We start from the raw sequence: 115,343 nt of genomic DNA, 5'->3' as shown, positions 1-115,343 counted from the left end.
CGGCAACGCAACGGGAGCTGCCGCTGGCGCCGTGCTCGGCGGCGCGACCGGTGCGATCGCCGGCGCAACGGCTGCGTCGCAACCGGGCTATTATTGGTCTCAGGGCAATTGCTACTACCGCTATCCGAGCGGCCAGTACGTGCTTGCCGATCAGCGCGCTTGCTACTGATCAGCGGCGTGATCCACGATCTGACCGAGGCGGGCCCAAGGCCCGCCTCTTTCATTTGACACGCTGCTTCGGATCGCGACGTGATCGCGGGCTTGCCGAGAAGCGTTGTTAACTGGCCTCAGCTATGAAGCGCCGATGAGGTCTTGCACGCGCCAGACATGGCTCCCGTACGCCGCGGCGCTCTGCCTGGCGGTGCTCGCGGCCGGCCCAATGCGCGCCGGAGCGGCGGATGATGCGGCGGCGGCCGAGGGCTCGGTCACGTCGGACAGTGTCGAGGCTCCATCAGCCGTGGATGCCAAGCCGTTTACCGCACGGGCATCCGTTCGCGCGCTGATCGAGAAGGAAGCCGCGAAGACGAAATTGCCACCCGATATCGCGGAAGCTGTCGTCTTCGTCGAAAGCCGCTACGATTCTACGGTGATTGGCCGCGTCGGCGAGATCGGGCTGATGCAGGTCAGACCCGAGACGGCGGCCATGCTCGGCTTCAAAGGCACCACGGCCGAGCTCGCCAGGCCCGAGATCAATATCCACTACGGCGTGACCTATCTCGCCAGGGCTTGGCGGCTGGCGCAGGGCGACCTCTGCCGCGCGCTGATGAAATACCGCGCCGGGCATGGCGAAGAGACCATGACGGCGCGCTCCGTCATCTACTGCAATCGCGCGCGCAACCGCCTCATCGCGATGAACTCGCCGTTCGCGACACCAGGCGCGACGACGGCCGTAGCGCCGGATCCCGAGCCTGCGCCGGCGGTGGTGAGCGCGAAACCGCAAGCACGGCCATCGCCTGTCAAGCCGACCGACGTCTATGCGACATACAAACACGGTACGGCGGCGGCCAGCCGTGCATACTGGGCGGTGCATGAAGCGCGTATCCGCGCGATCAAGGCGCGGATAGAGGCCAAGTGGCGGCGCGTGGCGGCGCGTTAGGCAATCTGCGCAGCTGCCAGCGTCTCAATCATTCTCGGGCGCGCGGAAACCGTCGCTCGACGAGCACTATGCATTCTTCGGCGATGCACAACAACTGCCTGAAAATTTCTCTGGCGCTCCCGGCCAGTTCGCGGTTTTGATCAAAGAAAAAACGTTTGAATTAGATTCGCGGGGAAACGGGACATGCTGGACGCTATCCAGATCAGCGTTGCGCTTTGGGGAATGATCGTGTGCGGCAGCATCAAGGCCGCGCAACTGGCGCCACATCTTTTCTAGAAGATCAGCCAACTCACCACGGCTACTCCGGCCCAGATCAGGCCGCCCATCCAGGCGAGCATGACGACGCCGGTGGTCGCGAGATAGGCTATGCCGAGCAGATCGCGGCTCGAACGCGGCGCTTGTGCGTCCGCGGAGTTCGTGGCTGTTGCTTCGGCATCGTGCGTCATGGCGGGGTGGTTGAAGCGTCGTTGGCGGGACCTGCAGCCGCAACGTCGCGCGGCCGCGTGGCCTGCCTTGTAACCGAGGAATCGCGGAGCCTCTGTGATTAAATTCACATTTGAGGCCGCGGCCGGTGAACGGTCGTCAACAGACCGCCGGCTTCAGGCGGCCCGGCTCCAGTCGGCCGAGGGGACAATGGCCTCGAGCTGCCTCTGCAGGGTCGCAACAGTCGCCTGCAGGTTGTCGCGGCGCCCCCGTAGTGTCAGGGCCAGCATCGGATAGGCATGGTTCGTGGGATCGGACACCCCGGCCTTGCGCTCCTCTTCCTGAATGTCGGCATCGAGGAGTTGAACCCTCCATCGCAGGTCGGCGATCAAGGCATGGAGTTGCGTGGCGGCGGTCGCTTCGAAGCGGGACATCGGCTGCATGAGCTTGCCTCATTGTGAAACAGACCCAGGGTGGGTCTGGCTGATTGGGCATGGCTGAGCAAAGCGAATGCCAATTCGGAGCGAAGGCGAAGGCCGCAAGGCGTCGTTGCCCGCGTTGACCTAGGTCAATGACGGAACCCAGACGCGTCCACAGGCTTAAATGTGCCGGTCCGGATGCCCGGGCCGGGTGCGTCGTGAGCTGGGGTATGCGTCATGTCCAAGGCCATCGAGCTGATCGTCGAAGGTTTTACGCGCATCAGGGATCGCCAGTCGCTGGAGGATCTGCGGATGCACAGGCGGCGCCTTGCCGTCGATCTCAAATCCATCGAGGGATTCGATTGTCGCAAGTCGATCGCGCAGATCGACGACGACATCGAGGTGATCGAAAGCGGCTTGAGAAGCCTCGACGAGCCCGCCGCGGCAACCGCGAAAGAAGTTTAGCCGCCTCCAGGAAAGTCTCGCGTTGAATACGGTTTTTCCGATTATATCGCGGAAGCCCTGCGATGACATCCCCCGCATTCATACGGGGCGTATTAGTCATGCCCTCGTCCACTTTTGCGAGTCATGATCGCGGTCATGAGCGCGGAGTATGACCCAGAGAGTGAAGCCGCGGCGGCGATGAAGCGCGCGGCGGCCTCCGAAGGCGCCGACCGGCAGCGGCTGATCCAGCTTGCGCTGGCTTGGCATCAGCTTGCGCGCGAGCGGCGTCAGAACGACGCGGAGTAGGGCGTTCCGCGACCAGGCCCTGGTGTCTTGGAACCGTTGGCTCCTGACCGACTTGCCTTGCTGTGCCGACGACCGCCGACTGTCGGCACGTGGGAATGGCGGCCTCGGTGTGATGCCCCCGTACCAGCCGAGGCCGTTTCTGATCGCGACGACGGACGCCGACGATGCGGCGATCTTCAATTCACCCCCTCCGCTCGAAGCGGGCGCGCATGAGCCTCGCCTGGTTCGCTATCGTGGCGGTGGCGGGCTTCGTGCTCTTTCTGTGCATTCATCTCGGCGAACGGGCACAGCAGGCGGCCCTCGAACGACTCTCGACATCCTCGCAATCAGTTGGCCAGCGAAAGTGAACCCCTGGATCCACCGGACCGGACAAGCCGCTCGCCCGCGCCTGGCGCATTTTTGCGAAAACAACCCCATGCAAAGTAGGGCGCCGCCCGGCAATGACGGTCGTTCCGGGAGGCGCCGTTCGCTTTGCCTAGCTGCGCCTGTATTAGATTACCGTGCACAATCGGTAAGAGCCACGGATTCATGGGTGAGTTGCGGTGTGAGCTCACTGGGTGAAGGCACAGCGTCGGCGTGACCCTCCTGAACGGGTCAAGGCGCGGTCGAAGCGGGATGAGATCCTTGTGACGCAGCGATCCTTCGCAACGCGTCGGCCCATCAAAAACAGCAGGGCTTCCGCCGCCGCGGAAGGGATGCCTGTCGTGGACCTTTCGAAAGTCTCTTGTTCGACGCCTGCGTCCTGTCTGTTTACACCTTACACGCCGTAGAAGATCTTGATTCCCCACAACACGATGACGATACCCAAGATCAAACTGGCTGCCGCCAGTACACTTTCCAAGGAAGCGACTCTCATTCTACTCTCCGCTTCCCAGCCCCAATTGCGGTCTAAGTGATTCGCTGAATCCCCGGCAATTGTAAGGTCGGTATGTCGCTGCGTTCTCGGGCGCATAGTGGTGTGCGCGCCACAGCCGTATCTTTCCGGAGGGTGACTCAATCTGCAGAGGGCACCTCATATGCAGGAAGTACGGACACATCGGGCAAAAGGCGCACGCGACGCAGCCTGAGGTAGAACTTCGCTACTTGGAATGGTACATTGCGCGTCCGATCGCATCCCCACGATCAAGGGCAGCATTCGAGGAAATCGGAGGCCCCATGGTGGACGTCACTCGACTGAACGTCGTGCTGGTCCACGGCACGTGGGGACGCGGTTTCTGGCGGTGCTGCAGGAAACCTATCGCCGGCTGGTGCGAAGCCGAGGCCAGCTTCGTGACGGAACTAAAGAGCGCAGTTCTGTCCCAGCTTCCGGGCGTTCAACTGACCGTAGATGCCTTCGCCTGGAGCGGATCGAATTCCGTGTTCGAGCGGGAAAAGGCCGCAGCACGCCTTGCCGTCAGACTGGCCGCACTCGGATCTGGCGAGGGACGAACGTTGATTGTCGCGCATAGTCACGGAGGCAATGTCGCTCTGAAAGCCATTTCAGAGGTTTGCGACTGCTCCGGGATTTACCTGTGCACGCTGGCGACGCCATTCCTCTCAATCGTCGCGGTTGATCGGCTCCTGCCACATTCGCCAATTCTCCTTCGTCTTGTTGCGGCGACTCTGGTGATCGCCGCACTCTACTTTCTATTTCCATTTTCGCTCGTCGATGATGTGATGCTCGCGCTTCTGCTCTGCTTGATGCTCTTCACGACAGGAACCGAGGCGCTTTATTGGCTGCTGACTCGTGCGTTCGCCAACACTCCAGCCGCAGATGCGGAATATCCCTCGTTCTGGAAGACTCTTCTGTACTCTGCCGATTGGCAGCAGCGACCCGAGCGGCTCGCTGGTGCGACCGTCAGCGACGCCAAAGTCCTTAGTGGAAGGTTGTTGGTGCTGCGAGGTGTCGATGACGAGGCGGCGTTGACGCTCGCTGCGGGCGCGATCATCAATCGCGTGACTCGAATAGTATATGGGTGGTCGTCGACAATCTTGTTCGGGTTTGTGGGTTTCATTGCTTATATATTGACGATCAACGCGCTTGAACTGTTCTCTGTCAACTACGCAAAGCAGTTCGTCGACTTATCGATGCCGATACTTCTGGTGGGCGTCTTGATCGGACTGTTCTTGCCGCCGCTGGCGCGAATGGTGTTCGGCAACGAGCTTGGGGCCGGCGCAATGCGTTGCGACATCCTCTTCGACTCCGTCCCGGACATTGACGATGTTGACGTCAAGACCGTCGGGATTGGCCTGAAGAACAGCGGCCTGGTTCATTCGTTGCACGAAGTGCCAGAGGTCCCCAAATCGATCGCCGCTTGGCTGTCCAACCGCATTCTGTCGGAACCCAGCCCCCAGCACGTCTCATAGCCAATCGAATTTGAAGCGACTCGCGCCCAGACGATGCCGATCATGCTTGCCCGATGGGCAATCAAGCCGCCAAGATCCATAGCGTCGTCATGCGCAAGGAGTACCGATAAGACGGACGCTGCCTGTCGCGGTGGATAAGGTTGCGTCGCGCTCGCCGGGCAGACGCGCCGATCACGGTATGAGGACGGCAGCGAACGCCATCGCTATGGGAAGCAACCCGAGACCGATCGTGCCGGCCCTGTAAACGATTCCTTGGTGAAGTAGCGGTTTGGATGGGTGACGCATAACGACGCCCTCTCACGGTTCCAGCCACTCCAGAATGCACCCGCTGAATGAAATGCGCTAGACCCTCGTTTCGCAGCGCACGCTCGGCTGGCTGGGCCCGTCATCCCGTTAGATGCATCAGGAAGGATTCGCAGGCTTTCTCGGCGTCAGCGAAAGTTTTGAAGGGCGAACCGCCCACCTTGATGGCGGGTCTATTCAGATAAAGCGGGCGCCACGAGGCCACAAACCCGGGCTGCCCGTGCAGGCCGGGGCCGGTCCGGCGCTCGAAGCTGATCACGAACGAATAGCCGCGGCCGGTCGCGCTCCATACTTCGAGATCCTTCACGGAACTGATGATGGGGTTGAACTGCATATGCATCCGACAGAACGACAACGCTGAAATGGACAGCGCTTTCGTTGATTCGGAAAATGCAGCGCGGCTGACTTAGCGGCGGTTTTCCCCATCAATGTGGCGACAGAACTGAGGTACGAGATTGTCGCGCTGGAGATGCCGTTCGCGCAAACGACTCCGGGGCAGTCCTTTTGGATACTGCCGATCGACTACGGAGATCGGGTGAACTGCCGGCTCCACGACAGCTGACGCTCAGCGGCCGATTTTCATCCGCATCAGTCAGTGCCGTGATTCAACGACCTTGCGGGATTGCTTTCTCGAACAACCAGCCCAACGCCTGGGCAGGGTTCGACCAGCGCACCTCATCGATCTGTTCGGCGATGGTCAGCGCATGTGATGTCAGAACCTCGACGTCGTGAGGATTGGCATCGGCTTTTTCCAGGACCTCTATGCACCGATTGAGCGCCGCCAGATCCAGCTGGAGTTGCTCGATATCTGGCTCACGACGCTGGGCCCCCATGACTTTCCATGTTCTTCTCTGTGCGCGCATCTTTTTCCCCATATGCGGTCACGCATTCGTGAGTTCTGTTTGTGGCGGCAACAGGAAGACGGGGAGACCGAATTAGGGATGTTTGCAGCCAAGGCGCCAAAGGTGGGGCATTGCCGGCGACGCGGGCGAGTACATCGCAACACTGCCGAAGGCCAGCACGGCCGGCCAGAACTGGCAGGCGACAATGGAGGGGCTTATCCCGGTGGCCGAGAAAGGCCGGCTAACGATGCTTGCGCGCGTTGGCATCATGCGGGCGCTGAACCGGGTCAGCATGACCGGCTGGCGTTCTGGACCTTGCAAACTTGTAACGACGTGAACACCAAGGCGCCGCCAGCCCGGCCAAATGCTGGCAAAATGTGACAGCTTATAAGGAGCTCACCTTGGGCTCCGCAGAAACCACTCCGATGTTATTTCAAGCCGCAATTGTTTGCCTGATCGTGCTCAGCATTAGCATTCTCGTCGCGCACGCGGTCGACGCTCTCAGGACGTAGCGAGCCCGGCGGGAATCGTAATCATCGCCTCAGCCGACGGGCATGCGTCGCTTCGCTGGCGGAAGCCCTATAGCTTTCGACAGTGCCGGCGTGCGCGAGATGTGAACCAGACCCGGCCGACTGGAGACCCACCCAAAGGTAGATGGGAGGGTCGCATGACTGCAACCGCGCTCGATCGTATCCCTACACCGCCATGGGCGAGCCAGCTTGGCTGGCGTCTCATCGACGCCCGACCGGACGAAGGCTGGATCCGGATGGGCTTCGACGGCAAGCCGGATTTCTGCAATGCAGCGGGCAATGTGCAGGGCGGCATTCTGTCCGCCATGCTCGATGGCGCCATGGGGGCCGTCGTCTTCGTCAAGACCGACGGAAAGCTGTACGGCCCGACCATCAGCTTGACCGTGAATTTCCTGGCGCCGGCAAAACCTGGGCCGATCGTTGTCGAGGCCAGGGTGACCCAACTCGGCAAGAGCATCGCCTTCGTCGAAGGAAGGCAGACGGCGGACGATGGTACGCTGCTCGCGACCGCTTCGGCTAGCACCCGGCTTGTGGAGGCCGCGAAGGCCATCAGGTGAGGCAGCCCCGGGGTGGCGGTCTTTTCAGTTCGCCTTCCTGCGATTTAGGACCCTCACGATGCCAATCCAGGCAATCCAATCGCCCAACCGGGACATTTAACCCTACTGCATCACAAGCGGTCATTTCGGGGCGCGCGTTAGCGCGAGCCCGGAATCCATTGCGCGGCCCTCTCTGCGGCCCGATGGATAGCTCGCGACTTCGTCGCGCCCCGGAATGACGAGAAAACCTCACAAGCTGTCAGGATGAGGAAAGTGCGAAGGGAGAGAGCGAAACCCGCGCTCACGCGCTAGGAAAAGCGCTGCCGGGCTCGAAATGCCAGTCCCCCCGGCAGCGCTCTTGTCTCAAAACCGGGCACTGAAATCCCAGTTGGATTTGAATTAGCAAAGCTCATGCCACAGGTGTGTGACAGGTCCGAAGCGGGCCTATCAGTAGGGGGCATAGAAGCGAGGCGGTGGGGCATAAGCGGGCGGATACCCGTATCCCCCTCCATAAACCGGGTCCCCATACCCGGGGTCTGGATATGCGTAGCCGTAGGAATAATAGGGATCGTAGTAGCCACCCCCATAGCCACCCCCATAATAGGGATAAGGGGCAGCAAGAGCGCCGGCGATCAGACCGCCTGCAAGGAGTCCTGCGCCTACGCCCCAGCCTCTTCCATGCCAGCCGAAACCACCACCGCGCCAGCCGCCACCCCAGCCGCCGTGCCAGCCACCACCCCAGCGAACCTGTACCGTATTCTCGGTCGGTTTCGCTAATCCGGAGAGGGATGATAGCGGCGCAGCAGGAGCGGGCGCACCGAACAACGATATCGTGCCGGCAAGAAGCAGCGCGGCTGCTGACTTGATGGTGCTCATGGATCATCTCTACTCGTGAAAGACAAAGGCGCGAGCAATCAACCCTGCAGGACGCGCAGGGTTCCATCCTAGGCGCTGCAAGCCTCTATGGCGCGGCAACTGGGTTTGTATGAATTTGCGGCAAGCTCTCAGGGCGTCAGGCAGTATGCTCCGCGCGGGCAACGCACATTGGGCGTCGCGGCGCCGCCGATTCCATACGCTCCGCTGTCTTTGGTCTCCTGCAACTGGTGCTTCGGCAACCGGATCGTCGTATTGGGGCGGGCAGCGTGGCTCTGCATGTCTCCGAGCGGCATTTGCGAGGCCATGGCTGGCACGATGGAAACGGCGGCGAGCGTGGCGGCTCCCGCGAACAAGCGGCGAAGGGACTTAAGCATTTGTTTGATCCTTTCATGTGGTCGCTTGCGTCCGTGCAAGCCGCCGCACGTTGCGAGATCGGGATGTCTTCATCCATGAGGGGCGTCACGGTGCAACTCGGCAAGAGGCAAAGCGAAGGCTGGCTTCGAGGAGCGCTTGATTGGCGATCGTCAATCTGACGGTGGCTTTCCGCATCGGCACGCTTGATGCCGATTCGGGCATCTCGGGGCCGCCGCTCTCAGCAACCAACAGCGCCTCGGCCGTACACCGCCAAACTATTGATTTGCAGGTTGAAAAAATTGGCGATCCCGGCAGGGCTCGAACCTGCAACCCGCGGAGTAGAAATCTTCTGGACGGTGAATAAGATCAGCTAGTTAGCGGATGCATGTTGCGCCTTTGTTGCGCCTCCCGTATACTCCCTTCCATTCTCATTTGGGAGGCGGCTTTGTCGATACGGAAGCGCACTTGGGCGACGGGCGAGGCGTGGGTGGTGCAATACTCGATCGCCGAAAAGGACGCGCGCGGTAAGCGCAAGCGCGTCGTTCGGGCGTTCGATACGAAGAGAGAGGCCGAAGATTTCCATGCGCAGGTGCGCGTCGACCTTGGAAAAGGCGTGCATGTTCCGACGTCGCGATCGGTCACCGTCGAAACAGCGGGCAGGGATTGGATTGAGTCTTGCCGCGATCTGGAACGATCGACCGTCGCCCAATACGAGCAGCATCTAAAGTTCCACATCGTCCCGTTCATGGGCGATCTGAAATTGTCGGCGTTGACGATCGCGACCGTGAAGGCGTGGCAAGTCCGGTTGCGCAAGGAAGACCGATCGCCGGCCATGGTCCGGAAATGCACGACGAGCCTTAGCAGCCTCGTCAACGACGCAATGGGGCGCGGCCGGGTCGCGCAAAACGTCGTCCGGAGCCTGCCCACGAATAGCAAGGTCGAGCGTCGCAAAAAGCGCAAGCTCGTCGTGGGCGTCGACATTCCGACGCCGCAAGAAATCGACGCGCTGTTGGAGCACACAACCGACGTGCGTTGGCGCGCGTTCCTTCTAGTGGCAATCCGGTGCGGCTTGCGAGCGAGCGAGCTTCGCGGTCTGCGGTGGTCGGATATCGACTTCAAAAAGAGTGTACTGCACGTTCGGCAGCGCGCCGACAGATACGGCGCGATCGGCAATCCGAAATCCGAAGACAGTCAACGTGTCGTGCCAATCCTGCCGGCGACGCTTGCCGCGCTCCGGACTTGGAAGGTCGCAAGTCCAAAGGGCGCGTCGCTAGTGTTTTGCAACGGCGCCGGCCGCGTCGAGCAGCATTGGAACATTATCGAGAGGGCGCTGAAACCGGCTTGGGCGGCCGCTGGCGTGCCCGACAAATATACCGGCTTGCACAGCCTGCGCCATTACTTCGCTTCGTGGTGCATCAACCGCAAGGCTGACGGCGGGCGAGAATTGCCCCTCAAAGTCGTCTCGGAAATGCTCGGACACTCGAACATTCAGATCACGGCCGACACTTACGGGCACTTGTTCCCGCGGACCGACGATGCCGCCGAGCTTGCGGCAGCCGAAGGGAAATTCGGTTAGTGATCAGTTAAGGAATAGCAAGTAATTTTGCGGGCTGGACGCGCCCCGTTGTTGTTTGGCGAGACTAGCGAGAACCTGTTGAGACCGCGCGCCCGTTGCACCCGATTTTTCAATCGCGGGCAGGGTTCTCCGTCACAGCTCATGACATTGGCTGACTGAATCCTGTTCGCACAAGCGCGAAGGATTCTCGCCATGTCTACCCAAATTGAAACCACCAGCCCCGACCACATCATATGGGGTGCCCAAGCGATCGCGCCGCACATCGGCCGATCGATCAAGGGCGCTTTCCACGCGCTCGAATCCGGGCGAGTCCCGGGAGCGCGAAAGATCGCCGGCAAGTGGGCGCTTAATCTCAGGGTCTATCACGCAGCGTTCGAGCAGGCGGTGTCGGCGTGAGCGAGCTAACCCCGCCGCCCATGCCGACTGATCATGAAATCGGTTTCGTGTTCGATCCGACCCAAGCCGCCAAGCTTCAACGCTACGTCGCAGTGCTCGGCGGCAGGAAGACGCGGTTTTTCCACGTCGCATTCGACGAGCGCCGCATGCGCGAAAGCATCGACTCGATCGTGGGCAATGTCTTGCACCGCGGCTCGGGCTCGGGCGCCGCAAAGGCGCGGCTGCCGGCGACGGCGTGGCTTGAAAAATTTCGCGCGGTTACGACCGCCTAAAGTGAAAGCCGCCCCGTGGTGACACACGAGACGGCTTTGAAATGTAACCGAGTTCCTAGCAACAACGAGCAGAGAGACAAATATCATGCTTCGACGAAAAGGCAAGTGTCGTTGTTACTTCGCAAATTCTTGTACGGAGTAACCAAGTATGAAACTCAAAACCTTCCGTCAGTGGCTTAAGAAAGCCGATTCGTTCGATCACCTTGCTCGCGATTTCATCGCAGACGCGCGCAACGACCGCCATCTTCCGGCCGTAAAAGCATGGGCCGCTCTGGAAAGCTATCTGCGCTGCTGCGGAGCGTGTGACGGCGCATTCGAAGGCGCCCGAGTCGCGTGGGCGGATTATCAAGACTATCGCGCTTGCCCGGAGGTGCGGTGGTGAACGCTCATGTTTCAAATCTGACCGCGGACCCGCAAAAGTTCGATCGCGCTGCAATCGAGCAACATATTGGCTATCTTCATCACATCGCTAAGAGCACCGAAGCCAAGGGCAAGCTCGTGCTGGCGATGTTCGGCAATAGCCCGGTCTGGCCGTTTCGTAAGCTCGACAGCGTCGTGCAGCATTTCGAGATCGGCGACGTCGAGGGCATGGTCAACGCCGCAATCGCGTTTGAGAACGTGCCCGGCGCGAACGTCTACGCTCCGTTCTCGATCATGCACCGCGATTTGCCGGCCCGCAGCAAGGGCACCGAGAGAGACGTCATTAAGGTGCCGTCGTTCACTGTCGACGGTGACGCCGACAAGGGCAGGGACGCTCCGAAGCCGCCGCTACCGGCCGACTACGTGATCGAGACGAGCCCGGGCAACCTGCAACACTTCCTGTTGCTCGATCACCCGCTCGATCCGGAAGAGGCAAAGCAATTCGGATGGGCGCTCAAGCGCGCTACCGGCGCCGACTGCATCGAAGACCTGTGTCACGTTTGGCGCGTTCCCGGCACGTTGAATTGGCCCAACGAGGGCAAGATCAAGCGCGGCCGATCGAGCGTGCCGTTTCTGGTGAGGGTGCAACAGCCGTGGACCAAGGTCACGAGCGTCGACGCTTTGCGCGAAGTGCTCGCCCCGCATTGGGAAGAGCCGCGCGCCGAGCCGACGGCGCCGCAGGGCAACCGCAACGTCGATCCGGCGAAGGCCCGCGCTTTCCATGAGCGCTTGCGCGATGCCGGTCACTACGACGCCGGTGCGTATGCTCGCAATCGCTATATCCACGCCGCTAAGGCGCTCGCCTATGATCTTGGCGACGAAGGGCGCGAGATTTGGGAAGACGTCGTTTGCTGGAAAGGCGCGCGCGAGGACGAAGGCGACCCCGTCACCGACAAGGAAGCCGCCGCGCGTTGGCGCGATTGTAGCAGCCTGAAAGGCAAAGCCCGACCGATCACGCACGGCACGTTGATTGCGGACGCGCAGAAGTTCTATGGGTGGTCCGGACTTCACCTTGAACGCGACAAGACGTCGGCGGATATGTTCGGGTCGATTGCGCCGCAGGCCGATAGCGCGCCCGAGCCCGAGGAAATCAAGAAAGCCCCGCGCTTCCTGTTCGAAACCGTCAGCGATCTACGGTCGCTCCCGGATGTGGCATGGTTGGCGGAAGACTGGATACCGGAAACAGGCGTCGGAATCATCTATGGCAAATCCGGAGGTGGTAAAAGCTTCATCGTGTTCGATCTGTTGCTTCATCTAGCCTACGCCATGGCCGATTGGCACGGCGCCAGGTTGCCCGGCGTGCCCTGTTACGTTCTGCTTGTTGCGCGCGAGGGCGGCGTTGGTTTCGCGAAACGCATTGACGCCTTCAAAAAGCATCACGGCATCAAGGACGACACCGACCGGGTTGTTTTCATGCGGTCGACGCTGACTATCAATGACACCGCGCAATTCGAGGAACTGAAAGCCGCGATCAAAGAGTGCGGCCTACCGTTCAAGGCTATTGCGGTCGATACCGTCGGCCGTGTGATGGCCGGCGAGGATATGTTCACGTCGGAGTCGGTGACAAAATTCATGGAGTATCTGCAACAACTCGGTGAGATCAACGGTGGCATTGCGATCGGCGTGCATCACACCAACAAGAACGACGTCGAATATGGCTCGGTCTACTTCCGGAACACCTCCGACTTCATGATCCGGGTTGATCGTGAAGGCGACGCCGAGAAAGGCGACCCGCTAGAGCGCGGCGCGATCACGGTCGCCAAAATGAAAGAGGGCGAGGAAGGGTTAATCAAGAATGTATCGTACAAGCGCATTGTAACCGGAGCCGGCGCCAAGCTCGGCTCTAAGCCGCAAAGCAGCCTCGTGGTCGAGAGCATGACCGACGCTGAGAAGGGCGAAGACGTGGCCCCGGCGAAGCCGCTCAAGCCCGAATACCAAAACGTATTGGACGCTCTCCGCATTGCCGTCCGCAACCACGGGACCACCGCGGGGAAGGTCGATATCGAGAAGTGGCGGCAGGTGGTCTACGACGGCGAGATGTTGAGCGGCGATACAACGGCGAAGCGCTCGCGGCGGTTTGACGACATCAAGAACGCGCTCAAAAAGAAAGGGCTCATGGACATGGGCAAAGGCATGGCGTGGCCGCTTGGCGGACCGGGTGAGCAGCGACCGACGCCAGTGCTGGGCGGACCAATGCCACCGGCGCCGGAACGCGAGAAATGACAATGACCATGGGTAATGATCCTCATTCCGAATCCGAAGCTCTTCTTAGAGAAGAGCCTTCGGAACGGAACGGACGCGGGGGATTCGGAATGATTCGGAACGTTCGGAATTGGCTTCCAACCCATTGGAAATATTTGGTTCTCCAATTCGCGCGATTTTTCGGCACGGCTCGGAACGTTCGGAACGAGGGTTCTCATTCCGAATCCGCGTTTTCGGAATGGAAGCGCAAACTGACAACAAGAATTTGAAGCGCAAACGTCAACAAAAAAGTGAGCTTTTAAAATGATCGACGACGACCAAGTTACCAAGACCAGAATGGGCAGACCATCGAGCTACACCGACGCCGTCGCAGAAGAAATCTGCAATCGGATGGCCAACGGCCAGGGGCTACGCCAGATTTGCGCCGCCGACGACATGCCGGCCCGGACAACGGTCCTGCGTTGGCTGGACAATAACGCCGACTTTCGCGACCGCTACGCGCGCGCGCGCGAGGCGCTGATGGATTTTTACTGTGAAGAAATCCTAAAGATCGCGTTCGACGACAGCGGCGACTTTTTCATCGATAAGGACAAAAGGGGGCGCGACGTGGTGGTCGCCGATCATGCGCGAGTGCAACGCGATCGGCTCAAGGTCGACAGTTTGAAATGGATCATGTCGAAGCTTGCGCCGCGGCGATACGGTGAAAAACCTGTCGACGAGGTTCCGACAGAGCAGCCCGTCGTCTCGATCACGCGGCGAATCGTCTACCCCGAACCGCGTCCGGAATATCCCGAAGAGCCCCTTCAACCGCCGAAGTCCGATTCCAGTTTGCCCGGGTGACGGCGTCTAATAGACAGCGCTGGCTAAACGGTCTTCGTGATTCTTTACTGAGCGGCGACGCCTCAACCGGCAAATGTGCGCAAGCTAGCCGACTGGTCTATTAGCTGGGCGCCAATTATCGTTGACGTTGCCACTTTGCGTGTGTACTATTTTCCGAAGATTATAGTACAAAATGTTGCTAAGCCAATGGTGCGCAAAGTAAAACTGGTTGAAGCCGTCGCCTACATGCGCACTTCGACCTCTACCAACGTGGGCGAGGGTAAGGATAGCGAGAAGCGCCAACGGGCCGCGATTGAGTCGTATGCCAAGGCCACCGGCTTCCAAATCGCGCCAGGGGACTGGTTTTACGACGCCGCAGTGAAGGGCGCGGATCCGGTAACGGCCCGTCCGGGGTTCGCGGCTATGCTCGATCGGATTGCCGGCAATGGCGTGCGAACGATCATTGTGGAAAGCCCGGACCGGTTTGCTCGCGACCTCGCTGTACAGCTCGCCGGCCACGACTACCTCAAGAACCTTGGGGTGGCACTGATCCCGGCAAGCGCCCCGGATTTCTTCCTCGAGGAGACGCCTACTGCGGTGCTGGTCCGTCAGGTGCTTGGCGCAATCGCTCAGTTCGAAAAGGCGACCATTGTTGCGAAGCTTAAGGCTGCCCGTGATCGCAAGCGCGAGAGGGCCGGGAAGTGCGAGGGTCGAAAGAGCTACGCCGAGGCCAATCCTAAGCTGGTCGAACTCGCTAAGCAGCTAGGTGATAGACGGCCCCGCCTATCTCTTCGGCAAATATCCGCCGAACTCGCTTCGGCGGGTTTCACAACGCCACGTGGGCTGCCGTTCTCGGCATCGGCAGTTTCGTCGATGCTGGGAGGGTAGGCGCAGGATGACCGCAAAAGGCCGGCGTGCTCGGTGTCGTAGACGAGACATGGCGTGCTCCTTGCCTTGAGCGCCCCCTTGCCAGCTTCTCGTGCTGGCAGGGCCGGAGCACGGCCGGACCATCCATTAGCGGATATCGCGCCCGCTGCGCCAGTCATCACCGAGTGTGGGGCGGACGCTTGCTACCGAAGTGAGAATCTCATCGGAAGCGTTTTAATCCTCCCTACGAACGTGGATGCGGAGCGTTTCGGTTGACCTGCCAGCTCGAGGCTGTGGAGGCGCGGGATCAATTCTTCGAACAGGATTTGCGCATCTCGAGCCGGGCGAGATGCTGGCCGAGACAGCATGGGCACCTATACCGAGCGCGATGTGGCGGGATGCCTCACGATCGACTCGAAAACGCTCCGGGTTCGAAGGATAGGGCTTCTCCCCGCTGCTCTTGACCCTCATCGGACACTATTCATACCCGCCGGTTGATTGCCGGGCAGTCTAGGCTTGCAGCACTTTTGCTGAGCACATCGCAAGCAGCGAATTTGCAACTGGATCGTCGGGGAAGGCCCGCAAGATATGTGCGTAGCGGCGGGCGGCTTCATCTACTTCGCCCCGCTCGAAATATGATGAGGCGTCCCGCGTCAATTCGCATAGTCTGGCCGCATCGTTCGGCGGTTTCAGCTCCGGATCGTCGTTGGCTTTGATGCCCAGAAGCTCATAGATCATGAACTCGCGCTTGCGGCCCTTGACTTGAACCTTCCTGATCGGTCTTGCCACGATGTCCGACTCAACAGCTTCGACCACGCTGTCGCTGATGCAGATCGTGGTGCCAAACGTCTTGTTGACGCCTTCCAGCCGCGCCGCGACATTGACCCCGTCCCCCATCACCGTATAGCTCAAGCGCTCGCTTGAACCGACATTGCCGACCAGCACATCCGCGCAATGTAACCCGATGCGAAGGTGCAATGACGGTCGGCCTTGCCTGCTCCAGTCCGCATTGAGCTGCTGCATCCGCCGCATCGCGCGCATGGCGCCACAGCAACCACGCAGTACGTGGTCGTCGCGATGGACCGGAGCGCCCCAGAACGCCATGATGCCGTCGCCGATGAATTTATCGACCGTGCCGGACTCCTCCGCTATCGCATGCGAGATCGCTTCAAAATAGACCGAGAGCTGCGCGAGCAGATCGTTCGGCGCCATTTGCTCAGAGAGAGTGGAAAAATCCTTTAAGTCGCTGAAAAGCACCGTCAGGAAGCGCTGATCGACGCCGAGCGTCAGTGGCGTTCCGGTCTTGATCAGCTTTCTAACGACATCCAGTGGTACGAAGGACGAGAAAGAGCGGAGCGAGGTCTCGAACAGCGAAACGGCGGATTGCAGTTCCTTGACCTCCTGGATGTGTGATGATGGCGAAACCGCGTGCGAGAACGTCAGGTCTTGAACCGACCGTAGTTCCCGCGAAACAGATTCAATCGGGCGCGATAGCCGTCGCGAGAAAAAATAGATCAGCAGCAACTCAACACCCGTCAAGGTGGCTATCAGGGCTATCATTTGCCGGTTAGTCCGCTTGAGGGTGCCCACAAAATCATCAGTCGGCGTAAGAGCAATAACCTCCCAGGGTTTACCGAAATTTGCCGGAAAACGGGTGAAGGATGCGCTGATCTCATCCCCGGACTGCGGCGACCGAAAGAAGAAGTCATCCTTCTTGGTTTCGCGCTGCAATCGAGACGCCTCGCGCAGGTCATCGTCGGCAACGGTGTCGAGTCTTGCGAGTTCGAGTCGACCGTTCTCTAGTCGCACGTCTTTCTTTGGGTCGGGGTGAGCGATGATGGTGCCGTTGGTCGCATTAGCAATGACCGTGGTGCTGTGGGAACTCGCGCGGTGGCTGGTCAGAAATTCTGAAAGTACGTTGAGCGTGATATTGCCCGAGGCGCAGCCGATGAACGCGCCGCCTGCGATGATTGGGACCCTGAGGGTAATGACCGGATAGCCGGTATCCGGATTGGGCCAAGGCCCCTCTACGACCAGTGCACGGCTATTCTTGGCCGCCTGATAGCCAGCGAGAGTTCTGATGTCCTCGATGGTATCTACATCATACTTACCCACGACGTGGGGCCAGATATCGTAGAACGTTCGATGCCGGACTCGTCGCAGGGAGCCAGCAAAGTTATCGATATAGCTGGAATGCCAGTTTGCCGATGGCGGAATCTTGGGATCGGATCGCCTCCGGTCATCGTCCATCCGGGTGACGACCCGATGAAAGCCGTCTTCGAAACTGACGAAGACCGCATCGATCTGTCGCGCCGTGGTAACCGCCTGGTAGAGCAGGTCACGGCTGCTCTCTTTCCTGAAAAGCTCCGGGTCTTCGGTGGCAAACGCTCCAATGAGTTCGAGCGTAGCCACGACCGGGTCTATCACGCCTTTTGCATCTTCGACGCTTGCCCGTTTAGTCTTGGCAACTGCGTCGTCCAAGGTCGCGTTGATCGCGGCGGAGTTGTGCTCGTAGTTGAAAAACAGGATGAAGATCAGCACGGGGATGCTGAGGAGAACGAATAATCCGGACATCACCGCGCTCAGCCGCAGCGCGGTTGATTTTTGGGTAACGAGGCGATTGAGGATCATTTACTCTACCGACCTTATCGCCCTCGCCGAGTCTCCTAAAGCGGGTGAGGACCGTTGCCCTTTTCCTTTTGCGATGACTCTAGCAGCTAACTCGCATGTCCGGAATTGGCCCGTCGCGTCATTTCGCGGCGACGCAGTATTTTGGTCGCTTTCGGCGCGAAGCGGACATTGACGGTCGTGCGGCCTTAACGAGCACCGACGCGATTGACCCAAATACGACATGGAGCCGTTAGCGCCGACCAAGACAGCAAACATCTTAACCGTTTGGTCGTTTAGAAACGCGGGGCGGCCCGATATTGTGTTGGCACTTCAAAGCGTTCTCTTTCCAGTAGACTACGGGTGTTCCGTTCAATTTGGGCAAAAAAGAAGACGGCGCCCGCTGCTGTTGACGAAAGAACAAATCCTAGAATAGCGCCCATGATAAACCCGAGCACGGCTCCAGTAGTCGCTACCTGACCGATGCCTTGCAAACTGATGTCAACGTTGGAAGCAATTCCGAAAATGTTAGACCACGCCGCACCGTAGATTCCTCCGACAAAGGTGCCGAAAAATATCGAAAGCACCGCCATCGTTTCGATAATTCCCATCACCAACCTTCGAAAAGAAGTCATTTTACCCCCCCAGTTTGTGCTCCCATCCTAGCTGGCGCCACAATCTATCTAATAGCAATCTTGTTTGCTGCGGTGCATGAGTTCAGCGAGGATGTTCAACGACAATAAAAGCTCTGACAACGCATCGCGTACGCTCGCCGTCATCCACGTCAATGCCGACATACGTTCCGGCGTGATCATCGCCACGGCCGATCCGCCCGATGATTGCAGCAACCTCACGGAACGCATGGCGGCACGCAGCTTTTTCGTCAGGAAACGAACGCCCTTTGTGGTCTTCGATCTGTTTCCCATCTTGGTGCTTGTGAAAGTGAAAGCGGGCCATCTATTCAGTTTCCCCAGAAAATGGTTCGCTTATCGCAAGTTCGCCCGGCAAGTATTGTGATTGCGAGCCAAGAATTTGGGATTTCGCGTCAGCCCACGAATGTCGCCTTGTGGCCCTTCGCGTCATTTGCTGCTTCTGTACAACGCGGGCGCTATCGGGACCGAAGCGGACATCGATTGGTAGCGAGCACTGCCCGGCTCAGTCGCGAATAACCCAACTGAGACATCAGCGGCCTGTTTTTGCTGCGAGGCGGTGCATAGCTCTCGCTCGAATGGCGCTGGCATGCCAAGAATGAAGATGGAAGATGCCACCGAATGTCGCTCGGCAATATTGCGGTATGTCAAAATAGGTACATTGATCAGAGGTAATAGCAGAACTAAGGTGCAACCTGGACCGCCGGAATCAGCTCGGCCGCCTTTGCGATCCGAAGACTCGTTGCTGTCACACTTTTTGTCCGACCATCACGCTTGTTGCCCGCCAAATCATAGTCTTGTTTTTTGGGAGAGCAGAAGTGGCGTGGAGTAGAGTTCTTTGCTTTACCGATCCGTTGGCATGCCAAGCAGCCTTCCCGTATTCTGACATTGAAATACTTCCCACGACGAAAGATTTTCGGGTCGAGATGACCCAGGTCGCCATGAGCCGGCTTTGGTTGCAACGTACGCACTTATCCTCGCCAACAGTCAGCATCGCCACAAGCAAGCCCGGCCGGCGATCGATCGGCTTTCTTACCGAGTCCAATTTGTCATCGTACCATCACTGTGGAATTGAGGTCATCTCCGGCGACATCATTGACAACACGCTTGAGGCCGAGCATCGACGATGCGGCCCTGGTCTCGACTACGGCGCGATGTCCATCCCAACCGACGAGCTTGATACTGCAGCCGAAGCGATATTTGGCTGCAAGTTGATGGAAAAGTCAGCACGGCACATTTTTCATCCACACCCTCAGTCGATGTCACGGCTGCTGAAGTTACACCGGGCGATCGGACAGCTCGCACACGACACTCCCGATATTTTGCAACTGCCGGAGGTGCTTCGCGCGCTGGAGAATGACTTCGTGCACGTCATGGTCAGATGCCTCGCTGATGCGGTCGACGAAACGACCAGCACTCGTGGCCGACGCCATGATGCGATCATCGCGCGCTTCGAAGAGTTTCTGGAGGCAAATCCCGACCGGCCGCTCTATCTCAACGAAATCTGTGCAGCTATCGGTGTCGCGGAGCGAACGCTTCGCGTCTCCTGCGAAGAGCATTTGGGCATGGGGCCGATCCGTTTTCTCACCCTCCGTCGAATGCACCTCGTGCGTCAGGCGTTGCTGAGCGCGGATCCATCGACGTCAACCGTCACTCGGATAGCTACCGACCATGGCTTTTGGGAGCTTGGCCGTTTTGCGGTGGCCTATCGCGCCGCGTTCGGGGAGTCGCCGTCCGAGACCTTGATGCGCCCCACGAAGCAGATTGCGATCCACCTCAATCGCCCATCATTACTCGCGGCCGCCGAAGCCAACGCATAATCTTGCAAATGAAGGAGCCTCTTAGCGGCATGCAAGAGCCTGCTTTCTGGTCCTTCGCGTCATTTCGCGTGCGCGCATTAATCAGGTCGCTTCAAGGTAAAAGCGGACATCAATTGGCAGACAGGGCCGCCTGGCTCGGTCGAGAATGACCCGAAGCAGTCATCAAAGCCGGTAGCAAGGTCTATTCCGGCTCTCTGCCGAATGTGCATAGCGCGTGTCACAATTTGTGGCCCAACATTAGCGACAGAAGACCGACGAACGGCCTCACGCGCAGAAAATGGAGATGGTCTTGAAAATATCCGCACTCTTACTCTCCGCCGCCACGTTGACCGTGTTCACGATTGTGCCGACGCTGGCACAACAGACCACCGGCACGCCGGGCTCGCCTGATGCCACGACGACGATTGATGGAAAATATCTTCCGCCGCCGCCGCCGAAGTTTGGCGGGGACATTGGCCTGCAGGCCGACCAGTCGAAGCCATATTGGCCCGCGCGCGTGGTGCCGCCGAAAGGCGCGCCCAATGTCCTCCTGATCATGACCGACGACCAGGGTTATGGTGTCTCGGGCACGTTCGGCGGCGTCATCCCGACGCCGAATATGGACCGTATCGCGCAGATGGGCCTGCGGTATACTCAGTTTCACTCCACCGCCCTATGCTCACCGACCCGCGCGGCGCTGATCACCGGCCGCAACCACCACTCGGTGGGCTTCGGCACTATCGCCGAACAGTCAACCGGCTATCCCGGTTACGACAGCGTCATAGGGCCGGAGAACGCCACCATCGGCACCATCCTAAAGCAAAATGGCTACGCCACGTCGTGGTTCGGCAAGAACCATAACACGCCGAGCTACCAGTACAGCGCCTCAGGACCGTTCGATCAGTGGCCAACTGGCATGGGCTTCGACTACTTCTACGGCTTCATGGGCGGCGAAACCGACCAGTGGACGCCCTACCTGTTCCAGAACACCACGCAGGTTTTCCCATGGGTAGGAAAGCCGAATTACAACTTGACGACTGATATGGCGGATGAGGCTATCGCCCACATGCGACGGCTCAATGCAGCCGCGCCCGATCAGCCGTTCTTGGTCTACTACGTGCCCGGCGGTACCCATTCGCCGCACCAACCGACCAAGGAGTGGGTCGACAAGATCCACGACATGCATCTGTTTGACAACGGCTGGAACGCCCTGCGCGAGACGATTTTCGCCAATCAGAAGCGGCTCGGCGTGATCCCCGCGAACACACAGCTTACCCCTTGGCCGGACGACCTGCAAAAATGGGACACGCTGACGGCGGATGAGAAAAAATTATTCACGCGTCAGGCGGAAGTGTTCGGCGCTTATGCCGCTTACACCGACCACGAAATCGGCCGTGTAATCCAAGAGGTTCAGGACGAAGGCAAGCTCGACAACACCCTGATCATCTATATCTGCGGCGATAACGGCACCAGCCCGGAAGGCACCACGCGCGGCACGCCGAACCAAATGACCGCCTATAACGGCATTTTGGATTTGCCCATCGCTGAACAGTTGAAGGCCTACGATGTCTGGGGGTCATCGGCGACCTATCCCCACATGGCGGTGGCGTGGTCGTGGGCGTTTGATACGCCATTCAAGTGGACGAAGGAGGTGGCGTCGCACTTCGGCGGCACCCGGCAAGGCATGGCGATCGCCTGGCCCAACCGCATCAAGGATGCCGGTGGTATCCGCACCCAGTTCCACCATATGATCGATATTGTGCCGACCATCCTTGAAGCAACCGGCATCCCCGCGCCGGTGATGGTCAACGGCATCGCGCAGAAACCGATTGAAGGTGTCAGCATGGCGTACACCTTCGACAAGGCGAACGCTAACGCGCCGTCCACGCGCGCCACACAGTATTTTGAGATGTGGGGCAACCGGGCGATCTATCACGACGGATGGATCGGCGCGACAACGCCACCTGCGCCGCCATGGCTTCTCGGGACGGCCAAGCTGCCCACCGACATTGTGAATGGCTACAAGTGGGAACTGTACAACATTGCCGAGGACTACTCCGAGAGCAACGACCTCGCGGCCAAAATGCCTGACAAGCTCCGCGAGATGCAGGAGTTGTTCATGGTGGAAGCGGCCAAGTACAACGTGTTTCCGCTGGACAATTCGGTTCTTCAACGGATCATCGCGCCACGCCCAAGCGCGACGGCAGGTCGGAACACCTTCACGTATTCCGGCGAGATGTCGGGCCTGCCTGAGAGCGATGCGCCCAGCATCCTGAACAGGTCGTATACGATCACCGCCGAGGTTGATATTCTCGACGGTGCTGGCACCACTACTGGCCGTGCGGGCTCGCAGGACGGCCGCGACGGGATGATCGTCACGGAAGGCGGTCGCTTCGGTGGCTATGGCTTGTATCTACTCAAGGGCAAGCCGGTGTTCCTCTATAACTTCCTCGACCTCGAACGCTTCCGCTGGGAAGGCAACGACGCGCTTGCATCTGGCAAGCACGTCATCGTGTTTGAGTTCAAATACGATGGACCAGGCTTCGGCAAGGGTGGCACGGGCGTTCTAAAGGTGGACGATAAGGAGGTCGCCACCAACAAGGTCGTGCACACTATTCCATTCCTCATGACAATTGACGAAACCTTCGACGTCGGTGTGGATACCCGCACTCCCGTTGACGACAAGGACTATCAAGTTCCGTTCCGCTTCGCTGGCAAGATTGACAAGGTGACCTTTAAGCTCGCGCCGGTGCAACTAACCAGTGATGAACATCGGGTCATCCGGCACGCCCGCGCCGACGCGGATAACTGACCACCGGCTATCTATCCTGCGCGGGCATCTTTCGCCTGATGCCCGCGCAACACGGGCACGCTGACCTCTCGTGCCTATATGTCCGTTGTTGGCCCATCGCGTCATTTTGCGGCTGCGCAACAACCGCGTCGCTTTCAGAGCAAAGCGGACATTGTCGGTGCAGAGTCGCGCCGGTCAAAGCCACAGCTTTATTTGGTCTGGGGATTTCCAGCCTTCTTCAAAAAAAATGCAGCCAATGCATCAGGCTTTCAAACACACCTTGAAGGGCGGAATAGACAGAGTGAACCCACGCAGTTTGCGCAAGTTTTTCGACGGCTAGTTTTCCGGATGCGGCTCCCGTACCTCCTATTACACCTAATACAAATTTATCTGTTCGCTCTCGCCATTTGTTGACGGCAGGATCGGCGACTTGCGCCGCCTCGATCAGCTTTGGCAGATCGACGGGTGCAGTCGCTCGCTGGTCCCGTAAGCGCGAAATGAATGTCTGAATTTGCTCTTCATCAACGCTTGGTTCTTCGTCGAGATTGGGACCCCGGTTGTGGCCCATTCCGGCCGGTCGAGACGCCAGCGCTGCTTCCAACACAGCAACCCGCGCTTGCAGCAACTCAAAAGCGGACTCCGGCGACTGAGTCGTGTCGGTTTGAACCGAGCCCGCCCCCTGAAAAGCATCACCCTGAAAGGCTCCCGGCTGGAAAGCACCGGTGTCTAAACCGCCGCCGGTCCCCATGGCCTGACCACGTGCGGTCAGAGCGACGGGACCAGCGTGTTCATCCGCGCCGGAAATTTCATTGGACAAAGTTTCGATGGCGGTGCCGGCCGAAGGCGTAACGCCGAGCTTGATAGATGATCCCTGTTCAGGCGCAGCGTCCGTGATTTCTTCGATCGTTCGACCGAGAGTGCGGATTAAGGCGCCCATCCCAATGCGTCGTTCGCGCGCCAATCGCTCGGCCTTCAGTATCGACTGGACCTCCGAGAAGGCTGTGTCGATGTCGCTATTGATGACAATGTAGTCGTACTCCGCCCAGTGACTCATCTCGCGGGTGGCGCGACTCATGCGAGAGCGGATCACGTCCTGCGAATACTGCGCGCTGGAGTGCATGCGCTTCTCCAATTCGGGCGCTGACGGCGGTAGGATGAAAACGCTGACGACGTCGGCGCGCGCCTTCTCGCGCAGTTGCTGCGTGCCCTGCCAGTCGATGTCGAACAGCACGTCCCGCCCTGCCGACAGCGCGGCCTCGACCGGAGCGCGCGGCGTGCCGTAGCGGTTGTCGAACACGGTCGCCCATTCCAGCAGTTCGTCACCCTTCACCATTGCCTCGAAGCGCGGCTTGTCGACGAACAGATAATCACGGCCATCTACCTCGCCCGGGCGCATGGCGCGTGTCGTCACCGAGACCGACATTTGCAGGCCCGGCATGCGCTCGATCAGAAGCCGTGACAGTGTGGTCGTGCCGGCACCCGAAGGCGACGACAGTACGAACATCAGCCCGCGCCGCTCAACGCCGTCGTTATCGTGACCGTTCGCCGCCATGAAACACCCCGGAGATGCTGAGTATCGACATGGACTGTCCCAAACAGGTTGGCGAATCGAGCCCAGAATAGTGGCATGCCAGACCGCAGCGGGTTCGTTCTATTCGCGCAATTCACACGTCTTATGTTGCGCCTTTGTTGCGCCGACTTACCGAGAGCGCAGGGGAGGCATTGAGAAACCAGGGGAATTTGGCGCAACAAGCGCAACATATTTTAGGGGTCAAAATATCATCTAAGTCGTTGATATCACTGGCGATCCCGGCAGGGCTCGAACCTGCAACCCGCGGAGTAGAAATCCGCTACTCTATCCAGTTGAGCTACGGGACCGTCTGGACGGCCCCGGGGGATGGGGCCCGGCGACGTCTTTAGCACGCCAGATATGAAAAATCCGCGCGTCCGCCAAGTCTGAATCGAAGTCGGATCGAACCGTTTTCCCCCGTCGCGCGACCAAGCGAAGCGATGGACTCTTCTCGTCCCGATCTGCCCAGCGACGCTCCAGACGTCGCACTTGCGTTCGGGACTTAAGTCCACCGGCTGATTTGTCCGGTGCTGCCACAGGCTGAGGCGGCGCCAGGGGCGGCACTTGGAGGCCCACTCGGGCTTGCTTGCCAATGGCGCATGCGACGTTTTGCTATTCTGGTTCCATCGCCTTGAGTCTGTCACCTTTCCGCGCATTTCATCGCCTACGCGGCGTTCGTCCGCGCTCCCGGGAGTCCATCATGATCGGTTTGGTTCGCGCCGTCACAATCTGCGCAGCGCTGGCGCTCGGCCTGGTATCGGCGCAGGCCGCCGACAAGGCCTTCAAGCGCGACGATCTCGCTGACGCCGCGATCAAGCTGGAAGCCCAGATCAAGAGCGAGGCGGGGCCGGTCGCCAAAACCAACGCGACCCTGCGCACCGACGCGGATGCCGCTTTCAGGCGCAACGATGTCCGCAGCGGCCTATCCATTCTCGGCCAGATCGCCGCCATCACGCCTGAGGATGCCGGCAACTGGCTGCGGCTTGCGCGCGTCATCTTCCAGATCACCCCAAAGAGCTCGAGCGAGCAGACTTTCCTGCTCGAGCGTGCCTCGACGGCCGCCTACATCGCTTACATGCGCGCCGGCAATGCGGGTGAGGAGGCTGATGCGCTTGGAGTCCTCGGCAAGTCGCTCGCCGAGCGGCATTTGTTCCGGCCGGCCCTGGATGCACTGCGGCTGTCGCTCGACATGCGGGAGGTCGCCGACGTCCGCGGCCAATACGAGAAGCTGCGCGACGAGCATGGCTTCCGGCTGCTCGACTACACCGTCGATTCCGACTCGGCGAGCCCGCGCGCCTGCTTCCAGTTCTCCGAGGAGTTGGCCAAGCGCACGGATTTCGCGCCGTTCCTGGCGCTCGCAGGGCAGGACAAGCCCGCTGTATCGGCCGAGGGCAAGCAGCTCTGCATCGATGGACTGAAGCATGGCGAGCGCTACAACATCAACCTGCGCGCTGGCCTGCCGTCGACGGTGAAAGAGGGGCTGCCGAAATCGGCCGAGTTCAACATCTATGTGCGCGACCGCAAGCCGTTCGTGCGCTTCACCAGCCGCGCCTATGTGCTGCCGAGGACCGGCCAGCGCGGCATTCCCGTGGTCAGCGTCAATACGCCGGCGGTCAACATCAACGTGTTCCGGATCGGCGACCGCAATCTGATCAACACGGTCGTCGACAGCGACTTTCAGAAGACGCTGTCGCGCTACCAGCTCTCCGATCTCGGTGGCGAGCGTGGCGTCAAGGTGTGGTCCGGTGAGCTCGCGACCGCGACGACGCTGAACCAGGACGTCACCACTGCATTCCCGGTCGATCAGGCGCTCGGCGATCTCCAGCCCGGCGCGTACGTGATGACGGCCGCGGCCAAGGGGCCGGGCAGTGACGACGATTCCCAGCTGGCGACCCAATGGTTCATCGTCTCGGATCTCGGCGTCACAGCCTATTCCGGCAATGACGGCATCCATGTTTTCGTCAACTCGCTGGCCTCGACCGATCCGGTCGGCAAAGCCGAGGTGCGGCTGGTTGCCCGCAACAACGAAATCCTGGCGACCCGCAAGACCGACGATGCCGGCCATGTGCTGTTCGAGGCGGGGCTGGCACGCGGCGAGGGCGGGCTGTCGCCAGCGCTGCTCACGGTCAGCGGCGAGAAGACCGACTATGCCTTCCTCAGCCTGAAGACCAGCGCCTTCGATCTCTCTGATCGCGGCGTTGCGGGACGCGCGGTGCCGGCCGGCGCTGACGCCTTCGTCTATGCCGAGCGGGGCGTATATCGCTCCAACGAGACGGTCTACCTTACCGCGCTGTTGCGCGACGGGCAGGGCAATGCCGTCACCGGCGGGCCGCTGACGCTGGTGATCGAGCGTCCCGACGGCGTCGAATTCCGCCGCGCCGTGCTGTCCGACCAGGGCGCCGGCGGCCGCACGCTCTCCGTGCCGCTCAATTCGGCGGTGCCGACCGGGACCTGGCGGGTGCGCGCCTTCACCGACCCGAAGGGTTCATCGGTCGGTGAGACGACCTTCATGGTCGAGGATTACGTCCCCGACAGGATCGAGTTCGATCTCACGTCCAAGGACAAGCTGATCAAGGCGAATGCTCCGGTCGAACTGAAGGTCGACGGCCATTTCCTCTATGGCGCGCCGGCCTCGGGTCTCCAGCTCGAGGGCGACATGCTGGTTGCGCCGGCCGACGAGCGGCCGGGCTTCGCCGGCTACCAGTTCGGCGTCGCCGACGAGGAGACCACCAGCAATGAGCGCACCCCGCTCGAAAACCTCCCCGAGGCCGACGCCAACGGCGTGGCGACGTTCCCGGTGACGCTGGACAAGCAGCCGGCCTCGACGCGGCCGCAGGAGGCGCAGATCTTCGTCCGCATGGCGGAGACGGGCGGCCGCGCGGTCGAGCGCAAGATCGTTCTGCCAGTCGCACCCGCGGCCGCGATGCTCGGCGTCAAGCCGCTGTTCGGCGACAGGAACGTTGCCGAAGGCGACAAGGCCGAGTTCGACGTGGTGTTCGTTTCGCCCGACGGCAAGACGCTTCCGCGCGATGGCCTGCGCTATGAGCTCCTCAAGATGGAGTCGCGCTACCAGTGGTATCGCCAGAACAATTACTGGGAGTACGAGCCGGTCAAGTCGACCTCGCGCGTCGCTGACGGCGATCTCACCATTGCCGCCGACAAGCCGTCGCGCATTTCGTTCAACCCGCAGCCGGGCCGCTACCGGCTGGACGTGAAATCGAACGACGCGGATGGCCCGGTGACGTCGGTGCAGTTCGATGTCGGCTGGTATTCGGACGGCAGTGCCGACACGCCCGACCTTTTGGAAACCTCGATCGACAAGCCGCAATACGCCTCCGGCGACACCATGACGGTGTCGGTGAACGTGCGCAGCGCCGGCAAGCTCACCATCAACGTGCTCGGCGATCGCCTGCTGACGACGCAGACCATCGACGTCAAGGAAGGCACCGCGCAGATCAAGATCCCCGTCGGCAACGACTGGGGCACCGGCGCCTACGTGGTGGCGACCTTGCGGCGGCCGCTCGATGCAGCCGCCCAGCGCATGCCGGGCCGGGCGATCGGCCTGAAATGGTTCGGCATCGACAAGCAGACGCGCACGCTCGCCGTGAAGCTGACGCCGCTGGCGCTGATCCGGCCGAATTCGATGCTGAAGATTCCGGTGAAGCTCGACGGGCTCAACCCGGGCGAGGATGCCAAGATCGTCATCGCCGCAGTCGACGTCGGCATCCTCAACCTCACCAACTACAAGCCGCCGGCGCCGGATGACTACTATCTCGGCCAGCGCCGCCTGACCGCCGAGATCCGCGATCTCTACGGCCAGCTCATCGACGGCATGCAGGGCACGCGCGGCCAGATCAAGTCCGGCGGCGATGCGGGCGCAGCTGAATTGCAGGGCTCGCCGCCCACGCAGAAGCCGCTTGCGCTCTATTCGGGCATCGTCACGGTTGCAGCCGACGGTACCGCGGAAGTGAGCTTCGACATCCCGGAGTTCGCCGGCACCGCGCGCATCATGGCGGTGGCGTGGACCGCGACAAGGCTTGGCCGCGCCAATACCGACGTCGTGATCCGCGATCCCGTGGTGCTGACGGCGACCCTGCCGCGCTTCCTGCTCAATGGCGACCACGGCACGGTCAATCTCGAGATCGACAATGTCGAAGGGCAGGCGGGCGACTACGCGATCAACGTGAAGACGGGCGGCCCGGTGAAGATGACCGGCAATCCTGCGACGACGGTCAAGCTCGCCGCCAAGCAGCGCAACTCGTTCTCGCTCGCGCTCGATGCGACCGCGGCGGGGCAGGCGACGCTCGACGTCGACATCAAGGGCCCGAACGGACTTGCGCTCGCGCGGCACTATGCGCTCGACGTCAAGGCGGCGACACAGGTGCTGGCGCGGCGCTCGATCCGAACCCTGGCGAAGGGCGAGAGCCTGACGCTGACCTCGGACATGTTCTCCGACCTCGTGCCGGGCACCGGCAGCGTCTCGGTTTCGGCGAGCCTGTCGACCGCGCTCGACGCCGCGACGATCCTCAAGGCGCTCGATCGCTATCCCTATGGCTGCTCGGAGCAGATCACGAGCCGCGCCATGCCGCTGCTTTACGTCAACGAGCTTGCGGCCGGCGCCCATCTTGCGATGGACACCGAGGTCGACCAACGCATCCGCGACGCGATCGAGCGGCTATTGGCACGCCAGGGCTCGAACGGCTCGTTCGGGCTGTGGTCGGCCGGCGGCGACGACGCCTGGCTGGATGCTTATGTGACGGACTTCCTCAGCCGCGCCCGTGAAAAAGGCTTTGTGGTGCCGGACGTATTGTTCAAGAACGCGCTCGACCGCATCCGCAACTCTGTGGTGAATGCCAACGAGCCGGAGAAGGACGGCGGCCGTGATCTTGCCTACGGCCTCTACGTGCTCGCGCGTAACGGCGCAGCGCCGATCGGCGATCTCCGCTATCTCGCCGATACCAAGCTGAACAATCTGGCAACGCCGATCGCCAAATCGCAGCTTGCGGCGGCGCTCGCGCTGGTCGGTGACCGTAATCGCGCGGAGCGGGTCTACGGCGCAGCGCTCGATAGCCTCGCGCCGAAGCCCGTGCTGGAGTTCGGCCGAAGTGATTACGGCTCGCAGCTTCGCGATGCCGCAGCACTCGTCTCGCTTGCCAGCGAAGGCAACGCGCCGAAGGCGACGCTGACGCAGGCCGTGTCCCGTGTCGAGACCGCGCGCGGCCTGACGCCCTACACCTCGACGCAGGAGAATGCGTGGCTGGTGCTGGCGGCGCGGGCGCTGGCGAAGGAAAACCTGTCGCTCGATGTCGACGGCCAGGGCGTCAAGACCGCGCTGTACCGCAGCTACAAGGCGGGGACGCTGGAGGGCAAGCCGCTGAAGATCACCAACACGGGTGACGCTCCGATACAGGCCGTGGTCTCGGTGTCGGGCTCGCCGGTCACGCCGGAGTCGGCCGCCTCGGCCGGGTTCAAGATCGAGCGCAGTTACTTCACGCTCGACGGCAAGCCCGCCGATATCAGCAAGGTCAAACAGAACGATCGCTTCGCTGTGGTGTTGAAGATCACCGAGGCCAGGCCTGAGTACGCGCACATCATGGTGTCCGACTATCTGCCGGCGGGTCTCGAGATCGACAATCCAAAGCTGGTGTCGTCGGGCGACAGCGGCACGCTGGACTGGATCGAGGATGGCGTGGATCCGGAGGATACCGAGTTCCGCGACGACCGCTTCACGGCAGCAGTCGACCGGGCCTCGGACGCCAAGTCGGTCTTCACCGTCGCCTATGTCGTGCGCGCGGTCTCGCCCGGCAAATACGTGCTGCCGCAGGCCTATGTCGAGGACATGTACAACCCCTCGCGCTATGGCCGCACCGGGACTGGGTCGGTTGAGGTGCGAGCGGCGAAGTGAGTGCATAGAGCCGTATGAGCGAAGACGTGTCATATACACCGTCGTCATGCCCGGGCTTGACCCGGGCATCCACGGCCACACGTGCCGTGGGTGAAAACGTGGATGGCCGGGACAAGCCCGGCCATGACGGAGCGGGACGCGCAACCGCGCGTGTCCTCTCGGCCGCCGCGCTCGCCTTCATCCTCACCATCTGCGCCTTCGTGGCCTGGACCATCTCCCTCGGCCCGCTGCCGCTCGACGAGGCGCGCCAGGTGTCCACCACCATCGTCGACCGCAACGGAAAGCTCCTGCGCGCCTACGCCATGGCCGACGGGCGGTGGCGGTTGCCGGTCGAGACCAAAGCGAACGTCGATCCGACTTATCTGAAGCTGCTGCTCGCCTATGAAGACCAGCGCTTCTACGCGCATGACGGCGTCGATCCGCTCGCGCTCGGGCGCGCCGCGATCCAGCTCGGGACGCGCGGCCATATCGTCTCGGGCGGATCGACCATCACGATGCAGCTCGCGCGGCTGATGGAGCCGCGGCGGCAGCGCTCGCTCCATGCAAAGCTGCGGCAGATCGTGCGCGCGATCGAGCTTGAGCGTAGCCTGAGCAAGGACCAGATCCTCGATCTCTATCTCGCGCTGGCGCCCTATGGCGGCAACCTCGAGGGCATTCGCGCAGCGTCCATCGCCTATCTCGGCAAGGAGCCGAAGCGGCTGTCGCTCGCCGAAGCCGCGCTTCTGGTCGCATTGCCGCAATCGCCGGAAACGCGCCGGCTGGATCGCTACCCCGAGGCGGCGCGCATCGCGCGCGACCGCGTGCTCGACCGCATGGTCGAGGAGCATCAGATCAGCGCTGATGACGCCAAGCAGGCGAAGGCCGTACCCGTGCCGAAGCTGCGCAAGCCGATGCCGATCCTGGCGCCGCATGCGTCCGATACCGCGCTCTCAACCGTCAAGGACACGCCGGTCATCAAGCTCACGCTGGATGCCAATCTCCAGAAGGTGCTGGAGCCGCTAGCGCGCGACCGCGCCATTGCGCTCGGGCCGAACATTTCGGTCGGCATCATCGTCGTCGACAATGAGAGCGGAGACGTGCTGGCGCGCGTCGGCTCCGCGGACTATTTCGACGAGAGCCGGGCAGGGCAGGTCGACATGACCCGCGCACTGCGTTCGCCGGGTTCGACGCTGAAGCCGTTCATCTATGGCCTCGCTTTCGAAGACGGTTTCGTCCACCCCGACAGCCTGATCGACGATCGCCCGGTTCGCTTCGGCTCCTACGCGCCGGAAAATTTCGACATGACGTTTCAGGGCACGGTGCCGGTGAAGAAGGCGCTGCAGCTGTCACTGAACGTGCCGGCAATCGTGCTGCTCGACCGTGTCGGCTCCAGCCGCCTGGCCTCGCGGCTGCGGCAGGCCGGCGGCAATCTGGTACTCCCCAAGGACGAAGCGCCGGGTCTTGCCATGGGGCTCGGCGGTGTCGGCGTCACGCTTCAGGACCTTGCACAACTCTATTCAGGTCTCGCCAGGCTCGGGACCACGCGCCCGCTGCGCGAGGTCATGTCCGACAGGGACGCACGGGAGCCGTTGCGGCTGCTCGACCAGGTCGCTGCCTGGCAGGTTGGCAACGTGCTCCTGGGTACGCCGCCGCCCGAAAACGCCGCCCACAACCGCATCGCCTTCAAGACCGGAACCTCCTACGGCTATCGCGACGCGTGGTCGGTCGGCTTCGACGGTCGCATGACCATTGGCGTCTGGGTCGGCCGTCCCGACGGCGCGCCGGTTCCCGGCCTGATCGGCCGCGCGGCGGCAGCGCCCATCCTGTTCGACGCTTTCGCCCGGAGCGGAAAACTGCCGGTTCCGCTCGCCAGGCCGCCGAAGGGAACCCTGGTCGCCAGCAACGCCAAGCTACCGTTGCCCCTGAGGCGGTTCCGCCCCGTCGGGGAACTCGTCCGCACCGGCGGCGAGCAGGCCCCGCACATCCAGTTTCCCCTGAACGGCTCCCGGATCGACGTCGACCGCTCGGCGGGTAACGAGGCTGCCACCATGCCCGTGAAGGTCGCCGGCGGCGTCCTGCCCATGACGATACTGGTCAATGGAACGGCGCTCGGGGAGATCGACGGACGGCGCCAGCGGCTGATCGATCCGCCCGGGCCTGGCTTTGCGCGGCTGACCGTGATCGACGCCACGGGCGCCGCCGACACAGTTGTCATTCGAATTCAATGATGCCGGCTTAAGCGGTTGTGGGGGCGGCGGTTTCAGCGTATGCGGAACCAATGGTCGAGACCTATGCCAGCCCCCGTTTCGGAGAGCCCCGCGAGCCGAAAACCCCCGTAAATCCGGGCAATTGGTTCGTGCGCGTGATCGATGCCGTCACCGGCAGCCACGCCCGCGCGATCGGCTTTCTGGTGATCTGCGCGCTGCTTCTGCTCTTGCCCGGCTTCTTCACGATTCCGCCCGTCGATCGCGACGAGGCGCGCTTTGCGCAGGCGACCAAGCAGATGGTCGAGACCGGCGACTATGTCGACATCCGCTTCCAGGACGACGTCCGCTACAAGAAGCCGGTCGGTATCTACTGGCTGCAAGCGGCCGCCGTTCATACCGCGTCGGCGCTCGGCCTGCCGCGCGCCCAATTGCGCATCTGGGTCTATCGGGTGCCGTCGCTGGTCGGCGCGATCGGTGCGGTGCTGATGACCTATTGGACCGCGCTCGGCTTCGTCACGCGCCGCGCCGCCGTGCTTGCGGCATTGATCATGTGCGCGTCCGTGCTGCTCGGCGTCGAGGCGCGGCTCGCCAAGACCGATGCGGTGCTGCTCTTCACCGTGGTCGCGGCCATGGGCGCGATGGCGCGGGTCTATCTCACTTGGCAGCGCGGCGAGGACGAGGCGCGTCCGCCGTGGAGCTATCCCGCGATCTTCTGGACCGCGATCGCCGTCGGCATCCTGATCAAGGGGCCGCTGATCCTGATGTTCGCCGCGCTCACCATCATCGTGCTGGCGATCCAGGACCGCGACGCATCCTGGCTGTGGCGGCTGCGCCCGCTCTGGGGCCTGATGTGGGTGCTGGTGTTGGTGCTGCCCTGGTTCATCGCGATATTCTGGCGTGCGGGCGATGCCTTCTTCGCCGATTCCGTCGGCGGCGACATGCTGAGCAAGCTCGGTGCCCAGGAATCCCATGGCGCGCCGCCTGGCCTCTATCTGGTCCTGTTCTGGATCACCTTCTGGCCGGGTGCGCCGCTTGCGGCGATGGCGGCGCCGGCGGTGTGGCGGGCCCGGCGCGAGCCCGGCGCGCAATATCTGCTGGCGTGGCTGATCCCGTCCTGGATCGTGTTCGAGGCGGTGCTGACCAAGTTGCCGCACTACGTGCTGCCGCTCTATCCGGCGATCGCGATCCTCACGGCCGGCGCCGTGGAGCGTCGCGTGCTGTCGCGGTCATGGCTGATGCGCGGCTCCGCCTGGTGGTTCGCGATCCCTGCGCTCGGCTCGATCATGGCGGTCGTCGGCGCGGTCATGCTGACGCGCCAGCCGGCTTTCGCCGCCTGGCCTTTCATCGCAGCGTCCCTGATCTTCGGCCTGTTCGCCTGGTGGCTCTACGACAACAACCGCGCCGAGCGCTCGTTGCTCAACGCGCTGGTTGCGGCGCTGATGCTTGCGGTCGTGGTCTGGGGCCTGGTCGTGCCGTCGCTGACGCCGCTGTTTCCGAGCGTCGAGATCGCGCACGAATTGCGCAACGTGCGCTGCGTCGGCCCAAAGGCGGCTTCCGCGGGCTATCACGAGCCGAGCCTCGTCTTCCTCACGGGGACGTCGACGCTGCTGACCGACGGCTCGGGTGCTGCCGATTTCCTCAAGCAGGGCAGCTGCCGCTTTGCGTTCATCGAGCAGCGTTCTGAGCGCAGCTTCGTCCAGCGCGCCGAGGCGATCGGGCTTCGCTACCGCGTCGGCTCGCGCATCGACGGCTACAACTTCTCGCAAGGGCGAGCGATCTCGATCGCGATCTTCCGCTCGGAGGGCTCGGAATAGGATGCCCGCCGACGTTGCACATCGATCGAACTACGGCGCGCAATTGCTGACGGTTTCAGGCCGTGCGCTGACACAACTCGTCCGCGCTCCCTCGCATTCGCGGCGCGCGGAGGCGGCGAGCCGGCTGGCGCGGCATTCACTCTGGCTGAGTGCGGCCGGCGCGGCCCTCATCATCGCACTGATGGTCGCGTTCGACATGAGCGAGATCCAGATGATGCCCGTGCGCGGCACGCCTGGCCTGTGGCCGATCAAGATCCTCACCGATTTCGGCAAGGACGAGTATGTGCTGACGGCGCTCGCCGCCGCGCTCGTGACCGTGGCACTGATTGCGGCAGGCCGGCACGGGACCTCGCGTACGCTGCTGCTCGGCTTCGGCACGCGGCTGCAATTCATCTTCTTTTCCGTGCTGTTCTCAGTGCTGATCGGCGAGGTCCTGAAATACATCATTGGCCGCGGCCGGCCCTTCGTCGGCGGCAAGGCCAACGCGTTCAATTTCATTCCCTTCAGTGGAACGGAAGCCCATGCCAGCCTGCCTTCGGGCCATGCGGTGACCGCGTTCGCATTGGCCTTTGCAGTCAGCGCAGTATGGCCACGCCTGCGCGTGTTCATGTTCACTTATGCCATCCTGATCCTGCTGACGCGGCTGGTGCTGCTCGCCCATCATCCGAGCGACGTCGTGGCCGGCGCCCTGATCGGCATCATCGGCACCATGGCGGTGCGCTACTGGTTCGCGGCGCGCCGGCTCGGCTTCGCCATCGGCAGCGACGGGGTGATCGTGGCGCTTCCGGGGCCGGCGTTCGGCCGCCTTAAAGGGGTTGCCCGCGGGGCATCCGCCCCATAAAAGCGGCTGCCTGCCGACCGGACCGGTTCCCGCCGCAGGCCAATTCCAACCACGAGCATCGATTTGTCGTTCCAGCCCTCGATTTCCATCGTCGTCCCCGTGCGCAATGAGGCGGACAATATCGCGCCTCTGATCGAGGAGATCGGCGCTGCGCTCGATGGCCGCTGGGCCTATGAGATCGTCTATGTCAATGATGGCTCGACGGATACGACCGGCGAGCGGCTGTCGGCTATCATGAAGCAGCGGGGCAATCTCCGTCAGCTCCGCCATGCGAGGTCAACCGGGCAGTCAGCGGCCGTGCGCAGCGGCGTTCGGGCGGCGCGCGGCGCGATCGTGGCGACGCTCGACGGCGACGGCCAGAACAATCCGGCCTTCCTGCCGGACCTGATCGCGGCAGTCGAGAAAAGCGAGCGCATCGGCCTCGTCGCCGGCCAGCGCGTCGGGCGCAAGGACACCGGCTTCAAGAAGTTGCAGTCGCGCATCGCCAACGGCGTGCGCGGCGCGATCCTGAAGGACGGCACGCGAGACACCGGATGTGGCCTGAAGGCCTTTCGCCGCGAGGTGTTTCTGATGCTGCCCTATTTCGACGGGCTGCATCGTTTCCTGCCAGCGCTGGTCCGCCGCGAGGGTTTCGAGATCGCCTATGTCGACGTGATCGACCGGCCCCGCCGCGCCGGCGTGTCGAACTACGGTTTCTTCGACCGGCTATGGATCGGGATCATGGATCTCGCCGGCGTGTGGTGGCTGATCCGCCGTAAGAAGCCGACACCAGATGTGACCGAGGTCAAGGCATGATCATCCAATACGGCCAGGCGCTGAGCAACTATCTCTACGACGTCTTCGTCGCCAAGTTCGACTTCTGGCTCGCGTTCGGCCTGGTCGCGCAGCTGTTCTTCACGGCGCGCTTTCTCGTGCAATGGATCGCAAGCGAACGTGCCGGAAATAGCGTGGTGCCGATGGCCTTCTGGTTCTGCTCAATGGGCGGCGGGTTGATGACGCTGGTCTATGGCGTCGTGAAGCGAGAGCCGGTCATCATCCTCGGACAGGCGCTGGCAACGATCATCTACATCCGCAACATCATGCTGATCGTCAAAAATCGCGGCCGTGCCTCGAAGACGCTGGATCGTTGATCCGGGTTCGGACCGGGCCTTCGTGGCCCGCCCGCAAAAATGTCGAAAACAACCCCATGCAAAGTAGCCGGTGACGGCAGTGGATGCTTTGCTGATTTTGCGAATTCGCTTGACGCGTCGGGCAAATCACTGGCTCTGAGTGCCAGCTACTGGCGCGGTAGCATCGAGGCCGTGCCGCATGTGGGCAGGGCGGCGGGACCGGCTAACGAGTAGATGCTGCGCAAGTCGCGCAGCATGGCGCGTTTGTTAGGCGGGATGCCCAATCTCGCTGCTCAAATTGCCGCGTTGAAGGCAGCAAAGCCGCGATCGAGATCGGCCTTGAGGTCCTCGACGCTCTCGAGCCCGATGTGCAGACGCAGCGTTGGACCGCCCGGGGCCCACTTCGTTGCCGTGCGATAAGTGTCGCAGTCGAAGGGGATGGCAAGGCTCTCGAAGCCGCCCCAGGAATAGCCCATGCCGAACAGCGTGAGGCTATCGAGCATGACATCGACCGCCTTCTGCGGCGCGGGCTTCAAGACGATGCTGAACAGGCCCGAGGCGCCGGTGAAGTCGCGCTTCCAGATTGCATGGCCAGGATCGGTCTCGAGCGCGGGATGGAGCACGCGGGCAACCTCTGGCCGCGTGGCGAGCCAGCGCGCCATCTCGAGCCCTGAGCGATAGTGCTGCGCCAGCCGCACCGACAGCGTGCGCATGCCGCGGAGCGCGAGGAAGACGTCGTCGGGCCCGGCGCAGACACCCAGCAGGCGGATGGCTTCGGTCACCAGCGGCCACGCCGTGGCATTCGCAGAGATCGTGCCGAACATGATGTCGGAATGGCCGCCGATATATTTGGTCGCAGCCTGCATGCTGATGTCGACGCCCTGGTCGAGCGAGCGATGATAGAGCGGCGTCGCCCAGGTGTTGTCGTCGATCACGAGCGCGTCGCGCGCATGCGCGACTGCGGCGATCGCGCGAATGTCCGGCATCTCGAAGGACTGCGAGCCGGGCGCTTCCACCAGTACAGCGCGCGTATTGGGCTTGAACAGGGCTTCGATGCCTGCGCCGATCAGCGGATCGAAATAGGTGGTCTCGATGCCGTAGCGTGCGAGCAGGCCGTTGCAGAAATTGCGCGAGGGCCGATACACGTTGTCGCAGACGAGCAGGTGATCGCCCGCCTTCAGCACCGCGAGCAGGGTGGTGGTGATCGCAGCCAGGCCCGACGGCGCGATGCCGACGCCAGCGCAGTTCGATCCCTCCAGCGCCATGAGCGTCTCCTGGAGCGCCTTGGTGGTGGGGGTGCCGTGGCGGCCATACTGGAACTCGCCGCGATGGGCGTGCAGGTCCTCGGCCGTAGGGTAGAGCACGGTCGAACCGTGCACGACCGGCGGATTGACAAAACCCTTCTGCGCCTTGGTGTCGCGGCCGGAGGTCACCAGCCCGGTGTCGGGATGTTGCGGGAAGGGCTTTGCGCCCGCAGAGGAATCCATGCGTGTGCTTTCAAAACTGGGATTGTCGGCGCGGAAAGTCCCCGCACGGGACAGCGGATCGACCGCAACTGGTAATAACAGATCACAGAAGAGTCCCGTCAACCCCTTGACCCGGCTCGCCAGTCGTTCTGTGATGCGCAGGTGCTATTCTGTCGCCGCATGTTGAGGGGCTTGCCGCGACCTTAGATCCGCCGCCCGAGGGACCATGCCTGACAGCCTGGCGTCCAACGGTTTTTGGCAGGGGATCAACGGGGTTGGCCCACAGCTTGCACGATGTTCAGCGAAAGACGTTCAGCAAAAAGATGTTCGACGAACGTTCACATACGCCATTAGAGACGAACACACGTCGCCCCCAAACACGACGCCCTTGAAAGGCTTCAACCCATGAAACGCGTAACTCTGGCTCTCACCCTTGCCCTCGCCGCCGGCCTGTCCGCCCCGGCCGCCCATGCCCAAACGCTCAAGACCATCAAGGACAGGGGCATGCTGTCCTGTGGCGTCAGCCAGGGCCTGCCGGGCTTTTCGTCGCCGGACGACAAGGGCAACTGGACCGGGATCGACGTCGATGTCTGCCGCGCGATCGCGGCGGCGGTGTTAAACGATCCGACCAAGATCAAGTTCGTGCCGCTGTCGGCCAAGGACCGCTTCACCGCGCTGCAGTCCGGCGAAATCGACGTGCTGTCGCGCAACACCACCTGGACTGTCTCGCGCGACACCTCGCTCGGCGCCAACTTCACGGGCGTGACCTACTATGACGGCCAAGGCTTCATGGTGAAGAAAGCGCTCAAGGTCAATTCGGCATTGGAACTGAACAATGCCTCCGTTTGCGTCCAGACGGGCACCACCACCGAGCTGAACCTCGCCGACTACTTCAAAGCCAACAACATGAAGTATGAGGTGATTGCGTTCGGCACCATCGACGAAGCGATCAAGGCCTACGAGTCCGGACGCTGCGACGTCTTCACCGATGACTCGTCTGGGCTCTATGCCAGTCGTTTGAAGCTCACGAACCCCGCCGATCACATCGTGCTGAACGAGATCATCTCGAAGGAGCCGCTTGGCCCGATGGTGCGCCACGGCGACGATCAATGGTTCGACATCGTGAAGTGGACGCTGTTTGCGATGATCACGGCTGAAGAGCTTGGGGTCACCCAGAAGAACGTGGACGAGATGCTGAAATCGGACAAGCCAGAGATGAAGCGGGTGCTCGGCACCGATGGCAATCTCGGCGAACAGCTCGGCCTGACCAAGGACTGGGTCGTCCGGATCGTGAAGGCGGTCGGCAATTATGGAGAAGCATTCGACCGCAACGTCGGCGCCGGCTCGCCGCTCGGTATCAGCCGCGGTATCAACAATCTCTGGACCAAGGGCGGTCTGCAGTATGCGCCACCGATCCGCTGATCGGCAAACCTGCAGGCTGCGGCGATGGGCATCGAGGCCCGGAAACCACCACCGCAAATCGCGCTGAAGCTCAAGCGGGCTCTCGGTGGCAAGACAGGCTGGAGCGGCATGGCCATCCAGCTTGTCTTCGGCGCGGTCCTCGCATGGATCGCCTACGAGATCGTTTCCAATGCTCGTACCAACCTGGAAACCCAGCACATCGCCGCGGGCTTCGGCTTCCTGCAGAACAGCGCGAGCTTCGATGTCAATCAGACCCTGATCTCCTATTCGGGCTCGGACACCTACTTCCGTGTGTTCCTGGTTGGCCTGTTGAACACGCTCCTGGTTTCGGTGGTCGGCATCTTCTTCGCCACTGTGATCGGGTTTGTCGTGGCACTCTGCCGGTTGTCGCCCAACTGGCTGGTGTCGCGAATCGGCGGTCTCTATGTTGAGGCCATCCGCAACCTGCCGCTCCTGTTCCAGATCCTGTTCTGGTATCTCGCAGTGCTCGCGGCGTTGCCCGCGCCGCGGCAAAGCGTCTCGATCTTCGGCGCCTTTTTCCTCAACAATCGCGGCCTGATCGTGCCCTCGCCGGTGGGGCAGCCCGGCTTGGTCCCGTTTCTGGTCATGCTCGGCCTCGGCATCCTCGCATCCCTGACGCTGAGGAGGGTTGCGCGGCGGGCGTTGTTCCAGCGCGGGCAGGTGATCCGTATCTGGCCCTATGTGCTGGCCTTCATCATTGGGTTGCCGCTCGTCACGATGCTGGTGTTCGGTCTGCCCTTTACCTTCGAGCTGCCGCAGCTCAAGGGCTTCAACTTCGCCGGCGGCGCGCGGATCATTCCGGAGTTCGTCGCCCTGACAGTGGGGCTTTCGACCTATACGGCGTCCTTCATCGCCGAGATCGTCCGCGCCGGCATTCTGTCGGTCCATAAGGGGCAGATGGAGGCGGGCTCCTCGCTTGGCTTGAGCCGGGGCGCGACGTTGCGGCTGATCGTGGTGCCGCAGGCGATGCGTGTCATCGTGCCGCCCTTGACCAATCAGTATCTCAACCTCACCAAGAACTCCTCGCTTGCGGTGGCCATCGGTTATCCCGATCTGGTCTCGGTGTTTGCCGGCACGGCGTTGAGCCAGACCGGACAGGCGATCGAGATCATCGCCATGACGATGGGCGTCTATCTCCTGACCTCGCTCGTCACCAGCTTCATCATGAGCATCTACGGCTGGCGCATCAACCGGAGCCTGGGGGCATGAGCGACATCACCGCGTCTTCCTTTGTCCGGCAGGACCTGGTGCCCGAGCGCGCCGCACCGGTGAAGACCTCGGGCTTCATCGGTTTCGTACGCACGCGCCTTTTGAACTCGCCGACCAACGTCCTGCTCACGATCCTCGGCCTGCTGCTGCTCTGGTATATCGTCATTCCCGCGCTCCAATTCCTGCTGGTCAATGCGGTCTGGAGCGGCAAGGATCGCGCCGCATGCCTCGCCGAGAATGCCGGGCATCCAGTCGGCGCCTGCTGGCCCTTCATCCAGGCAAAGCTCACGCAGCTTATCTACGGTTTTTATCCGGAAGCTGAGCGCTGGCGGGTCAACCTGACCTTCGTGCTCGGAGCGGTGCTGCTCTTGCCGCTGCTCATTCCGCGCCTGCCGGCAAAAGGCCTGAACTCAGGCCTGTTCTTCTTCGCCTTTCCCGTGGTCGCGTTCTTCCTGCTGCATGGCGGCGGCATCGCCGGCTTTGGCGTAAGCTGGGCCGCTGGCCTTTTGCAGCTTTTCGACGACAGCATCAGCGGAGCCGGGCAGTTGCTGGTCAATCTCAGCAAGACGTCGGCGATTGGTCCTCTGCTATGGGCGATCGGCAATGTCATCGTGCTCGTCGGCACCCTGATCTCCTGGCTGATCTTTCCGCTGACCTGGCTGCGGGAGCAGTTCCAGGCCTCGGGCCAGGCGGTCTGGGTTGATTTCCTCGTCACGACCGCAATCGTCTCGGCGATCCTGTTCGTCCTCGGCGGCGGTTTTCAGACCGGCCGGCGTGCGCTGATCTCGAGTCTTGCCACTTTTGCCGGCATAGCGGTGGTCATCAAACTGATGGGCCTCGATCACAGTGGCTTGCCGATTGTCGACACGCGGCTGTGGGGCGGCCTCCTGGTGACGCTGGTCATCGCCATTACCGGCATCGTGGCCTCGCTGCCAATCGGCATTGCGCTCGCACTCGGCCGGCGCTCGACCATTCCCCTGATCCGAATCTTTTCGATCGCCTACATCGAGTTCTGGCGCGGCGTGCCGCTGATCACGGTGCTGTTCTTCGCGACCTACATGCTGCCTTTGTTCCTGCCGGGCAACTTCACGGTCGACGGCCTGGTGCGGGCGCTGATCGGCGTGGCGTTGTTCACCGGCGCCTATCAGGCCGAAAACCTGCGCGGTGGGCTCGCCGCGGTTCCGCGCGGGCAGGGGGAGGCGGCTTCCGCACTGGGACTGTCCTGGTGGAAGACGACCTCCTTGATCGTGCTGCCGCAGGCACTGCGCCACGTCATTCCCGCCATCGTCAACAGCTTCATCTCGCTGTTCAAGGACACCTCGCTGGTCTCGATCGTCGCGCTGTTCGATCTGTTAGGCTCGCTCAGGGCATCGTTCGCCGACCCAGTCTGGACGACGCCAACGACCGCCTTCACCGGCTTTGCCTTTACTGGCATCATCTATTTCCTCTTCTGCTTTGGAATGTCGCGTTACTCGCTCTTCGTCGAAAACCGGCTCAACGCGCATCGCCGCAACTGAACAAGGTCACCATGTCCACCAGCCCGATCGTCAAGATTTCCGGCCTCAACAAATGGTACGGCGACTTTCACGTCCTGCGCGACATCGATCTCGAGGTCGAGAAGGGCGAGCGCATCGTGATCTGCGGTCCTTCAGGCTCGGGCAAGTCGACGCTGATCCGCTGCATCAATGCACTGGAAGAGTTTCAGGAGGGCGAGATCGTCGTCGACGGCATCGAGCTCGGGCCGAACCTGAAACATATCGACGCGGTGCGCCGCGAGGTCGGCATGGTGTTCCAGAGCTTCAATCTGTTCCCACACCTCACGGTGCTCGACAATTGCACGCTGGCGCCGATCTGGGTCCGCAACATCCCGAAGAAGGATGCCGAGGCGGCCGCGATGAAATACCTGGAGCGGGTCAAGATCCCGCACCAGGCCAACAAGTTTCCGGGCCAGATGTCGGGCGGCCAGCAGCAGCGCGTCGCGATCGCGCGGGCGCTGACCATGAACCCAAAGGTGATGCTGTTCGACGAACCCACCTCGGCGCTCGACCCCGAAATGGTCAAGGAAGTCCTCGACACCATGGTCGACCTCGCCAAGGAGGGCATGACCATGCTGGTTGTCACGCACGAAATGGGCTTTGCGAAGGAGGTCGCCAACCGCGTTGTGTTCATGGACGCCGGTCAGATCATCGAATCCAACACGCCGCAGGAATTCTTCGCCCACCCGCAGCACGCGCGTTCGCAGCTGTTCCTGAGCCAGATCCTGCGGTGATCGGCCAGTGAAATCGTAGGGTGGGCAAAGGCGCGTAGCGCCGTGCCCACCATCTATGCAGGACTGCGATAGAAGAGGCGGGCACGCTTCCGCCTTCGCTCTTCGAGCTACGGCGGACAAGTCGCTTTGCCCACCCTACGCAGCTGGCCGGGCGGTGAGGGCGGCGGCAGTTACGCCGCCGATCGCGCCTCACACGAACGGCGGCTTGATGTTGCTGCGCTTCTCCAGCCAGGCCGGCACCGGCAGATTCTTGGCGCGCATGAAGTCCGAATTGAACAGCTTCGACTGGTAGCGGCTTCCGGAATCGGCCAGCACCGTGACGATGGTCTTGCCGGGCCCGAGCCTCTTCGCAAGATGGATGGCACCGGCGATGTTGATGCCCGTCGAGCCGCCGAGGCACAGGCCCTCGTGCTCGAGCAGATCGTAGATCAGGTTGACCGCTTCCTCGTCGGGGATGAGGAAGGCATCATCGACCTTCGCGGTCTCGACGATCGCGGTGGCGCGGTTGAGCCCGATACCCTCGGTGATCGAGCCGCCGGGCGTCGCCTTGGGATCGCCGGTCCGGAAATACTCGTACATCCCCGCGCCATGCGGATCGGCGCAGGCGATGGCGACATTCTTGTTCTTCTCCTTCAGATAGCGGCTGACGCCGGCGAGCGTGCCGCCGCTGCCGACCGAGCAGGCGAAGCCGTCGATCCTGCCGCCGGTCTGCTCCCAGATTTCGGGGCCAGTGGATTCGTAATGCGCCTTGGCATTGTCGAGGTTGTTCCACTGGTCGGCGAACAGGACGCCATTGGGCTCGCTCTTGCGCAGCTCATCGGCGAGGCGGCGGCCGACATGCTGGTAGTTGTTGGGATTGGCATAAGGCAGCGCTGGCACCTCGACGAGCTCGGCGCCGCACAGCTTCAGGAAGTCCTTCTTCTCCTGGCTCTGGGTCTCCGGAATCACGATCAGCGTGCGGTAGCCGCGCGCGCTCGCTACGACCGCAAGGCCAATGCCGGTATTGCCCGCAGTTGCCTCGACCACGAGGCCGCCTGGCTTCAGCTCGCCGCGTTTCTCCGCCTCCAGGATCATCCATTTGCCGGCGCGGTCTTTCACCGACTGGCCGGGATTCATGAATTCGGCCTTGCCGAGAATGGTGCAGCCGGTCTGTTCGGACGCGCGCTTGAGCTTGATGAGGGGGGTGTTGCCGATGGCTTCGACAACGTCGTTTTTTATGGTCATGTCAGGCAATTACCGGCTGGTTCTGTGAGATCGTCTAGACCCTAAAGTAGGGTCTCCGGCCACACAAGGCGAGGGCACAAGGTCTTAATGCTGCTTTGCGAAGACGACCTGCCGGACGTCGATATTTCCAGAGAGGAAACCGGCCTCGCAATAGGACAGATAGTACTCCCAGAGCCGCCGGAACCGATCGTCGAAGCCGAGCGGCACGAGGTTTGGCCAGGCGCTGCGGAAGTTATTTCGCCAGGTGGCAAGCGTCTTGGCATAATCTTGCCCAAAGATGCGCTCCCGGATGACGGGTACACCAAACGTCTCGCCCAGCGACTTGAGCACCGCGGGCGAGGGCAGCATGCCGCCGGGAAAAACGTAGCGCTGGATGAAGTCGACCTCGCGCCGATAGGTCTGAAACAGCCCGTCCTGGATGGTGATGGCCTGGATGCCGGCAAGGCCGCCCGGCAACAGGCGATCGCGCAGCTGCGCGAAATATTTCGGCCAAAACTGCTCGCCGACGGCCTCGATCATCTCGATCGAGACGATGCGGTCATACCGGTCGCGCTCATCACGGTAGTCCTGAAGGCGGATCTCGACCTTCTCGGCGAGACCGGCATCCTGGATGCGCCTCTGCGCAAAGTCGCGCTGCTCGGTCGAGATCGTCAAACCCACAACATGCGCGCCAAAGGTTTTGGCCGCGTATTCGGCAAATCCGCCCCAGCCGCAGCCGATCTCGAGCAGCTTCTGTCCCGGCTTGAGATCGATGGCTTCGGCGAGCCGGCGATACTTGTTGGTCTGGGCTGCCGTGAGATCGGTGGTGTTCTCCTCGAACAGCGCCGAGGAGTAGGTCATGCTCGGATCGAGCCAGGCCGAATAGAAGGCGTTGCCGATGTCGTAATGAGCATGGATGTTGCGCCGCGCCTGGCGCCTGGTGTTGCGGTTGAACCAGTGCCGGAGCACCTGAGCGAAGCGCATTAGCGGCTTGTCGCGGAGCATGGCCTGGATCAGGTCGTGGTTGACGCAGAAGAGATAGAGGAACTGAGTGAGATCGGGCGTGTCCCAATCGCCTGCGAGATAGGCTTCCGCAATCCCGATATCGCCGGCATTGATGAGGCGGGGCGCAAAATCGTAATTGTGCAGCCGCATCACCGCATTCGGTCCCGGCTCGAGGCCACCGAGCCGGATGACGCGGCCGTCAGGCAGGATCACGTCGAGCGTGCCACGCCTCAGACGTGAGCCGAAGGCGAGCGCGAGGCGAACCAGACGCGGCAGGTCGGCGAGGACCGTCTCGACATTGTCGGGGGTGACCGGGATCGCGTTCGGCATCGGAATCACCTGAACTGGCACAATCCGACCGCTCAGGCAGCCGCGCCGATCCCGGTTTTCGCTGGACCCGAGAGCGCCCCCGCAGGCAGTCAGCCATGGACAGTATAAGCGCGCGTTTCGGCGGCCGCCAAGCTTCTGCGATGCCCCTGTCGCTTGATGTCGGAAAAGCTGCCGTGCGCTGCGGCGCAGGTTTCGGTGGAGGGCATCCCTTCTGTGGCCGTCCCGATCCCGCTGTGGCGACAATATCACATGAAATGTTGGTAAGCTTGCCGCCTGCCGCGGAGCACGCCGAAATGCGAGAAAGCCCTATAGAAATAGGCAAAGCCTGCGTGTTTGGCGACTTCGTGAAGTCCCCTTTGCGGGGCGCGCTTCGCAGTTGCGGGACTGTCCGCCCCGGTCACGCCCGGCTAGTATGCGGAACAGTTCCAGGAAAGCATCACGCTGTGAATGAAACGGAGACCATTTCCCGACTGACCGGCCGCGAATCGGTTAATCCGGCCGCGCGGTGGCAGTTGCGTCTGCCCGGCAGGGGGTGGATGTGACCCGAAGATTCCCGATGGTCGGCGTCCGGCGACCGCACGGTCCTGCACCCCGGCTGCTGGGTGCAGCGGGCAGGGTGGTGGCGCTTGGCCTGGCACTGAGCTCCGCCGGCTGTGTGCTGACGCAGGACTTGCCGGATCCGGCGCTCGACGTGCCCAGTCAATATAAATACGCCGGTAAGCCCGATGCGCCGCCGCCGCTCGACTGGTGGCGCGGCTTCCGCTCGGCGGAGCTAACGCAATTGATGGAGGAGGCGCAGACCGTCAACCTGGACATCGCCGCCGCCGTCGCGCGCATCTTCGAGGCCGACGCCCAGGCGCGGCAGGCCGGCGCAGCCCTGCTGCCGAGCTTGTCCGGCGCGGGTTCGGAGACCTATTCACGCACCTCCGGCTCCTCGTCCTCCGGACTCACCAATGGCGGCCGCGAGGTCGTCAACTATTCGGCCTCGATGAGCGCGAGCTACCAGCTCGATTTCTGGGGCCAGAATCGGGACGCATTGCAGTCCGCCGAAGAGACCGCCCACGCCAATCGCTTCGATCGCGACGTCGTGGCGTTGACCACGCTGACCAGCGTCGCCAACGCCTATTTCCAGGTACTGGCCTCGCAGGATCGCTTGCGCACCGCGCAAAACAACATCGCCAGTGCCCAGCGGATACTCGATGCCATCAAGGAGCGGCGAAAGGCGGGCACCGGCACGGACCTCGACGTCGCGCAGCAGGAGAGCGTGGTGGCGAACCAGAAGGCGCTGGTGCCGCCGCTCCGCCAGACACTCGACCAGAACATCAACGCACTGGCCGTGTTGGTGTCACGCCCGCGGGAGAGCGTGCGGATCGCGGGCGGCTCGATGAACCAGATCGCAATCCCGCACGTCACGCCGGGGCTGCCGTCCGAACTCTTGACGCAGCGGCCCGATATTCGCCGACAGGAAGCGCAGCTTGCGTCTGCCACCGCCAATATCGGCAATGCCCGCGCGCAGTTCTTTCCGACCATCCAGCTCACCGGGAATGGCGGCTATCAGAGCTCGGCGCTGGTGTCCCTGTTCCAGCCGCACGCGGCCTTCTTCCAGCTCGTCGGCAGCGCGACGCAGCCGATCTTCGACGGCGGCAAGATTCTCGGCAATTTCGAAAACGCCAAGGCGCGGCAGGACGAGTTGCTCCAGACCTACCGCAAGACGATCATCCAGGCCTTCGCGGATGTCGATAACGCGCTGTATTCGATCAAGCAGACCACGATCAAGCTGCAGTTGCAGCGCGAGGTCGTCGCGGCATCACGCCGCGCGTTCGATCTCGCCGAACAGCAGTTGCGCGCCGGCACGGCCGATATCGTGACGGTGCTGAACGTCCAGCAGACACTATTTCAGGCGGAAGATGCGCTGTGGCAGGCGCAGCTTGCCCGCCTGCTCGCGATCGTCAGCCTGTACCAGGCATTGGGCGGCGGTTGGGAGCCGAGAATGGAGAAACCCGTCAATGCTCTTTAAGCCGGATACGAAGGAAGGCGCGAAGGACAAGGCGGGCAAGCGCACGTCCCGGCGCGGCCGCCGCTTTGTTTCCACGCTGATCACGCTCGTGATCCTCGGCGGGCTCGGCTATTTCGGCTGGACCGCGTGGCACCAGAAACCTGCGACTGACCGCAATGCGCGGCCCGACCTGCCCGTGCCCGTTCTGGCGGCGTCACCGCGCGTCCAGGACGTGCCGGTCTATCTCGACGGCGTCGGCGCGATCCGCGCGCTCAACACCGTCACCGTGCGTTCGCAGGTCGACGGCAAGTTGATCGCGGTGAATTTCATCGAAGGCCAGGATGTCAAGAAGGGCGACGTCCTCGCCGAGATCGATCCCGCGATCTACCAGGCGCAGTATGATCAGGCCGTGGCCAAGAAGGCCCAGGACCAGGCGCAGCTCGCCAACCAGCGCATTGACCTCACGCGCTACGAGCAGCTCGCCGCCTCCAACGCGGGCTCCAAGCAGCAGGCCGACACCCAGCGCGCGCTGGTCGCGCAGACCGAGGCGCTGGTCAAGGCCGACCAGGCCGCGATCGACAATGCGGCGGCAACGCTGAGCTACACCAAGATCGTGGCACCGCTCTCGGGCCGCGCGGGTCTACGCCAGGTCGACCAAGGCAACATCATCCATGCCTCCGACACCACGGGCCTCGTCGTCATCACGCAATTGCAGCCGATCGCAGTGTGGTTCAGCCTGCCGCAGCAGCAGATCATGCGCGTCAACGCTGCCGCGTCGAAGGGCACGTTGCAGGTCGACGTGTTCGGCAATGACGGTGTGACGGTGATCGACACCGGCAAGCTGACCGGTATCGACAACCAGGTCGATCCGACCACCGGCACGCTCAAGCTCAAGGCGGAATTCCCCAACGCCAGCTATCAGCTCTGGCCGGGGCAGTTCGTCAATGTCCGCCTCAAGGTCGAAACGCTGCCGAAAGCGCTGGTGGTGCCGACATCGGCCGTGCAGCGCGGACCGATCGGAACCTTCAGCTATGTCATCGGCGAGGGCGATATCGTCTCGGCCAAGCCGGTAACGGTGACGCAGCAGAACGAGCATGACGCCGTGATCGCGAGCGGCCTGTCACCGAGCGATCGCGTGGTCACGACCGGCTTTGCCAATCTCTCCGACGGCTCCAAGGTGATCGTCGGCCGCGACGACCAGACGCCGTCTGCGGATCTTGCGCCGCGCAAGCGCACCCGCGCGCCGGATGCCCAGAAAGGCGGTCAAGCCAAGGATGGGCAGGCCAAGGATGGGCAAGCCAAGGATGGGCAAGCCAAGGACGCACAGGCGAAGGACGGACAAGGCAAGGATGGCGAGCGCCGCGCCAAGCGGCAAAGCGGTGAGGGCGACCAGAAAGGCCAGACCGGACCGGCACAGGGGGCAGATTCATCGGGCAGTGGAGCGAAGCAGCCATGACCCCGACCTCGACGGACTGATCGCGTCATGGGCGTCTCCGAACCCTTCATTCGCCGGCCGATCGCGACCTCGCTCCTCGGCATCGCGCTGCTGATCGGCGGCGCGCTCGGCTATTTTTCGCTTCCGGTCTCAGCGCTGCCGCAGGTCGACTTCCCGACGGTGCAGGTAACGACGCAGCTGCCCGGCGCGAGCCCCGACGTCATCGCCTCGCTCATTACCGCGCCGCTGGAGCGGCAGCTTGGCCAGATCCCGTCGTTGTCGGCGATGAACTCGACGAGCTCGTTCGGCGTCAGCCAGATTTCGCTGCAATTCGATCTCAACCGCGACATCGATGGTGCGACGCAGGACGTGCAGGCTGCGATCAACGCAGCCGCCGGCGTTCTGCCCAAGACGCTGCCTTACCCGCCGACCTACGCCAAGGTGAACCCGGCCGATGCGCCGGTGATGACGCTCGCACTGCGCTCCGACACGATCTCGCTGCGGGTGATGAGCGACATCGCGGATACGATCCTGGCGCAACGGCTGAGCCAGATCTCCGGCGTCGGCCGCGTCTCGGTGCTGGGCGGGCTGAAACCGGCTGTGCGCATCCAGGCCGACCTCGCGCGGCTGGCTGCCTATGGCATCGCCATGGAGGATCTGCGCAGCGCGATCTCCAATGCCAACGTCTCGGGGCCGAAGGGCTCGCTCGACGGCGCACAGCAGTCCTATCTGATTGCGGCCAACGACCAGATCGCCGCGGCCGATGCCTACCGGCCGATCATCGTGGCCTACCGCAACGGCTCGCCCGTCACCATCGGGGATATCGCGCAGATCGTCGACGGCCTGGAAAACGACCGGACCGGTGGCTGGTACCAGGGCACGCCGGCGGTGATCATCGACATCCAGCGCCAGCCCGGCGCCAACGTGATCGATGTGGTCAGCCAGATCCGGGCGGAGATTCCGAAGGTCCAGCGCGCGATCCCGGCCGGCGTGCACCTGACCGTGGTCTCGGACCGGACGGTCACCATCCGCGCCTCAGTCCATGACGTGCAGTTCACGCTGATCCTCGCCGTCGTGCTGGTGACGCTGGTCGTGCTGCTGTTCCTGCGCTCGCTGCGCGCGACCGTGATCGCGGGCGTCGCGCTGCCGCTGTCGTTGATCACGAGCTTCGGCATCATGTATTTCGCAGGCTTCAGCCTCGACAACCTGTCGCTGATGGCGCTGACGATCGGCACCGGCTTCGTGGTCGACGATGCCATCGTGATGATCGAGAACATCGTCCGCCACATGGAGAATGGCGAGAGCGCGATGCAGGCTTCGCTCCGGGGCGCGAGCGAGATCGGCTTCACCGTGATCTCGCTGACGGTATCGCTGATCGCCGTCTTCATCCCGCTTCTGTTCATGTCGGGCCTCGTGGGCCGGATGTTCCGCGAATTCGCGCTGACGCTGACGATCGCGGTCGTGACCTCGGCAGTGGTCTCGCTCACCCTGACGCCGATGATGTGCTCGCGCCTCCTCAAGCACGCGCACGAGGAGTTTGCGGTGCCGGGGCTCGCCGCCATCAGCCGGTTCATCGACTGGACGGTCGGCTTCTATCACCGCAGCCTGCTATGGGTGCTGGAGCATCAGCGCGCGACGCTGGTCGTGACCTTCGCCACGCTGATCGCGACCCTGGCTCTGTACGTGGTCGCGCCCAAGGGCTTTCTGCCGCTCCAGGATACGGCCTCGATCACGGCCGTAACGGAAGCCGGCCCCGACGTTTCCTTCGCCGAGATGCAGAAGCGGCAGACGGAAGCCGCCGATGCCATCAAGGCCGATCCCGACGTGGTCGGCGTCGTCTCGGTGATCGGAGCGGGCTCAGTCAACCCGACCACCAATGTCGGGCGCCTCGTCATGACGCTCAAGCCGCGCGGCGAGCGGCGCGACGACGTCAGCGTGGTCGTCGACAGGCTGAAGAACAGGGTCGCCGCGATCCCCGGCATGACCGTGTACTTCCAGCCCGTCCAGGACGTGCAGATCTCGACGCAGTCGAGCCGCTCGCAGTATCAGTACACGCTCACCGGCACCGACGCGGCATCCGTCTCGGAATGGTCGCGCAAGCTGGTCGCGGAGATGCGGCGCGATCCCTTGTTCCGCGACGTGTCCTCGGAGGCGCAGGAGGGTGGCTTGCGCGCCCAGCTCGACGTCGACCGGACCCGCGCCGGCCAGCTCGGCGTCAACCTGCAGGCCGTGACCGACACCCTGAACGATGCCTTCGCGCAGCGGCAGATTTCCACCATTTACGGTCAGGCCAACCAGTACCGCGTGGTGCTGGAGGCGCTGCCGATGTACCAGCGCGATCCGTCGATCCTGTCGAAGCTCTATCTGCCGGGCTCGGCCAGCAGCACCGTCGGCGCCCCTAACGCCCAAGTGCCGCTGTCGGCCGTGGCGACGCTCACGCGCACCACGGCGCCGCTCGCGATCTCGCACCAGGCACAATTCCCGGCGGTCTCGCTCAGCTTCAACCTGGCGCCGGGCGCCGCCCTCGGCGACGCGGTCGAGGCCGTGAAGGCGATCGAGACCCGCATCGGCATGCCCGGCAACATCGTCGGCGTCTACGCGGGCGATGCAGCCGAATTCGCCAAGGCGCTCGCCGGCCAACCCTGGCTGCTGCTCGCTGCCGTCATCACGATCTACATCGTGCTGGGCGTGCTCTATGAGAGTTACATCCACCCGATCACGATCCTGTCGACGCTGCCGTCCGCCGGCGTCGGCGCGATCCTCGCGCTGGTCTTGTGCGGGCAAGACCTCTCCGTCATCGGCCTGATCGGCATCATCCTCCTGATGGGCATCGTCAAGAAGAACGCCATCATGATGATCGACTTCGCGCTGGAAGCGGAGCGCGGGCAGGGAATGGCGCCGACGGAAGCGATCGTCCAGGCCTGCCTGTTGCGTTTCCGCCCGATCATGATGACGACGCTCGCGGCGCTGTTTGGCGCGCTTCCGCTTGCGATCGAGAGCGGCACCGGCTCCGAGCTGCGCTTTCCGCTCGGCATCTCCATCATCGGCGGCCTGCTACTCAGCCAGTTGCTGACGCTCTACACCACGCCGGTCATCTATCTCGCGCTCGACCGGATCAACCGCCGCCTCGAGCGCGCGCTGCCCCCGGTCGAGCCGGGAGGGCCGCCGGTTGCGGGCGCAACCGAGGGGATGTGAGATGGCATCGATCTCGGAGCCCTTCATCCGCAGGCCCGTCGCCACGACGCTGCTCTCGATCGGGCTGTTCCTGCTGGGTGTCGTGGCCTACGAGTTCTTGCCCGTCTCGTCGGTGCCCAACGTCGACTTCCCCGCCATTTTCGTGTCTGCAAGCCGGCCAGGCGCCGACCCCTCCGTCATGGCGGCAACCGTCGCCGCGCCGCTGGAGCGGCGCCTGGGGGAGATCGCCGGCATCAACCAGATCACCTCGACGAGCTCGCTCGGCAACACCAACATCCAGCTGCAGTTCAACATCGGCCGCGACATCGATCGGGCCGCGCGCGACGTACAGGCAGCGATCAACGCTTCGCTGGTGGATCTGCCGAGCGATCTGCCGGCGCTACCGCGCTTCCGCAAAGCCAATTCCGCCGCAGCACCCGTCTACGTGCTGGCCCTGACTTCCAAGACCATCTCGACCGCCGCCATCTATGACGTCGCCGACACCGTGATCGCGCAGCGGATCTCGCAGGTTCCGGGCGTCGGCAATGTCACCATCAGCGGCGCGGATCAGCCGGCGGTGCGCATCCAGCTCAATCCGGTCGCGCTGTCCAATGCCGGCATCGCCACGGACGACGTGCGGACCGCGATCATCAATGCCAATCCGCTCGGCCCGGTCGGCATTTTCAATGGCGAGCGCCAGAGCGAGACGCTGGCGCTGAACCGCCAGATGCGCACCGCGAAGGAATTCCGCGACATCGTCATCAAGAGCGGGAATGGAACTTTCGTCCGTCTCGGCGACGTCGCCGACATCGAGGATTCCGTCCGCAACGCGCGCTCCATAGCCTGGTTCAACAAGCAGCCCGCGGTGCTGATCCAGATCACCAAGCAGGGTGATGCCAACGTCATCGACACCGTCGACCGCGTCAAGGCGCTGATCCCCGAGCTCAAGCAGTGGATTCCGGCAGGTGTGGAGATCTCCACCCTGGTCGATCGCACCGGCACGATCCGCGCCAGCGTCCGGGACATGCAATGGACGCTGCTTGCAACCGCGATCCTGGTCATGGTCGTGGTGTTCGTGTTCCTGCGGCGGATCACGCCGACGATCGCGGCCGGCATCTCGGTGCCGCTGGCGCTCGCCGGCACCTGCGCCGGGATGTGGCTTGCGGGCTTCTCGATCGACAACCTCTCGCTGATGGCGCTTGCGATCTCGGTCGGCTTCGTGGTCGACGATGCCATCGTGATGATCGAGAACATGTTCCGCAACCTCGAGCACGGCATGCGGCCATTCCAGGCGGCACAGGAGGGGGCGAAGCAGATCGGCTTCACCGTGCTCTCGATCAGCCTGTCGCTGGTTGCGGCGTTCACGCCGCTGATCTTCATGGACGGCATCGTTGGCCGGCTGCTCCGCGAATTCTCGCTGACGCTGACCTTTGCGATCGTGGTCTCGACGCTGGTATCGCTCACGGTCACGCCGATGATCTGCGCCCAATATATCCGGCAGACCACGTCGGAGACGGCCACGCTGTTCGACCGCGTGATCGAGGGCTCGCTGTCGCGGATCGTCAATTTCTACGCGCGGACCTTGCGCGCCGTGCTTGAATTCCCGCTCTCGACGCTCATGGTCTTCTTCGCCACCATCGCCCTCACGGTGACGCTCTACGCCAAGGTCCCGAAGGGCTATTTCCCGACCGACGATTCCGGATTCATCATCGGCGCGACGCGGGCTTCCGCCGACATCTCGTTCCAGTCGATGCTGGGCCTGCAGCAGCAGCTGGCCGACATCGTGATGGCGGATCCCGCCGTGGCCGGCATCGGTTCGGTGCTTGGCGGCGGAGGGCCGGGCCCGGCCACGTCGAACCGCGGCACCATGTTCATCAGCCTGAAGCCGCCGGAGGAGCGCGACTATGTCGCGACGCAACTGGTCATCGACCGGCTGCGCCGCGCGCTGTTTCGCGTGCCCGGCATCCGCCTCTTCATGTTCGCGGCCCAGGACGTGCGTGCCGGCGGGCGGCAGAGCGACTCGGACTACCAGTACACGCTGTCGAGCACCGATCTCAACCTGCTCCAGCAATGGGCGCCGATCGTCGCCAAGCGGATGGAGACGGTCGAGGGCATCACCGACATCTCCAGTGATCGCGATCCCGGCGGATTGCAGCTCACGCTGACCATCGACCGTCAGACCGCCTCGCGCCTCGGGGTGCGCGTCCAGGACATCGACAATGCGCTCAATAACGCATTCGCGCAGCGGCAGATCTCCATCATCTACACCCAGCGCAACCAGTACATGATCGTGCTGGAGACCGATCCGAAATTCCAGGTCGATCCGTCCAATCTCGAACGCATCTATGTCGCCGGGGCCAATGATACACAGGTGCCGCTGTCGGCCGTGGTGCGCGCGCAGCGCGGGCTCGCGGCGCTTGCGGTGTTCCATTCGCAGTCGTTTCCCTCGACGACCGTCTCGTTCAACCTCCTGCCGGACGTGCCGCTCCAGGTCGCGACCCAGAACATCCAGCGTGCGGTCGAGGAGCTGCACATGCCCGAAGGCATTCGCGGCAGTTTTGACGGCAACGCCGGCGATTTCGCCAAGACCAGCGGCCGGCAGCCGCTGCTGATCCTTGGGGCGCTGGTCGCGATGTATATCGTGCTCGGCGTACTCTATGAGAGCCTTGCCCATCCGCTCACGATCATCTCGACGTTGCCATCAGCGGGGTTGGGGGCACTGCTCGCGCTCCAGATCACCAACACGCCGCTGACAGTGATCGCTTTCGTTGGCATCATTCTCCTGATCGGCATCGTCAAGAAGAACGGCATCATGATGGTCGACTTCGCGCTTGACGCCGAGCGGCAGCGCGGCCTGTCGTCGGCGGATGCGATTTTCGAGGCATGCCGGGTGCGCTTCCGCCCGATCCTGATGACGACGATGGCAGCTCTGTTCGCCGGCGTCCCGCTGGTCATCGCAACGGGGCCAGGCACGGAACTGCGCCGCCCGCTCGGCATCACCATCATCGGCGGCCTGTTCGTGTCGCAGATCCTGACGCTCTACACGACGCCGGTGATCTATCTCTTGATCGATCGCCTGCGCCGCCGCTCCGAGCCGGGTGCCGTGCACGCGCCTGCGGAATAACGGTTGTTGAAGGCAATAACGGTTGTTGAAGCCTTGGGCCAAGCGTATAGCGGCTGGATGTCGAACCCGTCTGACGTCACCACCGCAGCTTCCGAGCCCGTCGCCGAATGCCCGCACTGCCAGAAGCCGATGCCGCTGTGCATCTGCGACAGCGTCACGCCGCTCGACAGCCGCATCGCGCTCCTGGTCCTTCAGCATCCGCAGGAGCAGGACAGGGCGCTCGGTACTGCGCGGCTGACGGCACGGCATTTTGCCGATGCGACGGTGCGGGTCGGGCTGTCATGGCCGAGCCTTGCCAAGGCGCTCGGACGGCCCGTCGCCGATCCCGCGCGCTGGGCGGTGCTCTATCTCGGATCGGCGCGCGCCACCGATCTCGATAGCGACGCCGACATCATTGCGCTGACGCGCAAGGGCGAGATCGCCGACAATCAGCGCGCCATCCTGAACAGGATTGAGGGCGTCGTGCTGCTCGACGGCACCTGGAGCCAGGCCAAGGCGCTGTGGTGGCGCAATCCCTGGATGCTGAAGTGCCAGCGCGTGATCCTCAATCCCGCGGCCCCCTCACGTTATGGGCGCTTGCGCCGTGAGCCGCGGCGCGACGGGCTCGCCACCATCGAGGCTGCGGCCATGATGCTCGCGAGCCTCCAGCAGCGCCCGGATATTGCCGAGACGCTGCATGCGAGTTTTGAACGGATGTTAACACGCTATCGTAAAGTGCTGGCGGCGACGCCTGAATATGCGCCAAAACCGGCAGGCCGAGGCCGCCGGCGCGATTTTCGCCGCAGCCGCCGCGGCTGATTGCCAGCGCCGAGGGCTTGCCCGCTCCGGAGCGGGCAGATAGAGACGCGGGGGGCATATTGCCATCCCGTGATCGGGCCTAGCGTTGGAAAGCCAGGAGCGGGATGGGAAGTCGCATTCAGGCTGCGGCCAGGGAAATCGTCCGGCAAGGCGCGCATTTCGATCGCTGGGGCACGCTCGCCCTGATGGACATCTCCTTGCGATATCGCCGCACCGTGATCGGCCCGCTCTGGATCACGCTGACTCTCGCGGCAACGATCGCCAGCGTCGGCTTGGTCTATGCGACGCTGTTCAAGCAGGAGATTGCTGTCTTCTTGCCGTCCTTCGCCGTCGGCCTGATCGTCTGGACCCTGATCGCCGCGACGTTCCAGGAAGGCTCCAACGTCTTCGTGGCGTCCGGACATCTGATCAAGGCCGTGCCGGCGCCGCTGATCGTGCACGTGCTGCAGATGACGGCGCGCAACGTCGTCATCTTCCTGCACCATCTGCTGCTGGTCGGTCTGCTTTATGTCGTGATGCCCTGGCCGCTGCACTGGACCCTTGTGCTCGCCGTTCCCGGCTTTGCGATCCTGCTGGTCACGCTGGTCGGCGGTGCGACTGCGCTCGGTCTGCTCTGCGCGCGCTTTCGCGATATTGGATCGGCGATCGTCAGTGGCCTGCAATTCGTCTTCTTCCTCACGCCGATCATCTGGACCGAGGATGCGGTGCACGGCACCGCCTTCCACTGGCTGACGCGGGTCAATCCGTTCGCGACGTTGCTCGATCTCGTGCGCAAGCCGCTTCTGTCGCAGCCGGCCGATCCGGCGCAATGGCTGCTCGGATCGCTCTACGCGCTCGCCATGGCGATGATCGGCCTCGGCTGCTACGCGAGATACCGCCATCGCGTGGCGTACTGGCTCTAGGTGCGCGCCATGAGCTCCGCTGCCCACATCGTGCTGCGCAATGTCTCAGTTACATTTCCCGTGTTGTCGTTTCGCGACCGCTCGCTGCGCAGCCGGTTCGTGCGCGCCGTGACGCTGCGCAAGGCCGGCAATGCACCGCGCCCGCACATTGTCTCCGCGCTGAACGGCGTTGATCTCGATATCCGCGCTGGTGACCGGCTCGGCATCATCGGCGCCAATGGCGCCGGCAAGACCACGCTGCTCAGGGTGCTGGCCGGCATCTACCATCCGACCGCGGGCACGGTCGATGTCTGCGGCCGCTGCCTGTCGCTGTTCGATCTCGCCGCCGGCTTTGACGAGGAGGCGACCGGTTACGAGAACATCCTGCGGCGCGGGCTGGTGATCGGAGCGCGGCGCAGCGAGATAGAGGCGCGGCGTGCGGAGATCGCCGAGTTCACTGAGCTCGGCGACCGGCTCGACCTGCCGCTGCGCACCTATTCCAGCGGCATGATTCTGCGCCTGATCTTCGCGGTGGCAACCGCGATCGAAGGTGAGGTCGTGCTGCTCGACGAGTGGATCGGCGTCGGTGATCAGCAGTTCCGCAGGAAAGCGCGCCAGCGGCTCGATGCGATCGTGGCACGCGCCGGTATCCTCGTGCTCGCCTCGCACGATATCGATCTCATCAGGAACACCTGCAACCGCGCGATCCTGTTGCGCGAGGGACGGATCGCCGCTGCGGGTTCAACCGAAGACATCCTCGGCCAATATCTGGCTGTCGCCGGCGAGGGCAGGGCGTGATCCAGCCTGCGTTGAACCTTGAATCGCGCTTGTTCGCGTTTGTGACCTGACCAAGGCGAGCTCAGCCGAAAAATGGAAATTATGGACTGGAACCCTTGGCACGGCTGAGCGAGTGTAGACACTGAGCACTACAGGCTAAAGTGGTGCGACCAGGGAAGAACGCTCATGCTCGCCGCGATCGAGATCAATTTCGCGCTGTGGGGGATGATCATCTGTGCAAGCATCAAGCTGGCGCAGATGCTTGGGTAAGCGGCTCCCCACCGCAAGTTGGACGACCTTCCACAACTGATCGGGAAGTCGGATGAAGGCGGTTGCCTAAGTCCTTGATCCCCTATATCAGTCCGGCCTTACGGGGCCACGTGGCGGAGTGGTTACGCAGCGGTCTGCAAAACCGTTTACACCAGTTCAATTCTGGTCGTGGCCTCCATCACAAGCTCCTGATTTCCCAGCATAAATAGCCCCGGTTTACGCGCATCTCTGGTTCGCGATAATGGGATGGCTCAGAAGTCACCCGGATTTGTCCGGGGTGGCGGTTTGCCGCGATTCATGTGCCTTGGCATGAAGATCGCATCACCTAGCTGACGAATCATCAAGTCGAGAATCCTGGAGAGCACGTGGGCGAGATCGTCCGATTTGTTCCGAAGTCCGAGATCGAACGGGCCCGTCTGATACGGGAAGCCCGCGCGATCTATGAGAGCATCTTTCCGTCCACCGGTCCGGTCAGGGACCCGCGTCAGTCGGACGACCAGTCGGGCACTGAAAGTTGACTGATTGTCTCCGCCAGATGCCAGGCGGCGACCGACTGTTCTTACAGACGTAGCGAGAGAGAAGAGCCCGGGAGGTCGCGCTCAGCCGGCGGCGTACCAGCCATCCGGAAACGGCAGCAGCGGCCAAGTTCCCTCGTTGTCGTTGGCGGCTTTGAGCGGCGCGTCGAATTTCCACGAGCGGGGCACGAATTCCTCCTCCGGCGCGGGCTCGATTGCGGCCCGCACGGCATCCAGCAGCAAGTTGAATTCGGCTTCGCTCATCGCACCCTCCGGGCCATTCCCGACGGGCAAAATCGCAAAACCGGCTTTTTTCCCAATTGAGCCGATCGATCGAATTTTATCGACCCGTCGATCGGCGCTCGTTTGGTTAGTGATTCCCTAAAGAAAACCGGCGCGGAACCTAGGCGGTTCCACCGAGCCGCCAGTGTGAAAGAGATCACATTCTCAGAACTTTCTTTCCCGTAAGCCTGACGTCACACCGGCCAATGAAGGCCAGAACGGGTGAGGCCGACAGGAGACGCAATGATGAAGGCGAGGTTCCTGAAATTCGCAGGCGTGAAGAGCCGGGCGCGTCGGGCCTCGACTCTCGGATTGTTCCTGACGCTGTTTGCATCAACTGCCTACGCGCAGGGCACGCCCGAGCAACGCCGGGCCTGCACCCCCGACGTTTACCGTCTTTGCGCCGGCGAGATCCCGAACGTCCGCGCCATCACCGCGTGCCTGCGCCGCAACAAGGCGAGCCTGAGCGAGGCCTGCCGCGCCGTGTTCGAGCAGGCGGGCGGTTGAACCGGCGACCTGTGGATTTGTGCGCAGCAAGTTAGCTCACACGCAGACGGAATCGGCACGGTAGCCCTGTGGATATGCTGCGGACAATCTGTGCGTGGCCGTGCCCCGGGGGGTCGCATTTCGATGAAAATTGCAACCGGCGCGTGCGAGAAGTCTTGATCCGCAGTGATCTATCGGTGACCAGACAACCTTGAACGCCGCCCGTACCGACGGCGACTAACCAATACAGTGCATAAGGATCAGTGGAACGTGATCGGCCTTTCCCCTTGTAAAGCACCAAAATGGTGCTTTAGTGCTTTCCATGAGCCCGTCGCCCCGACAAGCGCCATCCTCGCTGCGCTACAGGCTCGCCCCTGAGCCGGCCGTCAAAGCCGCACTGGAGGCGACTTTCGAGGCCTATGACCGCATGATGGAGATCCTCGATGAGGTTGCTCGCACGCATAATGTGGGCTCCAACGTCGTGCTGCTGCATGCCCACGCCTACGATGCGATCCGGAAACAGACCGGCCTGCCGTCACGCCTGGTGACGCTGGGCCTGCGCGACCGCGCCGACTATCGCGCGGCGAGCGGTCGCCGGCTGCCGCTCGACGACAAACTTGCCAAGCTCAAGGGTCCGACCACGATCTCGATCGCCACCGTGCAGGGGCGCTTCAGCGTGCCGTTCGACTATGTCGGTTATGCCGAGGGCTGGGGCCAGAGCGTGCCCGCCCATCTGATCCGCAGCGACGACGGTTTTGAAATTCACTACGGCGTCACGCCGAACAATCTGCCAGAGGAGGAGAATGCCATGGATACCATCGCTGCCGCCCCCGAGAACTTCCTGTCCCGGGTTGGACGCCTGATCGCAGGCATCGCCTATGACGCGATCGAGCAGGCCGAAGGCAAGAACAAGCTGAAGGTCGTGGGCCAGGCCATCCGCGAGATCGAGAACGCGGAGAACGAGGCCCGCGAAGCGCTCGCTTCGGCGCGCGCCGAGGAATATCGGCTGAACGCGCGGCGCAGTGAGATCGAGCGCGCGATGACCGACCTTGCCGCAAAGATCCAGGGCGCGATCGACGACAGCCGTGACGACCTCGCCCGCGCCGGCATCGCGCGGCAGATGGACCTCGAAGCGCAGTTCGAGGTGCTGTCGCGGGCGATCGACGAGAACAATGAGAAGATCGAGCAATGCGTGACCTCGCTGCGCGCGGTGCTCTCCGCCCTCCAGGATGCCGAGCAGCGGCGCGCCGATCTCGAGAAGAGCGAGGCCGCCGCCGGCACACATTCGACCGCAACGTCGAAAAAACAGGCCGGCAACTCGGCCGCAGCAAAGGCGCTGCGCGCGGGCAGGGCGGTGGCGCGGGCCACCGGCGTGCCGGCCGGCATTGCGTTCTCGAGCGACATCGACGAGCTCAGCGCGTTGCATCGCGACAAGGAGATTGCGGCGAGGCTCGCGCGGTTGAAGACGCGCTCCTGAGTTCGCGGCCATGAGCACATTGCTCGAACATGTGATGGCGCCCGAGGTCAGGCCGTTCGCGATCGCGGCGGCCATGATCGTGATCGTCGGCTCGGTCGAGGCGGTCTCGATGATGGTCGGGGCCTCCCTCAGCGAGATGCTCGGCACCAATATCGATTTCGGTCACCCCAGCGACAATGGCGTGATCAACGCGATCTCCTGGATCAATCTCGGCGGCGTGCCGCTGCTGATCTTCCTGCTGCTGCTGCTCGGTGCCTTCTCGATCACCGGCTTCCTGATCCAGGATATTGCGCGGATGGTCGCCGGCCCCTTGCCGGCGAGCGTCGCCTCGCTCGGCGCAGGAGTCGCGTCAATTCCGCTGGTGCGCATCTCCAGCGGCTTCATCGCAAAAATCATTCCCAAGGACGAAAGCTACGCCGTCGGTCTCGGGGATCTCGTCGGTCGAGTCGGCGAAGTCGTCATCGGTCCCCTGGACCAGGGCCCGCCTGGCCGCGTCAGCGTCGCCGACGTCTATGGCAACCGGCATTTCGTCTGGGCGGTCGCGGCGCCTTCGTCTGAGCCGCTGGCGCAGGGAAGCCTCGTCCTGCTGGTCGATCGCGTCGGCACCCGCTTTTTGGCGGTGAAAGCCGACGATGAACTCAAACCATCCAAACCCACTCTAAGCAATCAGCAAAACAATTAGCGGAGATATTCATGTTTGACATCGCAGTCCCGGCCATGATCGGCGTTGCGCTGATCGTCGTCCTGGGCATTGTGTTCACCACCCTCTACAAGCGCGCTACGCGAGACGAGGCATTCGTCCGCACCGGCCTGGGTGGCAAGAAGGTGGTGCTCGACGGCGGCGCCATGATCCTGCCGATCTTCCACTCCTATGCCAGCGTCAACCTGAAGACGCTGCGGCTCACGGTCGAGCGCAAGGAGCGGGAATCCCTGATCACGAAGGATCGCCTGCGCGTCGACATCGTCGCCGAGTTCTATGTCCGCGTCCGCCCCGACGACGAGAGCATTGCGCTGGCGAGCCAGACGCTGGGCGCGCTGACCAATGACGCCGAAGCCCTGCGCAACCAGGTCGAAGCCAAATTCGTCGACGGCCTGCGTTCGGTGGCGGCCACCATGACCATCCTGGAACTGCAGGAGAAGCGCAGCGATTTCGTCAAGCACGTGCAGGCGACCGTGGAGTCCGACGTCAAGTCCAACGGCCTTGAACTGGAGTCGGTGTCTTTGACCAAACTCGACCAGACCGACGTCAAGTTCTTCAACCCGGAAAACTTCTTCGACGCGGAGGGGCTCACCCAGCTCAAGACCATCACCGAGACCCGCCGACGCGACCGCAACGCGATCGTGCGCGACAACGAGGTGGCGATTGCGCAAAAGGACCTCGAGGCGCGGCAGCAGACCCTCGGGATCGAGCGGACCAAGAAGGAAGCCGAGCTCTCGCAGGAGCGCGACATCGCCAACAAGACCGCAAGCACCCGCGCCGAAGTGGCCACCGCGACGCAGACCGCGCGCCTGACCGAGGAGAACGCCCGCATCGACACCGATCGCGCGGTCGCCGAGAAGGAGGCCGGTGCCAAGCAGATCAAGGAAACGGCGGTGATCGAATCCGATCTCGCGATCAACAAGCGCAAGACCGACGCGCAGCGCGAAATCCAGATCGCAACGCAGGAGAACGAGATCCAGATCGCGGCCAAGAGCAAGCAGACCTCGGAGGCGGTCGCCGAAGCCAAGACAGCGGAAGCCGTAGCCGTGTCCGCGGAGGAAAAGGTGGTGACCGCGCGCGCGGTCGAGGTCGCCGACCGTGCTCGCCTGACCCAGGTGCTCGCCGCCCGCACCGAGGCCGAACGCAAATCGACCGAGCTGATCGTTGCGGCGGAAGCCGAGAAGAAGGCCGCGCTCGATCGCGCCGAGGCCACCAAGACGCTCGCCAGCGCGGAAGCCGAGGCCAACAAGATCAAGGCGGTCGGCGTCAAGAACATCGGTGAAGCGGAGGCGGCCGTGATCACCATGAAGAACGAGGCGCAGAACAAGCTCGGCAGCAACGTCATCGACTTCGAGATCGCCAAGAAGCGGATCGAGATGATGCCGTCGGCGCTCGCCGAGATGGTGAAGCCGATCGCCAACATCAAGGACGTCCGCATCCTGCACACCGGCGGCGCGTTCGGCGGCAACGGCGCAAGCGGCAGCAATGCCGGCTTCGGCGAAGGTCTCGCCGGCGAGCTGTTGAAGGTGCACGCGCTGCGGCCGATGATCGACGAAATCCTGCGCCAGAGCGGTTTTGCACCAGGCGAGGATCCGGTGAAGGCGCTGGTCAGTGCCGTCACCGGCAAGAGCAATGGCGCTGCGATCGAGGTTGCGGGAAGCGTGCCCGCACCTCAGACAACCGACGCGGCAGAGTAGGCTGTGAATGCGCGGGCTATGAATGCCCATTCATTGCTGACGTGAGTCCTAGTCGATAAGAACAGGCCGTGCGCTTCTCGCGTCGCGTACCGTTCCGGAGTGCAGGTCGATCGTGTGTTGACCCTTTCGATCGCTCTCCGGACGATACCTGCAAGGCAACGTTATTGATGCCCCGGTACCTGCACCGATGACGTGCAGGCGCCGGATGTTCTTTTTCATTGGGGCTCTCATGAAATATTTTCTGTCTGCACTCATTGCACTCGGTCTCTCGGTCACAGCCGTGCCATCGCAGGCTGCGGATTCCCGCAACGTCTCCGTCGTCAACGAGACCGGCTACGCCATCAAGTTTCTCGGCTTCAATTCGCCGGACGATGGTCTGGACGAATGGGACAACGAGCTCGACAAGACCTTGCAGAACCAGGCGAGCACTTATGTCGAGTTCGACGAAGACGACGAAGGATGCGTCTGGAACATCCGCGTCGACTGGCAGAACTACAACGAGTCCGTGCTGTGGAAGAACGTCAACCTCTGCAAGTTCAACGTGCTGAGGCTGCGCTACGACCCCGGCACCAAGACGACCTCCTTCATTGCGGAGTGAGCGTCGCATCGCGGCGCGTTCGCGTCCGTGGCAGGGACCGGCGGGAAGGGGACGAGTGCCCTTCCTCATGATGGCGAGGATGTGACGAATTCGTCCTTTGCAAGCGCCGGAGGCTTTGTTATACGCAGCCGCGCGCGAACGTTGGTTCGCCCTTTTCCTCGGTAGCTCAGCGGTAGAGCATCCGACTGTTAATCGGATGGTCGCTGGTTCGAATCCAGCCCGGGGAGCCAAATTTCTCATCAACTTCAATGTCTTGCCGCGCGCGCTGTGCCGGAGCGCGAATCTGTTCACGCGGACGTGCACATTGTCTGCCGTGCCGACATCGGAACGACGCCAAATCGACTCAATTCAAATCGAGGTTCCCTGACACCGGGCTTACGCGGAGCTGATTCCGATGCCGAACGTTCAGGTCGACCGTCCCCATTTGGTCCCCTCGATTCTGCCCACCGACATCCCCGATCTCAGCGACGACGAATGCCTCGCGCTGCTGGCACGCGTGGTCGAGACCCGCGATTCGACCCGGCTCGATGAAGTCGCGGCCTTGATCGGCCGGCTCGCCGTCGCGATCGAATAGGGCGCAAGGCGCCAGGCCTATATTGATCGGCCCCGGGGCTGCCGCCTTCGGGCAATCGCCATGTTGCGTTTTGGCAGGGCATGTTCCAAAGATGCCGCCACGTTTTCACGCGGCGCCGTCCGCATTCCAGGGTTCCCCAATGTCCGGTTTTGCGACCGCGCGCCAAAAGATGGTCGATGGCCAGGTGCGCACCAGTGACGTCACCGATCGCCGCATCCTCGACGCCATGCTCACGATTCCCCGCGAGGCTTTCGTGCCCGCAAGCCGGCAGGCGCTGGCCTATCTCGACCTCGATCTCGACGTGGCCGAAGACGGATCGGCCAAGCGGTATCTGATCAAGCCGGCGTTGACCGCCAAGCTGCTGCAGGCGGCCGAGATCGGCGAGGCTGATCGCGTCCTGGTGGTCGGCTGCGCCACCGGTTACGTCGCAGCCCTTGCTGCCAGGCTCGCGGCGCAAGTCACGGCTACCGAAAGCGATTCGGCGCTTGCCGCAAAAGCGAAGAGCAATCTGGCCGCCCAGGGATTTGCGAATGTGGCGTGCGCTGCGGCGCCCAGCGGGGATGGGGATCCGGCGGCTGCCCCCTACGATGTGATCATCCTGAACGGAGCGACCGAAGTGACGCCCAGTGCGCTCTTCGAGCAGCTCAAGGAGGGCGGGCGGCTGGTCGGCGTGTCGGCCGAGACGATGCCCCAGCGGGCCATGATCGTGACCCGCGCCCACGGCGAATTCGGCTACCGCGCGCTGTTCGACGCAGCAGCGCCGATCCTTCCCGGTCTGGCGCGGACGCCCGCCTTCGTCTTCTGAAGGGGTGGAACCCGTTAAAAATTACCGTTCTGAATCAGAAGTGTGGCACGGATGCTGCACGTGAAGAGTTTCCGCTGCCAACAACCATCGGGTAGTTCCGTTCGGCTTGCCCCCGTCATATGGTGCATGTGGGGGCAACGACTCTCGGTCACCCGGCTCGCGGGCACGAGCCGGCGATAAGAATGAACGGAATTTCTGGGATGCATGGGGTGAAGCTCTTCACCGGAGCTGCGGTTTCGGTCCTCCTGATGGCGCTCGGCGGGCCGATGCCTGCCTTGGCGGAGACGATCGAAAGCGCGCTGGTGCGCGCCTATCAGGACAATCCGCAGCTCAACGCGCAGCGCGCACAGGTCCGTTCGACGGACGAAAACGTGCCACAGGCGCTGTCCGGATATCGCCCCAGGGTCGCGATCACGGCGAGCGCCGGCTATCAATATCAGGATTCGAAACCGCTGCAGGGTGGCCCGACGATCCACGGCACCGGCGTACCCCGCAGCGCAGGCCTAACGGTTACGCAGACCCTCTTCAACGGCAATCAGACCGCCAACAGAACGCGTGCGGCAGAGAGCCAGGTGTCCGGCGCGCGCGAGGCGCTGCGCGTGCTCGAACAGAACGTTTTGCTCTTGGCTGCAACCACTTACATGGACTACTTGCGCGATTCAGCCGCGGTCGAGGTTCAGAAGAGCAACGTTCGGGTGCTCGAGCAAACGCTGAAGCAGACACGTGACCGCTTCAATGTGGGTGAGGTCACTCGTACGGACGTTGCCCAGTCGGAAGCGCAACTTGCCGCCGGCAAGACGCAGGAGCAATCGTCCGAGGCAACACTGACGACGACAAAGGCAAATTATCGGCGGGTCATCGGCGTCGAGCCTGTAAATCCTGCACCCGGTGCGCCGGTCGATCGCTTTCTGCCCGCGACACTTCCATCCGCAGTTGAGCTCACCCTGGTCGAAAACCCCAGCGTCACGTCGGCGATGTACGGCATCGACGTCAACTATCTCCAGGTCAAGATCAGCGAAGGTGCGCTGCTGCCGACGATCACGTTGCAGGCTGGGGTCACTCAGTCCTTTGAGCAGACCCTGACGCTATATCGAACGACTACCGCCTCCGCCATCGCACAGGCGTCCGTGCCGATCTATCAGGGGGGCGCCGAATATTCGCTGATCCGGCAGTCCAAGGAGAACTTGGCACAGCAGCGTCTCAACCTGGAGGTGACCCGCGACCAGAGCCGTGCGACGACCGTGCAGTGGTGGGGCAATCTGGTGGCGACCAAAGCGCAGGTGCAGTCAGCACAGGCGCAGGTGACCGCGTCCGAGATTGCGTTGAACGGTGTACGCGAAGAGGCAAAGGCCGGTCAGCGGACCACGCTTGACGTGCTCAATGCGCAGCAGGCCCTGGTCAATGCCCGCATCGCTCTCGTGAATGCCCAACACGATCGGGTCGTCGCATCCTACAACGTGCTCGCTGCAGTCGGCCGCCTGTCGCCGCAGGTGATGAACCTCAAGACCAACGTCTACGATCCCAGCGTGCATTACCAGCAGGTGCGCGATAGCTGGGGCGGCGTGCGCACGCCCGACGGACGTTGATCTCCGCGACTGGAGCATGGTCCGGACCCGAAAGGGCCGCGTTAGCGCAACGTGTGAAGCGGTTTTCCCGCGCGACAAACGCGGAACGCGCTTGCGCGGAGATGATGCTCGAACGTTAACCTAGAGCGCCATGATGATTCATTCCGATCTCATCGCGCTTTGGGTCGGCATCACCTCATGACGATGACGACTTGCGGTTTGCTTGCAATCATCAAACGCCCTGACATAGCCTTTCACTGAGATGAGGACGCGATTCGCGTCGCATCTCATCTCATGTTTTGTTTGCGTAGGGCTTCGGTGACGTGGGCAGGGGCGCACCGCCGCGCGATGAGTCGCAATCGCCTTGATCTGGGGACAAGTCAGGCGGTCGCGGCGAAAATGTCGAGCCACCCGTTCGGAACCGGCCAATCCTGTCGTGCTTGGTGTAAAACAACGCATGCGAGGGCGTTGATGATGTGGAGTCGGAGATGACGCAGCCTGCAAAGGTGCAAGAACCCTCGATGGAGGAGATTCTGGCCTCGATCCGGCGCATCATTGCCGACGATGAGGCCAAGCCGCCGCCGACCGACAAGGCCGCCGAACCTGCCAGGCCCGCGCCGGCGCCCAAGCCCGCCGCAATGAATGACATTCCGCCGTCGAAGATCGCGCCGGCGAAACCCGCCGCTGAAAAGCCGGCTGCACCGCCACCTGCTGCAAAGCCGGCGGCTCCGCCGCCAGCGCCGGCCGCAAGCAACAACCAGGACGATATCGACGCGCTGCTGGCGGGGCTGGACGAGGCGACCCCCGCGCCCGAGATGCGGGCGCCGGAACCCGAGCCCGAGCCCGAGTCCGATGTACTCGAGCTGACCGACGAGATGGCGGTCGAAACGCCGGCGCCTCCACCGCCGAGCTTCCGCAAGGTCGAGCCGGGCGATGATGTCGAATTCGCCGAAGCCGCGGCGCCGCCATTTCGGCCGGCTCCTTCGCCACCATCCTACCACGCGGTCGATTTCAATGCGCCGCCGCTGCCGCCGCAGCAGCCTATCCTGGCGCAAACGACGGTCTCGGCCGTCGAATCCGCCTTCAACTCCCTGGCCCATACCGTCCTGAGCTCGAATGCGCGGACGCTGGAGGATCTGGTCAAGGAGATGCTGCGGCCGATGCTGAAATCCTGGCTCGACGATAACCTGCCCGGCCTCGTTGAACGCATCGTGAAGGCGGAAATCGAGCGGGTCTCGCGCGGCGGCCGGTAAGGTCAGCCCCGCGGGACTGATAAAGCCCTGCTTTTATGACCGATTCGGCCTGGCGACCGGGCCGGAGAGCACTTTGCCGCCGGGCTTTCCCTTGACACTTTCCGTTGACTTGGCCCCCGTGCACGGCTTTCTAGCAGCCCCATGATCGAGAAAAACTACCAGCCCGCCGATATCGAAGCCCGCATGTCCGTCGTCTGGGAGGACAGCCTTGCCTTCAAGGCAGGCCGTCCCGACCGGCGCGACGCCGCCCCCTTCACCATCGTGATCCCGCCGCCGAACGTGACGGGCTCGCTGCACATGGGCCACGCGCTCAACAACACGCTTCAGGACGTGTTGTGCCGCTTCGAGCGCATGCGCGGCCGCGACGTGCTGTGGCAGCCCGGTACCGACCATGCCGGTATCGCGACCCAGATGGTGGTCGAGCGGCAGCTGATGGAGCGTCAGCAGCCCAGCCGCCGCGAGATGGGCCGCGAGAAATTCCTGGAGCGGGTCTGGGAGTGGAAGGCCGAGAGCGGCGACACCATCATCAACCAGCTCAAGCGCCTCGGCGCCTCCTGTGACTGGTCGCGCGAGCGCTTCACCATGGACGAGGGCCTGTCGAAGGCCGTCATCAAGGTGTTCGTCGAGCTGCACCGCGATGGCCTGATCTACAAGGACAAGCGGCTGGTGAACTGGGATCCGAAGCTGCTCACCGCGATCTCCGATCTCGAGGTGCAGCAGGTCGAGGTCAAAGGCAGCCTCTGGTATCTGCGCTATCCGATCGAGGGCAAAACCTTCAGCCCCGACGATCCCGCGAGCTTCATCGTCGTTGCCACGACGCGCCCCGAAACCATGCTGGGCGATACCGGCGTCGCCGTACATCCCGAGGACGAGCGCTACCAGAAGCTCGTCGGCAAGCACGTGATCCTGCCGCTCGTCGGCCGCAAGGTGAAGATCGTCGCCGACGACTACTCCGACCCCGAGAAGGGCTCGGGCGCGGTGAAGGTGACGCCGGCGCACGACTTCAACGACTTCGAGGTCGGCAGGCGCCACGGCCTGCGCCAGATCAGCGTGCTCGACAAGGAAGGCTGCCTCGACCTCGTCGACAACGAGGACTACCTGCGCGACCTGCCGGAGGGCGCTTCGCAATTCGCCGCGGAATTCCACAACGTCGAGCGTTTCGCCGCGCGCAAGCGCATCGTCGAGCGACTGGAGGCATTCGGCTTCATCGAGCGCACCGAGCCGCACACCCACATGGTGCCGCATGGCGACCGTTCCGGCGTCGTGATCGAGCCCTTCCTCACCGACCAGTGGTACGTCGACGCCAAGACGCTTGCAAAGCCTGCCATCGCGGCGGTGCGCAGCGGCGAGACGACCTTCGTGCCGAAGAACTGGGAAAAAACCTATTACGAGTGGATGGAGAACATCCAGCCCTGGTGCATCTCGCGCCAGCTCTGGTGGGGCCATCAGATCCCGGCCTGGTACGGGCCGGACGGAAAGGTGTTCGTCGCCCAGACCGAGGAGGAGGCCGTCAGCCACGCGCTCGGCTATTACGTCGAGCAGGAGGTCATCACGCCGGAGCAGGGGCGCGAGATGGCGCTCGACCGCAACAAGCGCGAGGGCTTCATCACCCGCGACGAGGACGTGCTCGACACCTGGTTCTCCTCTGCGCTGTGGCCGTTCTCCACCCTCGGCTGGCCCGACGATACGCCGGAGGTGAAGCGTTACTACCCGACCAACGCGCTGGTCACCGGCTTCGACATCATCTTCTTCTGGGTCGCCCGGATGATGATGATGGGCCTGCACTTCATGAAGGAAATACCGTTCTCGACGATCTACATCCACGCCCTCGTTCGCGACGAGAAGGGCGCCAAGATGTCGAAGTCCAAGGGCAACGTCATCGATCCCCTGCATCTGATCGACGAGTACGGCGCCGACGCGCTGCGCTTCACTCTGGCGGCGATGGCGGCGCAGGGGCGCGACATCAAGCTCGCCACGAGCCGTGTCGAGGGCTATCGCAATTTCGCGACCAAGCTCTGGAACGCCTGCCGCTTCGCGGAGATGAACCAGTGCGTAGTGCCCGAAGGTTTTGAGCCCGCGAAAGCGGCGCAGACGCTGAACCGCTGGATCGCGCATGAGACGGCGCACACCACGCGCGAGGTGACGGAGGCAATCGAAGCCTATCGCTTCAACGATGCGGCGGGCGCGATCTACCGTTTCGTCTGGAACGTCTATTGCGACTGGTATGTCGAGCTCGCGAAGCCCGTGCTGCTCGGCCCGGATGGTCCCGCAAAGGCTGAGACCCGCGCGATGGTCGCCTGGGCACGCGACGAGATTCTGAAGCTGCTGCATCCCTTCATGCCCTTCATCACCGAAGAGCTGTGGGAGGTGACCGCCAAGCGCGAGCAACTGCTCACGCTGGCGCCCTGGCCGCTGAAGTCCGCGGGGCCGACGGCGGAAGAACTCGCGATGGTCGCAGCATCGATGCCGAATGACGGAGCCTTCCTTTCGCCGATGGTGCTACCGATCTTCGATCATGCCGACTTCACCGATCCTGCGGCGGAAGCCGAGATCGGCTGGGTCATCGATCTCGTGACGCAGATTCGCTCGGTACGCGCCGAGATGAACATCCCACCGGCGACGCTGACGGCGCTGGTGCTGGCCGGCGCCTCCGCGGAGACGAAGGAGCGCGCGCCGCGCTGGGCCGATGTCATCAAGCGCATGGCGCGGCTTTCGGATATCTCCTTCGCCGATCGCGCGCCCGACGGCGCCGTGCAGATCCTGGTGCGCGGCGAGGTCGCAGCCTTACCGCTGAAGGGCGTGATCGATCTCGCAGCCGAGCGCGTGCGCCTCGACAAGGAGATCGCCAAGGCCGATGCCGACATCAAGCGCGCCGAGTCCAAGCTGGCGAACGAGAAATTCGTCGCCAATGCGGCCGAAGAGGTCGTCGAGGAGGAGCGCGAAAAGCGCGAGGCCGCGCTGGCGCGCAGGGCAAAGCTGCTCGAGGCGCTGGAGCGGTTGAAGCAGGTGTCGTGACCTCACCGTCATTCCGGGGCGATGCGCAGCATCGAGCCCGGAATCTCGAGATTCCGGGTCTGGTCCTTCGGACCATCCCGGAATGACTGCTAACTCGGAAACGGCTTGCTCAAAAACTTCGAGCCCTTGACGCCGTAGCGCCAGGGCAGCTCGACCGCCTTGGTGAGGCCGATCCGGATGCCGGTCGCGACCTCCATTTCGCCACTGCGCGCATGCAGCGCAATTGGCGGATGGTCGAGGGGCAGGGCATTGTGCGCGATCGTGATGCCGAGCGCTTGCGTCAGCTTGCCCGGTCCCGAGCACAGCGCATGCACATCGACGAGATGCCGGCGGCGGCGCATCGCGGCGATCCCATGCGTCGGCTCCAGCGCGCGGATCAGGACGGCGCTCGCCGAGCCTTCCTCTTCGCAGACGAAGTTCACGCACCAGTGGATGCCGTACGAGCGATAGACATAGGCAAAGCCGGGCGGGCCGAACATCACCTGGTTCCGCGGCGTCGGCCCGCGGTAGGAGTGCGCGGCCGGATCGGTATGATGATAGGCCTCGACCTCGACAATGATGCCGCCGACGCCGTTCACCAGCAGCGTCGCGCCGATCAGGTCGGGGGCGACCTCATGGACGCTGCGCGCGAAAAAGGTCCGCTTCAGTGGCTTGCCCAAAGGGGAGCTTGAGCCAGGCGTGGAGGGCTTCGATTTTGGAGCCATTCGAGGTGAGAATCGCTAGACGACAGAGCAGGATATTGCCCATATCTGCCATGTTCCCTGAAGCGGCGCGAGCGGGTTGCGATGCCCTGCGATACCGACTAGGTAGGACCTGAATAGACCGGACACCCCATGGTCGTTATTGTCGATACCATCACAAATCCGCTGCGCCCGCGTCACCCGGAAAAAGTGAACCGGCCCGATGCTGCTTCGCCGCCGAAGCCGGACTGGATCCGTGTGCGTGCGCCGAACACGCGCGGCTATGCCGACACCCGCAACATCGTGCGGGCCAACGGCCTGCATACGGTGTGCGAGGAGGCGGGTTGCCCGAACATTGGGGAGTGCTGGGACAAGAAGCACGCCACCTTCATGATCATGGGCGACACCTGCACCCGCGCGTGCGCCTTCTGCAACGTCAAGACCGGCCTGCCCAACGCGCTCGACGCCGCCGAGCCGGAGCATGTGGCCGAGGCCACGGCAAAGCTCGGGCTCGCCCATGTCGTGATCACATCGGTCGACCGCGATGACCTTGCCGACGGCGGTGCCGAGCATTTCGCCAGGACGATCCGCGCGATTCGCGTCGCCTGTCCCTCCACCACGATCGAGATCCTGACGCCCGACTTCCTGCGCAAGGAGGGTGCGCTCGAGGTCGTCGCCGCAGCCAAGCCCGACGTCTTCAACCACAACCTCGAGACCGTGCCGTCGCGTTACCTGACGGTGAGGCCCGGCGCGCGTTATTTCCATTCGATCCGGTTGTTGCAGCGGGTCAAGGAGATCGATCCCACCATCTTCACCAAGTCCGGCATCATGGTTGGCCTCGGCGAGGAGCGCCACGAGGTGCTCCAGGTGATGGACGATCTGCGCTCGGCCGAGGTCGACTTCCTGACCATCGGGCAATATCTCCAGCCGACCCGCAAGCACCACGCCGTGATGCGCTACGTGCCGCCGGATGAGTTCGCCTCATATGAAAAGGTCGCCTACACCAAGGGCTTCCTGATGGTATCGGCAAGCCCGCTGACCCGTTCATCGCATCACGCCGGGGACGATTTCGCGAGATTGAAGGCAGCGCGAGCAGCTCACGCCCGCTGACGTCACATGCACCGAGTTTCGAGCAAGCACCGCGTCAACCACAGCGCGCCAGAGATGTTTGATCTGGTCGCCGATGTCGAGCGCTATCCGGAATTCGTGCCGCTGTGCAGCGCGCTGAAGGTGCGCCAGCGGGTTGCAAAGCCCGACGGTACCGAGGTGCTGATCGCCGACATGACGGTGTCGTTCAAGCTGGTCAAGGAATCCTTCACCAGCCGCGTGACGCTCGATCGCGCCAATCTGAAGATCCTGGTCGAATATCTGCAGGGCCCGTTCAGCAACCTCGAAAACCGCTGGACCTTCGAGCCGAAGGGCGAGGGCGGCTGCGACGTCGGCTTCTTCCTGACCTACGCGTTCAAGAGCCGGATGCTCGCGATGCTGATGGGCTCGATGTTCGACGCCGCCTTTGCGCGCTTCTCCGCCGCATTCGAGAAGCGAGCCGACGCGATCTACGGCCGGCCGAAGATCGCATCGTCCTGATCAGTCCACCGCCTTGACGACGTCAGGCGGCTGCGACGCGTAGTAGGCGGCAGCCTCATCGATCTCCTGCGGCGTCATCGCGCGCGCGATGTTGCGCATCTGCTGGCTGATGTCGTTGCGCCGATCACTAGCGGCGAAGGCCTGCAGCTGGGCCTTCAGATAGGCCTCTGATTGGCCTTCGAGCCATGGGCTGCCGGTCTTGTTGTCGAGGCTACCATGGCAGGAGCCACAGGGGGCGATCCCCCGCATCGGCGCGCCGTAGATCACGATGTTGGGCTTGGGCAGTTGCGGTGTCGGATGATAGGCGGGCAGCCGCGGCAGAAACGCGTAGTAAAGGGCGAGGTCGGCAATCTCCTGATCGGTCAGGCCGGTCGCAAACGGCGACATCACCGCGTTGGTGCGCGCACCCGAACGGAAATCGTGCAGCTCCTTGTAGATGACGGCGGCGTATTGACCGGCAAGATTGGGCGAATCCGCCCGGCTGATGCCGGTCGGACCGTGGCAGATCGCGCAGCGCTGCGCGAGCGTGGCGCCGCGTCCGATCGCTTCCTGGTTCGGACGTGACAGCGTGTGCGAGGTCAGCACGACCTCCGACAGCCGTTTGTCCGGCGCCTGCGCCGCGGCAGCCGCCGAGCGTTGCGGCACGCCGGCGGCGCTACAGATCGCATCCCAGACGTTGGCGAACTGAACCCAGGGTTGCGCGAACGGCAGCACGATGAAGCCGACAATTGCCGTGACAATGAAGATTGCAGCGGTGATGCCGACGCTCGTCTTGAAATGGCGGTTGGTGAGCGTGAAAAGGTCGCGCGCACTCATCACTGCGCTCCCACATAGACGGCCGGCACCGACGTGCCTTCGGTCAGTGCCAGCGTCAGGATCGGGTAGCCATAGTTGGTGATGGTGAGCCCGATCATCAGCGCCACCCACAGCGCGTGCGTGTTGAGCGCAAGCGGAACGGTCACCGGCTGATGCACCGCGAGGCTGAAGCGATACTCGCCGGCCTCGACCGCGGGCGACCGCATGCCGCGGGCCAGAATGACCAGGAAGAGAATGCCTGATGTCAGCAGGGTGAAGCCGCCGATGGCAGAGAACGTAACCGAGAGCGCCTGCGGCGCGATCGCGGGATCGGCGAAATCGAAATAGGCCATGCGGCGCGGCATGCCCAGGATGCCGACCCAGTGCCACGGGAAAGTGGTGATGATCATGCCGATGAACCACAGCCAGAGCTGGGTGCGGATGAGGCGGAGATCGACGAACTCGCGGCCCGTAAGATGCGGCCATAAATCATAGGCGATCGCGAAATACATGATCACGATGGCGCCGCCGAAGATCAGGTGAAAGTGGCCGGTGATCCATTGCGTGTTGTGGATCGAGCTGTCGAGCTGATAGCTCATGTTGATCAGGCCACCGGCGCCGCCGAAACCGAGCATCACGAAGGAGAAGGCGAGCGCCAGCATCATCGGGTTTTCCCACGGCAGCGTTCGCATCCAGCCGAACAGGCCACGACCGCCGCGCAGGCGCGCCGCAATCTCGACGGAGGCGCAGATCGTGAATACGGTGAGAAGCGTCGGGAGCGCGACCAGCGCGGTGAAAGCGGAATGGACGAACTTGAAACCGGCGCCGACCTGCGGGTCGGCGAAGGTATGGTGAATGCCGATCGGCATCGCCACCACAAGGAACAGAATGAAGGCGATCCGCGCCATGGTGTCGGAGTAGACGCGGCCGCCGATCGCGCGCGGCACGATGGTGTAATAGGCAATGTAGGTCGGCACCAGCCAGAAATAGACGATGGCGTGCAGCGTCCAGGAGAAGAACACCCGCGCAAGGCCGGCGTCGATCGTGGCCTTCAGGCCGACTGCGACCGGGATGATCTGCAGCAATAGCTCGAGCGCGGCGCCAACCGCGGTCCACGCCCAGAGATACGAGCCCGCGACATTGGCGAACATCGCCAGCGGCACTGCCTTGCCGGGATTGGCCCGTTTCCAGATGCGCAGATTGATCGACATTAGCGCGACCCAGATCCAGGACCCGACGACGACCAGCACGACGCCGACGTAGTAGAAGGGGCTGCCGATCAGCGGCGGATAGAAGGTGTAGAGCACGGAGGCACGGCCGAGCGCGACCGGGATCATCGCCATGATGCTGCCGCCGACGATCAGCCAGAAGCCGGCCCAGGCCCAGCGTACGCCGACCAGACGCTGCTCCAGCGCGGACTCGCTGATCGCATAGCCAAATCCCATCGCGACGAGGGTCGGGAAGACGTAGCCCATCACCGTGCCGTGCGCAGTCAGCGAGCGGTAGTAAAGCTCGGGATTGGAAAGCCAGGTGCCGAGCGGGCTGCGGATGAACATCTGCCAGGCGCCGAGCGTGAGCGCCACGCCGAACACCGCGAAAGCCAGCCAGAAATGGGCGAGGACGAGCTTCCTATTGGCCAACACAGCTCAGCCTCCCGCCGTTCTTTGCAAGCTCCGCGAACTTCGCCTTGTCGATCACCCTGACCTTGCCCCACATGCCTTCATGACCGAAGCTGCAAAATTCCTGGCAGGGCATCAGATAGTCGCCGGTCCGCTCAAAGCGCATGAGCTGCTCGGAGACGTAGCCCGGCACCAGCATGGTATTGATGTTGGTGCCCTGGACCAGGATACCGTGGACCACGTCGGCGCTGGTGGCGCGCAGCGTGATCGGCGTCTCGGCCGGCACCAGGAGGCAGGCGGGCGTGAAGGAATATTGCTGGCCGATCGCGCGCACCGTAACCGCGCCATTGGACTCGAGCACGCTGCCGAGATTGCTTTCGACGAATTCGCCCGACAGATGGATCCGCGACGGATCGGTGGTCTCGACGCGCGCCTGCGGCATGGTGGCGCGATGGATGCCGGCAACCGCCGCCAGCACCGCCATCGCGACGATAATGATGACCGAGAGGGTCGCCCATCGCCGCTCGGTGCGCGCCGCAATCTCGGCGCCGTGATGGCTGGTATCCTCCGCACTCATTGCAGTGCCCCGCGCGGCAGGAAGACGAAGAGATAGAAGGCGAGCCAGATCGCGACCACGCAGGCGGTTGCAATGCCGGCGAGCGCGATTGCGCCGGACGGCCCTCGCGCGACCACCTCGTCGACAGCCTGGTCGGCGGTGGCAGAGCTGGTCGGTGGATCGGAGTTGATCATGGCGCGTCTCAATTGAGGGGAGCGGAGCGCAGTTCGTTGGCCTCGCGCGCCGAGACCGGCGTGCCGCGATTGCCCCAAGCCGTTCGGATATAAGAGACGACGGCAGCGATCTCGTTGTCCGAGAGCAAGCCGGCAAAGGGCGGCATGCCATAGGGCATCGGATTGCCCTCGGTGCCGGGCGGATAGCCGCCGTTGAGCACCATGCGGATCGGATTGACTGCCGATTGCATTTCGATCGACTGATTGTTGGCGAGCGGTGGCCAGTGCGGCGGCTTGCCTTCGCCCTGCGCGCCGTGACAGCTCGCACAGTTCTTGTCATAGACGGTCTTGCCGAGGCTGATGAGCAGGCTGCTTTCGGTCGTCGGCAGCGCCGAGCTCGCTGGCGGCGGAGGCGAGGGCTCCGAGATGCCCTTCAGGTAGACCGCCATCGCCCTGGTGTCCTCGTCGCTGAGATATTGCAGGCTATTGTGCACGACCTCGGCCATCGGCCCGTAGACGACGCCGCGGGCCGAAACGCCGGTCTGGAGCAGATCGGAGATGTCCTTGATGCTCCAGTCACCGAGCCCGGCCTCGCGATTTGAGGTGAGTGAGGGCGCGTACCAGTTCTGCATCGGGATCAGTCCGCCCTTGAACGCATCCGACTGCGAGGTGCCGCCGAGCGCGTTGATCGGCGAATGGCACATGCCGCAATGGCCGAGGCCCTCGACCAGATAGGCGCCGCGATTCCACTCGGCGGATTTGGTCGGATCGGGCTTGAATTCGCCCTCGTTGAAGAACAGCGTTCGCCAGCCGAGAATGAGCTGGCGATTGGAATAGGGAAAGCGAAGCTCGTGTTCCCGATTCTTCTGGTTCACGGGCGGGATCGACTTCAAATACGCGAAGATCGCCTCGCTATCGGCCCGCGTGACTTTTGTGTACGAGGCGAACGGCATCGCCGGATACATCAGCCCGCCATCCGGAAAGCGACCGGTGTGCATGGCTTTGTAAAAGTCCTCCGCGGTCCATTTGCCGATGCCGGTTTCCCGATCCGGCGTGATATTCGACGAGTACAGCGTGCCGAAAGGCGTCGGCATCGCGCGCCCGCCGGCGAAAGTGCGACCCTCGGGCGCCGTGTGGCAGGCGATACAGTCGCCGGCGCGCGCCAGATACTCGCCGCGTGCCACGACGTTGTCGCTGGGCGGGCCGGCCTTCTGCTGCGCCTGGGCAGATCCGACGAGGACCGACAACAGCAGAGCGGCCAGGATTCGTGAGCGCGATGGCATCCTCGTCTCCTCAATCCGGTTCGCTGCCGCAGGCGAAGGGTAGCACGTAGGTACCCTTTGGCGCCGGAGCGGAATTCACGGGCGCCGGGTGGTTCGCCAGCCACGCCGCGACGGCCGTGACGTCCTCCTCCGTGAGGCGGGCAGCGACCTGCTGCATACAGTCCGGCGCCTTCGCAGTGCGGGTACCATACCGCCAAGCGCCGAGCTGCGCGCTGATGTAGTTGGGGCGCAGTCCGAGCAGGCCCGGGATTCCCGGCTCCATGCCGGTCAGGGCCGGGCCGTGGCAGCTGCCGCACGCAGGTATCTGGCGTTGGGGATCGCCGCGCGTCACCAGTGACTGACCGCGTTGGAGAACCTCCTGGCTTGCAACGCTTGCCGCCACAGGCGGCAACGCGGGATGCTGATCTGCGAAGTAGTCCGCCATCTGCTGCAGATAGGAATCGGGGAGGAATTCCAGCAGATAGTTCATCGGCGGGTATTTCCGCCGGCCGTTCTTGAAGGCGACAAGCTGGTTGAAGAGATAGCCCGCCGGCTTGCCCGCAAGGCGCGGGAAATAGACGTCGCTGGTGCCTTCGCCCTTATTGCCGTGGCAGGGCGTGCAGGCCTCCACGCGCGCGGCCATCGTATCCGGCGGCTGATTAACGGCTTGCGCGGCCGCGAAATCGCAGATGGCCAAGTACACGGTTGCCGCGGAGATCGCGTAGCGAGCGAACACGTTGCCGCCCTCCCCGAATGTTGCGCCGGTAAATTCCCGACGCGCAACTTAGACGGCCATTATTGCGGGAATATGGGTGGGCGCAAGCTTCGACTGAACGGAGACGTTCGGTCCGCGCGCTGCGTCGCGGTCACGATTGTTTTGACAATAATCGCTCAGAATTTGAAAGACGTTTGATCGAAATCAATGCGGTCAGCCACGCGGCGGCCTTCGCCGCTTCACTGCGCCGCGTCGCGGTGATCGGGCAACGCGGGATCGCAGACGGCTTGCGGCTTCGCGGCGCGGTTTGGCTTGCGCTTGCGGACCGCGCGCCAGATCCATCAGCATGCGCAAAGCTTCAACGACCGAGCGCAGCCGCACGGCGGTGCGGCCGATCGCGCCAAATCGGTGCTCGCGGTGGATGATGCGGCCGTCGCGCGCGGCGGCGGCGAAGTGGACGAGCCCGACCGGCTTGCCCGGCGTGGCGCCGCCGGGGCCGGCGATGCCGGTGATGGCGACCGCAAGGTCGACGCCGGCGCGCTCGAGCGCACCGACCGCCATTGCGGTCGCGGTCTCCTTGCTGACGGCGCCGAAGTTCAGCAGCGTGCTCGCCTCGACGCCGAGCATCGCGCGCTTGGCGTCATTGGAATAGGTGACGAATCCGCGGTCGATCACGTCCGAGGAGCCTGGAATGTCAGTCAGCGCGCCGGCGACGAGGCCGCCGGTGCAGGACTCGGCGGTCGCGATCGTCAGCTTGCGCATCCGGCAAAGATCGAGCAGCGAGCGGGAGAGGGCGCGTGCGTCGCTGCCGCCCATGGCCTAGACGCTCCAGGGCAGGCGGATGGTGGCGCTCGCGGTCGCCGCGATGCCTTCCTCGCGGCCGGTGAAGCCGAGCCGCTCGCTGGTCGTCGCCTTCACCGCGACGCGCGAGATGTCGACGCCGGAGATTTCAGCGATCCGCGCGCGCATGGTGTCGCGCAGGGGGCCGATCTTCGGCCGCTCGCAGATCATCGTCACCTCGAGATTGGCGACGCGGCCGCCGCGCTGCGTGACGCGCTCGATGGCGTATTTCAGGAACTGGTCGGAGGAGGCGCCCTTCCACTTGGGATCGCTCGGCGGAAAGTGCGAGCCGATGTCACCGTCGGCGAGCGCGCCGAGGATGGCGTCGACCAGCGCATGCAGGCCGACATCGCCGTCGGAATGGGCCAGGAAACCCTTGCTGTGCGGCACCCGTACGCCGCAGATCATGACATGGTCGCCTTCACCGAAGGCGTGCACGTCATAGCCGGTCCCGGTCCTGATGTCGCCGAGCTGGCTGGCGAGGCGTGCTTCCTCGCGGACGAAGTCTTCGGGGGTGGTGAGCTTCATGTTTGCAACATCGCCTTCAAAGGTTGCGACCGTCAATCCCGCCCATTCGGCGATCGCCGCATCATCTGTGAAATCAGAGCGGCCGTCCTTCGCCGCACGACGATGCGCGTCGAGGATGACATCGAAACGAAAGGATTGCGGCGTCTGCGCGATCCGCAGGCGCGCGCGGTCCGGCGTTGACTCGATCTCTCCGGCCGCACCTATCAGCTTGACGGTGTCGTTGACGGGAATCGCGGGGATTGCGGCGCTGTGGCGACTCGCGGCTTCGATTGCACGGGAGATGAGGGCCTGCGAGACGAAGGGTCGGGCCGCGTCGTGGATCAGGACAAGATCCGGCTTGTGCGGGGCGAGCGCTTCGAGGCCGGCGAGCACGGAAGCCTGGCGCGTCGCGCCACCGCTGGTCGGATGCTCATGGCGCAGGCCGTTGACCGCTGCCGTGAACATGGCGCTGTCATCTGGGTTCACGACCGGCTGCACCAGCGCGACGTCAGGGTGGTTGCTGAAGGACTCCATGGCGCGAAAGATCACAGGCATGCCGCCGATCTCGCGGTATTGCTTCGGCCCGCCCGCACCGGCGCGCAGCCCGCGCCCGGCCGCTACGAGAACAACTGCGGTCCGCTCTGATTTCGCCATAGCGCTTAAATACTCAATTGGTAGTGATGATCGGGGCGAGGGGTGATTTTGGCATGCCTCTAGCACGGTCACCGCGCAAGCACAGCGGTGTTTGCCGGATTGTCAGCAACAGCTTTTTGCTGCACTGCACTTGAAAGATGGGAAGATCTGTCTAAACTGTAGGCATGACGCTTGACTGCACAAGAATTGTGCGCAAGATAGGTCATGGCAGGCGCGATGAGGCGCCGCCTTTGAGACGAGACGTCCGTGACCGGCCCGGTAGGATTAGGCGCTAAGCCGTTGAAAATAGGTGATATTGACGTCGCCAATCCGGTCTTCCTGGCGCCCATGTCGGGGGTGACCGATTCCCCCTTCCGGCGACTGGCCGCGGAGCTTGGGGCGGGTCTCGTCGTCTCCGAAATGACCGCCAGCGACGAGCTCGCCAACGGCCACAGGATGTCGCGGTTGCGCTGCGAGGCGACCGGACTGGGTCCGCATGTGGTTCAGCTTGCGGGCTGCGAAGCGCACTGGATGGCGGAGGGCGCCCGGATCGCGGAAGCGGAAGGCGCCGACATCATCGACATCAACATGGGCTGCCCGGCCCGCCACGTCACCGGCGGCCAGTCCGGCTCGGCGCTGATGCGCGATCTCGACCATGCCTTGCACCTGATCGAGGCGACGATCGCGGCCGTGAAGGTTCCGGTCACGCTGAAGATGCGGCTCGGTTGGGACGACCGCACCCGCAACGCGCCGGAGCTGGCGCGGCGAGCGGAGGGCGCCGGCGTCAAGCTCATCACCGTCCATGGGCGCACGCGCTGCCAGTTCTACAAGGGCGAGGCCGATTGGGATGCCGTGCGCGACGTTCGTGCGGCGATATCGGTTCCGTTGGTCGTCAATGGCGACATCACCTCATTCGAAAAGGCCGTGGCGGCGCTGCAGGCTTCCGGCGCCGATGCCGTCATGATCGGGCGCAGCGCACAGGGCCAGCCCTGGCTGCCCGGCCAGATCGGGCGGCGCCTCCAGGGCGGGGCGGAAGAGGCCGCACCTTCGCTTGGCGAGCAACTCCATTATGTCCGCACGCTCTATGAGGGCGTCTGCGATCTCTATGGCTTACGCATCGGCCTCAGGCATGCGCGCAAGCATCTCGGCTGGGCGTTGGACGTTGCGGCCCATCTCAGCCGCGCGCCGACCGAGAAGCTGAAGGCTTGGCGCCAGAGCATCCTCACATCCGAGGATCCACGTGCCGTTCACCGTTCACTGCAAGACGCCTTCGACGACTTCGCATGGAGCGCTGCTGCATGAGCTTAGCCGCTGAACATCGTCGGCCGCTTCCGTCAAACGGCGACGCAATCCTCGACGCACTGCCCAATCCAGTGCTGCTGATCGGGCCGGACGGCAAGATCATCGACGCCAATATCGCGACGGAGGCGTTCTTCGAGATCTCGACCCAGTTCCTCAAGCGCCAGTCGCTGAAGGAGCTGGTGCCGTTCGGCAGCCCGCTCCTGGCATTGATCGACCAGGTACGTTCGTCGAACTCACCGATCAATGAATACAAGGTCGATCTCGGCACTCCGCGCATGGGCGGCGACCGCCAGGTCGATCTGCATGTCGCTCCGCTCACCGAGCGGCCCGGCTACATCGTGGTGATGCTCCAGGAGCGCACCATTGCCGACAAGATGGACCGCCAGCTGACCCATCGCAGCGCGGCGCGCTCGGTGATTGCGCTCGCCGCGATGCTCGCGCATGAGATCAAGAACCCGCTCTCCGGCATCCGCGGTGCCGCCCAGCTCCTCGAGCAGCAGGCCTCCTCGGAGGATCGCATGCTGACGCGGCTGATCTGCGACGAGGCCGACCGTATCGTCACGCTGGTCGACCGCATGGAGGTGTTCGGCGACGAACGGCCCGTCGTGCGCGGTCCGGTCAACATCCATTCCGTGCTCGACCACGTGAAGCGCCTCGCGCAATCCGGTTTTGCCCGCAACATCCGCTTCATCGAGGATTACGATCCTTCTCTGCCACCGGTGCTCGCGAACCAGGATCAGCTCATCCAGGTGTTCCTCAATCTGGTGAAGAACGCCGCAGAAGCCCTGATCGACGTGCCCGACGCCGAGATTCAGCTCACCACGGCCTTCCGCCCCGGCGTGCGCCTGTCAGTGCCCGGTCAAAAATCCCGGGTATCACTGCCGCTCGAATTCTGCGTCAAGGACAACGGACCGGGCGTGCCGGACGATCTTCTGCCTAACCTGTTCGATCCCTTCGTGACCACCAAGCAGACCGGCAGCGGTCTTGGCTTGGCGCTGGTCGCAAAAATCGTTGGGGATCACGGTGGCATCATCGAATGCGAGTCTCAGCCGCGCAAGACCACCTTCCGCGTGCTGATGCCGATGTACTCGACCTCCATCAAACACGCCGATCAAAGCAGTCGCGCCGACTCTGCCGGGAAGCCGTCGCCTGCGTCACAGGGGGCAAAATGAGGATTGAATATGCCCGCAGGTAGCATTCTCGTTGCTGATGACGATACCGCCATCCGCACGGTTCTTAATCAGGCCCTGTCCCGGGCAGGGTACGAAGTCAGGCTGACCGGCAACGCCGCCACGCTGTGGCGCTGGGTCAGCCAGGGCGAGGGCGATCTCGTCATCACCGACGTGGTGATGCCGGATGAAAACGCCTTCGACCTGTTGCCGCGCATCAAGAAGATGCGGCCGAACCTGCCGGTCATCGTGATGAGCGCGCAGAACACGTTCATGACCGCGATCCGGGCCTCCGAGCGCGGGGCTTACGAATATCTGCCAAAGCCTTTCGACCTGAAGGAGTTGATCGCGATCGTCGGCCGTGCCCTGGCTGAGCCGAAGGAGCGGACCTCGAGCCCGGACGAAGACGCGGAGATGGAAGCGATCCCGCTGGTCGGCCGCTCGCCGGCGATGCAGGAGATCTACCGCGTCCTGGCACGGCTGATGCAGACTGATCTGACCGTGATGATCACGGGCGAGTCCGGCACCGGCAAGGAGCTGGTGGCGCGCGCGCTGCACGACTACGGCAAGCGTCGCAACGGTCCGTTCGTCGCTGTCAACATGGCGGCGATCCCGCGCGACCTCATTGAATCCGAACTGTTCGGCCATGAGCGCGGCGCGTTCACCGGCGCCAACACCCGCGCCTCCGGCCGCTTCGAGCAGGCCGAGGGCGGCACGCTGTTCCTCGATGAGATCGGCGACATGCCGATGGAAGCACAGACACGCCTGTTGCGCGTGCTCCAGCAGGGTGAATACACCACTGTCGGCGGCCGCACTCCGATCAAGACCGACGTGCGGATCGTTGCCGCCTCCAACAAGGATCTGCGTGTCCTGATCCAGCAGGGGCTGTTCCGCGAGGACCTGTTCTTCCGCCTCAACGTCGTGCCGCTGCGGCTGCCCCCCTTGCGCGAACGCATCGAGGACCTGCCGGATCTCGTGCGTCACTTCTTCGCACTCGCCGAAAAGGACGGCCTGCCGCCGAAGAAGCTCGACGCGCTGGCTCTCGAACGGCTCAAGCAGCATCGTTGGCCCGGCAACGTACGCGAACTTGAAAACCTCGCACGGCGCCTTGCCGCCCTCTATCCGCAGGACGTCATCACGTCGTCCGTCATCGATGGTGAGCTTGCGCCGCCCTCGGTCAGCCCGGGTGCCGCGGTCCAGCAGGGCGTCGACAATCTCGGCGGGGCCGTGGAGGCCTATCTGTCCACGCACTTCCAGGGCTTCCCCAACGGCATGCCGCCACCCGGCCTCTATCACCGCATCCTGAAGGAGATCGAGGTCCCGCTGCTCACCGCCGCGCTCGCCGCCACCCGCGGCAACCAGATCCGTGCCGCCGACTTGCTCGGCCTCAACCGCAACACACTGCGCAAGAAGATTCGGGACCTGGATATTCAGGTGTACCGGAGCGGGGGGTAGTCCCCACCGCCGTCATTCCGGGGCCGCCTCGAAGCAGCGAACCCGGAATCTCGAGATTCCGGGTCCGGCCCTACAGGTCGCCCCGGAGTGACTGCCCAAGCGCCTGTGGATGCGCCTGTCCGCCGCGGTGCATGCGCCGCGGAATTGTCGCAATTCGGCAACAATGTGATATGAATGCATCAGTATCCGTGACCCACGGATCCCGTTTTCAGCATCACCATTGCCGGAATGACCAGCGAAGATAACTCGGGCGCTGCCTTTGATACGTCTCCAGCTACAGAAGCCCGGCGCTGGTCGCCGCGCCGCTGGCTGGCACCGTTTGCCGTCTTCCTGGCACTGCTTTCCGCTTTCCTGACCTTCGTCGTCCTAACCGGGCTGACCCGTATCGAGCCGACGCCTGACGTCGTCAGGTCGTTCCTGATGATCAACGCCGGCACCATCCTGCTCTTGGTTGGTATCATCGTCCACGAGATCTGGCAGATGATCCAGGCGCGCCGGCGGGGCCGGGCGGCGGCGCGCCTGCACTTCCAGATCGTGGGCCTGTTTTCGGTGATCGCGGTGCTGCCGGCGGTGCTGGTCGCGATCGTCGCCAACGTCACCATCGAGCGCGGCCTCGACCGGCTGTTCTCCGGGCCGACCAAGGAGGTGATCCAGAACTCACTGACGATCGCGCTCGCCTATATGCAGGATCATGCCCAGCTCATTCGCGGCGACATTTTGGGAATGGCCAACGACATCGCACATGCCCGTCCGCTCTATGACCAGGACCGGCGGTCGTTTCGCGAGCTGCTGACGGCGAGTGCAAGCTCCCGGAATCTGCCGGGCGCGATGATCATCGACAAGGATACCAACATCCTGGAATCGGCGGACACCGGCATCCGGCTCGCCTATTCGCCCCCAGCTCCGGAGTTCCTCAGCAATGTCGGCGAGAGCGAGCCGGAAATCGCCGTCCTGCCGGAGAACAACTACGTGGCGGCCGTGATCCGGCTTCGCGCCTTCAACGACACCTTCCTCTATGTCGCCCGTCAGCTTGACCCTCGCGTCGTTGCACAGGTGAAGCAGACACAGCTGGGCGTCGCCGAGTATGCCCAGATTGAATCGCGCAGACTTGGCATCCAGGTCGCGTTCGCGCTGATGTTCGCGGTGATCGCGCTGACCATCCTGATGGCCTCGGTGCTGATCGGATTGAACTTCGCCAACTGGCTGGTGGCGCCTATCAGGCGGCTGATGAACGCGGCCCATACGGTTTCGACCGGCGACCTCCACGTCCAGGTCCCCGTGCACAAATCGGAAGGCGATCTTGCCCAGCTCGGCGAGACCTTCAACAAGATGACCCAGGAGCTGCGCAGCCAGCGCGACGAACTCGTCAGCGCCAGCGACCTGATCGACAGCCGCCGCCGCTTCATCGAGGCCGTGCTGTCCTCGGCCTCCGCCGGCATCATCGGCGCCGACGCCTCGGGCAGTGTCGGCATCCTGAACCGTTCCGCGGAGAAGCTGATCGGCCACGCCGAATCCGAGACGCTCGGCCACCCCTTGTCCGAAGTGCTGCCCGAGCTCGACGATATGATGAAAACCGCGCGGGAGGGCACCCAGCGGCTGGTACAGGGCCAGATTACCATCATGCGCGACGGGCAGGAGCGCAACCTGTCGGTCCGCGTCAGCGCCGAAAAGACCAGCCAGCCGCGCGACAGCTACATCATCACGCTCGACGACATCACCGAGCTCGTCTCGGCGCAGCGCACCTCGGCCTGGGGCGACGTGGCGCGCCGCATCGCCCACGAGATCAAGAACCCGCTGACGCCGATTCAGCTCTCCGCCGAGCGTATCCGCCGCAAATTCGGCAAGACCATCACCGAGGAGAAGGACAAGTCGATCTTCGACCAGTGCACCGACACGATCGTGCGCCAGGTCGACGACATCAGACGCATGGTCGACGAGTTCTCGCGCTTTGCGCGCATGCCAAAACCCGTGATGGAAGGCGAGGACGTCGTCGACACCGTGCGGCAGGCAGTGTTTTTGATGAAGGTCGCGCATCCCGAGCTCGACATCGAGACCACTTTCAAGCAAGACCCGCTGCGCGCGCAGTTCGACCGCCGGCTGATCTCGCAGGCCGTCACCAACATCGTCAAGAATGCGACGGAAGCGATCGAGCAGGTTCCTCCGGAGGAGATCGGCAAAGATGGTGGAAAGGGCCGCATCGATGTCGTGGTCTCGCGCGAAGCCCAGGACGTGCTGATCGACGTCGTCGACAACGGAATCGGCCTGCCCAAGGTTGCGCGCTCGCGACTCCTTGAGCCGTATGTGACAACTCGGGCCAAGGGCACGGGCCTCGGGCTTGCGATCGTCGGCCGCGTCCTGGAGGACCATGGCGGGCGCATCGAGTTGAAGGATGCCTCCGACTTCCGGGCAGGCCAGCGCGGTGCCTGGATGCGGATGCGTTTTGCGATCTCGGGCCATGCCAACACCATCGAGGTGAAGGACGCGGCGCAGAAGGCCCGGGAAACTGCCAAAGAACCGGACACAAAGGCGCCGGCCGACGAAACCAAAGAGCCGGCAGAAACGACCAATGATGCAACAAGAATCAAAGCCTCAACGGGCAACTGACAGAGCGGGCGCAACCCATGGCAAATGAAATTCTGATTGTCGATGATGAGGCCGATATTCGGGATCTCGTCGCGGGCATTTTGGAAGACGAGGGGTTCGTCACCAGGACCGCGCGGGACAGCGACTCTGCACTTGCGGAGATCGCCAATCGCAGGCCGCATCTGGTGTTCCTCGACATCTGGCTGCAAGGCTCCAAGCTCGACGGCCTGCAGCTGCTCGAGCAGGTCAAGAAAGACAATGCCGACCTGCCGGTCGTCATGATCTCCGGCCACGGCAACATCGAGACCGCGGTCGCCGCGATCAAGCGCGGCGCCTACGACTTCATCGAGAAGCCGTTCAAGGCCGACCGCCTGATCCTGGTGGCGACGCGTGCATTGGAAAACTCGCGCCTGAAGCGCGAGGTGAGAGAGCTCAAGCAGCTCGCCCCGACCGCGAGCCAGCTCGTCGGCCGCTCGCCCAGCATGAACCAGCTCCGCCAGACCATCGAGCGCGCGGCCAAGGCCAACAGCCGCATCCTCATCGTCGGCCCCGCGGGCGCCGGCAAGGAACTGACCGCACGTACGCTGCATGCGGCCTCTGGCCGCGCCGACGGGCCCTTCGTCGTGATCAATGCGGCGGCGATCACGCCGGAACGCATGGAGCACGAACTGTTCGGCGTCGAGCAGTCCAACGGCGAGCAGCCGCGCAAGTCGGGCGCGCTCGAAGAAGCTCATGGCGGCACGTTGTTCATCGACGAGATCGCCGACATGCCGCGCGAGACCCAGAACAAGATCTTGCGCGTGCTGGTCGAGCAGTCGTTCCAGCGCGTCGGCGGCACCGGCAAGGTACAGGTCGACGTGCGCATCATCTCCTCGACCGCCCGCAACCTCGAGGAGGAGATCGCAGCGGGCACGTTCCGCGAGGATCTTTATCACCGCCTCTCGGTGGTTCCGATCCGGGTGCCCGCGCTCTCCGAACGGCGCGAGGACATTCCGGAATTGATCGACTATTTCATGGACCAGATCTCGGCGGCCACGGGGCTGCCCAAGCGCCAGATCGGCCAGGACGCGATGGCGGTGCTCCAGTCCCACGTCTGGCCCGGCAACGTCCGTCAGCTCCGCAACAACGTTGAGAGAGTCATGATTCTCGCTGCCGGTGGGCCGGAGGTGATCATCACGGCCGACATGCTGCCGCAGGACGTCGGCTCGATGGTGCCGGCGATGCCAACCAGCAACAATGGCGAGCACATCATGGGGTTGCCGCTGCGCGAGGCACGCGAGGTGTTCGAGCGAGACTATCTGATCGCCCAGATCAGCCGCTTTTCCGGCAATATTTCGCGGACTGCCGAATTTGTCGGCATGGAGCGATCGGCACTACACCGGAAGTTGAAGGCACTTGGCGTCGGTTGAGCCGCGTCCGATCGGCCATACGTTCATAATATCAGAGGAAAATCATCGATTTCCGTAGTTTTTCGGAGGATTTGGATGCGGGCTGCCGCGTGAAGCGGCTTGCCTAATAAGCGTACCTGTCTTCTAATCGTTCCGCCGACCCTCCGGAGGGGGATCTCATGAGGGTCGGCAACCGGGCGAGGCCCCCGCATCTCAAACCGATACTCTTTAAAAGAGGGCAGCAACCGGTCGGACGATCCAAACAACAAGAAACTCAAAGCGAGATAACAACAATGGCGGCAGACCGCGCACAAAACCTACAAGACACCTTCCTTAATCACGTTCGCAAAACCAAGACGCCACTGACGATCTTTCTGGTCAACGGAGTAAAGCTGCAGGGAATTGTGACTTGGTTCGACAATTTCTGTTTGCTGCTCCGGCGCGACGGTCACTCGCAGCTCGTCTACAAGCATGCGATCTCGACCATCATGCCCGGCGCTCCCATCCAGCTGTTCGAAGGCGGCGAGGATCAGCCGGCTTGAGAGTGATCTGATTGGAACCCCGGAATTTCGACGGGGGCGCTGACCGTCCGCGGTCGGCTGAGGCTGGACAGACAGGGCGGGTGATCGTCATCGGCCCCTATATGCGTGTGCGCGCCGGCGGAGCCGATGCGCAATCGGAAAGCCATGTCCTGCGCGATGCCGAGGCGCGGCTCGAAGAGGCCGCAGGCCTTGCACACGCCATCGACCTCGAGATCGCAGATAGCCTGGTCGCGCCGATTGGCCAGATTCGCCCCGCGACCTATCTCGGCAAGGGCAAGGTCGAGGAGATCACCGGGCTGATCAAGAGCCTCGAAGTCGAGCTCGTGGTGATGGATTGTGCGCTCTCGCCGATCCAGCAGCGCAATCTCGAGAAGGCCTGGAACGCCAAGGTGCTCGATCGCACCGGCCTGATCCTGGAAATCTTCGGCCGCCGCGCCAAGACGAAGGAGGGCGCGCTCCAGGTCGAGCTTGCACATCTCAACTATCAGCGCTCGCGCCTGGTGCGCTCCTGGACCCATCTCGAACGCCAACGCGGCGGCTTCGGCTTCATGGGCGGTCCGGGCGAGACGCAGATCGAGGCCGACCGGCGACTGATCTCCGAGCGAATCTCGCGGCTCGAGAATGAATTGAAGAAGGTGCAGGCGACACGGCGCTTGCACCGCGCCGGCCGGCAGCGCGTACCGTATCGCGTCGTCGCGCTGGTCGGCTACACCAATGCCGGCAAGTCGACGCTGTTCAACCGCCTGACCCGCGCCGACGTGCAGGCCGCCGACATGCTTTTCGCAACCCTTGATCCGACCTTGCGCGCGCTCAGCCTGCCGCATGGTGGCAAGGCGATGCTGTCGGACACCGTCGGCTTCATCTCCAATCTCCCCACCCAGCTCGTGGCGGCCTTCCGTGCCACGCTGGAGGAGGTGCTGGAGGCCGACGTCATCCTGCATGTTCGCGACATTTCGCACGAGGACGCCGAGGCGCAGCAGAGCGACGTCGACGCCGTGCTGCGCCAGCTCGGCATCAATCCCGACGACTCCGGCCGCATCATCGAGGTCTGGAATAAAGTCGACCGGTTTGATTCCGAGCAACGCGAGGAGCTCGTGAACATCGCTGCGCGCAGGCCGTCGGATCATCCCGCGATGCTGGTCTCAGCCGTGTCAGGCGAGGGGATCGACGCACTGCTCACCGCGATCGAGGAACGGCTGGCAGCAAAACGCACCACGCTCGATCTCTCCATCGACGCCGCCGACGGCGCCGGCATCTCGTGGCTGCATCGCAATTCCGAGGTGCTGGCGAAAGAGCTGCACGACGGCCGCTTCGACATGACCGTGCGGGTGGACGAGACCAAGCGGGACATCGTGGTGAACCGCTTCGACGCCGTGCCGCATCACGCCGCGTAGGCATAATACCAAATGCGGGGTCGTCCTGGCGAAAGCCAGGACCCATTACCCCAGGAGGTGGTTTGAGCGCAGTACTGGCCGCCTCGATTCATCGATAGATTCCGCGGTATGGGTCCTGGCTTTCGCCAGGACGACGGTGGAGCTACCGGCGAACTTCCTTGCGCTTATCGTCCGCAGGCTTCTCCTCCGCCTTCGCCGCGTTCCACAGCGCGTCCATCTCCGCCAGCGAGGCCTGCGCGAGCGTGCGGCCCTGCGCCTCCAGCATACGCTCGATATAAGCAAAACGGCGTTCGAACTTCGCGTTGGTCGCGCGTAGCGCGGTTTCCGGATCGGCCTCGACGTGGCGGACGAGGTTGACGGCGGCGAACAGGAGATCGCCGGTTTCTTGAGTCAGCTCCTCTTTGTCGTTGCGGTCGAGCGCAGCTTCGATCTCGTCGGCTTCCTCGCGGATCTTCCTCAGCACCGCGCGCGGGTCGTTCCAGTCGAAGCCGACGGTGGAGGCCTTGCGCTGTAACGCCATCGCGCGCGTCAGCGCAGGCATGCCGGCCTTGACGCTGGACAGCAGCGATTTGTGGTTCGTCTCCTCCGGCGGCCGGCGCGCGGCGCGCTCGGCCTTCTCCTCGGCCTTGATGCGCTCCCACGCGCTCTTGACGCCGGCGGGCTGGATGTTGCCGTCCTTGTCGGCAAACACGTGCGGATGTCGGCGGATCATCTTTCGCGTGATCGCCTCGACCACGTCGCCGAATACAAACGCGTTCTCTTCCTCCGCCATGCGCGCGTGATAGACGACCTGGAGCAGGAGATCGCCGAGCTCCTCGCGGAGGTCGTCGAAATCGCCGCGCGCGATTGCGTCGGCGACCTCATAGGCCTCCTCGATCGTGTAGGGCGCAATCGTCGCAAAATTCTGCTCGAGGTCCCAGGGGCAGCCGGTGACAGGCGTGCGCAGCGTCGCCATGATCTCGATCAGGCGTGAAATGTCGCGGGAAGGGGTCATTGCGGGCCAATTCTCCTCAATGTCAGCTTTATGCCGCAAGCGGCCCGGCGTTCCCAGCACAACGCCGTGAAATGAGCCGATTTCCACCGATTGGCGGCGCCGGCACACGATGCTAAATCGCGCCCATGAGCGAACAATTTTCGTCCGAAACCGCCCTGGTGCTGTTCTCCGGCGGCCAGGATTCGACCACCTGCCTCGCCTGGGCACTGAGCCGCTTTGCGCGGGTGGAGACGCTCGGCTTCGACTATGGCCAGCGCCATGCCGTCGAGCTCGCCTGCCGCGAGCGTCTCGTCGATGGCCTGAAGTCCTTGCGCCCCGATTGGGCGGACAAGTTGGGTGAGAGCCACACGCTCTCGATCCCGACGCTGGCGGCAGTCTCAGAGACGGCGTTGACGCGCGACGTCGAGATCGCGATGGGCGCCGACGGTCTGCCCAACACGTTCGTGCCCGGCCGCAATCTGGTGTTCCTGACCTTTGCCGCCGCGCTCGCCTACCGGCGCGGCATCACCCATATCGTCGGCGGCATGTGTGAAACGGATTACTCGGGCTATCCCGATTGCCGCGACGAGACCATCCGCGCGATGCAGAACGCGCTCTCCCTCGGCATGGCGCGGGCATTCGAGCTGCATACGCCGCTGATGTGGATCGACAAGGCCGCGACCTGGCAGCTCGCGCATGAGCTCGGCGGCGACGGTCTCGTCGACCTCATCCGCGCGCAATCGCACACCTGCTATCTCGGGGAACGCGGCGCGCAGCACGACTGGGGCTATGGCTGCGGCGAGTGCCCGGCATGCAGCCTGCGCGCGAAGGGATGGGCGGAGTACGTGGCGCGACCGTAGCGACCCATCTTCCGATGTCATCACCCGCGAAAGCGGGTGATCCAGTATTCCAGAGACAGTGACGAATACGGAGAAGCCGCGGTGTACTGGATTCCCCGCTTTCGCGGGGAATGACGGCATTAAATGCGGTACGGCCTACCTCGAAAAATCCTCCGCCCTGAGCATGATCGGCTGACCATGCGGGGTGCGGTCGGCGGCGTGATCCCAGGCGTCGCGGTAGCGGTGCAGGGCTTCCGTGGAGGTGACGCCCTTGGTGGCGACGAGCCTTTCCAGTGTCGCCAGCCAGTGCAGATAATAGGTCTCGCCGGTGTCGGGATCGCCCGCCGCCTGCGCTCGCTTGATCTCCTCGGCGAGCGCTGCGGCCCATTCGCTCCAGGTGAAAACGCCGCGCTCGTGCAACGTCAGCGCCATCGCAAAGGCCTGCGCCTCCCACGGCGCACGGAACACCGGGCCACCGTCATCGCGGGGAATGCTTGGGACGGCTGCGGTCGCCTGCGCAGCAGCCGTGCTCATCACGCGGGGTCCAGATAGGGCTCGAACGCATCGATGGAAATCTTCGAGGTTGGATCGCCATCCGCGCCCCAGAGATCCCGCCCTTCGAACACCACCGTGTAGAGCCATTGCGGATTTTCGCCGAGCTCCATCGCGGCCGAATCCGGAAATACCTGGCAGCCATGGTTGCGCTCGACCACGCCGACATGGCCGCGCACATAGCGCGGCAGCCGGGTATGCGTCGCCGGATGGATGTTCTTCGCGCGCACCCGATCGCCGATCTCAAAGCGGGCCGGCGCCGGAGCAGGGCGGGCGAACTTGCCGCGCACCATGATCCGCTCGAGATCGTCGACCTTGAACTTGCCGTTCCTGAGCGGCTTTGCTGGGGTCACCGCACGGCCGGCCGCGACGTCCTCCTTTGCGATATAGCCCTTGTCGAGCAGCATCTCCTCGAGCCCCAAAAACCACTTCTGGTAATAAGAGCTCGAGAGATAGACGTGCGGCGCCAAGGTCTCGCGATAGAAGCGCGACGTGTCGATGTTGAAGGCCCCAGCGCCGCCCAGCGCGCGCACCATGGCCAGGACGCGGCCTTCCCAGTCCGCGTGGAAGGTCGGCTCGTTCGGCTCGGGCTCGACCTTTCCGAACCCGTCCATGCCGCCCATGTCGTGCACGCCGTTCATGACGGCGCTCCCGGCGTCTTCGGAAAGCCGGTGCCGATCATGGAATCGCGCGTCACGAGCTCAGCGAGCTGTGTTTCGCTCCAGCCTTCCGTGCCCTCGGGCCGCATCGGCAGCACCAGGAAGCGCGTTTCGGCGGTCGAGTCCCACACCCTGATTTCGGTGTCCTTCGGCACCGTCACGCCGAAGTCGGCGAGCACGCCGCGAGGATCCTTCACCGCACGCGAACGATAAGGCGAAGCCTTGTACCAGACTGGCGGCAGCCCCAGCATTTCCCAGGGGTAGCAGGAGCACAGCGTGCACACGACCATGTTGTGGCGCTCGGGCGTATTCTCGACCACGACCAGGTGATCGCCGACGCGGCTGACATGGCCGAGCGTGCCGATCGCCTTGCTGCCGTCCTCCATCAGGGCCTCTTTGAAAGCCGGATCAGTCCAGGCCTTGGCGACGACGCGCGCGCCGTTGTGCGGGCCGATCCTGGTCTCGAAGGCCTGGATGATCGCATCCAGCGCGGCCGGTTCGACGTAGCCCTTCTCAGTTAAAATGCTCTCCAGCGCACGCACGCGCAGCTCGGTTTCGGAGAGTTCCGAATGGTCGTGATCGTGGTGAAGGTCGTGCTCGCTGCTCATGGTCGGCAGGATAGGCGCACCGGTCCGCATCTGTCGAGACCCGGCGAACCGCCAATGCCGCCACGTGTTTGTGACATCGCCGGCCGGCTTGCCTCGCGCGGCCATTGCTCGCGTCTTAGACTATCCGTATACGGCCCTTCGGGGCGGCCGAACCTCGGTCAACGGGCCGGCACAATGCCACAGGAATTGAGGGGGAGTGCCCAAGATGGTTGACTCAACGCCGGTTGACTCGAAGGCGGTTGACGCAAAGGCGCCGGAGGCGAAGCGGTTTCGCTGGAAACTGTTCGCCCCGCTCGTGGTGTGGCTTGCGATCTATCTGTGGCCGGTCCCAGCGGGACTGAACGCCAATCAGTGGCACTATTTCGCGGTGTTCGCCGCCGTCATCACCGGCCTCATTCTGGAATCGATGCCGGTCGGCGCCGTCGGCCTGATCGGGCTGACGGTCGCCGGCATCAGCGGTTATATCGATCCCGATCCGACGAAGTCGCTGCGCTGGATGCTGGCGGGCTTCGCCGAGAGCACGGTCTGGCTGATCGTCGGTGCGTTCGTGTTCTCGATCGGCTATCGCAAGAGCCAGCTTGGCCGGCGAATTGCGCTCGTGCTGGTGCGCAGCCTCGGGCGCAACACGCTCGGCCTCGGCTATGCGGTCGCGATGTCGGATTTCCTGCTGGCGCCGGCAACGCCCTCGAACACGGCCCGCAGCGGCGGCATCGTCTATCCCATCATCAGCAACATCCCGCGCATCTACGGCTCCGAGCCCGGACCAACCGCCGGCAAGATCGGTACCTATGTAATGTGGACCGCGTTCGCGGCGACCGCCGTGACGAGCTCGCTGTTCTTCACCGCGCTTGCGCCAAATGCCGCCGCGCTCGCCATCGCCAAAAGGACCGTGGGCATCGACATAAGCTGGGCGCAGTGGTTCATCGGCTTTGCACCGCTCGGCATTCTTCTGATGCTGCTGGTGCCGCTCCTGAGCTATGCCATCTGCCGTCCCGAGGTGAAGCGGAGCCCCGAGATCTCCGAATGGGCCAGCGGGGAGCTGGCGACGATGGGGCCGATGTCGCGCCACGAATGGATCATGCTGGGCCTGATCGTGCTCGCGATGTTTCTGTGGATCACAGGCTCGACCCCCGACATCAGCCTGCCCATTCTCGGCTCGAACTTCATCAACGCCACGACGGTCGTGTTCATCGTGATTTCACTGATGCTGATCACCGGCGTCGTCGAGTTCAACGACATCGTCAGCGAGAAGAGCGCCTGGGAGGTGTTCTTCTATTTCACCTCGCTTCTGACGTTGGCCTCGGGTCTGAACGAAATCGGCTTCATCAAATGGTTCGCCAACGAATATGCCAAACCTCTTGCCGGGCTGTCGCCGTCGACAGCGATGATCATGCTGGTCGCGCTGTTCTTCTGGATTCACTATTTCTTCTCGAGCATCACCTCGCACGCAGCGGCGGTGCTGCCGGTGGTGCTCGCGGTCGGCTCCGGCATCGCCGGCCTTCCAGTGACGACGCTCGCGATGCTCTGCATGTATTCGCTGGGTCTGATGGGCGTGATCTCACCTTACGCCACGGGACCCGCGCCGATGTATTTCGGCAGCGGCTACATCGGCAAAGGCCAGTTCTGGAGCTTCGGCCTGATCTTCGGGCTGATCTATTTCGCCGGATTGCTCGTCATCGTGCTGCCGTGGTTGCAACTCCGCGGGGGCTAGGCGACGCCAAGAACGGATTTTCTCTTATCGAGCCGATTAGGGAAAGCTTTTGCCCAACACTGCCTGAATATCTGCGATTGCAAGACAGACAGGATCGGGCGATTGTGCGTGCTGCAATGCAACGCGCCGTTGGGCCTTTCCACTCGCCTGGCGCTTCCCAGCGCTGCCACTCGCGCGGCCGCTCGAGCCGGCGATGTCTTGCGAACGAGAGTTTTTCGAATGAATGCACACCAAGCGCTCGTGGTCGGGGAACCGATCGGGGCACCCGCAGCAATTTCGCCGGGCGATGCGCTCGACGCCATGGTCCGGTTTGAAGGCATCTCCAAGATCTATCCGGCCTATCGCGACAAGCCCGGCGTCAATGCCTTGCAGAACATCGACTTCGCCATCGCACGCGGATCGATCACCGGCGTGATCGGCCGGTCCGGCGCGGGCAAGTCGAGCCTGGTGCGCCTGATCAACGGGCTGGAGAAGCCGACCACCGGCCGCGTCGTGGTCGATGGCCGCGACATCTCCGCGCTCGCCGGAGGGAACTTGCGGCTCGCGCAGCGCTCGATCGGGATGATCTTCCAGCACTTCAACCTGCTGTCGTCGCGCACGGCCGCCGACAACATCGCGCTGCCGCTGGAAATCGCCGGCTGGCCGAAGACCGAGATCAGGGCGCGTGTTGCCGAGCTGCTCGCGCTCGTCGGCATCGATGACAAGGCCGACCGTTATCCCTCGGAGCTCTCCGGCGGCCAGAAGCAGCGTGTCGGCATTGCGCGGGCGCTCGCTACGCGTCCCAATGTGCTGCTGTCGGATGAGGCGACCTCGGCACTCGATCCGCAGACCACGCGCGCGATCCTCGATTTGCTGGCCAATATCAATCGCGAGCTTGGCGTGACCATCGTGCTGATCACGCATGAGATGTCCGTGGTGCGGCAGCTCGCGAAGGAGGTGGTGGTGATCGACGCCGGCCGCATCGTCGAGCGCGGCCACGTCGCCGACATCTTCACCAATCCCCAGCATCCCATCACGCAATCCTTCATCGCGGAAGTCGTGGGCGACAGCCTGCCGGTGTCGCTGGCCTCGCGCCTCTCGGCGCAGCCGGTTGCGGGCGGGCAGGCCGTGATCCGCGTCCAGGTGCGCAGCACGGGTGCAGGTGACACGCTCGTCGCGCGGCTCGCGCGCGAAGTTGGCATCGACGTGGCGCTGCTCGCCGCGCGCATCGACGAGATCGGCGGCCAGCATGTCGGCTCGCTGACGGTCGGGATTCCCGACGGGGAGGGCGCGGCACAGCAGGTGCTGGCCTGGCTCGCGCAACACCAATTCGCTTCGGAGCGCCTCGGCCATGTCGCCTGAAATGATCAATCTCATCGTCCAGGCCACAGGCGAGAGTCTGTTCATGGTCTCGATCGCCGCGCTGCTCGGCACCGTCTTCGGCCTGCCGATTGGCGTGTTTCTGGCAACCAGCCGCAAGGGCGAGCTGTTTGCCGCGCCCGCGGTCAATGCCGTGCTCGGCATGATCGTGAACGCGACGCGCTCGACGCCCTTCATCATTCTGGTGGTCGCGATCATCCCGTTCACGCGTCTCGTCGCGGGCACGTCGATCGGATCGACGGCGGCGATCGTACCGCTGACGATCGCCTCCACCCCCTTCATCGCACGGCTCGTCGAAGCCGCGATCCGCGAGGTCGATGCCGGCCTGATCGAGACGGCATCCTCGTTCGGAGCATCGCCGCTCCAGATCGTGTTCAAGGTGCTGATCCCCGAGGCGCTGCCCGGCCTCGTCCTCGCTCTCACGCTCGCGATCGTCAGCCTGCTCGGCTACTCCGCGATAGTCGGCGCGGTCGGGGGAGGTGGGCTCGGCGATCTCGGCATCCGCTATGGCTACCAGCGCTTCATGCCGGAGATGATGCTCGCCGTCGTGGTCGTGCTGATCGCGCTTGTGCAGGCGGTCCAGTCCGCGGGCGACTATCTGGCGCGGCGGGTCAATCGCCGGCTGCGGCATCGCTGACGCCGAAAGGAACAAGCCTTTGTCTTGATCGTATGCTTCCATGTCCGCGGCGGAGGCGAGGGCGCCTCGGTCCGCGGCATTCTGACGGAGAACTTGCATGCGCATCGAACCGGTCTTCCTGTTTGACCTCGACGGCACGCTGGTCGACAGCGTCTATCAGCACGTTCTCGCCTGGAAGCATGCGCTCGATGCCGAGGGCATCGAGCTCTCGGTCTGGCGAATCCATCGCAAGATCGGCATGAGCGGTGGTCTCTTCACCAACCAGCTCCTGCGCGAGATCGGCGTCGAGATCAGCGAGGAGCGCATCGACCGGCTGCGCCGCGCGCACGCGGCGTCCTACCAGCAGCAGGCCGGCCAGATCCGTCCGCTGCCGGGCGCACGCGAATTGCTGCAATGGCTGTCGGAGGCGAAGATCCCGTGGGCGATCGCCACCAGCGGCCGGATGGAGACCGCGGCCGTGAATCTCGCCTCGCTCGGCGTCGATCCCGCCCGCACGCCCGTGGTGACGCGCGACCAGGTCAAATACGCAAAGCCCGATCCCGATTTGTTTCTCGCCGCAGCCGCGCGGCTGAACGCGCCGATCGAGACGGCGGTCGTGGTCGGCGACAGCGTCTGGGACATGATGGCGGCGGTCCGCTGCCGCGCACTTGGCGTCGGCCTCTTGAGCGGCGGCTACGGGCCGGACGAGCTGCGCCAATCCGGCGCCTTCCGCGTCTATGACGATCCCGCCGACATGCTGCGCCGGATCGACGAAGTCGGCGGCCGGCGCTAGGCCGGTCACGAGGAGAGGGTGGGTGGCGCTTTCTTCCTGGTTCTTGCCCGACCTGGGATCATTGCCGTCGCCTGTCGAAGTTCCTTCGCGCCTTTGGGCCTCTCTTGGCCCTTCCTCAGATCAGCGAATTCTTGCGTGAGCAGGTCTACGACGGTTCTGACTTTGGGGAGATCCGCCATGCGCTTGTGGCAGATGATAGCGAGTTCTGCGCGGAGCGAGGCTGGAAGCTCGAGCTTGAGCTCGACGAGTTCGCCCGGTCGCCTGAGTCGATGGGACGTCTTCAGAAGGATCATCGCGCCGACGCCGGCCTGGCAGGCCGCGACCTGTACGCTGTAATCGTCAGACGTGAAAGCGGGGCGAAAGTCCGCGATCCTGGCCGCCAGCTCCGGATTCGGGCTCGTCATCTCACGCTCTCCCGCCCATGCGATCCAGTCGAGGTCGCGGAAATCGTATTTCGCGGGCAGTCTGCGTGCGTAGTCCTTGCTCGCATACGCGCCGATCGGAACGACAACTTCATCAACCGTGATCAGATCAGGATCATCGGACGGATGTCTCCTGAGCGCGATGTCCGCCTCGCCGAGCGAGAGATTCAAGCGTTGCGTGCTGGCCAGAACTTCGAGCGTGATTTGTGGATGCTTTCTCTTGAGCTTCTCCGCGATCGGCGCCAGGAAATCGAAAGCGAACGAGGGGGCCGCCGTGATGCGCACGCGGCCGCTCACGGGCGAGTTCTTCGCATCGAGTGAGCGATTGGCTTCGGTCGCCCATTGCGCCATGCCTTGCGCGGCGGGAAGCAGCCTCGTACCTGCTTTTGTCAAGGCGATGCCCTGGCTCTTGCGGACGAAAAGCGGCTCGCCGAGCCCGTACTCCATCTCTGCGATTCTGCGGCTCAAAGTGGGTTGGCTGACTTTGAGGCGTCGCGCGGCGCCACTCAGGCTCCCGGCGTCGCAAATGGCCAGAAAAATGCGGAGGTCATCCCATTGCAGGTCCACGTTCGCTCCTCAGGCTCAGCCGGGGCTATCCAGTTATGTATGGCGACATAGGAACTTAGGCGATTGCTATTCTACCGGTCCAGGGCAAAAGCGGCAGCAGAAACGAGGAAAACAATCATGCTCCGCAAATCAGGACTCCTTTTCATTGGCGCCCTTTCCATTGTCGCGCTTTCCGCATGCGCGCAGACATCCCATCCAACGCAGCATGCCGGTCTCGGCAAGCCTGTCAGCTCGTCGGCCATGGAAGCGCTGATTGAGAAGCCGGGCCCCATCGAGGTTGAGACGATTGCCAGCGCGGATTGGGTCGCCGATCTATCGGGGCTGCTCAATCTGAAGGACCCCCAAGCCGTGCAGGCAGGGCTCACCGATCACGAGGAGCCGATCCAGATCTACACCCATCTTGTGAAACATCCGACCGAAGGATTCTACATGGTCGACACCGGTGTTTCGAAGCGGTTTGTCGAGGACCCCAAGAGCTTGGGGGTCGGATGGGTGGTGCGGAACTTCGCAAAGCTCGACAAGATGCAAGTCCGGCAAGACCCATTGTCGATCATCAAATCTGAAGGGGCTCCCCTTAAAGGGGTGCTCATGACCCATCTTCATCTCGATCATATCTCCGGGATGCCGGACATTCCGAACGATGTGCCGTTCTATACAGGTCCCGGAGAGGCTGGGGAGAAGAAGTTCGAGAACGTCTTCGTCGAGGGGATGGAAAACGCCTTCTTTGAGGGCCGGCCAGCCATTCAGGAATTTCAGTTTACCAAGGATCCGGACGGGACTTTCAAAGGGGTGATCGATGTCTTCGGTGACGGCTCGTTGTTCGCAATCCTGACTCCCGGACACACGGCCGGGCATGTCTCCTATCTCGCCCGCACGCCGACAGGTCCGGTGCTCCTCACTGGCGACGCTTGCCACACGCGCTGGGGCTGGGAGCACGGCGTCGAACCTGGGAGTTTTACATTCGACCGGGAAGAGGAACGGAAGAGCTTGCTTGCGTTGAGGGCCCTGAGTGAACGTCACCCGAAGATGATCGTGAAGTTGGGTCATCAGCCCTAACGCTGCGAGGCCAGCGTCTTCTCCGCCGATGAACCTTCCCGCGGAATCCGGGCACAAAGGGAGACAGCTCTTACCTCCGCGGGACCCTCATGAAATGGCTTAGCCTCGTCTGCCTGCTCGTACTCGCCACCAACGCGCGTGCGGCTTCTCCAGAGCAGCACTACCTTGATCTGCGTGATCGCTACATCGCAAAATTCGCCAAGGCTCCCGAAAACGACGAAACCAGCAAGCAGCACGACGCAGCAATCAAGGAGCTGTCTGAGGTGCTGCGCGGCCTTATCGGGCCTGTGACGATCAAGGGGCTTCCTGCCGAGGCAACCTCCAACGTCGATACGCTGTACAAGGACGACATCGGCTTCGGCCATCTCGACGGGCTCGTTTTCAGGAACGAAGGCGACAAGACGAACGTCGTGGTGACGACCACGGGGCTGCTCAAGCACTGGCTCGGCGATCACCGCAAAGACAACATGCCGCAGGAGGTCGACGCCGCTTTCAAATCGGAAGAGTTCTACTATGCTGCGATCCAGGACTCCGCCTTCGCCAAATATGCGGAACTGCCGATCGCCAAGCCTGCAGCGGCGAGCGTCGCGGTGGCCGTGCTGGGTTTGCGGGGCAATGGCGACATCAAGGGGCCGCCCAGCGAAATCGACGTGGTCGTGATCCAGGGCGAGAATGTCTTTTTCGTCGCCGTCCGCGACGCCGTGAAGACCGCAGAGGTCCCGACCTGCGAACAGGTCTGGAAACAGATGATGGCAAAGCCCGTCGACAAGAAGGACCCGCGGGGCGATATGACCCGCGAGGACCACGCGATGGCCGCGCTCACCCAGTGCTTCGCAAAGGCGGCGCCCAGCCAGAGTTGGTTCACGAACGCCGTCAAGAAGGCGCAGAGCGAGATCGACCTGCTGCCGCCGCGCTAAAGCGCTTCAGCGGACCTCACCAGAGGTCCGAGTTGGGCCCAGGAACGGACATCGCGAGCCTTGCAATCGCCGCCAAGGCAGCGACACTCGAGAGGAGCGACACTCGAGCGCACAGATTCACGCGACAAGGGCCGCATGTATGTTCTTCCTCACTGGTGCTAGTGGTTCTGGCAAGAGCGCAAGCCTGCCGGGATTGCGAGCAACCCTGCCAGAGATAGATTGGCGGGACTTCGATGAATTTGGCGTGCCTTCACCCTGTCCGCCAGAATGGCGACCACTCACGACCGAGCGCTGGATTCAGGTGGCGGTCGAAAATAAGCAACGTGGCAAAGATACGGGTATCGTTGGTGGCGCCATCATGGGGGAAATACTGGCTTGCCCGTCAGCGTCCCACATTGGAGAAATTCGCGTCGCGCTCCTCGATTGCCACGATGTAGTGCGTTTGGACCGCCTTCGGAAGCGTGGAACACATGGAGCGACACAAGATATGCTGTCATGGGCGGCGTGGCAGCGCGTGCACGCCGTCGATCCCCAGTGGCGGCAGGATGTGATATGCGGCCGACAACTCGATACGATGCGGTGGGAGCGCTGGGTCAATTGGCAACGCGGCGACCCGCGATGGCGTGTGCATGTTCTCGACTCGACCAATCTTACGATCGATCAGGTCGTTGACCAAATTATTGCTTGGGTTCGGGCGAGCCATTAGATCCGCCGCGGCTTACGCGCAAGCCCCGGGTTAGACTTCCACCCTGGCTGCCGGGTAGCCTCTCTTTGTCGCCGCTAAAGCGCGCGGCCGCCAATATTCCAGCCGCGGCCAGCTTCGCCGAAAATCTCGTAGCCCGTTGGCGTCACCGCGACGGTATCCTCGAGCTTGATGAAGCCGCGCCTGGGATGCTTCATCGTGGTCTCGATCGACACCACCATGCCCACCTCCAGCGGTAGCCGCGCGTCGGGATCATCGTAGGGAACCGGGCCCTTGGCTGTCAGGCGAGGGGCCTCGTGGCTGACGAGGCCCATGCCGTGGGCCAGGAAGTCGGTGCAGTCGCGCTGGCTGATCTTGGCGAGCTCCTGCTCGGCCGCGGCATAGATCGCACCACCTAGCGCGCCGGGCCGCACGGCGGAAAACGCAGCACGCTGGACGGCCTCGATCTCGGCGAGCAGGTCCTTCAATTCGTCGTCCGGCTCGCCCAGCACGGCCATGCGGGCGAGGTCGCCGATATAGCCATGGTAATTGCCGCCCGAGTCGAGCGAGAGCACATCGCCTTGCTCCCAGCGCTGCGGCGATGGCGCCCGGTTATGGCTGCTGCCGCAGGCAAGCAGGCAATACTCGAAGGTCAGCCCGCGCTGGGCCTCCGCCACGCGCAAGGCGTCGGACAGCTGCTGCTTGGTCGTGCCAGAGCCATGCTTCGAAATCACCTCCAGCATGGATGCGATCACGAGCTCTGAGGCCGTCTTGAGCCTGGCAAGCTCCGCCGCCGACTTGACCGCGCGCAGGCGCTCCAGCACCAGCAACGCATCCCTGATCTCGGCATTGGGCAGGGCGTCGACCAGCGCCCACCCTGCGTCCATGGGCAGGAATGCCATCTCGACCCCGACCCGATTCATCGGCACGCCGGCGCCCTTCAGGGCGCTAACGGCACGGGTCACTGCATCCACCGAACCGCTGGACTCGGTCAGCACCTGCGCCACCCAGGGCGGTGCCACGGCGCGCTGATGGGTCTCCAGACGATGCCCGATATAGATGGCTTTGCCTGGCACGCCCTTGGGGTAAACCAGGACCGGCAGATAGCGGCTGACGCCCATCGCATCCATGTAGTCGAAGAAGATCGCGCGCTCCGCGCCGAGCAGGTACTGCACATTGTGCTTCGATGTCGCGATCAGGACGTCGAGGCCAGCGGCCTCCATCAGACGATCGAGCTTGGCGGCATCGAATGGAACGTTGTGAGCCTCGGCTCCGCGCTCGCCATCGTCTTGCATGATGTGCCTCCCATGAGCAGCGGTGTTTGGCGCACGTATGCCTTGCGCTTTGGTTGCACAACTCTGGGCCGGGAGCAGGGTTCTGTGTAGCCCAAGAATTGTCGCGCCTGTTCTGCGCGCCATATCCGTAATTCGCATAAGGTATATTATGGAATATTTTTATATCGAATTAGATCAGTTATTTAGACGGAATTCCTGACAACGCGCATTCGGTTGAGCCTCCAAATCATCGTAGCCGCTCAGCTTGTATCAGCAACTAGGCGCTACTTTGCATGGGGTTGTTTTACGCTTTTTGGTGGCGCGCCCGCACCTCCGAAAGCCGATATTGCCGCGGCCCGGCTCCGCTGCAATAAGCGACACCTCGCGAGATCGCAGATGACCTCATGGCGTTCCGTCCGTATAGGTTTGCGTCTCAGAACAACAACAAACCTTTTGGGAGCAAACCCCCGATGAGCTTTTCCCGACGCACGCTTCTCAAGGCCTCCGCCGCGACCGCGGTCCTCGGCGGTATCGGCGCCCCGCATGTGGCGCGCGCCCAGACGGCCCAGTTCACCTACAAATACGCCAACAACCTGCCGGACACGCATCCGCTGAACATCCGCGCCAAGGAGATGGCCGCGGCGATCAAGAGCGAGACTGACGGCAAGTTCGACCTCCAGATCTTCCCGAATAACCAGCTCGGCTCCGACACCGACATGCTGAGCCAGATCCGCTCCGGCGGCGTCGAGTTCTTTACGCTGTCCGGCCTGATTCTTGCGACGCTGGTGCCGGCGGCCTCGATCAACGGCATTGGCTTCGCGTTCCCGGACTACGACACGGTCTGGAAGGCCATGGACAGCGACCTCGGCGGTCATGTGCGCGGCGAGATCAAGAAGGCCGGCCTGGAGGTCATGGACAAGATCTGGGACAACGGCTTCCGCCAGACCACGTCCTCGACCAAGCCGATCAACGGTCCGGACGATCTGAAGGGCTTCAAGATCCGCGTGCCGGTGTCGCCGCTGTGGACCTCGATGTTCAAGGCGTTCGATGCGGCGCCCGCCTCGATCAATTTCAGCGAAGTCTATTCGGCGCTCCAGACCAAGGTCGTCGAAGGCCAGGAGAACCCGCTGGCGATCATCTCGACCGCCAAGCTCTACGAGGTGCAGAAATACTGCTCGCTGACCAACCACATGTGGGACGGCTTCTGGTTCCTGGCGAACCGCCGCGCGTGGGAAAAATTGCCAGCGGATGTCCGCGCGATCGTCGCCAAGAACATCAACGCCGCCGCGGTCAAGGAGCGCGAAGATACCGCCAAGCTCAATGCCAATCTGCAGCAGGAACTGGCGGGCAAAGGCCTGGCCTTCAACCAACCGGCAATCGCGCCATTCCGCGACAAACTGCGCAGCGCCGGCTTCTATGCCGAGTGGAAGGGTAAGTACGGCGACCAGGCCTGGGACCTTCTGGAAAAGGCCGTCGGCAAGCTGTCGTAACGCATCAAGGCCGTCATGGCTCATATCGAGGCAGAGGTGACCGAGGTGGCAGGCGAGGTGACCCTGCAGTCCCCTCGCCGACCTTCGTTTCTGGCTTCGCTGGAGCGCGTGCTCGGCATCACCGTCGAGTTCCCGGCGGCGATCCTTGTCGTCGCCGAGATCGTCATCCTGTTTGCCGGTGTGGTCGCACGCTATGGCCTGCACCGGCCGCTGATCTGGTCCGACGAGCTCGCATCCATCCTGTTCCTGTGGCTGGCAATGCTGGGCGCGGCGGTGGCGTTCCGCCGCTCCGAGCACATGCGCATGACGGCGATCGTCGCGAGCGCGAGCCCGGCGATGCGGGCGTATCTCGATCTCGTGGCGGTCTGCGCCGCGCTGGCGTTTCTCGTGATGATCGTCTGGCCGTCCTACGATTACGCCTATGAGGAAAGCTTCATCACGACGCCGGCGCTCCAGATCTCGAACATGTGGCGCGCCGCTGCGCTGCCGGTCGGCATCTGCCTGATGGCGGCGTTTGCGGTGCTGCGCCTGCTGCGCGCCACCGACTATCGGACCGTGCTGGCGGCTGCCGTAACCGTTGCCGTCGTCGTCGGTTTGTTCTGGCTCGCCGAGCCCTATCTGCGGCCGCTCGGCAATCTCAACCTGGTGATCTTTTTCGTCGGCGTCGCCGGCTTCTGCGTCTTTGCCGGCGTTCCCATTGCGTTCGGCTTCGGCCTTGCGATCTTCGGCTACCTCGCGCTGACGACGCGGACGCCCGTGATGGTGCTGGTCGGGCGTATGGACGAGGGCATGAGCCATCTGATCCTGCTCTCGGTACCGCTGTTCGTGTTCCTGGGGCTGTTGATCGAAATGACCGGCATGGCGCGGGCCATGGTGGCGTTCCTGGCGAGCCTGCTCGGCCATGTCCGCGGCGGGCTGCACTACGTGCTGGTCGGCGCCATGTACCTGGTCTCCGGCATCTCCGGCGCCAAGGCGGCAGACATGGCCGCGGTCGCGCCGGTGCTTTTCCCCGAGATGAAGCAGCGCGGCGCCAAGCCAGGCGATCTCGTCGCCCTGCTCGCGGCCACCGGCGCGCAGACCGAAACCATCCCGCCAAGCCTTGTGCTGATCACCATCGGCTCGGTCACGGGCGTCTCGATCGCGGCCCTGTTCACCGGCGGCTTGTTGCCCGGCGCGGTGCTGGCGCTAACACTCGGCATGCTGGTCTGGTGGCGCTACCGGCACGAGGACATGAGCCATGTCCGCCGCGCCACGGCTGGTGAGATCGGCAAGACCTTCGTCATCGCCCTGCCCGCGCTCGCGCTGCCCTTCGTGATCCGCTACGCCGTGGTCGAGGGGATCGCGACCGCGACCGAGGTCTCGACCATCGGCATCGTCTACGGCGTCCTGGTCGGCCTTCTGATCTACCGCCGCTTCAACTGGCGACGGCTGTTTCCGATGCTGGTCGAAACCGCCGCTCTGTCGGGAGCGATCCTGCTGATCATCGGCACCGCCACGGGCATGGCCTGGGGCCTGACACAATCCGGTTTCTCCCGCTCGCTTGCGTCAGCCATGACCGGGCTGCCCGGCGGCTCCACCTCCTTCATCGCGGTCTCGATCCTGGCCTTCACCATCCTGGGCAGCGTGCTTGAAGGCATCCCGGCGATCGTGCTGTTCGGGCCGCTTCTGTTTCCGATCGCGCGCGCCGTCGGGGTGCACGAGGTGCACTATGCCATGGTCATCATCCTCGCCATGGGCATCGGCCTGTTCGCCCCGCCCTTCGGCGTCGGCTATTATGCCGCCTGCGCGATTGGACGCGTTGACCCCGCCGAAGGCATCAGGCCAATCTGGGGCTATCTGCTGGCGTTGCTCGTAGGATTGATTATCGTTGCGATCTTCCCGTGGATTTCGATCGGATTCCTTTGAAGCGTTGAGGGAGTGTGCCGATGAGTAAGAGGCAGAACCACTACAATATCGGCCTGGACAAGACGCCCGCCAACTACGTGCCCTTGAGCCCACTGAGCTTCCTCGCGCGCAGCGCCGCCGTCTATCCCGACCATGTCAGCACCGTCTATGAAGGCCGCAGCTTCACCTGGGCCGAGACCTATGAGCGGTGCCGCCGCTTTGCATCGTATCTGGCGGGTAAGGGCATCGGCGTTGGCGAAACCGTGGCGGCCATGCTGCCGAACGTGCCGGCGATGAATGAGGTGCATTTTGCGGTCCCCATGACCGGTGCGGTGCTCAATGCCTTGAACATCCGCCTCGATGCACCTTCGATCGCTTTCCAGCTTGATCACGGCGGCGCCAAGATCATCCTGGTCGACCCGGAATTTGCCGGCGTCATCACCGATGCGCTTGCGCAGATGAAGGGTCCCAAACCGTTCGTGATCGACGTCGACGACGCCGCGTTCAAGGGTGGAAAGCGCATCGGCGAGATCGAGTATGAGGCTGCGGTCGCGCAGGGCGATGCCGGCTTCAATGCGATCCCGCCGCAGGACGAATGGGACGCGATCGCGCTGAGCTACACCTCGGGCACCACGGGCAATCCCAAGGGCGTTGTCACCCATCACCGCGGCGCCTATCTGAATGCCGTCAGCAACATCCTCGCCGGCAATCTCGGCCAGCACCCGGTCTATCTCTGGACGCTGCCGATGTTCCACTGCAACGGCTGGTGCTTCCCCTGGACCATTGCCGCATCCGCCGGCATCAACGTCTGCCTGCGCAAGGTCGAGCCGACCAAGATCTTCGATCTGATCAAGCAACACGGCGTCACCCACATGTGCGGTGCGCCGATCGTCTACAACACGCTGATCAATGCGCCCGACGCGCCCAAAGGAACGGCCGGACGCCGTGTCGTCGGCCTGATCGCAGGTGCCGCTCCGCCGGTTGCGGTGCTCGAGGGCGCCGAGAGCATCGGTATCAAGCTCACGCATGTTTATGGGCTCACCGAGGTCTATGGCCCCGCCTCCGTCTGCGCCGAGCAGCCGGGCTGGGACGAACTCTCCGCACCCGAGCGCGCGCGCATGAAGCGGCGGCAGGGTGTGCCCTACCCGCTGGAGGAAGGCGTCACCGTCATCAATCCGCAGACCATGCAGGAGGTGCCGCGCGACGGCGAGACCATCGGCGAGGTCATGTTCCGCGGCAACATCGTGATGAAGGGCTACCTGAAGAACGACAAAGCTACCAAAGAGGCCTTCGAAGGCGGCTGGTTTCACACCGGCGATCTCGGCGTGCTCGACGAGCACGGCTACGTCATTATCAAGGACCGCTCCAAGGACATCATCATCTCCGGCGGCGAGAACATCTCCTCCGTCGAGGTCGAGGACATCCTCTACAAGCACCCGGCCGTACTGGTCGCGGCCGTGGTGGCAAAACCCGACCCGAAATGGGGCGAGGTGCCCTGCGCCTTCGTCGAGCTGAAGGACGGCGCGAGCGCGAGCGAAGCCGACATCATCGCCTTCTGCCGCTCACAGATGTCTGGCTTCAAGACCCCGAAGGCGGTGGTGTTCGGGCCTATCCCGAAGACGTCCACGGGCAAGATCCAGAAATTCCTGCTGCGCAACCAGGTGGACTCAGCGAAGGCGATCTCGGCCTGATTCGCTGCGAATTTTGCGACCGTCCGGTTTCCGTGAAACCCCGGAAACGGTTGGAAAAGATTTGAAAAAAATCGTGACCTGCCTACGGTTTCAGAAGGTCGGATTCGCTGATTCCCGAACGAGGCGCTGCGCCATTGGCGCGGCGGGCGGCTGGCCCGGTGGGGCGCTTCATGCGATTTGTCTTGCGCACAGACGCACCTTTGCGTCTGGCGCCGCTATTGATGATCGGTTTGCTGCCGGGCATCGCGCATGCGCAGGGCCTGCCGGAGGCTCCCGTTGGTGCGCCTGCGCCAGAGCAGACGGTGGCTTCCGCACCGTCCCCGCAAACAACTCAGGCACCCACAAGCCCGGCATCACCGGCGCCCCCGAGTGCCGGCAGCGCGGCCACCGCCCCTCCAGCCGCGCCCGGCAGCAGCATCGTCACCGGCGGCACGACCTCACCTCCCGCCGGCAGCAATCCAACCAGTCAGCCGAGCGTCGCTGCTACGACCATGGCGCCCCCTTCGGGTATGAGCGCCGGCATCGGTCCGGCATCGCCACCTGGCCCAATGGCGCTGTCGCAGGCCGAGACCGCACAAGCAACTTTCCTCGCGATGACGCAGTTCAGCCAGACACTGCTCGATCCCACCATCGACGGCCGCTCAGCAGACGCTTCGCCAGCGCTCGTCGACGAAACACTGGCGGCCTATGCGGCGATCCCGTCAGATCGAACGCGCGGCGGTGTCGGTCGCGAGGTCTATGAGGCCGTCTACGGCAAAATGCCCCTCACTGGCTCCTCTTACGCGCCGCATTGGAACGTCTGGGCTTCGGGCATCGGCGGCTCGCAAGTGGCGGGCAGCAACGCCGGGCCGGGCGCGGGCTCATCGAGCCGGATTTTTGCAACGGTCGTCGGGGCCGATTACTCCCTGTCGCCGCAAACGCGGCTTGGCTTTGCGATGGCCGGCGGCGGCACCAATTTCGCCGGCAGCGCTGGTAGCGGTCGCTCCGATCTGTTTCAGGCCGGCACCTTCGTCAGATATACGGTCGGGCAGGCCTACGTTGCCACGGCGCTCGCCTATGGCTGGCAGGCAATCACCAGCGATCATCCCGGCATCGACCAGCTCAACACAGCCTTCAACGCCAATGCCTATTCCGGCCGTATCGAGACCGGCTACCGCTTCACGACGCCCTGGCTCGGCGTTACTGCCTACGCTGCGGGACAGTTCATGGCCTTCAGCCTGCCGGCCAATGCGACCCAACCGGCTTTTGCCACGAACGCCTTTTTAGCTGCCTTCGGCAGCGATCGCGTTACCGACAGCCGCAGCGAACTGGGCTTGCGCACCAACGCGTCCTTTGCGCTCCAGGGCGGTGTGCTGAATTTGGGCACCCACCTCGCGTGGGCGCATGATTTCAGCGCCGCGAGCTTGGTTGCACCGGCCTTTCAGGCGCTGCCCGGACTCGGCTACGTCGCCAGCGGCGCGGCGCTGGCTCCGAACTCGGCGCTTGCGGGCGGGACGATCGAATTAAGACGGCTGAACGGCTGGGCCGCTGCCGCAAGCTTCGACGGCGAATTCGCCAGCCAGGTGCGGTCCTACACCGGCAAGGCCATCATGCGCTACGCTTGGTAGGACGCTCGCTCAACGCGTTTCCAGCCGCATACCATCATATGCCGGCACCACGTCTGCGGGCAGCGATTGCCTTACCACCTCGTAATCGACGTCCGCTGTCATGTTGGTGATGACGGCGCGCTTCGGCTTGAAACGCTCGATCCAGGACAGCGCGTCATTAATGCTGAAATGGCTGACGTGACCGGTGTAGCGCAGGCCGTCGACGATCCAGAGATCGAGATTCTCCAGCACACCCCAGCTCTCGCGCGGAATGTCGTTGACATCGGGCGTGTAGGCGGCATCGCCAATGCGATAGCCGAGCGCGGGGATCCGGCCATGCTGCACCAGGAAGGCCGTCATCTTCACTGCCCCACCCTTCCCCAAAATGGTCTGGGTCTCGCCCGCCTCGATGGAATGCCGCGCCAGGATCGGCGGATAATCGCTGCCCTCCGGAGAGATGAAGCAATAGGAGAACCGCGCCAGGATGTCCTTGGCGGTCGACTGATTGAAATAGGTCGGAATGCGCTTGCGCATATGCAACACGACCGAGCGCAGATCGTCCATGCCGTGGGTCTGGTCGGCATGCTCGTGGGTTAAGAACACGGCGTCGATGTGGTCGACATTGGCGTCGATGAGCTGCTCACGCAGGTCGGGCGAGGTGTCGATGACGATCCGCGTGATGCCGTGCTCGCCGGCCTGCTCGACCAGCAGCGAGCAGCGGCGGCGGCGGTTCTTTGGATTGCTGGGGTCGCAGGCGCCCCAGCCGAGCGCAGGGCGCGGTACGCCGGCGGAGGAGCCGCAGCCCAGAATCGTCAACGTCAGTGTCATGCGGCGTCCCTGGTTCAGGCCTTCACCCCGGAGAACAGGCGGAAGAAATTTTCGGTGGTCTGGCGCGAGATCTGCTCGAGCGATATGCTGCGCGTCTCGGCGAGCACTTTTGCCACCTCCACCACATAAGCCGGCTCGTTGCGTTTTCCCCGGAATTTGCCTGGCGCGAGATAGGGCGAATCCGTTTCCACGAGGATGCGATCGGCCGGCAGCTCGGCGGCGAGCGCGCGCAAGGCTTCCGACTTCTTGAAGGTCAGGATGCCCGTGAAGCCGATGTACAGCCCGAGCGAGATCGCCTTCAGCGCAAGCTCACGTCCGCCAGTGTAACAATGCAGCACGGCGGCAAATGATCCTTTCGCAACTTCCTCCTCCAGGATGCGCGCGCAATCCTCGTCCGCCTCGCGGGTGTGAATCACGAGCGGCAGGCCGGTTGCGCGCGCTGCCGCAATATGGGCGCGAAAGCCCCTCGCCTGCGCCTCCGGCGAGCCGTTCTCATAGAAGTAATCGAGCCCGGCCTCCCCGAGCGCAACGACTTTGGGATGCTTCGTCAGCGCAATCAGCTCGTCCGGCGAAATGCCGTCCTCCTCATCCGCATTGTGCGGATGGGTGCCGACCGAACAATAGACGTTATCGTAGCGCTCGGCGATCGCGATGAGCTGGTCGAGCTTGCGCACCCGCGTCGAGATCGTGACCATGCGGCCAACGCCTGCGGCCGCCGCACGCGACACGATCCCGTCGAGATCGTCCGAGAAATCCGGAAAATCCAGATGGCAGTGACTGTCGACCAGCATCGTCCGGGCCTTACGCCGCCGGCTCGACGTAGCGCGGGAACGCCGGCGTCGGCGCGGGCAGCGTCGAGCCGGGCGCGATCCGCTTCTCGCCGCCGAGCGTCGCGAAGGTGCGCTCGCCTTCGGGGATGCCTAGGCTGTCGAGCAGCTTGGCCGACGCGCTCGGCATCGCGGGCTGGGTCAGGATCGCAATCTGGCGCACGACTTCGGCGGTCACGTACAGGACCGTCTTCTGCCGCGCCGGATCGGTCTTCGCCAGCGCCCAGGGCGCCTCGCCCGCGAAATAGCGGTTGGCTTCGGCGACCACGGCCCACACCGCGTTAAGCCATTGATGCATCTGCTGCGTCGCCATCGCTTCGCGCGCAAGCGCGATCATGCCGTCGGCCTGGGCCAGGATCGCTTTGTCGTTGTCGCTGAACTCGCCCGGCTCCGGCAGCACGCCACCGAGTTGCTTCGCGATCATCGACAGCGAGCGCTGTGCGAGATTGCCGAGGTCGTTGGCGAGATCCGCATTGATGCGAGCGACGATGGCTTCGTGGTTGTAGTTACCGTCCTGGCCGTACGGCACCTCGCGCAGGAAGAAATAGCGCATCTGGTCGACGCCATATTGATCGGCGAGATTAAAGGGATCGACGACATTGCCGACCGACTTCGACATCTTCTCGCCCCTGTTGAACAGGAAGCCATGGGCATAGACCCGCTTCGGCAAAGCGAGGCCAGCGGACATCAGGAAGGCGGGCCAGTAAACGGCGTGGAACCGGATGATATCCTTGCCGATGATATGAACGTCCGCCGGCCAGCGATTCCAATTGGCGTCGCTCTCGTCAGGAAAGCCTACCCCCGTGATGTAGTTGGTCAGCGCATCGACCCAGACATACATCACGTGCTCTTCGTCATCGGGCACTTTCACGCCCCAGTCGAAGGTGGTGCGCGAGATCGAGAGATCGCGCAGGCCGCTTCTGACGAAGCTCACCACCTCGTTCTTGCGCGCATCCGGACCGATGAACTCTGGATTGTCCTCATAGAGCTTCAGGAGCTTGTCCTGATACGCCGACAGGCGGAAGAAATAGCTCTTCTCCTCCACCCATTCGACGGGCGTGCCCTGCGGGCCGAGCCGCACGCCGTCGTCGTTCAGGCGCGTCTCGTCCTCGGCGTAGTAGGCCTCATCACGCACCGAGTACCAGCCGGCATAGGTGTCGGCATAGATGTCGCCGTTAGCAGCCATGCGCCGCCAGATCTCCTTGCTGGAGCGGTGATGCTGCTCCTCGGTGGTGCGGATAAAGCGGTCGAACGAGACGTCGAACCGCTGATCCATCTCCCTGAAGCGGTTGGCATTGCGCGTCGCCAGCGCCGACGGCGTCAGCCCCTCGTTCTGCGCGGTCTGGATCATCTTCAGTCCGTGCTCGTCGGTGCCGGTCAGGAAGAACACGTCCTTACCCTCGAGCCGCGCAAAGCGCGCCAGCACGTCGGCCGAGATCGCCTCATAAGCGTGGCCGATATGGGGCTGACCATTGGGATAGGCGATTGCGGTCGTGATGTAGAAGGCGTTGTCGCGCGACAGCGCCGCCACTGACGCTGCGGCTTGCGGGGCGACTACCTTCTTGGCAGGCGCGCGCGGCGCTTTCGGCTTCGCAACTTTCGGCAGAGCCGCGACGGGAGCCGGCGCCGCGGGAGGCGCAGCAATCACGGTCGTCGTCACGGCCTTGGCCGGTTTCCCGGCGGCCTTCTTGGCGACGACCTGCTTCCTCGCGCTCTTCTTACTGACTTTCTTCGCCGTCTTGGTCACGCGCGCCTTGGCCTTGGAGTTCTTCGCTGTCTTGGCAGCAACCTTGCTGGTCTTCTTGGCAGCCTTGCGCGCACGCGACTTGGCCGGCCGCTTCGCGGCCTTCTTGGCCGTTTTCTTGGCGGTCTTCTTCGCAGCCTTCTTGCCGCTCTTGCGTTTGACGGTTTTCTTAGCTCGCGTTGCCACCACGAATTCCTTTACGGCTCTCAAAAAAGAATGGAAACCAGCGCCTAGCGCGTTGCGTCCGCCAGCCAGCTGAACACCGAAAAAACCAGCGGCTTGCGCTCCAGATTGTAGGTTTCGGTGTCGCGCGCGGCGCGGACGATCTTTTCCCATACCTCTGCAAGCCGTGCAAGGCGCGGCAGGTTCTGGTTGGCGCTGGCCTCATCCGCATGCAGCCGCTCGACGATCCAGCGATCAATGCCATCGATGAAGGCGGCAAGCGCCACGCGGTCGCTGGTGCCGAGCGAATCGCCGAGCGTGTGCAACTCCTTTGGATCGACCTGCGGCAGGCGCGCGAGCAGCGCCGCGGTCCGCTGCTGGAGCTTCAGCGCATCGCCTCCAAGCAGCGTCAGCGCTCGCGCGACGCTGCCCTCGGAAGCCTCGGCCGCCGCTCGCAGAGCCGGATCGCTCACGTCTAGCTCGGCGGCCACAGCCGCTGCGCCGATCACGTCGTCGGTCGCAAGCGAGCGCAGCCGCAGCTTGCGGCAGCGCGACTGGATCGTCGCCAGCACTCGCGCCGGCGCGTGGCTGACCAGCAGGAACAACGATTGCCGTGGCGGCTCCTCGAGGATCTTCAACAACGCGTTCGCCGCGTTCGGATTGAGCTCGTCGACGGTGTCGACGACGCAGACGCGCCAGCCTTCGGCAGCCGCCGTCGAGCCAAAGAACGCGATCGTCTCGCGCGTCTCGTCCACCGTGATCACCGTGCGCATCACGCCGCGATCATTTGCGGTGCGCTCCAGAGTCAACAGTCCGCCATGCGAGCCGGCGGCGACCTGACGCACCACGGCGTCGCTCGGATCGATCGACAGATCCTCGGCCCGCTGCACAGCGGGCACGAGTGGATGGCCATGCGCAAGGACGAAGCGCGCCATCCGGTACGCCAGCGTCGCCTTGCCGATGCCTTGCGGTCCGCCAATCAGCCAGGCATGCGGAATGCGCCCGCTGCGATAGGCGGTGAGCAGCGCCGCTTCGGCTTCGCGATGGCCGAACAGGCGGCTGGTCCCGCGTGGATGCGGGATCGCACTCTCGCGCTCAGTCTGGCGAGGGCTCATGCGGACGCCGCCTTCGTCGGTGCGCTGAACACCCGATCGCGCAACGCTGCCCAGATTCGCGCGGCGACCGTGTCCGCATCGCCGCTGGCGTCGATCAGAACGCAGCGCCCGGGATCGCCGGCCGCGATCTTGCGATAGGCCTCGCGCAGATCCTGGTGGAATTTGAGGCTCTCGCCCTCGAAGCGATCAGGCGTGCCGCTGCCGCGCCGCGCCGACGCGCGCTGGAGACCGATCTCGACCGGCAGATCGAGGATGATCGTGACGTCCGGCTTGAGATCACCGATCGTGACCCGCTGCATCGCGTTGATGACGCCTTCAGGTACGCTGCCGAGACTGCCCTGGTAGGCACGTGTCGAGTCGGCGAAACGGTCGCACAGGACCCACGTGCCCTGGTTGAGTGCCGGCTCGATTACGGTGCGGACATGGTCGTCACGGGCGGCCGCGAACAACAGCGTCTCGGCATCCGGCCCGAGCAGCTTGCCCATCCCGGACAGCACGAGATAGCGCATGATCTCGGCTCCCGGCGAACCGCCAGGCTCGCGAGTGACGATGGTCTTCAGCTTTGTGGCGTTGAGCCGATCGGCGAGCCGCTTGATCTGGGTCGACTTACCCGAGCCCTCGCCGCCTTCAAAGGTGATGAATCGCCCGCGCCCGGACGGCGGCTTCACTGCAATCTCGGTCATGATCAGAGCTTCTCGGCGCCCGCGCGGAACATGCCGATCACGAGCTCGCTCGCGCCGTCGATCGCGCGCCGCATGGTTGAGCCGGTGCCGATCGCCTCCGCCGCATAAACCGGTGTCTCCACGGCGATTTGACCACTGCGCCAGACCCGCACTACGCCGACCGGCTGCCCCTCCTGGACCGGCGCGCGCACCGGACCGCTATAGACGATACGCGCGATCAGCTTGTCGCCGCCGTTCTTGTGCACCATCACCTTGACCGGAGTCTTGGCGACGAGCTTGACCGAGCGGCTCTCGCCGCCGAATACCTTCGCATAGCCCACCGGCTGGTCGGCCGCGATCAGGGTTCGGGTCTCGAAGTTGCGAAACCCCCATTCCAGCATTTTCTTGGCTTCGGTGGCGCGATCCTCGGAGTCTTCAAGACCGTTGACGACGACGATCAGCCGCGTGCCGTCCTGCACG

General features: G+C 63.3%; 101 protein-coding genes, 3 tRNA genes and 1 pseudogene (2 of these 105 cut by a window edge). 68 read left to right on the top strand and 37 right to left on the bottom strand.

Translation table 11 applies throughout. The features are described 5' to 3' along the window. Both SO156_RS01085 and SO156_RS01080 read left to right on the top strand, forming a co-directional pair. On the top strand, positions 1 to 169 hold the end of the coding sequence (locus SO156_RS01085; RefSeq protein ID WP_458147929.1) for a hypothetical protein. The gene continues 572 nt to the left of window position 1, outside the view; the window shows 169 of its 741 coding nt (coding positions 573–741); its start codon lies beyond the left edge, outside the window; its stop codon occupies positions 167 to 169. A 135-nt stretch (positions 170 to 304) separates the two neighbouring features. Next, on the top strand, positions 305 to 1,096 hold the full coding sequence (locus SO156_RS01080; RefSeq protein WP_498533548.1) for a transglycosylase SLT domain-containing protein: 792 nt from the start codon (positions 305 to 307) through the stop codon (positions 1,094 to 1,096). A gap of 272 nt (positions 1,097 to 1,368) precedes the next feature. Here the strand turns inward: SO156_RS01080 and SO156_RS01075 are convergent, their stop codons facing one another. Both SO156_RS01075 and SO156_RS01070 read right to left on the bottom strand, forming a co-directional pair. Beyond that, positions 1,369 to 1,542 (bottom strand): hypothetical protein, encoded by a 174-nt coding sequence (locus SO156_RS01075; protein WP_498533547.1) that lies wholly within the window; start codon positions 1,540 to 1,542, stop codon positions 1,369 to 1,371. Positions 1,543 to 1,695: 153 nt separating this feature from the next. After that, the gene (locus SO156_RS01070) at positions 1,696 to 1,962 is read right to left on the bottom strand and encodes a hypothetical protein (protein WP_458147926.1); all 267 of its coding nucleotides are present in this window, start codon (positions 1,960 to 1,962) and stop codon (positions 1,696 to 1,698) included. 213 nt (positions 1,963 to 2,175) lie between these two features. Between SO156_RS01070 and SO156_RS01065 the strand changes: the two genes are divergently transcribed. From SO156_RS01065 to SO156_RS01050, 4 genes are all read left to right on the top strand, one after another. After that, a complete protein-coding gene (locus SO156_RS01065) occupies positions 2,176 to 2,403 on the top strand; it encodes a hypothetical protein (RefSeq protein ID WP_458147925.1) in 228 nt (75 codons plus the stop codon). A gap of 135 nt (positions 2,404 to 2,538) precedes the next feature. Next, positions 2,539 to 2,688 (top strand): hypothetical protein, encoded by a 150-nt coding sequence (locus SO156_RS01060; protein ID WP_449381787.1) that lies wholly within the window; start codon positions 2,539 to 2,541, stop codon positions 2,686 to 2,688. Positions 2,689 to 2,897: 209 nt separating this feature from the next. Next, positions 2,898 to 3,035: a hypothetical protein gene (locus SO156_RS01055; protein WP_458147924.1), complete on the top strand. Its 138-nt coding sequence runs from the start codon at positions 2,898 to 2,900 to the stop codon at positions 3,033 to 3,035. Positions 3,036 to 3,843: 808 nt separating this feature from the next. Further along, positions 3,844 to 5,034 carry an alpha/beta fold hydrolase gene (locus SO156_RS01050; protein WP_458147923.1) on the top strand — a complete coding sequence of 397 codons (1,191 nt, stop codon included), beginning with the start codon at positions 3,844 to 3,846 and terminating at the stop codon, positions 5,032 to 5,034. Positions 5,035 to 5,419: 385 nt separating this feature from the next. Here SO156_RS01050 and SO156_RS01045 read toward each other — a convergent pair whose 3' ends face one another. Together SO156_RS01045 and SO156_RS01040 are read right to left on the bottom strand one after the other, a co-directional pair. Then, positions 5,420 to 5,671, bottom strand: coding sequence for a hypothetical protein (locus tag SO156_RS01045; RefSeq protein WP_458147922.1), 252 nt, complete (start codon positions 5,669 to 5,671; stop codon positions 5,420 to 5,422). A 271-nt stretch (positions 5,672 to 5,942) separates the two neighbouring features. Beyond that, entirely contained in the window at positions 5,943 to 6,200 is a 258-nt protein-coding gene (locus tag SO156_RS01040) for a hypothetical protein (RefSeq protein ID WP_458147921.1), read from the bottom strand. A 646-nt stretch (positions 6,201 to 6,846) separates the two neighbouring features. On the opposite strand from SO156_RS01040, the gene SO156_RS01035 reads away from it, so the two are divergent. Next, positions 6,847 to 7,266: a PaaI family thioesterase gene (locus SO156_RS01035; RefSeq protein WP_498533546.1), complete on the top strand. Its 420-nt coding sequence runs from the start codon at positions 6,847 to 6,849 to the stop codon at positions 7,264 to 7,266. 426 nt (positions 7,267 to 7,692) lie between these two features. Here SO156_RS01035 and SO156_RS01030 read toward each other — a convergent pair whose 3' ends face one another. Together SO156_RS01030 and SO156_RS01025 are read right to left on the bottom strand one after the other, a co-directional pair. Next, positions 7,693 to 8,121 (bottom strand): hypothetical protein, encoded by a 429-nt coding sequence (locus SO156_RS01030; RefSeq protein WP_458147919.1) that lies wholly within the window; start codon positions 8,119 to 8,121, stop codon positions 7,693 to 7,695. 128 nt (positions 8,122 to 8,249) lie between these two features. After that, complete coding sequence (locus SO156_RS01025) at positions 8,250 to 8,495, bottom strand: hypothetical protein (protein WP_458147918.1); 246 nt, start codon at positions 8,493 to 8,495, stop codon at positions 8,250 to 8,252. A gap of 140 nt (positions 8,496 to 8,635) precedes the next feature. Here SO156_RS01025 and SO156_RS01020 point away from each other — a divergent pair, with 140 nt between their 5' ends. The 5 genes from SO156_RS01020 to SO156_RS01000 all read left to right on the top strand — a co-directional run bounded on the left by SO156_RS01020 (position 8,636) and on the right by SO156_RS01000 (position 11,101). After that, on the top strand, positions 8,636 to 8,839 hold the full coding sequence (locus SO156_RS01020) for a hypothetical protein (RefSeq protein ID WP_498533545.1): 204 nt from the start codon (positions 8,636 to 8,638) through the stop codon (positions 8,837 to 8,839). Between the two features lie 81 nt (positions 8,840 to 8,920). Continuing rightward, entirely contained in the window at positions 8,921 to 10,051 is a 1,131-nt protein-coding gene (locus SO156_RS01015) for a site-specific integrase (RefSeq protein ID WP_498533544.1), read from the top strand. Positions 10,052 to 10,243: 192 nt separating this feature from the next. Then, the gene (locus SO156_RS01010; protein ID WP_498533543.1) at positions 10,244 to 10,447 is read left to right on the top strand and encodes a DNA-binding protein; all 204 of its coding nucleotides are present in this window, start codon (positions 10,244 to 10,246) and stop codon (positions 10,445 to 10,447) included. After that, positions 10,444 to 10,719, top strand: a complete 276-nt coding sequence (locus tag SO156_RS01005) for a hypothetical protein (RefSeq protein WP_498533542.1) — start codon at positions 10,444 to 10,446, stop codon at positions 10,717 to 10,719. The genes SO156_RS01010 and SO156_RS01005 overlap by 4 nt, the downstream gene beginning before the upstream one ends. Before the next feature lie 148 nt (positions 10,720 to 10,867). Further along, on the top strand, positions 10,868 to 11,101 hold the full coding sequence (locus tag SO156_RS01000; protein ID WP_498533541.1) for a hypothetical protein: 234 nt from the start codon (positions 10,868 to 10,870) through the stop codon (positions 11,099 to 11,101). An 11-nt stretch (positions 11,102 to 11,112) separates the two neighbouring features. On the opposite strand, the gene SO156_RS00995 is transcribed toward SO156_RS01000, so the two are convergent. Further along, positions 11,113 to 11,379 carry a hypothetical protein gene (locus SO156_RS00995; protein ID WP_498533540.1) on the bottom strand — a complete coding sequence of 89 codons (267 nt, stop codon included), beginning with the start codon at positions 11,377 to 11,379 and terminating at the stop codon, positions 11,113 to 11,115. Between the two features lie 123 nt (positions 11,380 to 11,502). On the opposite strand from SO156_RS00995, the gene SO156_RS00990 reads away from it, so the two are divergent. From SO156_RS00990 to SO156_RS00980, 3 genes are all read left to right on the top strand, one after another. Further along, positions 11,503 to 13,362, top strand: a complete 1,860-nt coding sequence (locus tag SO156_RS00990; RefSeq protein WP_498533539.1) for an AAA family ATPase — start codon at positions 11,503 to 11,505, stop codon at positions 13,360 to 13,362. Positions 13,363 to 13,644: 282 nt separating this feature from the next. Then, positions 13,645 to 14,181 carry a terminase small subunit-like protein gene (locus SO156_RS00985; protein ID WP_498533538.1) on the top strand — a complete coding sequence of 179 codons (537 nt, stop codon included), beginning with the start codon at positions 13,645 to 13,647 and terminating at the stop codon, positions 14,179 to 14,181. Positions 14,182 to 14,367: 186 nt separating this feature from the next. Then, complete coding sequence (locus SO156_RS00980) at positions 14,368 to 15,048, top strand: recombinase family protein (protein WP_498533537.1); 681 nt, start codon at positions 14,368 to 14,370, stop codon at positions 15,046 to 15,048. 489 nt (positions 15,049 to 15,537) lie between these two features. Here the strand turns inward: SO156_RS00980 and SO156_RS00975 are convergent, their stop codons facing one another. The 3 genes from SO156_RS00975 to SO156_RS00965 all read right to left on the bottom strand — a co-directional run bounded on the left by SO156_RS00975 (position 15,538) and on the right by SO156_RS00965 (position 18,591). Beyond that, the gene (locus SO156_RS00975; protein ID WP_498533536.1) at positions 15,538 to 17,658 is read right to left on the bottom strand and encodes an adenylate/guanylate cyclase domain-containing protein; all 2,121 of its coding nucleotides are present in this window, start codon (positions 17,656 to 17,658) and stop codon (positions 15,538 to 15,540) included. Positions 17,659 to 17,930: 272 nt separating this feature from the next. Beyond that, positions 17,931 to 18,245, bottom strand: a complete 315-nt coding sequence (locus SO156_RS00970) for a hypothetical protein (protein ID WP_498533535.1) — start codon at positions 18,243 to 18,245, stop codon at positions 17,931 to 17,933. A gap of 106 nt (positions 18,246 to 18,351) precedes the next feature. Continuing rightward, positions 18,352 to 18,591, bottom strand: a complete 240-nt coding sequence (locus tag SO156_RS00965; RefSeq protein ID WP_498533534.1) for a DUF6894 family protein — start codon at positions 18,589 to 18,591, stop codon at positions 18,352 to 18,354. Positions 18,592 to 19,102: 511 nt separating this feature from the next. Here SO156_RS00965 and SO156_RS00960 point away from each other — a divergent pair. Together SO156_RS00960 and SO156_RS00955 are read left to right on the top strand one after the other, a co-directional pair. Then, on the top strand, positions 19,103 to 20,104 hold the full coding sequence (locus tag SO156_RS00960) for an AraC family transcriptional regulator (protein WP_498533533.1): 1,002 nt from the start codon (positions 19,103 to 19,105) through the stop codon (positions 20,102 to 20,104). A 295-nt stretch (positions 20,105 to 20,399) separates the two neighbouring features. Further along, a complete protein-coding gene (locus SO156_RS00955; RefSeq protein ID WP_498533828.1) occupies positions 20,400 to 22,895 on the top strand; it encodes an arylsulfatase in 2,496 nt (831 codons plus the stop codon). Positions 22,896 to 23,772: 877 nt separating this feature from the next. Here the strand turns inward: SO156_RS00955 and gmk are convergent. Further along, positions 23,773 to 24,426, bottom strand: a pseudogene (gene gmk / locus SO156_RS00950) (guanylate kinase); the annotation flags it as partial. A 249-nt stretch (positions 24,427 to 24,675) separates the two neighbouring features. Next, a tRNA-Arg gene (locus SO156_RS00945) sits at positions 24,676 to 24,752 on the bottom strand. 392 nt (positions 24,753 to 25,144) lie between these two features. Between SO156_RS00945 and SO156_RS00940 the strand changes: the two genes are divergently transcribed. The 6 genes from SO156_RS00940 (at position 25,145) to SO156_RS00915 (ending at position 36,320) form a co-directional block, all read left to right on the top strand. Further along, entirely contained in the window at positions 25,145 to 30,349 is a 5,205-nt protein-coding gene (locus SO156_RS00940; RefSeq protein ID WP_498533532.1) for an alpha-2-macroglobulin family protein, read from the top strand. A gap of 98 nt (positions 30,350 to 30,447) precedes the next feature. After that, positions 30,448 to 32,556, top strand: coding sequence for a penicillin-binding protein 1C (pbpC, locus tag SO156_RS00935; protein WP_498533531.1), 2,109 nt, complete (start codon positions 30,448 to 30,450; stop codon positions 32,554 to 32,556). Positions 32,557 to 32,606: 50 nt separating this feature from the next. Continuing rightward, a complete protein-coding gene (locus tag SO156_RS00930; RefSeq protein WP_458147916.1) occupies positions 32,607 to 34,349 on the top strand; it encodes an ArnT family glycosyltransferase in 1,743 nt (580 codons plus the stop codon). Between the two features lies 1 nt (position 34,350). Continuing rightward, complete coding sequence (locus tag SO156_RS00925) at positions 34,351 to 35,190, top strand: phosphatase PAP2 family protein (protein ID WP_498533530.1); 840 nt, start codon at positions 34,351 to 34,353, stop codon at positions 35,188 to 35,190. 63 nt (positions 35,191 to 35,253) lie between these two features. Beyond that, positions 35,254 to 35,985, top strand: a complete 732-nt coding sequence (locus tag SO156_RS00920) for a glycosyltransferase family 2 protein (RefSeq protein ID WP_498533529.1) — start codon at positions 35,254 to 35,256, stop codon at positions 35,983 to 35,985. Further along, positions 35,982 to 36,320, top strand: a complete 339-nt coding sequence (locus SO156_RS00915; RefSeq protein WP_027527070.1) for a lipid-A-disaccharide synthase N-terminal domain-containing protein — start codon at positions 35,982 to 35,984, stop codon at positions 36,318 to 36,320. Before SO156_RS00920 ends, SO156_RS00915 begins: the two co-directional genes overlap by 4 nt. 272 nt (positions 36,321 to 36,592) lie before the next feature. Here the strand turns inward: SO156_RS00915 and metC are convergent, their stop codons facing one another. Further along, complete coding sequence (gene metC / locus SO156_RS00910) at positions 36,593 to 37,786, bottom strand: cystathionine beta-lyase (protein WP_498533528.1); 1,194 nt, start codon at positions 37,784 to 37,786, stop codon at positions 36,593 to 36,595. A 384-nt stretch (positions 37,787 to 38,170) separates the two neighbouring features. On the opposite strand from metC, the gene SO156_RS00905 reads away from it, so the two are divergent. Genes SO156_RS00905 through SO156_RS00890 form a run of 4 tightly spaced genes read left to right on the top strand, consistent with a single transcriptional unit; the run spans position 38,171 to position 42,686 of the window. Continuing rightward, on the top strand, positions 38,171 to 39,187 hold the full coding sequence (locus SO156_RS00905) for an amino acid ABC transporter substrate-binding protein (RefSeq protein WP_458147912.1): 1,017 nt from the start codon (positions 38,171 to 38,173) through the stop codon (positions 39,185 to 39,187). A 24-nt stretch (positions 39,188 to 39,211) separates the two neighbouring features. Continuing rightward, positions 39,212 to 40,417 (top strand): amino acid ABC transporter permease, encoded by a 1,206-nt coding sequence (locus SO156_RS00900; protein WP_498533527.1) that lies wholly within the window; start codon positions 39,212 to 39,214, stop codon positions 40,415 to 40,417. Then, a complete protein-coding gene (locus SO156_RS00895; protein WP_498533526.1) occupies positions 40,414 to 41,934 on the top strand; it encodes an amino acid ABC transporter permease in 1,521 nt (506 codons plus the stop codon). Before SO156_RS00900 ends, SO156_RS00895 begins: the two co-directional genes overlap by 4 nt. Positions 41,935 to 41,945: 11 nt before the next feature. Next, positions 41,946 to 42,686, top strand: a complete 741-nt coding sequence (locus tag SO156_RS00890; RefSeq protein ID WP_458147909.1) for an amino acid ABC transporter ATP-binding protein — start codon at positions 41,946 to 41,948, stop codon at positions 42,684 to 42,686. A gap of 189 nt (positions 42,687 to 42,875) precedes the next feature. Here the strand turns inward: SO156_RS00890 and SO156_RS00885 are convergent, their stop codons facing one another. Both SO156_RS00885 and SO156_RS00880 read right to left on the bottom strand, forming a co-directional pair. Beyond that, entirely contained in the window at positions 42,876 to 43,910 is a 1,035-nt protein-coding gene (locus SO156_RS00885) for a cysteine synthase A (protein ID WP_498533525.1), read from the bottom strand. Positions 43,911 to 43,994: 84 nt separating this feature from the next. Further along, positions 43,995 to 45,224 (bottom strand): class I SAM-dependent methyltransferase, encoded by a 1,230-nt coding sequence (locus SO156_RS00880; RefSeq protein WP_498533524.1) that lies wholly within the window; start codon positions 45,222 to 45,224, stop codon positions 43,995 to 43,997. Positions 45,225 to 45,780: 556 nt separating this feature from the next. Between SO156_RS00880 and SO156_RS00875 the strand changes: the two genes are divergently transcribed. The 9 genes from SO156_RS00875 to SO156_RS00835 all read left to right on the top strand — a co-directional run bounded on the left by SO156_RS00875 (position 45,781) and on the right by SO156_RS00835 (position 58,197). Next, positions 45,781 to 47,241, top strand: a complete 1,461-nt coding sequence (locus SO156_RS00875; protein ID WP_498533827.1) for an efflux transporter outer membrane subunit — start codon at positions 45,781 to 45,783, stop codon at positions 47,239 to 47,241. Next, on the top strand, positions 47,231 to 48,676 hold the full coding sequence (locus tag SO156_RS00870) for an efflux RND transporter periplasmic adaptor subunit (protein WP_498533523.1): 1,446 nt from the start codon (positions 47,231 to 47,233) through the stop codon (positions 48,674 to 48,676). The genes SO156_RS00875 and SO156_RS00870 overlap by 11 nt, the downstream gene beginning before the upstream one ends. Before the next feature lie 27 nt (positions 48,677 to 48,703). Next, positions 48,704 to 51,850: an efflux RND transporter permease subunit gene (locus SO156_RS00865; RefSeq protein ID WP_458147905.1), complete on the top strand. Its 3,147-nt coding sequence runs from the start codon at positions 48,704 to 48,706 to the stop codon at positions 51,848 to 51,850. 1 nt (position 51,851) lies between these two features. Continuing rightward, positions 51,852 to 54,953, top strand: coding sequence for an efflux RND transporter permease subunit (locus SO156_RS00860; RefSeq protein ID WP_498533522.1), 3,102 nt, complete (start codon positions 51,852 to 51,854; stop codon positions 54,951 to 54,953). A 57-nt stretch (positions 54,954 to 55,010) separates the two neighbouring features. Continuing rightward, positions 55,011 to 55,751 (top strand): tRNA-uridine aminocarboxypropyltransferase, encoded by a 741-nt coding sequence (locus SO156_RS00855; protein ID WP_498533521.1) that lies wholly within the window; start codon positions 55,011 to 55,013, stop codon positions 55,749 to 55,751. Between the two features lie 104 nt (positions 55,752 to 55,855). Beyond that, positions 55,856 to 56,653 (top strand): ABC transporter permease, encoded by a 798-nt coding sequence (locus SO156_RS00850; RefSeq protein ID WP_498533520.1) that lies wholly within the window; start codon positions 55,856 to 55,858, stop codon positions 56,651 to 56,653. Positions 56,654 to 56,662: 9 nt separating this feature from the next. Next, positions 56,663 to 57,430: an ABC transporter ATP-binding protein gene (locus SO156_RS00845; RefSeq protein WP_498533519.1), complete on the top strand. Its 768-nt coding sequence runs from the start codon at positions 56,663 to 56,665 to the stop codon at positions 57,428 to 57,430. A gap of 353 nt (positions 57,431 to 57,783) precedes the next feature. Continuing rightward, a tRNA-Cys gene (locus SO156_RS00840) sits at positions 57,784 to 57,857 on the top strand. Between the two features lie 187 nt (positions 57,858 to 58,044). Then, a complete protein-coding gene (locus tag SO156_RS00835) occupies positions 58,045 to 58,197 on the top strand; it encodes a hypothetical protein (RefSeq protein WP_458147900.1) in 153 nt (50 codons plus the stop codon). 81 nt (positions 58,198 to 58,278) lie between these two features. On the opposite strand, the gene SO156_RS00830 is transcribed toward SO156_RS00835, so the two are convergent. Next, positions 58,279 to 58,458, bottom strand: a complete 180-nt coding sequence (locus SO156_RS00830) for a hypothetical protein (RefSeq protein WP_458147899.1) — start codon at positions 58,456 to 58,458, stop codon at positions 58,279 to 58,281. A gap of 264 nt (positions 58,459 to 58,722) precedes the next feature. Between SO156_RS00830 and SO156_RS00825 the strand changes: the two genes are divergently transcribed. The 11 genes from SO156_RS00825 to SO156_RS00775 all read left to right on the top strand — a co-directional run bounded on the left by SO156_RS00825 (position 58,723) and on the right by SO156_RS00775 (position 70,646). Continuing rightward, positions 58,723 to 58,983 carry a hypothetical protein gene (locus tag SO156_RS00825; RefSeq protein WP_458147963.1) on the top strand — a complete coding sequence of 87 codons (261 nt, stop codon included), beginning with the start codon at positions 58,723 to 58,725 and terminating at the stop codon, positions 58,981 to 58,983. Between the two features lie 292 nt (positions 58,984 to 59,275). After that, positions 59,276 to 60,439, top strand: coding sequence for a PspA/IM30 family protein (locus tag SO156_RS00820; protein WP_498533518.1), 1,164 nt, complete (start codon positions 59,276 to 59,278; stop codon positions 60,437 to 60,439). A 10-nt stretch (positions 60,440 to 60,449) separates the two neighbouring features. Beyond that, positions 60,450 to 61,121, top strand: coding sequence for an OB-fold-containig protein (locus SO156_RS00815; protein WP_498533517.1), 672 nt, complete (start codon positions 60,450 to 60,452; stop codon positions 61,119 to 61,121). Positions 61,122 to 61,132: 11 nt separating this feature from the next. Continuing rightward, positions 61,133 to 62,836 carry a flotillin family protein gene (locus SO156_RS00810; RefSeq protein ID WP_458147896.1) on the top strand — a complete coding sequence of 568 codons (1,704 nt, stop codon included), beginning with the start codon at positions 61,133 to 61,135 and terminating at the stop codon, positions 62,834 to 62,836. A gap of 229 nt (positions 62,837 to 63,065) precedes the next feature. Beyond that, positions 63,066 to 63,434 carry a hypothetical protein gene (locus tag SO156_RS00805; RefSeq protein ID WP_498533516.1) on the top strand — a complete coding sequence of 123 codons (369 nt, stop codon included), beginning with the start codon at positions 63,066 to 63,068 and terminating at the stop codon, positions 63,432 to 63,434. 155 nt (positions 63,435 to 63,589) lie between these two features. After that, positions 63,590 to 63,664 (top strand) — tRNA-Asn (locus SO156_RS00800). Positions 63,665 to 63,828: 164 nt separating this feature from the next. Next, positions 63,829 to 64,008, top strand: a complete 180-nt coding sequence (locus SO156_RS00795; RefSeq protein WP_458147894.1) for a hypothetical protein — start codon at positions 63,829 to 63,831, stop codon at positions 64,006 to 64,008. A 139-nt stretch (positions 64,009 to 64,147) separates the two neighbouring features. Further along, positions 64,148 to 64,813 carry a protein-L-isoaspartate O-methyltransferase family protein gene (locus tag SO156_RS00790; protein WP_498533515.1) on the top strand — a complete coding sequence of 222 codons (666 nt, stop codon included), beginning with the start codon at positions 64,148 to 64,150 and terminating at the stop codon, positions 64,811 to 64,813. A gap of 200 nt (positions 64,814 to 65,013) precedes the next feature. After that, positions 65,014 to 66,399: a TolC family outer membrane protein gene (locus SO156_RS00785; protein ID WP_458147962.1), complete on the top strand. Its 1,386-nt coding sequence runs from the start codon at positions 65,014 to 65,016 to the stop codon at positions 66,397 to 66,399. 467 nt (positions 66,400 to 66,866) lie between these two features. Further along, the gene (locus SO156_RS00780; protein ID WP_458147892.1) at positions 66,867 to 67,631 is read left to right on the top strand and encodes a PopZ family protein; all 765 of its coding nucleotides are present in this window, start codon (positions 66,867 to 66,869) and stop codon (positions 67,629 to 67,631) included. A 141-nt stretch (positions 67,632 to 67,772) separates the two neighbouring features. Next, complete coding sequence (locus tag SO156_RS00775; RefSeq protein ID WP_498533514.1) at positions 67,773 to 70,646, top strand: valine--tRNA ligase; 2,874 nt, start codon at positions 67,773 to 67,775, stop codon at positions 70,644 to 70,646. 89 nt (positions 70,647 to 70,735) lie between these two features. On the opposite strand, the gene SO156_RS00770 is transcribed toward SO156_RS00775, so the two are convergent. Beyond that, a complete protein-coding gene (locus SO156_RS00770; protein WP_458147890.1) occupies positions 70,736 to 71,350 on the bottom strand; it encodes a DNA-3-methyladenine glycosylase in 615 nt (204 codons plus the stop codon). A 129-nt stretch (positions 71,351 to 71,479) separates the two neighbouring features. Here SO156_RS00770 and lipA point away from each other — a divergent pair, with 129 nt between their 5' ends. Next, positions 71,480 to 72,436 (top strand): lipoyl synthase, encoded by a 957-nt coding sequence (lipA, locus tag SO156_RS00765; RefSeq protein WP_498533513.1) that lies wholly within the window; start codon positions 71,480 to 71,482, stop codon positions 72,434 to 72,436. Positions 72,437 to 72,442: 6 nt separating this feature from the next. Then, complete coding sequence (locus SO156_RS00760) at positions 72,443 to 72,913, top strand: type II toxin-antitoxin system RatA family toxin (RefSeq protein WP_498533512.1); 471 nt, start codon at positions 72,443 to 72,445, stop codon at positions 72,911 to 72,913. Here SO156_RS00760 and SO156_RS00755 read toward each other — a convergent pair whose 3' ends face one another. The 8 genes from SO156_RS00755 to SO156_RS00720 all read right to left on the bottom strand — a co-directional run bounded on the left by SO156_RS00755 (position 72,914) and on the right by SO156_RS00720 (position 80,034). After that, positions 72,914 to 73,729: a c-type cytochrome gene (locus SO156_RS00755; RefSeq protein WP_458147887.1), complete on the bottom strand. Its 816-nt coding sequence runs from the start codon at positions 73,727 to 73,729 to the stop codon at positions 72,914 to 72,916. It abuts the gene before it with no gap. Next, positions 73,729 to 75,351 (bottom strand): b(o/a)3-type cytochrome-c oxidase subunit 1, encoded by a 1,623-nt coding sequence (locus tag SO156_RS00750; protein ID WP_458147886.1) that lies wholly within the window; start codon positions 75,349 to 75,351, stop codon positions 73,729 to 73,731. The genes SO156_RS00755 and SO156_RS00750 overlap by 1 nt, the downstream gene beginning before the upstream one ends. Beyond that, positions 75,338 to 75,904, bottom strand: coding sequence for a cupredoxin domain-containing protein (locus SO156_RS00745; RefSeq protein WP_458147885.1), 567 nt, complete (start codon positions 75,902 to 75,904; stop codon positions 75,338 to 75,340). Before SO156_RS00745 ends, SO156_RS00750 begins: the two co-directional genes overlap by 14 nt. Further along, a complete protein-coding gene (locus SO156_RS00740) occupies positions 75,901 to 76,077 on the bottom strand; it encodes a hypothetical protein (protein ID WP_458147884.1) in 177 nt (58 codons plus the stop codon). Before SO156_RS00740 ends, SO156_RS00745 begins: the two co-directional genes overlap by 4 nt. A gap of 8 nt (positions 76,078 to 76,085) precedes the next feature. Then, entirely contained in the window at positions 76,086 to 77,339 is a 1,254-nt protein-coding gene (locus SO156_RS00735) for a cytochrome c (protein ID WP_458147883.1), read from the bottom strand. A 10-nt stretch (positions 77,340 to 77,349) separates the two neighbouring features. Further along, entirely contained in the window at positions 77,350 to 78,054 is a 705-nt protein-coding gene (locus tag SO156_RS00730) for a c-type cytochrome (RefSeq protein WP_458147882.1), read from the bottom strand. Between the two features lie 192 nt (positions 78,055 to 78,246). Next, entirely contained in the window at positions 78,247 to 78,849 is a 603-nt protein-coding gene (locus tag SO156_RS00725; RefSeq protein ID WP_458147881.1) for a CinA family protein, read from the bottom strand. Positions 78,850 to 78,852: 3 nt separating this feature from the next. Beyond that, on the bottom strand, positions 78,853 to 80,034 hold the full coding sequence (locus tag SO156_RS00720) for a bifunctional 2-C-methyl-D-erythritol 4-phosphate cytidylyltransferase/2-C-methyl-D-erythritol 2,4-cyclodiphosphate synthase (RefSeq protein ID WP_458147880.1): 1,182 nt from the start codon (positions 80,032 to 80,034) through the stop codon (positions 78,853 to 78,855). A gap of 279 nt (positions 80,035 to 80,313) precedes the next feature. On the opposite strand from SO156_RS00720, the gene dusB reads away from it, so the two are divergent. The 7 genes from dusB (at position 80,314) to hflX (ending at position 89,846) form a co-directional block, all read left to right on the top strand. Next, positions 80,314 to 81,315, top strand: a complete 1,002-nt coding sequence (dusB, locus tag SO156_RS00715; protein ID WP_498533826.1) for a tRNA dihydrouridine synthase DusB — start codon at positions 80,314 to 80,316, stop codon at positions 81,313 to 81,315. Further along, positions 81,312 to 82,487 (top strand): two-component system sensor histidine kinase NtrB, encoded by a 1,176-nt coding sequence (locus tag SO156_RS00710; RefSeq protein WP_498533511.1) that lies wholly within the window; start codon positions 81,312 to 81,314, stop codon positions 82,485 to 82,487. The genes dusB and SO156_RS00710 overlap by 4 nt, the downstream gene beginning before the upstream one ends. 9 nt (positions 82,488 to 82,496) lie before the next feature. Beyond that, entirely contained in the window at positions 82,497 to 83,939 is a 1,443-nt protein-coding gene (ntrC, locus tag SO156_RS00705) for a nitrogen regulation protein NR(I) (protein ID WP_254095200.1), read from the top strand. Positions 83,940 to 84,167: 228 nt separating this feature from the next. Beyond that, positions 84,168 to 86,543, top strand: a complete 2,376-nt coding sequence (locus tag SO156_RS00700) for a sensor histidine kinase NtrY-like (RefSeq protein WP_458145870.1) — start codon at positions 84,168 to 84,170, stop codon at positions 86,541 to 86,543. A gap of 17 nt (positions 86,544 to 86,560) precedes the next feature. Then, the gene (gene ntrX / locus SO156_RS00695; RefSeq protein ID WP_458145869.1) at positions 86,561 to 87,931 is read left to right on the top strand and encodes a nitrogen assimilation response regulator NtrX; all 1,371 of its coding nucleotides are present in this window, start codon (positions 86,561 to 86,563) and stop codon (positions 87,929 to 87,931) included. A gap of 272 nt (positions 87,932 to 88,203) precedes the next feature. Continuing rightward, positions 88,204 to 88,452 carry an RNA chaperone Hfq gene (gene hfq, locus SO156_RS00690; protein ID WP_007591126.1) on the top strand — a complete coding sequence of 83 codons (249 nt, stop codon included), beginning with the start codon at positions 88,204 to 88,206 and terminating at the stop codon, positions 88,450 to 88,452. Between the two features lie 11 nt (positions 88,453 to 88,463). Beyond that, a complete protein-coding gene (gene hflX / locus SO156_RS00685) occupies positions 88,464 to 89,846 on the top strand; it encodes a GTPase HflX (protein WP_498533510.1) in 1,383 nt (460 codons plus the stop codon). Positions 89,847 to 89,988: 142 nt separating this feature from the next. Here the strand turns inward: hflX and mazG are convergent, their stop codons facing one another. Then, complete coding sequence (mazG, locus tag SO156_RS00680; protein WP_498533509.1) at positions 89,989 to 90,840, bottom strand: nucleoside triphosphate pyrophosphohydrolase; 852 nt, start codon at positions 90,838 to 90,840, stop codon at positions 89,989 to 89,991. A 125-nt stretch (positions 90,841 to 90,965) separates the two neighbouring features. On the opposite strand from mazG, the gene queC reads away from it, so the two are divergent. Next, a complete protein-coding gene (gene queC / locus SO156_RS00675) occupies positions 90,966 to 91,679 on the top strand; it encodes a 7-cyano-7-deazaguanine synthase QueC (protein ID WP_458145866.1) in 714 nt (237 codons plus the stop codon). Between the two features lie 135 nt (positions 91,680 to 91,814). On the opposite strand, the gene SO156_RS00670 is transcribed toward queC, so the two are convergent. The 3 genes from SO156_RS00670 to nthA are packed head-to-tail and all read right to left on the bottom strand — an operon-like array spanning position 91,815 to position 93,477. Further along, complete coding sequence (locus tag SO156_RS00670) at positions 91,815 to 92,195, bottom strand: nitrile hydratase accessory protein (RefSeq protein WP_498533508.1); 381 nt, start codon at positions 92,193 to 92,195, stop codon at positions 91,815 to 91,817. Then, entirely contained in the window at positions 92,192 to 92,851 is a 660-nt protein-coding gene (gene nthB, locus SO156_RS00665) for a nitrile hydratase subunit beta (RefSeq protein ID WP_498533507.1), read from the bottom strand. The genes SO156_RS00670 and nthB overlap by 4 nt, the downstream gene beginning before the upstream one ends. Continuing rightward, positions 92,848 to 93,477, bottom strand: a complete 630-nt coding sequence (nthA, locus tag SO156_RS00660; RefSeq protein WP_498533825.1) for a nitrile hydratase subunit alpha — start codon at positions 93,475 to 93,477, stop codon at positions 92,848 to 92,850. The genes nthB and nthA overlap by 4 nt, the downstream gene beginning before the upstream one ends. Positions 93,478 to 93,682: 205 nt before the next feature. Between nthA and SO156_RS00655 the strand changes: the two genes are divergently transcribed. The 4 genes from SO156_RS00655 (at position 93,683) to SO156_RS00640 (ending at position 97,956) form a co-directional block, all read left to right on the top strand. Continuing rightward, positions 93,683 to 95,188, top strand: a complete 1,506-nt coding sequence (locus SO156_RS00655) for a DASS family sodium-coupled anion symporter (protein WP_498533506.1) — start codon at positions 93,683 to 93,685, stop codon at positions 95,186 to 95,188. A gap of 219 nt (positions 95,189 to 95,407) precedes the next feature. Beyond that, positions 95,408 to 96,529 carry a methionine ABC transporter ATP-binding protein gene (locus tag SO156_RS00650; RefSeq protein WP_498533505.1) on the top strand — a complete coding sequence of 374 codons (1,122 nt, stop codon included), beginning with the start codon at positions 95,408 to 95,410 and terminating at the stop codon, positions 96,527 to 96,529. After that, positions 96,519 to 97,184, top strand: a complete 666-nt coding sequence (locus SO156_RS00645; RefSeq protein ID WP_498533504.1) for a methionine ABC transporter permease — start codon at positions 96,519 to 96,521, stop codon at positions 97,182 to 97,184. The genes SO156_RS00650 and SO156_RS00645 overlap by 11 nt, the downstream gene beginning before the upstream one ends. Positions 97,185 to 97,281: 97 nt before the next feature. Further along, positions 97,282 to 97,956 carry an HAD family hydrolase gene (locus tag SO156_RS00640; protein WP_458145859.1) on the top strand — a complete coding sequence of 225 codons (675 nt, stop codon included), beginning with the start codon at positions 97,282 to 97,284 and terminating at the stop codon, positions 97,954 to 97,956. 5 nt (positions 97,957 to 97,961) lie between these two features. Here the strand turns inward: SO156_RS00640 and SO156_RS00635 are convergent, their stop codons facing one another. Beyond that, the gene (locus SO156_RS00635; RefSeq protein ID WP_498533503.1) at positions 97,962 to 98,945 is read right to left on the bottom strand and encodes a LysR family transcriptional regulator; all 984 of its coding nucleotides are present in this window, start codon (positions 98,943 to 98,945) and stop codon (positions 97,962 to 97,964) included. 117 nt (positions 98,946 to 99,062) lie between these two features. Between SO156_RS00635 and SO156_RS00630 the strand changes: the two genes are divergently transcribed. The 3 genes from SO156_RS00630 (at position 99,063) to SO156_RS00620 (ending at position 101,624) form a co-directional block, all read left to right on the top strand. Then, positions 99,063 to 100,001 (top strand): MBL fold metallo-hydrolase, encoded by a 939-nt coding sequence (locus SO156_RS00630; protein ID WP_498533502.1) that lies wholly within the window; start codon positions 99,063 to 99,065, stop codon positions 99,999 to 100,001. An 89-nt stretch (positions 100,002 to 100,090) separates the two neighbouring features. Beyond that, positions 100,091 to 100,918 (top strand): hypothetical protein, encoded by an 828-nt coding sequence (locus SO156_RS00625; protein WP_498533501.1) that lies wholly within the window; start codon positions 100,091 to 100,093, stop codon positions 100,916 to 100,918. A gap of 139 nt (positions 100,919 to 101,057) precedes the next feature. Continuing rightward, positions 101,058 to 101,624 (top strand): hypothetical protein, encoded by a 567-nt coding sequence (locus SO156_RS00620; RefSeq protein WP_458145855.1) that lies wholly within the window; start codon positions 101,058 to 101,060, stop codon positions 101,622 to 101,624. A 74-nt stretch (positions 101,625 to 101,698) separates the two neighbouring features. Here SO156_RS00620 and SO156_RS00615 read toward each other — a convergent pair whose 3' ends face one another. After that, on the bottom strand, positions 101,699 to 102,895 hold the full coding sequence (locus SO156_RS00615) for a M24 family metallopeptidase (RefSeq protein ID WP_498533500.1): 1,197 nt from the start codon (positions 102,893 to 102,895) through the stop codon (positions 101,699 to 101,701). Between the two features lie 449 nt (positions 102,896 to 103,344). Here SO156_RS00615 and SO156_RS00610 point away from each other — a divergent pair, with 449 nt between their 5' ends. From SO156_RS00610 to SO156_RS00595, 4 genes are all read left to right on the top strand, one after another. Further along, entirely contained in the window at positions 103,345 to 104,364 is a 1,020-nt protein-coding gene (locus SO156_RS00610) for a TRAP transporter substrate-binding protein (protein ID WP_458145853.1), read from the top strand. Between the two features lie 15 nt (positions 104,365 to 104,379). Beyond that, complete coding sequence (locus SO156_RS00605) at positions 104,380 to 106,269, top strand: TRAP transporter large permease (protein WP_498533499.1); 1,890 nt, start codon at positions 104,380 to 104,382, stop codon at positions 106,267 to 106,269. 20 nt (positions 106,270 to 106,289) lie between these two features. Then, positions 106,290 to 107,939, top strand: a complete 1,650-nt coding sequence (locus SO156_RS00600) for an acyl-CoA synthetase (protein ID WP_498533498.1) — start codon at positions 106,290 to 106,292, stop codon at positions 107,937 to 107,939. Between the two features lie 170 nt (positions 107,940 to 108,109). Next, a complete protein-coding gene (locus SO156_RS00595) occupies positions 108,110 to 109,546 on the top strand; it encodes an autotransporter outer membrane beta-barrel domain-containing protein (RefSeq protein WP_498533497.1) in 1,437 nt (478 codons plus the stop codon). 9 nt (positions 109,547 to 109,555) lie between these two features. Here SO156_RS00595 and SO156_RS00590 read toward each other — a convergent pair whose 3' ends face one another. The 6 genes in view from SO156_RS00590 to SO156_RS00565 are tightly spaced (at most 44 nt apart) and all read right to left on the bottom strand, a layout consistent with a single transcriptional unit that may run on beyond the window. After that, positions 109,556 to 110,353: an MBL fold metallo-hydrolase gene (locus tag SO156_RS00590; RefSeq protein WP_498533496.1), complete on the bottom strand. Its 798-nt coding sequence runs from the start codon at positions 110,351 to 110,353 to the stop codon at positions 109,556 to 109,558. Between the two features lie 14 nt (positions 110,354 to 110,367). Continuing rightward, positions 110,368 to 111,144, bottom strand: a complete 777-nt coding sequence (locus SO156_RS00585) for a TatD family hydrolase (protein WP_498533495.1) — start codon at positions 111,142 to 111,144, stop codon at positions 110,368 to 110,370. 10 nt (positions 111,145 to 111,154) lie between these two features. Next, positions 111,155 to 113,110 carry a methionine--tRNA ligase gene (gene metG, locus SO156_RS00580; protein WP_498533494.1) on the bottom strand — a complete coding sequence of 652 codons (1,956 nt, stop codon included), beginning with the start codon at positions 113,108 to 113,110 and terminating at the stop codon, positions 111,155 to 111,157. A 44-nt stretch (positions 113,111 to 113,154) separates the two neighbouring features. Beyond that, positions 113,155 to 114,201, bottom strand: a complete 1,047-nt coding sequence (locus tag SO156_RS00575) for a DNA polymerase III subunit delta' (RefSeq protein WP_458145846.1) — start codon at positions 114,199 to 114,201, stop codon at positions 113,155 to 113,157. Then, positions 114,198 to 114,884 carry a dTMP kinase gene (gene tmk / locus SO156_RS00570; RefSeq protein WP_458145845.1) on the bottom strand — a complete coding sequence of 229 codons (687 nt, stop codon included), beginning with the start codon at positions 114,882 to 114,884 and terminating at the stop codon, positions 114,198 to 114,200. The genes SO156_RS00575 and tmk overlap by 4 nt, the downstream gene beginning before the upstream one ends. 2 nt (positions 114,885 to 114,886) lie before the next feature. Continuing rightward, on the bottom strand, positions 114,887 to 115,343 hold the 3' end of the coding sequence (locus tag SO156_RS00565) for a D-alanyl-D-alanine carboxypeptidase family protein (RefSeq protein WP_498533493.1). It continues 803 nt past the right edge of the window; the window shows 457 of its 1,260 coding nt (coding positions 804–1,260); the start codon falls outside the window, past its right edge — the gene reads right to left on this strand; the stop codon is at positions 114,887 to 114,889.

This window comes from Bradyrhizobium sp. UFLA05-125, from assembly GCF_059803515.1.
Note: the sequence above shows the minus strand (reverse complement) of the source record. Positions and strands in the feature narration are given on the sequence as shown.

Bases quoted from the DNA above. Each gene is read 5' to 3' on its own strand.
- SO156_RS01080 (WP_498533548.1), top strand. From the start codon at position 305: ATGAGGTCTTGCACGCGCCAGACATGGCTCCCGTACGCCGCGGCGCTC.
- SO156_RS01075 (WP_498533547.1), bottom strand. From the start codon at position 1,542: ATGACGCACGATGCCGAAGCAACAGCCACGAACTCCGCGGACGCACAA.
- SO156_RS01070 (WP_458147926.1), bottom strand. From the start codon at position 1,962: ATGCAGCCGATGTCCCGCTTCGAAGCGACCGCCGCCACGCAACTCCAT.
- SO156_RS01065 (WP_458147925.1), top strand. From the start codon at position 2,176: ATGTCCAAGGCCATCGAGCTGATCGTCGAAGGTTTTACGCGCATCAGG.
- SO156_RS01060 (WP_449381787.1), top strand. From the start codon at position 2,539: ATGAGCGCGGAGTATGACCCAGAGAGTGAAGCCGCGGCGGCGATGAAG.
- SO156_RS01055 (WP_458147924.1), top strand. From the start codon at position 2,898: ATGAGCCTCGCCTGGTTCGCTATCGTGGCGGTGGCGGGCTTCGTGCTC.
- SO156_RS01050 (WP_458147923.1), top strand. From the start codon at position 3,844: ATGGTGGACGTCACTCGACTGAACGTCGTGCTGGTCCACGGCACGTGG.
- SO156_RS01045 (WP_458147922.1), bottom strand. From the start codon at position 5,671: ATGCAGTTCAACCCCATCATCAGTTCCGTGAAGGATCTCGAAGTATGG.
- SO156_RS01040 (WP_458147921.1), bottom strand. From the start codon at position 6,200: ATGCGCGCACAGAGAAGAACATGGAAAGTCATGGGGGCCCAGCGTCGT.
- SO156_RS01035 (WP_498533546.1), top strand. From the start codon at position 6,847: ATGACTGCAACCGCGCTCGATCGTATCCCTACACCGCCATGGGCGAGC.
- SO156_RS01030 (WP_458147919.1), bottom strand. From the start codon at position 8,121: ATGAGCACCATCAAGTCAGCAGCCGCGCTGCTTCTTGCCGGCACGATA.
- SO156_RS01025 (WP_458147918.1), bottom strand. From the start codon at position 8,495: ATGCTTAAGTCCCTTCGCCGCTTGTTCGCGGGAGCCGCCACGCTCGCC.
- SO156_RS01010 (WP_498533543.1), top strand. From the start codon at position 10,244: ATGTCTACCCAAATTGAAACCACCAGCCCCGACCACATCATATGGGGT.
- SO156_RS01000 (WP_498533541.1), top strand. From the start codon at position 10,868: ATGAAACTCAAAACCTTCCGTCAGTGGCTTAAGAAAGCCGATTCGTTC.
- SO156_RS00985 (WP_498533538.1), top strand. From the start codon at position 13,645: ATGATCGACGACGACCAAGTTACCAAGACCAGAATGGGCAGACCATCG.
- SO156_RS00980 (WP_498533537.1), top strand. From the start codon at position 14,368: ATGGTGCGCAAAGTAAAACTGGTTGAAGCCGTCGCCTACATGCGCACT.
- SO156_RS00975 (WP_498533536.1), bottom strand. From the start codon at position 17,658: ATGATCCTCAATCGCCTCGTTACCCAAAAATCAACCGCGCTGCGGCTG.
- SO156_RS00970 (WP_498533535.1), bottom strand. From the start codon at position 18,245: ATGGGAATTATCGAAACGATGGCGGTGCTTTCGATATTTTTCGGCACC.
- SO156_RS00965 (WP_498533534.1), bottom strand. From the start codon at position 18,591: ATGGCCCGCTTTCACTTTCACAAGCACCAAGATGGGAAACAGATCGAA.
- SO156_RS00940 (WP_498533532.1), top strand. From the start codon at position 25,145: ATGATCGGTTTGGTTCGCGCCGTCACAATCTGCGCAGCGCTGGCGCTC.
- SO156_RS00930 (WP_458147916.1), top strand. From the start codon at position 32,607: ATGGTCGAGACCTATGCCAGCCCCCGTTTCGGAGAGCCCCGCGAGCCG.
- SO156_RS00925 (WP_498533530.1), top strand. From the start codon at position 34,351: ATGCCCGCCGACGTTGCACATCGATCGAACTACGGCGCGCAATTGCTG.
- SO156_RS00915 (WP_027527070.1), top strand. From the start codon at position 35,982: ATGATCATCCAATACGGCCAGGCGCTGAGCAACTATCTCTACGACGTC.
- metC (WP_498533528.1), bottom strand. From the start codon at position 37,786: ATGGATTCCTCTGCGGGCGCAAAGCCCTTCCCGCAACATCCCGACACC.
- SO156_RS00905 (WP_458147912.1), top strand. From the start codon at position 38,171: ATGAAACGCGTAACTCTGGCTCTCACCCTTGCCCTCGCCGCCGGCCTG.
- SO156_RS00900 (WP_498533527.1), top strand. From the start codon at position 39,212: ATGGGCATCGAGGCCCGGAAACCACCACCGCAAATCGCGCTGAAGCTC.
- SO156_RS00895 (WP_498533526.1), top strand. From the start codon at position 40,414: ATGAGCGACATCACCGCGTCTTCCTTTGTCCGGCAGGACCTGGTGCCC.
- SO156_RS00890 (WP_458147909.1), top strand. From the start codon at position 41,946: ATGTCCACCAGCCCGATCGTCAAGATTTCCGGCCTCAACAAATGGTAC.
- SO156_RS00885 (WP_498533525.1), bottom strand. From the start codon at position 43,910: ATGACCATAAAAAACGACGTTGTCGAAGCCATCGGCAACACCCCCCTC.
- SO156_RS00880 (WP_498533524.1), bottom strand. From the start codon at position 45,224: ATGCCGAACGCGATCCCGGTCACCCCCGACAATGTCGAGACGGTCCTC.
- SO156_RS00875 (WP_498533827.1), top strand. From the start codon at position 45,781: ATGGTCGGCGTCCGGCGACCGCACGGTCCTGCACCCCGGCTGCTGGGT.
- SO156_RS00870 (WP_498533523.1), top strand. From the start codon at position 47,231: ATGCTCTTTAAGCCGGATACGAAGGAAGGCGCGAAGGACAAGGCGGGC.
- SO156_RS00865 (WP_458147905.1), top strand. From the start codon at position 48,704: ATGGGCGTCTCCGAACCCTTCATTCGCCGGCCGATCGCGACCTCGCTC.
- SO156_RS00860 (WP_498533522.1), top strand. From the start codon at position 51,852: ATGGCATCGATCTCGGAGCCCTTCATCCGCAGGCCCGTCGCCACGACG.
- SO156_RS00855 (WP_498533521.1), top strand. From the start codon at position 55,011: ATGTCGAACCCGTCTGACGTCACCACCGCAGCTTCCGAGCCCGTCGCC.
- SO156_RS00850 (WP_498533520.1), top strand. From the start codon at position 55,856: ATGGGAAGTCGCATTCAGGCTGCGGCCAGGGAAATCGTCCGGCAAGGC.
- SO156_RS00845 (WP_498533519.1), top strand. From the start codon at position 56,663: ATGAGCTCCGCTGCCCACATCGTGCTGCGCAATGTCTCAGTTACATTT.
- SO156_RS00830 (WP_458147899.1), bottom strand. From the start codon at position 58,458: ATGAGCGAAGCCGAATTCAACTTGCTGCTGGATGCCGTGCGGGCCGCA.
- SO156_RS00825 (WP_458147963.1), top strand. From the start codon at position 58,723: ATGAAGGCGAGGTTCCTGAAATTCGCAGGCGTGAAGAGCCGGGCGCGT.
- SO156_RS00815 (WP_498533517.1), top strand. From the start codon at position 60,450: ATGAGCACATTGCTCGAACATGTGATGGCGCCCGAGGTCAGGCCGTTC.
- SO156_RS00810 (WP_458147896.1), top strand. From the start codon at position 61,133: ATGTTTGACATCGCAGTCCCGGCCATGATCGGCGTTGCGCTGATCGTC.
- SO156_RS00805 (WP_498533516.1), top strand. From the start codon at position 63,066: ATGAAATATTTTCTGTCTGCACTCATTGCACTCGGTCTCTCGGTCACA.
- SO156_RS00795 (WP_458147894.1), top strand. From the start codon at position 63,829: ATGCCGAACGTTCAGGTCGACCGTCCCCATTTGGTCCCCTCGATTCTG.
- SO156_RS00790 (WP_498533515.1), top strand. From the start codon at position 64,148: ATGTCCGGTTTTGCGACCGCGCGCCAAAAGATGGTCGATGGCCAGGTG.
- SO156_RS00785 (WP_458147962.1), top strand. From the start codon at position 65,014: ATGCATGGGGTGAAGCTCTTCACCGGAGCTGCGGTTTCGGTCCTCCTG.
- SO156_RS00780 (WP_458147892.1), top strand. From the start codon at position 66,867: ATGACGCAGCCTGCAAAGGTGCAAGAACCCTCGATGGAGGAGATTCTG.
- SO156_RS00775 (WP_498533514.1), top strand. From the start codon at position 67,773: ATGATCGAGAAAAACTACCAGCCCGCCGATATCGAAGCCCGCATGTCC.
- SO156_RS00770 (WP_458147890.1), bottom strand. From the start codon at position 71,350: ATGGCTCCAAAATCGAAGCCCTCCACGCCTGGCTCAAGCTCCCCTTTG.
- lipA (WP_498533513.1), top strand. From the start codon at position 71,480: ATGGTCGTTATTGTCGATACCATCACAAATCCGCTGCGCCCGCGTCAC.
- SO156_RS00760 (WP_498533512.1), top strand. From the start codon at position 72,443: ATGCACCGAGTTTCGAGCAAGCACCGCGTCAACCACAGCGCGCCAGAG.
- SO156_RS00755 (WP_458147887.1), bottom strand. From the start codon at position 73,729: ATGAGTGCGCGCGACCTTTTCACGCTCACCAACCGCCATTTCAAGACG.
- SO156_RS00745 (WP_458147885.1), bottom strand. From the start codon at position 75,904: ATGAGTGCGGAGGATACCAGCCATCACGGCGCCGAGATTGCGGCGCGC.
- SO156_RS00740 (WP_458147884.1), bottom strand. From the start codon at position 76,077: ATGATCAACTCCGATCCACCGACCAGCTCTGCCACCGCCGACCAGGCT.
- SO156_RS00735 (WP_458147883.1), bottom strand. From the start codon at position 77,339: ATGCCATCGCGCTCACGAATCCTGGCCGCTCTGCTGTTGTCGGTCCTC.
- SO156_RS00725 (WP_458147881.1), bottom strand. From the start codon at position 78,849: ATGGGCGGCAGCGACGCACGCGCCCTCTCCCGCTCGCTGCTCGATCTT.
- SO156_RS00720 (WP_458147880.1), bottom strand. From the start codon at position 80,034: ATGGCGAAATCAGAGCGGACCGCAGTTGTTCTCGTAGCGGCCGGGCGC.
- SO156_RS00710 (WP_498533511.1), top strand. From the start codon at position 81,312: ATGAGCTTAGCCGCTGAACATCGTCGGCCGCTTCCGTCAAACGGCGAC.
- ntrC (WP_254095200.1), top strand. From the start codon at position 82,497: ATGCCCGCAGGTAGCATTCTCGTTGCTGATGACGATACCGCCATCCGC.
- SO156_RS00700 (WP_458145870.1), top strand. From the start codon at position 84,168: ATGACCAGCGAAGATAACTCGGGCGCTGCCTTTGATACGTCTCCAGCT.
- ntrX (WP_458145869.1), top strand. From the start codon at position 86,561: ATGGCAAATGAAATTCTGATTGTCGATGATGAGGCCGATATTCGGGAT.
- hfq (WP_007591126.1), top strand. From the start codon at position 88,204: ATGGCGGCAGACCGCGCACAAAACCTACAAGACACCTTCCTTAATCAC.
- mazG (WP_498533509.1), bottom strand. From the start codon at position 90,840: ATGACCCCTTCCCGCGACATTTCACGCCTGATCGAGATCATGGCGACG.
- queC (WP_458145866.1), top strand. From the start codon at position 90,966: ATGAGCGAACAATTTTCGTCCGAAACCGCCCTGGTGCTGTTCTCCGGC.
- nthB (WP_498533507.1), bottom strand. From the start codon at position 92,851: ATGAACGGCGTGCACGACATGGGCGGCATGGACGGGTTCGGAAAGGTC.
- nthA (WP_498533825.1), bottom strand. From the start codon at position 93,477: ATGAGCAGCGAGCACGACCTTCACCACGATCACGACCATTCGGAACTC.
- SO156_RS00655 (WP_498533506.1), top strand. From the start codon at position 93,683: ATGGTTGACTCAACGCCGGTTGACTCGAAGGCGGTTGACGCAAAGGCG.
- SO156_RS00650 (WP_498533505.1), top strand. From the start codon at position 95,408: ATGAATGCACACCAAGCGCTCGTGGTCGGGGAACCGATCGGGGCACCC.
- SO156_RS00645 (WP_498533504.1), top strand. From the start codon at position 96,519: ATGTCGCCTGAAATGATCAATCTCATCGTCCAGGCCACAGGCGAGAGT.
- SO156_RS00640 (WP_458145859.1), top strand. From the start codon at position 97,282: ATGCGCATCGAACCGGTCTTCCTGTTTGACCTCGACGGCACGCTGGTC.
- SO156_RS00630 (WP_498533502.1), top strand. From the start codon at position 99,063: ATGCTCCGCAAATCAGGACTCCTTTTCATTGGCGCCCTTTCCATTGTC.
- SO156_RS00625 (WP_498533501.1), top strand. From the start codon at position 100,091: ATGAAATGGCTTAGCCTCGTCTGCCTGCTCGTACTCGCCACCAACGCG.
- SO156_RS00620 (WP_458145855.1), top strand. From the start codon at position 101,058: ATGTTCTTCCTCACTGGTGCTAGTGGTTCTGGCAAGAGCGCAAGCCTG.
- SO156_RS00615 (WP_498533500.1), bottom strand. From the start codon at position 102,895: ATGCAAGACGATGGCGAGCGCGGAGCCGAGGCTCACAACGTTCCATTC.
- SO156_RS00610 (WP_458145853.1), top strand. From the start codon at position 103,345: ATGAGCTTTTCCCGACGCACGCTTCTCAAGGCCTCCGCCGCGACCGCG.
- SO156_RS00605 (WP_498533499.1), top strand. From the start codon at position 104,380: ATGGCTCATATCGAGGCAGAGGTGACCGAGGTGGCAGGCGAGGTGACC.
- SO156_RS00600 (WP_498533498.1), top strand. From the start codon at position 106,290: ATGAGTAAGAGGCAGAACCACTACAATATCGGCCTGGACAAGACGCCC.
- SO156_RS00595 (WP_498533497.1), top strand. From the start codon at position 108,110: ATGCGATTTGTCTTGCGCACAGACGCACCTTTGCGTCTGGCGCCGCTA.
- SO156_RS00590 (WP_498533496.1), bottom strand. From the start codon at position 110,353: ATGACACTGACGTTGACGATTCTGGGCTGCGGCTCCTCCGCCGGCGTA.
- SO156_RS00585 (WP_498533495.1), bottom strand. From the start codon at position 111,144: ATGCTGGTCGACAGTCACTGCCATCTGGATTTTCCGGATTTCTCGGAC.
- SO156_RS00575 (WP_458145846.1), bottom strand. From the start codon at position 114,201: ATGAGCCCTCGCCAGACTGAGCGCGAGAGTGCGATCCCGCATCCACGC.
- tmk (WP_458145845.1), bottom strand. From the start codon at position 114,884: ATGACCGAGATTGCAGTGAAGCCGCCGTCCGGGCGCGGGCGATTCATC.